Origin of the sequence: Achromobacter sp. SD115 (assembly GCF_017355315.1) — a bacterium.
In the GTDB taxonomy this organism is placed as follows: domain Bacteria; phylum Pseudomonadota; class Gammaproteobacteria; order Burkholderiales; family Burkholderiaceae_B; genus Achromobacter; species Achromobacter xylosoxidans_B.
This window is the reverse complement of record NZ_JADIJM010000015.1, coordinates 1-111,865: the sequence shown is the minus strand read 5'-3', so window position 1 is coordinate 111,865 and position 111,865 is coordinate 1. Positions and strand designations below refer to the sequence as shown.

Sequence of the window (111,865 nt, the reverse complement as noted above, 5' to 3'; positions counted from 1 at the left end):
AAGCGCTCGACAGGCTGCAGGAGCCGCTCTCGGATTCCGCGGCGCGCATACGATATCGCGTCGCCCGGATACTCGGCGCGCGGGGCGTACGCGACGCCATCCCGCTGCTGGTGGAACAGATCGTGGTCGGCGACCACGATGTCGAGGCGGCCGACGCTTTGGCCGCCCTTGCCGAGGATCCCGCAACTTCTGGGCAGATAGTCTCGCATCTCGAGGCCGCGGCAGCCGACGCTCAACACGATGTCCAGGCCCGTATCCGCATCTCCCAGGCCCTTGCCGAGATCCCTGGCGCGGCGGCGACCGAGCTGCTTGCCCAGCTCGCGGTGGATCCAGCGCCTGAGGTGGCGCGCAATGCCGTTTACGTCATCGGCATGCGCAGCGGCACGGCCCCGTAGCCTAAAAAGGACGCAATATCTCCCTAACGTCTGCCCCCAATCCGCTAAAACAACGGCCCCCTACGCCGCGCCAAGATTGCGCACGCGCTGGTAGAGATGTCGAGCCAGGTTGGGAAGTCGGGCCGGCTGGCGATTGGATGACAATTGACCTACGGCAATGCCGTATAATTATAAATTCGCCTTCGCCGCCATCACGGCACGACGGCATGACCCCCTGGGACGCCACGCTGGCGCCACCCGACTTTTGAAGAGCCATGAAGAATGCTGCCCCGACGGCGCGCAGCGCTGCGTGGCAGGCGTCGCATATCAGCGAAGCACGCAGCCGCGTGGGCCTGCCGCAAACGGATTTCGCTGAACTGCTGGGCGTGAGCGTTCGCACGCTGCAAGATTGGGAGCAAGGCCGGCGCACCCCTTCGGGCGCGGCGAAGACCCTGCTGCAGGTAGCAATGTTGCATCCCGAGACCCTGCGAGAGCTGCCCCCGTGGCGCGTCAACGAACACGCTGAATCTTGAGGCCCGCCGCCCCGGCCTCGCCCGACATGAACAACACATCCGCCGCGCGACACGCTCGCCGCGCGATTTTTTGGTGAACTAGATTGGAAATCCTCGAAACCTCCCGGCCTGGCAAGGGCCCCGGCAAGGCCGACAGCGCTGACGCGAACGCGTCGGCCGCCGCCACCCTGGCCAACAGCATCGCCGCCGTCCACGCCGAAGGCCGAACCCCGCGCGTGGGCTTCGTTTCCCTGGGCTGTCCCAAAGCCCTGGTCGACTCCGAACGCATCCTGACCCAACTGCGCACCGAAGGGTACGAAGTCACGCCCGAGTACAACGACGCGGACGTGGTCGTCGTCAACACCTGTGGCTTCATCGACAGCGCCAAGGCGGAATCGCTTGAGGCCATCGGCGAAGCCCTGGCCGAGAACGGCAAGGTCATCGTGACCGGCTGCATGGGCGTCGAGGAATCGGTGATCCGCGACGTGCACCCCAGCGTGCTGGCAGTGACCGGCCCGCAGCAGTATGAAGAGGTGGTGCGCGCGGTGCACCAGGCCGCCCCGCCCAAGAAAGATCACAACCCTTACCTGGACCTGGTGCCGCCGCAAGGCATCAAGCTCACGCCGCGCCACTACGCCTACCTGAAGATCTCGGAAGGCTGTAATCACCGCTGCAGCTTCTGCATCATCCCGTCGATGCGCGGCAATCTGGTCAGCCGGCCGGTGGGCGACGTGCTGAGCGAAGCCGAGCGCCTGGTCAAGGCCGGCGTGAAGGAACTGCTGGTGATTTCGCAGGACACCAGCGCCTATGGCGTGGACGTGAAGTACCGCAGCGGCTTCTGGAACGGCCGGCCGGTGAAGACCCGCATGACCGAGCTCTGTACGGCCTTGTCCGAAATGGGCGTGTGGACGCGCCTGCACTACGTGTATCCGTATCCGCACGTAGACGAGGTGATCCCGCTGATGGCCGAGGGCAAGATCCTGCCCTATCTGGACATTCCGTTCCAGCACGCCAGCCCGCGCATCCTGAAGGCCATGAAGCGCCCGGCCTTCGAGGACAAGACCCTGGCCCGCATCAAGCGCTGGCGCGAGATCTGCCCGGACCTGACGATACGCTCGACCTTCATCGTCGGCTTCCCCGGCGAAACCGAGGAAGACTTCCAGTACCTGCTGGACTGGATGCAGGAAGCGCAGCTGGACCGCGTCGGCTGTTTCCAGTATTCGCCGGTGGAAGGCGCGCCCGCGAACCTGCTGGACAATCCGGTGCCGGACGAGGTCAAGCAGGAACGCTGGGAACGCTTCATGGAGCTGCAGCAATCGATCTCGACCGCTCGCCTGGCGAAGAAGGTGGGCCGCGAGATCGACGTACTGATCGACGAAGTGGACGAAGACGGCGCCGTGGGCCGCAGCAGCGCCGATGCGCCCGAGATCGACGGCTGCGTCTACGTCAGTTCGGACAAGCCGCTGAAGGCCGGCGACATGGTGCGCGCCCGTGTCACCGATTCCGACGAATACGACCTCTGGGCCGACGCGATCTGAACCCGGTCCCGCGCGCGGCGCCCGCCGCGCGCGCGGCTCAGGCTTCGAGCAGCTTGAGCCCCGCCACCCCGCCCACGATCAGCGCGATGCACAGCAGGCGCGCGGCGGAAGGTGAATCCCCGAACAGCATGATGCCCAGCACGGTAATGCCCACCGACCCGATGCCGGTCCAGATGGCATAGGCCGTACCCGCAGGCAGCTGCTTCATGGCCAGCGTCAGCAGGAACACGCTGCCGAGCGCAGCGGCAATGCCGATCAGGCTGGGCCAGAAACGGGTCCAGCCGTCGGCGTACTTCAAAGCCAGCGCCATCACGATTTCGACCGCGCTCGCGGCGACCAGAATCAACCAGGCCATCTCGGCCTCCTGCCAGGACTAGGGAATCGCCAGCGTAAGGGCTATAGTTACCTAAGGACAAGTACGCACCTTTTGGTAACCATGAAAAAGCCTGCCGCACTCTCGCCTGCTGGCGACGTATTCGACGCCGCGTGTCCCTCGCGCCGCGCCCTGGAGCTGATTGCCGGCAAATGGGTGCCGCTGATCCTGCCGGCGCTCGAGCATGGCCCCTTGCGCAACAATGAGCTGCTGCGCAGGCTGGACGGGATTTCGCAGAAGGTCATGACGCAGACGCTCAGGGAACTGGAACGCCACGGCCTGGTGCTGCGCGAGGATCTGGGCACCGTGCCGCCGCATGTGAGCTACCGTCTGAGCGAACTGGGCCGGTCCTTGAATGTGGCGCTGGTCGCGCTGGACCGCTGGGCCGAGCAGCATCATGCGGCGCTGGACGCGGCGGCGCGCCAGCACGACGCGCGCGCCGCCTCCTCGCCGCAGGCGCGCTAGTTGCGCGCCAGGAAGTCCGACATGTCGTCGGCGTGCTCTTCTTCCACGGCCAATATCTCTTCCAGCATGCGGCGCGTGGTGGAGTCCTGCTCGCCGATGTAGTCGATCATCTGGCGATAGCTGTCGATGGCAATGCGTTCGGCGATCAGATTCTCCTTGATCATGTCCTCCAGCGAAGCGCCTTCGACGTACTCGGAATGGCTGCGCTCGAGCAGGCCCTTGGGCGACAGGTTGGGCTCGCCGCCCAATTGCACGATGCGTTCCGACAGCCGGTCCGCGTGCTCCTGTTCCTGCGTGGCGTGCTCGGCGAATTCCGCGGCCACGGGCTCGGCGTTCAGCCCGCGCGCCATGAAGTAATGGCGCTTGTAGCGCAGCACACAGACGATCTCGGTGGCCAGCGCTTCGTTCAGCAGCTTCAGCACGGTCTGCCGGTCGGCGCGATAGGTGTCGGTCACCGCGCCGGACTCGATGTCCTTGCGCGCCTTCGCGCGTATCGCCTTGACGTCCATCTCGAACGGGCGGCCGGCCTGTGTTTGGGTACGGGTTGCTTGTTCCATATCGTGGCTCCTCTTGGTTAAGTGAAAGCACTGCGACACTGGGCTTCCAGTCTCTCCGAACGACCCAGTCTACCGATCGTGGCGGAACATGCTGTGTCCAAACATTGCCCCTGCCCCCGAAATCGGGGCGTCCGAAATGGTTTTCGAACCTTGCGTAAACTATGGGCTTCCCGAAAACCCGTGACGCAATCTGTAACGGGATAGGCTTCACCCAAAGATCTATGACTCTGAAGAACATTTGCGTGTACTGCGGCTCGAACCCGGGCGCCCGGCCTGATTACATCGAACAGGCCCGCGTGTTGGCCCGTGAACTGGTGCAGCGCGATCTGGGACTGGTCTACGGCGGTTCAGTCGTGGGCATCATGGGCGTGGTGGCCAATGAGGTGCTGGCCGCCGGCGGCCGCGTGATCGGCGTGATTCCCGAACTGCTGATGAAGAAAGAGCAGGCGCACCGCGGCCTGACCGAGCTTCACATGGTGCAGACCATGCACGAGCGCAAGGCCATGATGATGGAAAAGGCCGACGGCTTTATCGCGCTGCCGGGCGGCGCCGGCACGCTGGAAGAGTTCTTCGAGGTCTGGACCTGGGCGCAACTGAACATGCACAACAAGCCCTGCGGCCTGCTGAACATCGCCGGCTACTACGACGCGCTGGTCCAGTTCGTGAACCATGCGGTCGAGGAAGAATTCATCCGCCCCCAGCATCGCGACATGCTGGTGGTGGAAGAGGACCCTGCCCTGCTGCTGGACCGCTACGCCATGTACGAACCGCCCAATGTCTCGAAGTGGTTCGAACAGATCAAGGCCTGACGCCATCCATCAACCCGACCACCACGGAAGGCCCGCAATGCCCACCCATGCGTTGACTCCCGCCAGCACCGAGTCCGTACTGCGCGACTACTTTCACGCCAAGGACGAGAACCGCCCGCACTACATGGCGCGCGCGTTCGCCCCGGACGCGGTGCTGAAGATGGCATTGCGCACGCAAGCCATCGCCTTTCCGCCCGAGTCGCATGGGCTGGCCGCGATCACCGACACCCTGGTGCGCAAGTTCGGCCAGACCTACGACAACGTCTACACGTACTACCTGGCGCGGCCCGAGGCCGGCGCGCGCCTGCCCGCTTACCAATGCGACTGGATCGTGGGCATGACGGAAAAGGCCAGCGGCAACGTCCGCGTGGGCTGTGGCCGGTATGAGTGGGAGTTCCAGCCCGAGCCGTATCGCGCGACCGGCCTGGTCATCACCATCGAAACCATGGTGACCTTGCCCGCGCATGACACCGAAGCGGTTTTCGGCTGGCTGCTGGGGCTGGACTATCCCTGGACCAGCGCCGCCCGCGTGGTGGCCGCCGCGCCGCCGCTCGAAGGCCTGGCTCCCGTCGTGCACTATCTGCTGCATCCGAACGGCAGCTAGGGCCGGCGCAAGACTGCTTCCCGTATCAACAGGCTCTAGAGATTCACGCTTTGAAATACGACATTGCCGCTTTTGATTTCGATGGAACCCTGGCGGACACCATGCCCTGGTTCAATTCCATCCTGAACACGGTGGCCGACAAGTACGGCTTCCGCAAGATCGACGCGTCCGAACGCGAACAGCTGCGGCACCGCGATGCCGCCGACATCCTCAAGTTCCTCGGCATCCCGCTGTGGAAGCTGCCCGCCATCATGGCCCACGTGCGCACGCTGATGCAGGAGATCGATCCCAGCGTGCATCTGTTCGACGGCATCCCCGACGCGCTGGCGCGCCTGAAGGCGGGCGGGCTGCGCCTGGCGGTGGTCAGCTCGAACTCCATCGAGAACGTGCGGCGCGTGCTGGGCGCGGAAACCGCCGCGCTGTTCGACGACTACGAATGCGGCACCGACCTGTTCGGCAAGTCCGCCAAGATCGACCGCCTGCTCAAGCAGCACGGCACCGCCCCCGAGCGCTTCCTGCTGGTGGGCGACGAAATGCGCGACATCGACGCTGCCCGCAAGGCCGGCGTGCGCATCGGCTCCGTCGCCTGGGGCTATAACCATGTCGAGGCGTTGCGCGAGCGCGGCCCCGACGAGCTGTTCCTGACCGTTGCCGACCTGCCAGCCACGCTGGCCTGAACCTGGAATCCCCAGCCATGCACATCGATCCCGCCCATCTGGTCACCGACGCAGACGCCTTGCAGGCGTTGTATGGCGCGTCCGGCGAAGCCTCCCTCAAGAAGGAAGTGGATCACGTGCATCCGCACTACCGCGCCTTCATCGAGGCCGCGCCGTTCGCGGTGTTGGCGACCGCGGGCCCGGATGGGCTGGACGCCTCGCCGCGCGGCGATCCCGCCGGCTTCGTGGTGGTGGAGGACGACAAGACCCTGCTGCTGCCGGACCGCCGTGGCAACAACCGCATCGACAGCCTGCGCAACATCCTGGCCGATCCGCGGGTCGCGCTGCTGTTCCTGGTGCCGGGCGTGGGCGAGACCCTGCGAGTCAATGGTGCTGCGCGCATCAGCGTGGATCCTGCGCTGTTGGCGCGCTTTGAGATGGATGGCAAGCTGCCGCGCTCGGTGCTGATCGTGGACGTGCACACCGTGTACTTTCAGTGCTCGCGGGCCTTGCTGCGCTCCAAGCTGTGGGATCCGGCGACGCAAGTGCCGCGCAGCGCGCTGCCCAGCGTGGGCTGCATCCTGTCTGATCTGACGGCAGGCACCTTCGACGGCGTCACCTACGACCGCGAACTGCCGGCCCGCGTAGCCAGCACCTTGTATTGAAGGGCAATCCCGGGGCCGCCTGGCCCCGGCAGGTTCAGGCCGGCTGCCAGCCGCGCGCGAACACATCCACGGGCTGGCGCTTGCCGCCCGCCTTCTGCAATTCCAGCAAGCGCAGCACGCCGCTGCCAGTGGCGATGTCGATACCTGTGGTGTCGACCCGCAGCACGCTGCCGGGCGCGGCCGTGGTGGCCTCATCCAGCGCCTGCGCGCGCCAGACCTTCACCGGATCGGCCAGGCCGGGCAGGCGGATGCTGGCGCCCGGCACGGGGTTGAAGGCGCGCACGCGGCGCGCCAGCAGTCCGGCGGGCTGGGTGCAGTCGAGGGCGCCTTCGGCCTTGTCGAGCTTGGCGGCATAGGTCACGCCGGCCTCGGGCTGCTTGCGCGGCGTCAGGCCGCCCTGGGCCAGGGCGGCCAACGCTTCAACGATGGCCTCGCCGCCCGCCAGCGCCAGCGCATCGTGCAGCTCGGCCGCGGTGGTATCGCCGCCGATCGGCACCACGCGTTCCAGCAGCATGTCGCCGGTATCCAGGCCCTGGTCCATCTGCATGATGGTCACGCCGGTCTGGGCGTCGCCGGCTTCGATGGCGCGCTGGATGGGCGCGGCGCCGCGCCAGCGCGGCAACAGGCTGGCATGAATGTTCAGGCAACCCAGGCGCGGCAGATCCAGCACCCACTGCGGCAGGATCAGGCCATAGGCCGCCACCACCATCACGTCAGGCGCCACGCGCTGCAGCAGGGCCTGCGCCTCGCTGGCCTCTTCGGGATAACGGCCGTCCAGGCGCAGGCTGCGCGGCTGGGCGACTTCGATGCCGGCTTCCAGCGCCGCCTGCTTGACGGGGCTGGGCGTCAGCTTCAGCCCGCGCCCGGCCGGACGGTCGGGCTGGGTCATGACCAGCGGGATCTCGTGGCCGGCGGCGCGCAAGGCGTCAAAGGCGATACGGGCGAATTCCGGCGTGCCGGCAAAGACTAGGCGCATGGAAAGAAGACCGGGAAATGAAAAAAATCAAGCACGCAGCGCTTCGCGCTCGGCCTTCTTCAGCCTGGTCTTGATGCGGTTCTGCTTCAGGCTGGACAGGTATTCCACGAACACCTTGCCCTCCAGATGGTCCAGTTCGTGCTGTACGCACACGGCCAGCAGGCCGTCGGCCTCGAACTCGAAGGGCTTGCCGTCCACGTCCAGCGCCTTGCAGCGGATGCGGGACGCGCGCTCGACGTCGTCATAGACGCCGGGCACCGACAGGCAACCTTCTTCGTAGATCTTGTAGTCGTCGCTGTGCCACGTGATCTCGGGATTGATCAGGACCAGCAACTGGTTGCTGTCCTCGGACACGTCGATCACGACGACGCGCTCATGCACGTCGACCTGAGTCGCGGCCAAGCCCACGCCCGGCGCGTCGTACATGGTTTCAGCCATGTCGCGCACCAGTTGGCGGATGCGGTCGTCGACCTCGGCGACCGGCTTGGCCTTTTTGTGCAGGCGCGGGTCGGGGTAACGAAGAATAGGAAGTAAAGCCATTGCGGGGGAATTGCCAGTAGTCAGGTTTACATAAGAGTTTAATTCATTAGACTCTTGATTTCTAATAGTTTTCGGCTAATTCCAGGATTGGCCGGATTGCCATATACCCTGGGGTTCCCGCCCGCGCCGCGCCGCAAATCGGTCCCCCCGGGTCCCGCGCCCGCGCGCGCCGCATGCGACACTCTCGCCCCATCGACGCCCTTACGCGCCTGCCCCATGCCGCTCACGCAATCCCCTTCCGAACTGGCCGCCTGGCTGCGCCTGTCCCTGGAGCCGAACATCGGCTCCGCCACCGCCTGCACGCTGCTGGGCGCGCTCGGCCTGCCGGAACAGATCTACGCCCAACGCGCCACAGCCTTGTCGCGCCATCTGCCCGAGGCGCTGGCCCGGCAACTGGCCGCCCCCATGCCGCAAGAAATGGCGGCGCAGGTTGAAAGCGCGCTGGAATGGGTCGCCGCACCCGGGCGGCACATCCTGACGCTAGCCGATCCCACTTATCCGCAAAGCCTGCTCACCATCGCCGATCCGCCCATCCTGCTCTATGTGGCAGGCGATCCGGCATTCCTGCAGGGGCCGTCGCTGGCCGTGGTGGGCGCACGCAACGCCACGCCCGGCGGCCAGGAGAACGCCCGCGCCTTTGCGCGCCATCTGGCCGGGCATGGCTGGCGCGTGGTCAGCGGGCTGGCTCTGGGCATCGACGGCGCGGCGCATGAAGGCGCGCTGGACGCCGGTCCCACGGGTGCCGGCACGGTGGCGGTCATGGGCACCGGTATCGACCGCATCTACCCTGCCAAGCATCGCGACCTGGCGCACCGCATCGCGGCGCACGGCGCGCTGGTGTCGGAACTGCCTCTGGGTACCGGCGCGCTGCCGCAGCACTTCCCCAAGCGCAACCGCATCGTGGCGGGCCTGGCCCGGGGCGTGCTGGTGGTGGAAGCCGCCCGCCAGAGCGGATCGCTGATCACGGCCCGGCTGGCCGCCGAGGGCGGACGCGAGGTCTTCGCCATTCCCGGATCCATCCATTCGCCGCTTTCGCGCGGCTGCCATGCGCTGATCCGCCAGGGCGCCAAGCTGGTGGAAACCGCCAGGGACATCACCGATGAACTGGGCGGCGATCCCGTGCCTGCCGCGCGCGCCCAGCCCGCCACGGAGGAAACCTTGCCTGACCACCCCGTGCTCGACGCGCTGGGCTACGATCCGCTGCATCTGGACGCGATCCTGGCCCGCAGCGGCATGGACACCGCCGAACTGCAGGCGCAGCTGCTCGAACTGGAGCTGCAAGGCCGCGTCGTCCGACTGGACGACGGCCGTTATCAACGGCTGAAATAGGGCCGTTCCCCCAACGCAGTTGTCCTTCGCCTTGCCCGCAAAACGGCGTCTGTCCTATGGCGCTAATATTGTGCAGATAGCGACGCCGCCCGGCCGCGCCGCTCACCCCCTCTCGATACAGGAAGAGACATGGCTTTGCCCTCCCGCGTAAAGATCGTCGAGGTGTCGCCCCGCGATGGCCTGCAGAACGAAAAGGAATTCGTGCCCACCGACATCAAGGTGGAGCTGGTCAACCGCCTGGCCGCCGCAGGCTTCCCCAATGTGGAAGCCGCCTCGTTCGTATCGCCCAAGTGGGTGCCGCAAATGGCCGATGGCGCCGAAGTCATGGCCCGCATCGAGCGCCGCCCCGGCACCATCTATTCGGTGCTGACGCCCAACATGAAGGGCTTCGAGGGCGCGCTGGCCGCCGGCGCCGACGAGATCGTGATCTTCGGCGCCGCCAGCGAGGCTTTCTCGCAAAAGAACATCAACTGTTCCATCGCCGAATCGATCACGCGCTTCGAGCCGGTGGTAGAAGCCGCGCGCGCCGCCGGCATCCGCGTGCGCGGCAGCATCAGCTGCGCGCTGGGCTGTCCCTACCAGGGCGAAGTGCCGGTGGAATCGGTGGTGGACGTGGCGCAGCGCTACCTGGCGATGCAGGTCGACGAGATCGACGTGGCCGACACCATCGGCGTGGGCACGCCCAAGCGCGTGCGCGAAGTGATGACAGCGGTGACGCGCGTGGCCGATCCCGCGCGCATTTCCGGCCACTTCCATGACACCTACGGGCAGGCGCTGGCCAATATCCTGGCAGCGCTGGAAACCGGTATCTCGATTTTCCACACCTCAGTAGCCGGCCTGGGCGGCTGCCCCTACGCCAAGGGCGCCACCGGCAACGTCGCCACCGAAGACGTGCTGTACATGCTGCGCGGCCTAGACATCGACACCGGCGTGGACTTCGACGCCGTGGTCGATATCGGCCAGTGGATGTCGGGCCACCTGAACCGCAAGGGTTCCAGCCGCGCCGGCAACGCCATCGCAGCCAAACGGGCGGCATGACGGACCGCATGAACGCTTCCGCCGGCACGCCCTCCGCCGAGGACCACGCGGCGCTGCTGCGCGCCATCGGCCCGCTGCCCTTGTCGGGCCAGGCTTGGCCCGACTGGGTCCGCATCCTGACCTGGGTCATCCTGGCGGTACTGGGCGTGCAGGTGGTCACCACCGCCATCCGCGCGCCTTCGCAACCCTTCGACACCTTGCTGGCCGCCGTGGTGGCGCTGTGCTTCCTGGGATTGCTGTTCGTGTCCTGGCACATGCAGACGTCGATCACCACCATCGACGAACGCGGCCTGCGCCAGACCTGGTTCACGCGCCGCGAAGTCGCCTGGGAAGACGTGCGCTACGCGCGCTTCGTGCCGATGCTGTTCTCCAAGCGCCTGGTGGTGTTCACGCACCGCGGCCGGCCGATGATCTTTCAAGGCGGCACGCGGGAATTGCGCACCGCGTTCGTAAAGATCGCCGAACTGTACCGGCGCGGCTAGCGCCCTGGGGTTCCGCGCGCTGGCAATCGATGGCCGGGTGCGCGCAATCCATTCTCGTCAGCGGATCGGCAACGCGTACATCAGCCCGCCCTGCGTCCATTGCGCATTCAGGCCGCGCTTGATCTTCAAGGGGCTGCCCTGGCCCACGTTGCGCTCAAAGCTCTCGCCGTAGTTGCCCACCTGCTTGACGATGTTGTAGGCCCATTTCTCGTCCAACCCCAGATTGGCGCCGCCGCCGGGCGTGACGCCCAGGATGCGCTTGATGTTGGGATTGGCGCTCTTGGCCTGTTCGTCCACGTTGGCGGACGACACGCCGTACTCCTCGGCCTCGATCATGGCCGACAGCGACCAGCGCACGATGTTCAGCCAGGCATCATCGCCCTGGCGCACGAACGGACCCAGCGGTTCCTTGGAGATGATCTCGGGCAGCACCACGTAGTCGTCGGGGTTCTGCAGCTTGGAAATTCGGATCGAGGCCAGGCCCGAGGCGTCGGTGCTGAAGACGTCGCAACGGCCCGCGGCAAAGGCGTTGACCACCTCGTTGAAGGTCTCGATCACGACCGGCTTGTAGCTCACGTTGTTGGCGCGCGCCCAATCGGCCAGCGTGTTTTCGTTGGACGTGCCGGTCTGCAGGCAAATGGTGGCGCCGTTGATTTCCTTGGCGCTCTTCACGCCCAGGGACTTGGGCACCAGGAAGCCCTGGCCGTCGTAGAAGTTGATGCCGGCGTGGATGATGCCCAGCGCGGTGTCGCGCTGCTGCGTGACGGTGGTGTTGCGCGTCAGCACGTCCACCTCGCCGGATTGCAGGGCAGTGAAACGCTGCTGCGAATTCAGCGGCACCACCTTGATCTTGTTGGCGTCGCCGAAGACCGCGGCGGCGATGGCGCGGCACAGGTCCACGTCCAGCCCCTGCCACTTGCCTTGCGCGTCGGGCGCGGAAAAGCCCGCGAAGCCCGTGGTCGTGCCGCAAGCCACGGCGCCGCGCTGGCGCACCACGTCCAATGTGGCCGCTTGCGCGCCCTGCGCCGCTGCCGCCAGCAACGCCGCGCCGATCAACCCTTTTGCAATGTTCATGACCTCGTTTCCTGTTCTGCTTTGCGGGCGCGGGGACGCGCCGAGGCAAGAAGCTTATAGACATGAAGCGCTCGAACCAAATAACAAGCGCTTATTTAGGTATGCGCGTCCCGGCGCGCAAGCGCCAGGGCGGACAGGCAAAAAGCATAGCAACAGGCAAGGCGGCGGCGGATGCGCGCCGTCAAGCCGGCATCAGGCGGCCAGCGAGATCGACACCGGCTCGTTGGCTTCGCATGCGTCCAGCGCGCGGCCCAGCCGCACCATGCCCTGGGCGATCTGGCTTTCGTTCATGGTGGCGAACGACATGCGCATGGCGTGCAGGTCGGCCTGCGCCGCGTCGGCATAGAAGGCCTTGCCCGGCACGTAGACGACCTCGTGCTCGATGGCGTAGGGCAAGAGGCGGGTGGCGTCGATGTCGCCCGTCAGGCGGGCCCAGAAGAACATGCCGCCTTCGGGCTTGCTGAAAGTGACGCGGCCGTTGAGTTCGCGGGCCAGTGATTCGGCCATGGCGTCGCAGCGCAGGCCGTAGGCCGCGCGGATGCGCGGCACATGTTCGCCGTAGCGGCCGTTGGCCAGGTACTGGGCCACGACTTCCTGGATCCAGGCGGACGAGGCCATGTCGTCGGCGGCCTTGGCGCTGACGCAGCGGCGGCGGACTTCGGGCGGCGCCACCAGCCAGCCGATGCGCAGCGCGGGCGCCATGGTCTTGGACATGCTTGCCAGGTACACGGCCCAGTGGCGGGCTTCGCCTTCGGCCAGCGCGGCGATGGGCGGTACTGCCTCGCCGGCAAAGCGCAGCTCGCTGTAGGGGTCGTCCTCGACGATCAGGAAGCGATGCTTGACCGCCAGTTCCAGCAGCCGCAAGCGGCGCTCGCGCGTCAGGGTCGCGCCGCAGGGATTGGAGAACGATGCCACCACGCAGACCATCTTGGGCTTGATGCGGCCGGCCAGTTCGTCCAGCGCGTCTACGTCGATGCCCTCGGGGCCCGACTGCACCGTATGCACCGTTGCGCCGGTGTAACGCAGCGCCTGCACGGAATTCGGAAACGCGGGCGACTCGATGATGGCGTGGTCGCCGGGCTGCAACATGACGCGGGTCAGCAGCGCCAGGGCCTGCTGCGAACCGCCGGTCACGACCAGCTCGGTATCGGCGTTGCAAATCAGGCCGCGTTCCGCGGACAGGCGCGCCAATTCGTGGCGCAGGCTGGCCTGGCCGTCGATGTTGGAATACTGCAGGCAGGCGCCCAGGCGGGCCAGCACCTGGGTCGATGCGATCGACAGGCCGTCCACGTCGAACAGTTCCTGCGCCGGGTAGCCGCCCGCCAGCGAAATGGTGCCGGGACGCATGGCGTACGGCATGAGCGATCGGATGGGGGAAGCGGGAGGATTCAGGAAAGGCGTGGCGAAAGCGTATTCAGGCGCTGCGGTGGACATGGCGGGAGACTGTGTAGGTGGGAAACCGTGACGCCCGCTGGGGCGGCGCCGGGATGGCATAGAACATTGAAATATAAACAAATATCTTCAAATTCTAAGCCTGCCGATTACACAGGGTCAACGACGCGCGCAGGCACTGTGGCGAAACGATCCTGCGCAGTCCTACACTATGGGACATCCCGTTCCTACCAGAGAGCTGAATGACCGCCGTAGACACCATGGCCGGGCGCCTTGCCCAGATCCAGCAACGCATCGCCGCCGCCTGCGCGCGCGCCGGCCGCAGCCCGGACAGCGTGACGCTGCTGCCCGTCAGCAAGACCTTCGGCGTGGATGCCATCCGCGAGGCCATGGCGCTGGGGCTGACCCGCTACGGCGAAAACAAGACGCAGGAAATCCGCCAGAAGGCCGCGGCGCTGGACGGCCTGGGCCTGCAATGGGTGCTGATCGGCCATCTGCAAACCAACAAGGCCCGCGACGCCGCGCGCGACGCGGCCGAGGTCCAGTCGCTCGACCGGGTGGAGCTGGCCGAAGCCCTGCATCGCCGCCTGGCCAACGAAGGCCGGACCCTGGACGTGCTGGTGCAGGTCAAGACCTCGTCCGAGCCGAGCAAGTACGGCATGGATCCCGCGGACGTGGCCGCTTTCCTGCACCGCATCGCCACCGACTTCCCGACGCTGCGCATGCAGGGCCTGATGACGCTGGCCGTGAATTCGCCGGATGCCGCCGAAGTGCGCGCCTGCTTCCGCGCCCTGCGCGAGCTGCGCGACCGGCTGCGCCAGGAAAACCTGCCCGGCGTGTCGCTGGACCGGCTGTCCATGGGCATGAGCGGAGACTTCGAGCTGGCGATCGAGGAAGGCTCCACCGAAGTGCGCATCGGCTCGGCGATCTTCGGCGCCCGCAGCTACCCGGACCCGCAATAAGCCGCTGAAAACAAGGCGCAAAACATCCGCCTATTGCCGGGGACGCAAGGCATAATAACGGCGCATAACAGGCCCCCGCGCACCCGCGGCGCCGGCCCATACTCAATTCCGCACTTGGAGACACCCCATGCATAAGCACGCGAAGCGCCTGTTGGCGCTAGCCGCCCTGTCCCTGGCCGCAGGCGCGGCCTCCGCCCAATCCTGGCCCGCCCAGCCGATCCGCTGGATCGTGCCCTACCCGGCCGGCGGCGGCGCCGACGTGGTGGCGCGCACCGTCGCAGGCGGCATGGAAAAGCCGCTGGGCCAGACCATCGTGGTCGAGAACCGTCCCGGCGCCGCCACCATCATCGGCGCCACCGCCGTGGCCCAAGCCGAACCCACTGGCTACATGGTGGGCACCGCGGACTCGGGCACGCTGGCCTTCAATCCGTCGCTGTACGCCAAGCTGTCCTACGATCCGTCCAAGTTCACCTATATCGGCGGCATTGCCAAGTTCCCGCTGCTGCTGGCCGTCAACGTCAACTCGCCGTTCAAGACGGTGGACGACGTGATCCAGGCCGCCAAGAAAGAGCCGGGCAAGCTGTCGGCGGCCTCCGCCGGCGCGGGCTCGCCGCACCACCTGGCGCTGGAACTGTTCAAGCAGCGCACCGGTGCCAACCTGCTGCACGTGCCCTACAAGGGCGCGGCCCCCGCCATCCAGGACCTGCTGGGCGGACAGGTGGACGTGATGTTCATCGACTTGGCCGCGGGCCTGCCCAACGTCAAGGCCGGCAAGCTGCGCGTCCTGGCCGCGGCTACCCCGGAACGCGTCGCCGCGCTGCCGGACGCGCCCACCATGGCCGAGCAAGGCGTGCCCAACTTCACCGCCTATGCCTGGCAGGGCCTGATCGGCCCGGGCGGCCTGCCGGAGCCGGTCGTCAAGAAGCTGGCGGCCGAACTGGACGCCACGCTGAAGTCGCCCGCCGTGTCGCAGAAGATGCTGGACATGGGCGTGATCCCGATGCCGCTGTCGGCGCAGGAGTTCAAGGCCTACGCCGAGCAAGAACGCACCGCCTGGGCGGACGTGATCAAGAAGGCCGGCATCAAGCTGGAGTAATCCCTCCGGCGCATTGCCACAAGTAAAAAAACCGCGGCCATTGCTGGCCGCGGTTTTTTTTGGCTGCGCGTACCGGCTTAGACCAGCACCCGCTCGATGCCGCCCGCGTTGGCGCGGCGCACGTACTCTTCCATCCAGCCTTCGCCCAGGATGTGGCGCGCCATCTCGACCACGATGTAGTCGGCGTCCATGCCGGTGTCGCCCTCATAGCGCGACAGGCCTTGCAGGCACGACGGGCACGAGGTCAGCACCTTCACATCGCCGGTGAAGCCGTCGCTGCGCAGCTCGGCATCGCCCTTGAGCAGTTCTTCCTGCTTGCGGAAGCGCACCTGCGTGGAGATGTCGGGGCGGCTGACGGCCAGGGTGCCCGATTCGCCGCAGCAGCGGTCGCTCTTGATGGCGTCGTCGCCGACCAGGGCGCGCACCGTCTTCATGGGCTCCTGCAGCTTCATGGGCGTGTGGCAGGGGTCGTGGTACATGTAGCGCACGCCCTTGGCCCCTTCTAGCTTGATGCCCTTTTCCAGCAGGTATTCGTGGATGTCGATCAGGCGGCAGCCCGGGAAGATCTTGTCGAACTCGTAGCCGGCCAGCTGGTCGTAGCAGGTGCCGCAGCTGACCACCACCGTCTTGATGTCCAGGTAGTTCAGCGTGTTGGCGACGCGGTGGAACAGCACCCGGTTGTCGGTGATGATCTGCTCGGCCTTGTCCGTCATGCCGTTGCCACGCTGGGGATAGCCGCAGCACAGGTACCCCGGCGGCAGCACGGTCTGCACGCCCGCATGCCACAGCATGGCTTGCGTAGCCAGGCCCACCTGCGAGAACAGGCGTTCCGAACCGCAGCCCGGGAAGTAGAACACCGCTTCCGTGTCGGCCGTGGTGGCCTTGGGATCGCGGATGATGGGCACGTAGTTCGCGTCCTCGATGTCCAGCAACTTGCGCGCCGCCTGCTTGGGCAGCCCGCCGGGCATCTTCTTGTTCACGAAGTGCACCACCTGCTCGCGCAGCGGCGGCTTGCCCACCGTCGCCGGCGGCGCGGCGGTCTGCTTCTTCACCAGGCCCGACAGCAGGTCGTGCGCGGCGCGCTGGACCTTGTAGCCCACGCCCACCATCGCCTTGCGAGTGGCGTTGATGGTGGCCGGATCCTTGGCGTTCAGGAAGAACATGGCGCTGGCCGTGCCCGGATTGAACGACTTGCGGCCCATGCGGCGCAGCACGGCGCGCATGTTCATGGACACGTCGCCGAAGTCGATGTCGACCGGACAGGGGTTGTAGCACTTGTGGCAGACGGTGCAATGGTCGGCCACGTCCTCGAACTCTTCCCAGTGCTTGAGGCTGACGCCACGGCGGGTCTGCTCTTCGTAGAGGAAGGCTTCCACCAACAGCGAAGTGGCCAGGATCTTGTTGCGCGGCGAGTACAGCAGGTTGGCGCGCGGCACGTGGGTGGCGCACACCGGCTTGCATTTGCCGCAGCGCAAACAGTCCTTGATGGATTCCGAAATCGCGCCGATGTCGCTTTGCTGCATGATCAGCGACTCGTGGCCCATCAGGTTGAAGCTGGGCGTCCAGGCGTGGCGCAGGTCCGCGCCGGGCATCAGTTTGCCGGCGTTGAAGTGGCCGTTGGGATCAACGCGGCGCTTGTAGTCCTGGAACGGCGCCAGCTCGGCTTCGGTCAGGAATTCGTACTTGGTCAGGCCGATGCCGTGCTCGCCCGAGATCACGCCGTCCAGGTCGCGGGCGATCTGCATGATGCGCTCGACGGCCTGGTGGGCCTCCTGCAGCATCTCGTAGTCGTCCGAGTTGACCGGGATGTTGGTGTGCACGTTGCCGTCGCCGGCGTGCATGTGCAGCGCCACGAAGACGCGGCTCTTGAGCACGCGGCCGTGGATGGCGACCAGTTCGTCGACGATCTTCTTGTAGGCCGCGCCCGAGAAGGTGCGCTGCAGGCCAGCCAGCACTTCGGTCTTCCAGGACAGGCGGATGGTGCGATCCTGCACCACGTCGAAGACGCACGCGCCCGGCTGCGCCGCAAGGCGGTCCGACAGCGCCGGCTGCAATTCGCCCAGGCCCAGGCCATGCAGCTCGGGCAGCGCCTGCATCAGCGGCAGGTCCAGGTTGTCCAGCAGCCACTGCCAGCGCTGCCTGACGGCGGCCAGCAGCTCGAGCGCCTGGCGCGTACGCTCGACCAGCATTTCGGCGCGGGTGGTCTCGACGTCCGTGTCGTCGATCTTGCCGACGGGCAACGGCGTGCACAGATAGGCGTCCAGCTCGCCCAGCAGCTTGAGCTTGTTGCGGGTCGAGAGCTCGATGTTGATGCGTTCGATGTGATCCGTGTATTCGCCCATGCGGGGCAGCGGGATCACCACGTCTTCGTTGATCTTGAAGGCGTTGGTGTGGCGCGCGATGGCGGCGGTGCGCGAGCGGTCCAGCCAGAACTTCTTGCGCGCCTCGGGGCTGACGGCCACGAAGCCTTCGCCATGGCGCGTGTTGGCCAGGCGCACCACTTCACTCGACGCCGCGGCCACGGCGTCTTCGTCGTCGCCGACGATGTCGCCGATCAGGACCATCTTGGGCAGCACGCCGCGCTTGCTCTTGGTGGCGTAGCCCACCGCGCGCAGATAGCGTTCATCCAGGTGCTCAAGCCCCGCCAGGATGGCGCCGCGGGCGCGGCCTTCGCCGTCCAGGTAGCCCTTGACCTCGACGATCGACGGAATCGCGTCGCGCGCCTGGCCGAAGAACTCCATACAGACCGTCCGCGTGTAGCGCGGCATGCGGTGCAGCACCCAGCGCGCCGACGTGATCAGGCCGTCGCAGCCTTCCTTCTGGATGCCGGGCAGGCCGGCCAGGAACTTGTCCGTGACGTCCTTGCCCAGGCCTTCCTTGCGGAATACGCGGCCCTGGATTTCCAGGGTTTCGGTCTTCAGCAGGCGCTCGCCCGGCTTGCCGCGGCCGTCGAACCACTTGAGCTCGAAGCGCGCCACGTCCACGTCATGGATCTTGCCCATATTGTGGTCCAGGCGGCTGACTTCCAGCCAGTTGCCGTTCGGGTCGACCATGCGCCACCAGGCCAGGTTGTCCAGCGCGGTGCCCCACAGCACGGCCTTCTTGCCGCCCGCGTTCATGGCGATGTTGCCGCCCACGCAGGAAGCTTCAGCCGAGGTCGGATCGACGGCGAACACGAAGCCGGCCGCCTCGGCGGCCTCGGAGACGCGCTTAGTCACCACGCCGGCGCCGGCATGGATGACCGCCACGGGCTCGGTCAGCCCGGGCAGCAAACAGGACTCGACCTTGCCGAGCTTGTCGAATTTCTCGGTGTTGATCACCGCCGACTTCCAGGTCAGCGGAATGGCGCCGCCGGTATAGCCGGTGCCGCCGCCTCGCGGAATGATGGTCAGCCCCAGCTCGATACAGGCGGTGACCAGCGCCGCGATCTCGTCTTCCGTGTCCGGCGTCAGCACCACGAAGGGGTATTCCACGCGCCAGTCGGTGGCATCGGTCACGTGCGAGACGCGCGACAGGCCGTCGAACTTGATGTTGTCGCGCGCGGTGATGCGGCCCAGCACCTTCTGCGCCTGCTTGCGCATCATGGCGGTCTGGTCGAACTCGCCCTCGAACGCGGCGATGGCGGAACGCGCCCGCGCCAGCAGGCCGACGACCTTCTCGTCGCGATGCGGATCATGGCCGGCCTCGGCGGGCACATCCGGTTCGCGACGGCGGTCGATTTCGCCCAGGCGGTGATGCAGGGCTTCGATGAGCTGCTTGCGGCGCTTGGGGTTGTCGAGCAGGTCGTCCTGCAGATAGGGATTGCGGCGCACCACCCAGATGTCGCCCAGCACTTCGTACAGCATCCGGGCGGAACGGCCGGTGCGGCGCTCGCCGCGCAGGTCGCTCAGCAGGCTCCAGGCGTCGTCGCCCAACAACCGGCCGACAATCTCGCGGTCGGAAAACGACGTGTAGTTGTACGGGATTTCGCGCAAGCGCGCGGGTACTGCGGGCGGCATCGCCCCGTTCAAGATGTGGCTGGCGAGTGGGGCGTTCATGGCTGCGAGAGGGGGCCCTTAAAAAACTATTTTATGCCATTGGCCGAGTCTGACCCCTAATACCCCTAGGGACGCGCTCGAAACCCGGAAATGGCGGGGATGGTGCGTCCCCGATTAATTGCAATATCGGCGCTAGACCTGGCCGGGAAAGAACCACAGCAGGCTGGCGGTCATGACCAGATAGCGCAGGAATTTGCCGATGGCCATGTAGAACACGCAGGGCCAGAACGACAGCCGCAGCCACCCCGCCACCGCGCACAGCGGATCGCCCACGGCAGGCAGCCAGGACAGCAACAGGGCGGGCGGCCCCATGCGGTGGATCCAGTCATGAGCCCGCTCGTTCCAGCGTCCGCGCATGCGTCCGCCTTCGGTCGCGTCGGGATGCGGATGGGGGTGGTGTTCCTTCCAGCGCTGCACGGCGCGTTCAGCGCCCAGGCCCATGGCGTAGCTGATGGCGCCGCCCACGGTATTGCCCAGGGTCGCCACCAGGATGGCCGGCCAGAACATATCTGGCGCCAGCTTGATGTAGCCGAATACGGCCGGTTCCGAACCCAGGGGCAGCAGGGTCGCGGACACCAGCGAAACCGTGAAGATCGCGGACAGGCCCACCGAAGGCAGCGCCAGCAACCCCAGCATCCAATGCACTGCGGATAACAGACTTTCTTCCATAGTGGGGCGAGTGTAGCCGCGCGCGGGTGCATAATCTGCCCCACCTCCCTACTTCTTGCCGCCAGCCGCAGGCCATGTCCACTGATTATCTGAAACGCATCCTGACTTCCAAGGTTTACGACGTCGCGGTCGAATCTCCGCTGGAGACGGCGCCGCTGCTGTCGCAGCGGATTTCGAACACGGTGCTGCTCAAGCGCGAGGATACCCAGGCGGTGTTCAGCTTCAAGCTGCGCGGGGCATACAACAAGATGGCCAACCTGCCCCCGGCCGCTCTCAACCGCGGCGTCATCGCGGCCTCGGCGGGCAATCACGCCCAGGGCGTTGCGCTGGCGGCCAGCCGGCTAGGGTGCCGCGCCGTCATTGTCATGCCTACCACCAGCCCGCAGGTCAAGATCGACGCGGTGCGCCGCCTGGGCGGCGAAGTCGTGCTGGCGGGCGAGAGCTTTTCCGACGCCTATGCGCATGCGCAGATCCTGGAAAAGAAAGAGAAGCTGACCTTCGTCCACCCCTTCGACGATCCCGACGTGATCGCCGGCCAGGGTACCGTGGGCATGGAGATCCTGCGCCAGCATCCCGGCCCGATCGACGCCATCTTCGTCGCCATCGGCGGCGGCGGGCTGATCGCCGGCGTGGCTACCTACATCAAGCAGCTGCGCCCGGAAATCAAGATCATCGGCGTGCAGACGGAGGACTCGGACGCCATGCTGCGCAGCGTGCGCGCAGGCCGCCGCGTGCAGTTGAACGACGTGGGCCTGTTCTCGGACGGCACGGCGGTCAAGATGGTGGGCGCCGAAACCTTCAAGCTCACGCGCCAGTATGTAGACGACTTCGTGGTGGTCAACACCGACGCGATTTGCGCGGCCATCAAGGACGTGTTCCAGGACACGCGCAGCGTGCTGGAGCCGGCCGGCGCGATGGCGGTCGCCGGCGCCAAGCAGTATGCGGCCGAACACCATCTGAAGGGCAAGACGCTGGTGGCGATCGCCTGCGGCGCCAACATGAACTTCGACCGCCTGCGCTTCGTGTCCGAACGCGCCGAAGTCGGCGAAATGCGCGAAGCCGTGTTCGCCGTCACCATGCCGGAGCAGCGCGGCAGCTTCCGCCGTTTCTGTGAACTGGTGGGCGAGCGCAGCGTCACCGAGTTCAACTACCGCATCTCCGACGCGGACCGCGCGCACGTCTTCGTCGGCATCCAGGTATCGTCGGCGTCCGAGCCCGACAAGATCGCGGCCAACTTCCGCCGCCATGGCTTTGACACGCTGGACCTGACCCACGACGAAATGGCCAAGACCCACCTGCGCCACATGGTGGGCGGACGTTCGGCGCTGGCGCGCAACGAACTGTTGTACCGCTTCGAATTTCCGGAACGCCCGGGCGCGCTGATGCGCTTTCTCAACGCCATGAATCCGGACTGGAACATCAGCCTGTTCCATTACCGCAACCAGGGTGCGGATTACGGCCGCATCCTGATCGGCATCCAGGTGCCGCCTGCCGATAAGAAGCAGTTCCGCAGCTTCGTGGCGGAACTGGGCTATCCCCACTGGAACGAGACCGACAACCCGGCCTACAAGCTGTTCCTCTAAATCCACGCCCTTCACACGGGCGCCTAAAAAAACGAGAGGGCCTCCTTGCGGAGGCCCTTCCCTTCCCTGCTCAAGAAACGTCCGGCGACAACCAGTCGCGGGGGTTCGCTGTCACTCGGCGGCCCACGGAGATGAGCCGCGCATTCAGCAAGGTCTTGCCGGGCGTCCTATCGCTTAGAAACGGTGACGCACACCGACGGCGACTGCCGTGTCGGTCGCATCGCGCTGGAACGCGTAGTTGTCGCCGTAGGAGGCGTACGCGTACAGGTTGGTGCGCTTGGTGAAGTCGTAGGTGTAGCCCAGGCTGTAGACGTTGAACGTCGCGTCGTCGCCCGTCAGCTTGTCGTTGCTGGCGGTGGCGCGCTGCCACGAACCGAAGACCGAGTGGCGGCCCAGCGGCACGGTGGCGCCGATCATGTACGAATTGGCGCGGAAGCCGTCAGCCAGCTTGAACGTACCCAGGTTCTGCATGCCAGCGGGCGTGGTGCCCATGTTCTGGCCGACGAACCAGCCGTCGCGGGTCTGGCCGAATGCCGCCGCAACCTTCACGACCTCGAAGTCATACGAACCGCCCAGGATGTATTCCTGGATGCGGGCTTCGGACTTGCCGCCGGTCTGGCCATTGGATGGGTTGAAGCGGTCATACGCCGCGGCCAGGTTCAACGGGCCGTTGACGTACTGCACACCCGCGGTCAGCACGCGGTTGTTGTTGCCGGTCTGGAAGCCGGTCTGCGAGGTGTCGCTGACCGCGTCATCGGCGCTGAACGAGTAGCCGATGCCCGCCTTGAAGCCACCCATGCTGGGGGTCTGGTACAGGACCATATTGTCCAGGCGCATGGTGTTGGCGCTGCCGAACGTGGTACCCATGTTGGCGGTGTTGTAGCTGATCGAGAACGGGTCGATCGAGCCGAAGTACTTCGAAGCCAGGTTGGTCTGGCGGCCGAATTCCAGACGGCCCCAGGTATCGCTGTCCAGGCCCACGGTGGCCTGGCGGCCCCACAGGCGGCCGTTTTGCAGCGACTTGCCATTCATGGGGCCGAAACCGCCTTCCAGGGTGAACACGGCGCGCAGGCCGTCGCCCAGATCTTCAGTGCCGCGCAGGCCGAAACGCGAGCCGCTGCTCACGCCTTGCACGCCGCCGAAGCGGCTTTGCGAATTGCCGTCGAACTTGACCTTCTCGTAGCCTATACCGGCGTCGATCAAGCCGTACAGCGTCACGGAATCTGCGGCTTGCGCAGCGCCGGCAAAACCAGCCAGCAGCGCGACAGCCAATAGCGTCTTCTTCATATAAGTCCCCAAAATGGCGAGATGAAAGGCAAACCGCAAACCCACCGCGCACAGGGCCGGGAATCTGCGTGCCGCTGCGTACAAGTTAGCGGCGCATGCACTGGAGTCAGTGTCCAGCCTGCGCCAATTCGAAGTAACCCGGATTTCGAAGAACTACTTTCCATGGTTGGGATAATGACGGCCTACTTACCAGCTGCTCTCTTTGGAAACCTGCGTTAACACGTTGATATCAAATGCGAATCACAGCTCGCAAAATATCGGACGCGCCAGGGATATTCTGCTGCCGGGCCCAGAAGACCAACAAGAGTTGTTGATTGGCCCGCACAATTCTGATGCGGAAACGCGACACTATCGGCAGTGGGCGCGCGCACGCATCCGCCCTGCGTAGAAAAAAAGCCCCTCGGCATTGAACCGATCCCCGGAAGTTGGAAGAAATCCAACCTCCAGCGGTCAGTCCAGATCGAGGGGCTTTTTATCCTTTGCCAGCAGGACGGCTTAGCGGCCTTGGGGCGGGTAGTCCAATTCGCCAAAGGTGTACTCGCCGCGGGCCTTGGCCTCGGCCAGTTCCTGGCGGACTTGTTCGCGGGTCTTGCCGGCGGTTTGCGACACGGCGGCCTTGGGCGGATAGTCCAGTTCGGCCGAGGTCACCTGGCCGGCGGCCTTGGCGCTTTGCAGCTCTTGCTGGACTTGCTCACGCGTCAGGCTGGTGCGCTCGACGGCGGCAGGCGGGTAGTCCAGTTCACCAAACGTGACCTGGCCGGCGGCCTTGGCGGCTTGCAGTTCCTGTTGGACCTGTTCACGCGTCTTGCCATCTGCGTGAGCGGCGGACATACCCACCAGCGTTGCGGTAACCATGAGTGCGGTAGCTAGGGCTTTCATTGCGATGACTCCATCCTAAACCTTGCACATCGTCTTCTGCCAGGCTGGCAGGTGCGATATGACAATTTGATTGCTGGGACGAAGTATCTGGCGATTGGGACTTAGTAAAAACCCTTATTTTGGGGAACATATTTGCATGAATGGGACAATTACTGCTCGCCACCCTCAGAATCTGCGCATTTTCTGCACACCATGGAACGCGATCATGCAACGGCAAGTCATGCCTCCATTCAGCCGCAAGCAAGCTGGGTAACGGAAGATGTGCGATTGATCTGGTAGATGCACCGTTCAGCGCAGGGAAATAGACATTTCTACTGGCGGGACAATGATTCCATTTATCATACAAATCTGCCAGAAATGGAATTTTGAACTTCGAGGGCCTCATGGATATCCAGCTTAACGACATCGCTCTGTTTGTCGAAGTCGCCAAGCGCAAGAACTTCAGCCATGCGGCCGAAGCCTTGAATATTCCGACGTCCACGCTCTCGCGCCGCGTCAGTGAACTGGAACGCAGCATCGGCATGCGGCTGCTCAACCGCAGCACGCGCAAGATCGACCTGACCGAGGCCGGCGCCATCTATTTCGAGCGCTGCCGGCATATCGTGGAAGAAGCGCGCATCGCGCACGATCAGCTGCTGGACATGGCGGTGCAGCCCAAGGGACGCCTGCGCATCTCGCTGCCCACCAGCCTGGCGCAGTTGTTCCTGCCGGCCGTCATCAGCGAATTCCGCGAGCAGCACCCGGACATCGAATGCGACTTCGATCTGAGCATGCGGCCGATCGACCCCATCAGCAATCCGTTCGACCTGATCCTGCGCTTCGGCCAGCAGCCGGACTCCAGCCTGATCTCGCGCAAGATCGTGCTGATGGCCCACCAGCTATATGCCTCGCCCGAGTACCTGGCGCGCCACGGCGAGCCTCGCGTGCCGGCGGATCTCAGCCATCACGAATGCCTGCGCCCCACCATGCGTGAGGAGTCATCCTTCTGGATGCTGCATTCGGGCGACAAGGTGGAACGGGTGCAAGTGTCGGGGCGACTTTCGGCCAACAACGTCGGCATGCTCGGACGGCTGGCCGGTCAAGGCCTGGGCATCACGCCGCTGCTGGTCTTCGACGCGATGGAACGCGCCATCAAGCAGGCAGGCCTGGTGCGGGTGCTGCCGGAGTGGAGCCTGACGCCCCTGCCGCTCTTCGCGCTGCTGCCTTCGCGCATGCTGCCGGCCAAGACCAAGGCGTTCCTGGACTTTATCCAGCCGCGCCTGTCGGACGCTTAGTTACTACGCGGTGGTGTCGGCGCTGTATTGACAGACGGTGTAGAGCGGCGTGCCGGTCGCGGCGACCTTCGCGGAGCCGCCCAGGTCGGGCAGGTCGATGATGGCGGCCGCCTCAACCACGTTGGCGCCCAGGCGCTGCAGCAGCTTGATGGCGGCCAACATGGTGCCGCCAGTGGCGATCAGATCGTCCACCAGCAGGACGCGCTGGCCGGTGCGCACGGAATCCGTGTGCATTTCGACCGACGCGTTGCCGTACTCCAGCGAATATTCCTCGGCCACGGTGCGGAACGGCAGCTTGCCCTTCTTGCGCACGGGTACGAAACCCAAATTGAGTTCATAAGCCAGCACGCTGCCCACGATGAAGCCGCGCGCGTCCACGCCGGCCACCAGGTCCAGGCGTTGGCGCATGTAGCGGTAGACGAAAAGATCGATCAGCACCCGGAACGCGCGCGGATCCTGCAGCACGGGCGTGATGTCGCGAAATATGACACCGGGTTGGGGCCAGTCTGGAACGCTGCGGATGGTGCGCCGGATGTACTCGGCGTTGTCGGTCTGCATGGAAGACGGCCCTGAAGAATTGAAGCAAGGCGAACTATAACCTCGCAACCGCGCTTAAGCCAGGATTGCCGTCCCCGATGACCATTCACATTCCTGTAGCCGGCCGCCTTGCAGGACATAGCGGCGATCGACCGCCCCGGGGGGCAAGGCCGCGTGGCTGGCAAGCACCACGGCGCGCCCGCCCACGGCGCCTGCCAGGTCGGTGAAGAATGCCGTTTCGGCCTCGCCATCCAGGCCTGCGGTCGGCTCGTCCAGCACGATCACTGCCGCGGGTGACAGCAGCGCGCGCGCCAGGCACAGGCGGCGCGCCTGCCCGGCCGACAACTGCGAACCCGTCTCGCCCGCCCAGGTATCCAGGCCATCGGGCAGGCCGCGCACAAAATCGCCCAGCCTCGCGGCATCCAGCGCGCGCCACAAGGCGGCATCATCCGCGCCGGGATCCCCGATGAGCAGGTTGGTGCGCAAGGTCCCCAGGAATACCGGCGCGTCTTGCGACAACAGCGCGATGCGCCGGTGCCAATCGGCCTGCGCACAGGCGCGCGCGTCGCAGCCGCCGAAACGCACCTGTCCCGCCTGTGGATCCTCCAGGCGCAGGAGCAGGTGCAACAAGGTCGACTTGCCCGCGCCGCTCGGCCCCACGATGGCGATCCGCTCACCGGGCGCCACGCGCAAGGTGACGCCGTCCAGCACCAGCGGGCTGGGAGCAGCCCCTCGGGCGGGATAGGCAAAGCGCACGCCATCCAGCTCCAGCGCGCCACCGTCGGGCAAGGCGCGAGGCGCGGACGGATCCTGCATGTCAGGCTCGCATTGCGTGACTTCGCGGATGCGCGCCGCCGCCGATATGGCCGAACCCATGCGCGATGCCCCGCGCATGATCGGGCCGGCCACTTCGAAGATTCCGATGACCGCCAGCAACAGCCCGGCGAGCACCGGGCCTTCTATCCGCCCCGCTTCCAGCGTGTCCAGGCCGAACCAGAGCAAGGCCAGCACCGAGGCGCTGGCGGCGGCCTGCAGGAAGAACTGCCCGCGTACCGCCACCCGCGCCTGACTGCGGCGGGCCAGCGCGCTGGCCTGGCACAGGCGCTCGAAATGCGCAGCCGTCTGCGCCTGCGCATGCAGGGCCACCATGTCCGCGTGTCCATCCACCGCGTCCAGCGTCGCGGCGCGCAACCCCGCCGCGCTCTCCTGGGCCGCCGCGCCCGGCTTGCGCGCGGCGCGCAGCAGCCATAAAGGCACCAGCACGCAGGCCACCAGCAAGGCCAGCGCCAGCGCCAGCGCAGCAGCGGGCACCCACAGCCCCAGCACCACCGTCAGCACCGTGCCCGCCAGCACGGCGGTAATCAAGGGCGCCAGCACGAACAGGAAAACCGTATCCAGCGCGTCCACGTCGCCGGTCATGCGCGCCACCAGATCGCCGTCGCGATAGCGCGCCAGTTGCCGCGGCGTGAGCCGGATCAGCGCCGAAAACACCTTCGCGCGCAGGTCCGCCAACAGGCGCAGCGTGGCGGAATGGCCGACCACCCGGTCAGCGTAGCGCGCCGCGATGCGCAGGAACGACAAGCCTCGCACCAGCGCCGACGGCGCAAACAGATTGAACGCGCCGCCCGCCCCCGCCAGCGCCGCGCCGGTCAGGAACCAGCCCGACACGCCCAGCAGGCCCACGCCTGCGGCCACGGTAGCCAGCGCACAGAACAATGCGAGCAAAAGCCCGCTTTTACGGCGTGCATACAGCGGCAGGAGCAACAACAGATTCTTCATGCGTCTTCCACTTTTCCGCCGGCCACGCGCAGGGTCCGGCCCAGTCGCGCCGCCACTGCCGGCGCATGCGTTACCAACAGCAAGCTGCGGCCGGCGGCGAATTCCAGGATCTCGTCCAGCACGCGCGCCTGCGTAGCCTCGTCCAGATGCGCCGTGGGTTCATCCAGCAGGATCAACCCCGGATCGCGCAGGAACAGACGCGCCAGCGCGACGCGCTGCGCCTGGCCGCCGGACAGGCCGTGCCCGCGGCCGCCCAAGGGTGTTGCCAGCCCTTGCGGCAAGGCCTCACTGAACTCCAGCACACAGGCGCGGCGCGCGGCGGCCTGCACTTCGGCATCGGTAGCGTCGGGGCGACCCAGACGGATGTTGTCGGCGATGGAGCCGGTCAGCAGCTGCGGCTTCTGACCGATCAGCGCCACGCGCTGGCGCAACGCCGCCTCGTCCCATTCAGGCAGAGGCAGGCCGTCGATGCGGATGTCCCCCTGGAACGGACGCAGGCGTGCGATCGCCTCGATCAGCGAGGATTTGCCAATGCCGCTGGGTCCCATCAGCGCGGCGTGCTCGCCCGGCGCCAGCGTCAGACAGGCGTCCGAAAGCACCGCCAGGCTGCGGCCCGGCGCGTCCAGATTCAAGCCTGCGATGGCAAGGGCGGCGCCTGAGCCAGGGCGCCCGGGAACGCGTCCTGGGCCTGCGGCGGCCTCAGCAAGATTGCGCGGGCCAGATCCGCCGCCAGCCTGGCCATCGGCTTCTTGCGGCAGGCCATCGAACAGCAGCGCTATTTGCGACACCGCCGCCAACGCGGCCGCGCGGTCGTGATAATGCGCTGCGAACTGGCGCAGCGGCGCATAGACCTCCGGCGCCATCAACAGACAGAACAACCCGGCCTGCAAGGTCAACGGCGACCAGCGCAGGTCCAGGAATCCCAGATAGGTCAATCCGATGTAGACCGCCACCCCGGCCACGCCCAGCGCCGCAAAAAACTCCAGTACCGCCGATGAAAGAAAGGCAATGCGCAGCACCGACATCGTGCGCTGGCGTAGCGCGTCGCTGGCCGCCACGACCGACGCTGCCTCAGCTTCGGCGCGGCCGTATAGCTTCAGGGTGGACAGGCCGCGCAGCCGGTCGGCGAAAAATCCCGACAAGCGGGCGAAGGCGCGCAGGTGCCTGCGGCTGGCGCCCTGGGCGCCCCAGCCGACCAAGGCCATGAACAGGGGTATCAGCGGCGCGGTGATCAGCAGGACCAGTCCGGCGATCACGTCCATGGGCAACAACACCACGGAAAACGCGACCGGCAGCATGGCGGCCGCGGCCATGGCGGGTAGGTACTTGGCAAAGAACCCGTCCAGCGCTTCGACCTGATCCACCACTGCGCTGGCCAGCTCCCCGGACGCCTGCCCCCGGCTCCAATAGGGACCTTTTTGCACCAGGCGCCTGAAGAGCGATAGCCGCACATGGCGCTTGATGCGCTCGGCCGCGTCCGCGCCGGCGCGCTCGCCCGCCCAGGTGATGCAGGCGCGCAGCAGCATCAGCCCGGCTATGACCAGGATGTCGCCGAGCAGTTCTTGCCGCGGTACTTGCCTGACGATGGCCGCATCGAGCACGCTGGCCAGCAGCCAGGCTTGGACGACCAGCAAGACGCCGCTCAACAGGGGCGCGGCGCCCGCCAGCATCAGCGGTAGCCTGGCCGCCTTGGCGAGCGCCATCAACCACCGCGACTGTGCGCGCGGCGGTTTGTCCAGGGTTGCCGAGGGATCGTGCTCGAGGCTGCTAGTGCCGCCGCTCACTCGTCGTTGCGGCTGGCGCGCGGGTCATGCGTATGCCCCTCGCGCAGCTCGAACCACATTGCATTGAGAATGGCGAAGGCGCACGCCAGGCCCAGACCGAGTATCCACGAGAAATACCACATGGTGGAGGCTCCTTTTTCAGTATGAGTTGGGCGTGTCGCCCACCGATTCGTGGGTGACCTTGCCGCGCATGACGCGGTACACCCAGGAGGTGTAGACCGTGATGAGCGGCAGGAAGATGGCGACCGCGATCACCATGATCCACAACGTCAAGTGGCTGGAAGAACCGTCCCAGATAGTCAGGCCCGCTTTCGGATTGGACGACGAAGGCATGATGAACGGGAACAGCGAAAAGCCCACCGTCAGAATCACGCCGGCGATCGAGATCGCGGATGCCAGGAACGAGAGCACGTTGGCGCGCACGGTCAGCAGCAATGCCACCAACAAGGCGCCGCCCACGCCCAGCGCGGGCGCGATCCACATCAGCGGCCACTTGGCGTAGTTGGCCATCCAGGCGCCGTTCTGCACCGTCACCGCCTTGAGCATCGGGTCGGACGGGCCGGCCACGTCCACCGCGCTGGTGATGACATGGCCGCCAACACCGCCCGCCACCCAGAAGCCGCCCGCCGCGAACAGCGCCGCAGTCAGCAAGGCACACAGCCGGCCCCAGTTGCGGGCACGCGACGAGATCGGGTCTTCCGTGCGCCAGGCCAGCAACACGGCGCCGTGCATGGCCAGCATCACCACGCTGAGCACGCCGGCCAAGAGCGCGAACGGCATGAACAGCTGGTAGAAATGCCCTTCATAGATCGGACGCAGGGTCACCGGATCGAAGGTGAACGGCACGCCCAGGATGATGTTGCCCATGGCCACGCCGAACACCAGCGAAGCCACCACGCCCGAGAAACAGAGCACGCCGTCCCAGCGGTTGCGCCAGCTGGTACCTTCCATCTTGCTGCGGTACTTGAAACCCACCGGCCGCAGAATCAGCGCGATCAGCACCAGCATCATCGCCAGGTAGAACCCGGAGAACGAAGCCGCATACAGCAGTGGCCAGGCGGCGAAAATGGCGCCCCCCGCCGTGATGAGCCAGACCTGGTTGCCTTCCCAGACCGGCCCCACCACGTTGATCACCACGCGGCGTTCGATGTCGGTCTTGGCGACCACGGGCAGCAGCGCGGCCACGCCCAGGTCGAAGCCGTCCATGACGGCGAAGCCGATGAGCAAGGCGCCCAAGAGCACCCACCAGACCACGCGCAGCGTGCCGTAGTCGAAAGGAATAAGAGTATCCATCGCTGTCTCTCCCTCAGGCTCGCACGGCGGCGCGCACAGGATCGGCCGCGGCGGCGCCTGGCGCCGGTCCGTCGGATTTCGGTCCCGCCTTCACGGCGTGCAGCATCACCTTCACGCCGATGATCAGCAGCACCGTGTACAGCACCAGGAATATCGTCAGGCTGATGGCCAGGTCGACGATGGTCAGGCCGGAAGCCGCGTAGTAGGTCGGCAGCACGCCTTCGATCACCCAAGGTTGGCGGCCGTATTCGGCCACGAACCAGCCGCTTTCGATTGCGACCCAAGGCAGCGGCAGGCTCCACAGCGCCACCTTGAGCAGGCCGCGCCGGCTGTCCAGCCGCCCGCGCGAGGCCAGCCAGAAAGCCACGCCGAAGAACAGGATCAGGTACATGCCCACCGCCACCATGATGCGGAACGCCCAGAACAGCGGCGCCACGTTGGGCACGGTATCGACGGCGGCCTTCTTGATGTCGTCTTCGGTGACCTTGCTCATGTCGGGCTGATAGCGCTTGACCAGCAGCGCGTAGCCCAGGTCGGGCCAGGTCTTGTCGAAGACCATGCGCGCATCCACATCCTTGGGATTGGCGCGGATCTTCTGCAGCGCTTCATAGGCCACCATGCCATCGCGGATGCGGTTTTCGGCGCGCCGGATCAGGTCGTCGATGCCCAGCAGCGGCGTGGTGAGCGAACGCGTGCCGATGATGCCCATGACGTAGGGAATCTCGATCGCGAAATCGTTCTTGCGCTCGGCCTGGTTGGGAATGGCGATCAGGTTGAAGGACGCGGGGGCCGGCTCGGTATGCCACATGGACTCGATGGCCGCGATCTTCATCTTCTGGTGTTCAGTGGTGAGGTAGCCGCTTTCGTCTCCCAGCACCACGACCGACAGCGCCGAGGCCAGGCCGAAGCTGGCGGCAACCGCCATCGAGCGCTTGGCCAGGTCGATATGGCGGCCCTTTAGCAGATACCAGGCGCTGATCGACATGACGAACATGGCGCCCGCGACGTAGCCCGCGCTGACCGTATGCACGAACTTGGCCTGGGCCACGGGGTTGAAGACCACCGCGGCGAAATCGGTCATCTCCATGCGCATGGTGTCGGGATTGAAGATCGAGCCCACCGGATTCTGCATCCAGCCATTGGCGATCAGGATCCACAGCGCCGAGAAGTTGGTGCCGAATGCCACCAGCCAGGTCACCACCAGGTGGCTGACCTTGGACATGCGGTTCCAGCCGAAGAAGAACAGGCCGACGAAGGTGGCTTCCAGGAAGAAGGCCATCAGCCCTTCGAGCGCCAGCGGCGCGCCGAAGATATCGCCCACGTAATGGCTGTAGTAAGACCAGTTCATGCCGAACTGGAACTCCATCACGACGCCGGTGGCGACGCCCAAGGCGAAGTTGATGCCGAAGAGCGTGCCCCAGAACATGGTCATCCGCTTCCAGATGGGGCGGCCGGTCATGACGTACACGCTTTCCATGATGGCCAGGATGAACGACAGGCCGAGCGTGAGGGGGACGAAAAGGAAGTGGTAGAGCGCGGTCGCGGCAAACTGGAATCGCGACAGATTTACGACGTCGAGATCAATCATTGGGTCGCTCCCAAGCAGTTGAGGTGCCGCGGCAACCGGCATGGTTCCCAGGCCGTCTCTCGCGCCATGTTACGAGCGTTGCATACAACTTCATAGAGGTTTCCTGAAAAATCGGGGCGGATCAAGGTCAGCCCTTGCCCCGCAATTTGCCGGCGAAACCCAGCACCTTCTGTACTTTCGAACCGAGCTTCATCAGGTTCTGCAGGGTTTCTGGCGGCAGACGTTGAACCTCATCGAACCATCCCGTGGACAGTTCGATGAGCTCCAGCATTTCGTTCATGCGTTGTTGCGCGTAGGCCTCATCGGGACCCGCGGGAGGTTCCAGCAGGGTGTCCCGCAGCAGGGTCAGCGTGGGATCGATTTCGCGCTTGCGCTTTTCTTCCATCAGGATGCGGAAGATCTCCCAGACGTCCTTGGGAGTTTCGAAGTAGTCGCGGCGGTCGCCGACTTGATGGATGAGCTTGACCAGGCGCCAGGATTGCAGCTCCTTCAGCCCGAGGCTGACGTTGGAGCGCGAAAAGCCCAGGGTCTCGGCGATGTCGTCGGCATTCAGCGGCTTGGGCGCCAGGAACAGCAGGGCGTAGATCTGGCCGACGGTGCGGTTCACGCCCCACCGGCTGCCCATTTCGCCGAAATGCAGGACGAAGCGTTCGTTTTGAGGGGACAGGGCCATGGATCGGGCTACACCGGCAAAGTCAGGGCCGCGGCCCCGGGAAACAAAAACTGTTACACCGCTTTCAGAAATTTCTGAAATTATCGAACAAACTATGCGAAAGCGCAAACCACACTGGCCGCAGGGGCATGGGCGCAAGACATCGCATCGCAGCGGCGACGGCCTGTCTTCCGGATTGCCGCGCCCAAACGAAAGCGGCCACCAGCCCGAGGGCTGGTGGCCGCCTGAACAGGGGAAAAAGAGGGGGGTCAGCCGGCCTTGACGGACACCGCCGCCGACACCCGCTTGGCCTTGGCCCGGGCCGCCGCCACGTCTGCGGCCACGGCCAGGCCCACGCCCATGCGGCGCTTGACGAAGGATTCGGGCTTGCCGAAGAGGCGGATATCGGTGCCGGGTTCAGCCAGCGCTTCGGCCACGTTGTGGAACGAGACCGCAGCGGCCTCGACGCCGCCATAGATGACGCTGCTGGCGCCGGGCTGGCGCAGGCTGGTGTCCACCGGCAGCCCCAGAAGCGCCCGGGCGTGCAGCTCGAATTCGTTCTGGACCTGCGTGATCATGGTGACCATGCCGGTGTCGTGCGGACGCGGGCTGACTTCCGAGAACCAGACCTGGTCGCCGGCCACGAACAATTCCACGCCGAAAATGCCCAGGCCGCCCAGATTGGAGGTGACCGCCAGCGCGATGTCCCGGGAGCGCTGCAGCGCGGCGGGAGACATCGGGTGCGGCTGCCAGCTTTCCACGTAGTCGCCGTCGACCTGCTTGTGGCCGATGGGTTCGCAATAGCGGGTTTCGACCTGGCCGTCGGCGCCGCGGGCGCGCACGGTCAACAGGGTGATTTCGTAGTCGAAGCGGATGAAGCCTTCGACGATGGCGCGCCCGCCGCCCACCCGGCCGCCCTCCTGGGCGTAGCGCCACGCGGATTCGACGTCGTCGGCGCTCTTGATCACGGACTGGCCCTTGCCGGAGGAAGACATGACCGGCTTGATGACGCAGGGATAGCCGATGCCGCCGTCGATGGCGTCGCGCAGTTCTTCCTCGGTGTCGACGAAGCGGTAGGGCGAGGTCGGCAGCCCCAGGGTCTCGGCCGCCAGGCGGCGGATGCCCTCGCGGTTCATGGTCAACTGGGCCGCGCGCGCGGTCGGGGTCACCCGGGCCACGCCCGCCTCTTCCAGTTCCACCAGCAAATTGGTGGCAATGGCTTCGATTTCGGGGACAATAACGTGGGGCCGTTCCTGTTCGATGACCTTGCGCAGGGCCTGCGGGTCCGTCATCGAGACCACATGCGCCCGGTGCGCCACCTGGTGGCCCGGGGCGTCGGCATACCGATCCACGGCAATAACTTCCACGCCCAGCCGCTGCAGGGCAATGATGACCTCTTTGCCCAATTCGCCGGACCCGAGCAGCATGACGCGGGTGGCCAAGGGGGGACAGGGGCGTGCCAAGAACGGGGCTGGAAATGCTGGACATGGAGCGAGCCTGGAAAAAAGTTGGAAAGCCGTTGAAATGACCCGCCAGCATGCCATACGCCCTTTCCGGGGGCAAACCCGCATACTGATATTAAAATCCATGTATGACTGACCATCCCACAACATCGTCCGAGACCGCGCTGGCATCTGCGCGCAGAACGCTGCAGATTGAATGCCAGGGCCTGATGGACCTGTCGGCCCGGCTGGACGACAGCTTCACGCAGACCGTCGCGATGCTGCTGGCCTGCCGCGGCCGGGTGGTCGTCAGCGGCATCGGCAAGACCGGCCACGTCGCCCGCAAGATCGCGGCGACCCTGGCCTCGACCGGCACGCCGGCCTTTTTCGTGCACGCCGCCGAGGCTGTCCATGGCGATCTGGGCATGATTACCCAGGATGACGTCCTCATCGCGATTTCCTATTCCGGCTCCGGCCAGGAACTGCTGACGATTCTGCCCGTCGCCCGCCGCATGGGCGCCAAGCTGATCGCCATTACCGGCAACCCGCAGTCCGAACTGGCCCAGCTGGCCGACGTCCACCTGGATGCCAGCGTGGCCCAGGAAGCCTGCCCCCTGAATCTGGCCCCCACGGCCAGCACCACCGCGGCGCTGGCCCTGGGCGACGCCCTGGCCGTCGCCTGCCTGGAAGCCCGCGGCTTCGGCCCGCAGGATTTTGCCCGCTCGCACCCGGGCGGCGCCCTCGGCCGCCGCCTGCTGACCCACGTGCGCGACGTCATGCGCCAAGGCGACGCGCTGCCCATCGTACAGGCCGGCACCCCGGTCTCGCAGGCGCTCGAGGTGATGTCCGCCAAAGGCATGGGCATGACCGTCGTGACCGACGCGCAGCGCCGCCCCGTGGGCATCTTCACCGACGGCGACCTGCGCCGCCTGATCGCCCGGCACGGCGACATCCGTAGCCTGACCGTGGACGCCGGCATGACGCGCTCGCCGCGCAGCATCACCCCCGACGCGCTGGCCGTCGAAGCCGCCCAGCACATGGACAAACAACGGCTGAACCAGATGCTGGTGCTGGACCGCGACGGCGTTCTGCTCGGCGCCCTGCACATGCACGATCTGATGGCCGCCAAAGTGGTATGACTATGACTCTTTCTGCTCCCATGACTCATCCGGCCGAAGCGCTGGTCCTGGCCCGCATCCCCGCTAGCGTGCGCGAACGCGCCGCAGCCGTGCGTCTGATGGTGTTCGACGTGGACGGCGTGCTGACCGACGGCAGCCTCTATTACGGCGAAAACGGCGAGTTGCAAAAGCGCTTCAACGCGCTGGACGGCCACGGGCTGCGCCTGCTGATGGAAGGCGGCCTGAAGGTCGCCCTGATGACCGGGCGCTCCGGCCCCATCGTGGCGCGCCGCGCCGCCGAACTGGGCATCGCCGAGGTGATCCAGGGCGTCCGCGACAAGGGTGGCGCCCTGGCCGAACTTGCGCAGCGCTCCGGTGTCCAACTGAACCAGGCCGGTTACATGGGCGATGACGTCATCGACCTGCCGGCCCTGCAGCGCGCCGGCTTCGCCGCCAGCGTGCCGAACGCGCCGGGCTATGTCAGCCAGGCCGCCCACTGGGTGTCCACGCACACCGGCGGCAACGGCGCCGTGCGCGAATGCTGCGACCTGCTGCTGGCGGCCCAGGGCCGCCTCGGCGCATTCCTGGCGGCGCCTGGCCTGCTCGGCCCTGGCGCCATCCAATGATTGCCAGGACAACCCATACGCCCTTGCGGCAGACCCGATGAAAGAACGTTTTCCCTCCCTGATCGCGCTGTTCCTGCTGCTGGTGCTGGTCGCCAGCTCGTGGTGGGCGGCGGATTACGCGCAGCGGGCCATCCAGACGGATCCGCCGCGCCGCATTACCCACGAAATGGACGCCTGGTCGCGCGACTTCGTCATGCTGCGCACCGACCCCAACGGCAAGCCCATCAACCGGCTCGAAGGCGTATACGCGGAACATTTCCCGGATGACGACTCCTATCATGTGACCTCGCCGCGCGCCGTGGGCCAGCGCGAGGACAACCCCATCACCGTGGCTATTTCGAAGACCGCCGTGATGGAGCAAGGCGGCAAGCGCATCGTCATGAACGGTGACGCTCACGTGCGCCGCCAGCCGGACGCCAATAACGACCTGCTGGACGTGCGCAGCCAGCAGCTGATCATTCTGCCCGACGACGACGTGGTCTACACCGACCTGCCGGCGGAAGTCATCAAGGGCCGTTCGCGCATGAACGGCACGGGCATGCACTACAACAACAAGACGCGCCAACTGCAGGTTTCGGCATCGACCGATGTGGAAATTGCCGGTTCCGAAGGCAAGCAGCAACGCCGGACCGAAATTCCCGCCAACAACACTGACCAGAAAAAACCATGACCGACCTCCGGATTCTCCTTGCCCCGACGACCCGCTTGCTCGGTGCCATCCTGCTGACGGCTTCAGCGCTGGCCCCGGCCCATGCCGCGGATCCGGCGCCCAAGGCAGCGACGCCGGCCGAAGAGCCCAGCACGCTGATCCTGTCGGACACCCTGCACTACGACGACGTGAAGAAAAAGAGCGTCTTCACGGGCAACGTCAACATGACGCGCGGCCTCATGACCCTGACCTCCGATGTGCTGGAGATGAACGAAGACGCGCAGGGCAACCAGTACGGCACGGCCACCGCCAACAAGGGCAAGATCGTCACCATCCGCCAGGAACGTCCGGAAACCTTCGAACTCATCGAAGGCACCGGCTTGCGCGCCGAATACGACGGCACCAAGAGCACCTTCGACCTGATCGGCCAGGCGGTCGTGACCCGCTTTGTCTGTGGAAAACCGTTCGACACCATTCGCGGCGAACGGGTACGCTACAACGAGAAGACCGGCACCTACGAAGCCCATGGCGGACCCAACTCCGCCGCGGCCGGCGGCCGGGTCCGCTCGGTGGCGGAGCCGCGCGCCAAGTCGGATGCCGCCATCGCCGAATGCCGCAAGCAGCAGGCAGCCAAGAAGGGGCGTTGAACGCCTCCCATGCAACACCACTCGCAGCCACGATGAACCAACCTTCAGTGCCGACTCCGGTAACCTCCGCGCCCTCGGGCGTCAAGCAGGGCAGCCTGCGCGCAACCGGCTTGCGCAAAACCTATAACGGCCGGACCGTGGTGCAGGACGTGTCCCTGTCCGTGGTCAGCGGCGAAGTGGTCGGCCTGCTCGGCCCCAACGGCGCGGGCAAGACCACCAGCTTCTACATGATCGTGGGCCTGGTGCCCGCGGACGCGGGCCGCATCGAGATCGATGGATCCGTCATCACCTCGATGCCGATCCACAAGCGCGCGCACATGGGCCTGTCGTACCTGCCCCAGGATGCTTCCGTGTTCCGCCGCCTGACGGTGGAACAGAACATCCGCGCCGTGCTGGAACTGCAAACAGGGCCGGATGGACGCCCGTTGTCCACGCCCAAGATCAACGAGCAGATGGAATCGCTGCTGGAAGAGCTGCAGATCGGCCACATCCGCAGCAACGCCGCCATCTCCCTGTCGGGCGGCGAACGCCGCCGCGTGGAAATCGCGCGCGCGCTGGCCACCAGCCCGCGCTTCATCCTGCTGGACGAGCCCTTCGCCGGCGTGGACCCCATCGCCGTCATCGAGATCCAGCGCATCGTGCGGTTCCTGAAGGGGCGCGGCATCGGCGTGCTGATCACCGACCACAACGTGCGCGAAACCCTGGGCATCTGCGACCGCGCCTACATCATCAGCGAAGGCAAGGTTCTGACCGACGGCCACCCCGATGAAATCGTGGGCGACCCGGCCGTGCGCCGGGTCTATCTGGGAGAGCATTTCCGCATGTGATGCGGCCCTGGGGAAGACCCCTAGGCGGCGCCCGCGCCCGGGCGCATGCACCCTGGGGGCTCAGCCATAAAAATGCCATGAACTTGCGCTAGGTCAGCTTGTTTTATCGGCCCGAGTCTATACACTAGTACTAAACGAACCCTCTCAATCAAGGAGAACGCCTAACGAATCAGCCGCGCTTTTCGCGCACCTTTTTTTCCTCTTTTAGAAGGAGAGCACACTATGAACCTGAGCATCTGCGGTCGTCACCTCGACGTCACCCCGGCCATCCGGGAATATGTCATGAACAAACTGGCGCGAGTGCTGCGGCATTTCGATCACGTCATCGATACCCAGGTCATGCTCTCGGTAGAGCCCCTGCGGCATAGAGCCGAAATCACCATGCGTCTAAGCGGTAAAGACATTCATTGTGAAGCAACCGATGAAAACCTCTATGCAGCCATAGACCTTCTTGCTGACAAAGTCGACCGTCAGGTCATCAAGCACAAGGACAAGGTACGAAGTCACACGGCGGAGTCCGTGAAGCGGCAAGCGGCGAATCTAACGCCACCCCAGCAGTAACGCGCTTCATGAGCACTCGCACCGCGAGATTAGCGAAACAGCGATTCTAGAAATCCTGCCCGAGTCCCGGTGTCCCGCTAGACGCAACGTCCAGTTGGGGCATCGGCAAACTTCCCTCCCGTAGTCTCCCCCCGTCTTTGTCCCCCATTCCCGGTTCCGCCGGCGATTCCGTTTTCCCCGATTTCCGACGTTTCCCATGGCGCAGCCCCGCCGCCTGGCGCAAGAATGCCCACAATCCGCCGCTATCGGTCTATGCTGTCGCTCTTGCCGCCCCATGATGCGAGCGTGCCGAGCACGCGTCCCTGGGGCCGATTATTGCAGTGCATCATATAACCATATAATGATCCGATGAATCATTTGTCGCGCATCCTACCCGCCGGCAACGTCGTGCTCGATATGCTCGCAACGAGCAAGAAACGTGCGTTCGAACAGGCCGGCCTACTCTTTGAAAACAACCATGGCTTGGCGCGCGCGCTCGTGTTCGACAGCCTGTTCGCCCGGGAACGCCTGGGTTCCACCGCGCTCGGACAGGGCGTGGCGGTGCCGCATGGCCGGGTCAAGGGCCTGGAACAAGCCCTGGCGGCCTTCATCCGCCTGGCCCAACCCATCACCTTCGATGCGCCTGACGGGCAGCCCGTGTCGATGCTGCTCTGTTTGCTGGTGCCGGAAACGGCCACGCAGCAGCACCTGGACATCCTGGCCGAACTGGCGCAGCTCATGTCGAACAAGGCTTTGCGCGAAGCGCTGGCCACAGAGCCCGATCCGGCCGTCGTCCACAAGATGCTGACGACCGGCCAACTCTGAACCCCACGCGGAAACGCTGCCATGCTCACGGTGCAGGAACTCGTCGACGACAACGCCGACAAAATCCCCTTTAACTGGATTTCCGGCCAAGGCGCCGCCGACCGCGCGATTCCCGACGACGGCATGTCAGCCGCGGATCTCGTCGGCCACTTGAACCTGATCCACCCGTCGCGCATCCAGGTGTTCGGGCAGGAAGAGCTGGCGTACTACACCCGTTTCGATCTGCGCCGCCGCATGCACCACATGGACGAGCTGCTGATCGGCGGCGTGCCCGCGATCCTGCTGGCCGACGGCCTGACGCCGCCGCAAGACCTCATGGACCAGTGCGACCAGCATCAGGTGCCACTGCTCTCCACGCCGGTGGCGGCCGCGCAATTGATCGACCTGTTGCGCATCTACCTGGGCAAGAAGCTGGCGCCCACCACCACCGTGCATGGCGTATTTCTGGACGTGCTGGGCCTGGGCGTGCTGATCACCGGCGAATCGGGCCTGGGCAAGAGCGAACTGGCGCTGGAACTGATCTCGCGCGGACACGGCCTGGTGGCCGACGATGCGGTGGAGTTCTCGCGCACCGCCCCCAACATGATCGAAGGCCACTGTCCGCAGTTGCTGCAGAACCTGCTGGAAGTGCGCGGCTTGGGCCTGCTCGATATCCGCACCATCTTTGGCGAGACCTCCGTGCGGCGCAAGATGCGCCTCAAGCTCATCGTCCATCTGGTGCGTGCCACCGCGCAGGACAAGTTCGAGCGCCTGCCGTTGCAGGACATCACACAGGACATGCTGGGTCTGCCTGTGCGCAAGGTCATGCTGCAAGTGGCAGCCGGCCGCAATCTGGCGGTGCTGGTGGAGGCCGCCGTGCGCAACACGATACTGAAGCTGCGCGGCATCGACACGCTGGGCGAATTCATGGAACGCCAGGCCATGGCGATCCTGCAAAGCAGCAAGTAGGCACGCGTCGGCCGGCGGCACCTTGAGCCTGTATGAAAACCTGGCCGCCGAGATCGCCCAGTCGATCCGCGACGGCGTGCTGCGCGCGGGCGACAAACTGCCCTCCGTGCGGGACGCATGCGCGGCGCGCGGGCTCAGCCCGTCGACGGTGTTCCAGGCGTACTACCTCCTGGAAGCGCGCGGCCTGATCCGGGCTCAGCCGCGTTCCGGTTATTACGTCAACGCGCCCGCCGCCTCCCTGCCCCCGGAGCCCGGCGCCTCCAACCCCGACGGCGAATCAACGGAACTCGCGATCAGCGAGCGCATCTTCGACATCCTGGGGTCCGTGCGCAACCGCGACGTGACCCCATTGGGCTCCGCCTTCCCTTCCCCGCTGCTGTTTCCGCTGCCGCGCCTGGCCCAGGCAATGGCCGCACACCTCAAGCGCCAGGACCCGCTGGACACGGTGGAAGATCTGGCCCCCGGCAATCCCAGCCTGCGCCGCCAGATCGCGTTGCGCTACCTGATCGGCGGCATCAACGTGCCGGCCAGCGACATCGTCGTCACCAACGGCGCGCTGGAAGCGCTGAACCTGTGCCTGCAGGCGGTCACGCAGCCCGGCGACACGGTCATGGTCGAAGCGCCGACGTTCTATGGCGCCCTGCAGGCGCTCGAACGCCAGGGGCTGAAGGCGCTGGAAATACCGACCCATCCGCGCACCGGCATCGACCTGGACGCGATGGAGACCGCCATCGGGCGCCACGCGCCCAAGGCCTGCTGGCTGATGACGCAGTTCCAGAACCCTCTCGGCAGCCTGATGCCGGATGAAAAAAAGCGGCAACTGGTCCAACTGCTCGCGCGCCACGGCATTCCGTTGATCGAGGACGATGTGTACGGCGAGCTGTATTTTGGTCCCGCGCGGCCCGTACCCGCCAAGGCCTATGACACCCAGGGGCTGGTGCTGCATTGCTCGTCGTTTTCGAAGTGCCTGGCGCCGGGCTACCGCATCGGCTGGGCCAGCGCCGGCCGCTACGCCCAGCGCGTGCAGCGCCTGAAGCTGTCGTCGACGCTGTCGGCGTCCGGCCCCGCCCAGGGCGCGGTCGCCGAGTACCTGGAACAGGGCGGCTATGACCGCCACCTGCGCCGCCTGCGCGAAACGCTGCAGACGCAGCAACAGCGCATGGCCGAGGCGATCGCCCAGGAATTTCCCGCCGGCACGCGCGTGACACGGCCGCAAGGCGGATTCTTCCTGTGGCTGGAGCTGCCAGCCGCCGTCGATGCGCTGGCGCTGCACCGGCAGGCGCTGGCGCGCGGCATCAGCGTGGCACCGGGTCCCATATTTTCGGCCAGCGGGCAGTTCGGCAGCGCGCTGCGCCTGAACTATGGGCATCCCTGGGACGCGGCCGCTCAGGCCGCCATCCGAGTGCTGGGCGAATTGGCGCGCGAGGCCTGCTCGCTGGCCTTGAAGGCGCGCTAGGGCCTGTGCAAGGCGCCTGTTGACTTGAACAGGCTTAGTTCAGCGTCGACGCGGCGCGCGCCCGCTTGACCTCCAGCGGCGTCACGCCGCCTGCCTCGTTGCCCCAACTATTGCGGATGTACGTCACCAGCATGGCGATATCGCTATCGTTGAGCAGTTGCCCGAAGGGCGGCATGCCGTGAGGGCGCGGGTTCGCCGCCGTGGCCGGCGCGTAGCCGCCGTCCAGCACCATGCGGATGGCGTTGACGGGCGAAGGCGCCGTCACGGTCGGGTTGCCGGCCAGCGCAGGCCAGGCCGTGCCACTGCCCTCGCCCCCCGGCTGATGGCATTGCGCGCATTGCTGGCGGTAGATCTTGCCGCCCAGCTCCATGGCCGCCGGCGCGACGGCTGGACGCGCGCGCTCCGTCGAAGCCGGCGTGGCCGGCAGGGACTTGATGTAGACGCCGATGGCCAGCGCGTCCGCGTCGGTCAGGTGCTGGGTGCTGCCCAGCACCACTTCGGCCATGGGTCCGCTGGCGCTGGAGTGCTTTGAAACGCCGGTCTTCAGCAAGGCGGCGATGTCCTCGGCCGACCAGCGGCCCATGCCCGTCTCCATGTCGTTGGTCAACGGCGGCGCGTACCAGTCCAGTACCGGGATCACGCCACCGGCCAATGGGTCGGCCGAACGCAACCCGCCCAGGCTGTTGCGCGGCGTATGGCAGGCGGCGCAATGCCCCAGTCCTTCAACCAGGTAACGGCCACGGTTCCACTGCACCGACTGGCCCGCATCGGCTTCCTGCACGCCCGGCTTGAAGTACAGCGCGCGCCAGCCGGCCAGCAGCGCCCGCTGGTCGTAGGGGAATTCCATCTCGGCCGGCCGGCTGGGCTGGTTCACGGGCGCCACGGTGCGCAGATAGGCGTACAGCGCGTCGGAATCGGCGCGCGTCACGCGCGTGTATTCCGTGTAGGGAAAGGCGGGATACAGCAGCGTGCCGTCGCGCGACTTGCCGTTGTGCAACGCCTGCCAGAAATCGTCGGCGCTCCACGCGCCTATGCCGGTCTTCTCGTCGGGCGTGATATTCGGGCCGTACACCGTACCGAACGGCGTGGGGATGGGCGTGCCGCCCGCCAGCGCCTTGCCGCCCCGGCTGGTGTGGCAGGCCATGCAATTGCCCGCCAAGGCCAGATAGCGGCCACGTTCGACCAGCGTCGCGGCGTCGTCGGCAGCCGCGGCGGGGCCGGTGCTGGCGTCGTCGCGCGTGCCCAACCAATAGAGACCGCCCATCGCGACAACCACGAGCAGCACCAGGACCGACAGGACTTTCTTCATGAGCGACATCCTGCCTCTCCCTTACCGTTGCGCCTGGCTGCCGCATTCCGCGGGCAGGCGTATCGAACCCGCGGCTTCAGGCGCATAGGGTTCCACCACGGGCTGCGAGGACAGCCACGCAGCCAGCGCGCCTATGTCCTCGGGAGTGAGTTTGTTGGAGATGTCGGCCATGCAGTCCGGCTCGGCCGCGCGGCGCAGGCCGTTCTTCCAGCTGCCGATCTGCGAGCCGATGTAGTCGCGCGGCAAGCCCAGCAGCCCAGGAATGGCAGGCAGCACGCCGCCCAAGGCGGCGCCATGACAGGCGGCACAGGCGGGCAGGCCGCGCGCGGCATCGCCGCTCAAGGCGAGCTTGCGCCCGGCTTCCAGCGTGGCCGCGGAGACCTCGGCGCGCGTTGGCGCCGGATACGGCACATGCTGCGTGGAGAAATACGCAGCCATTTCGCGCAGATAATCGTCAGGCAGTCCGGTCAGCAGGTGCGTCATGGGCCGGTACTGGCGCCGGTCGTCGCGAAAATTGAGCAATTGGTGGTACAGGTACTCCTGGGGCTTGCCGGCCAGGCGCGGATAGTAGCCGTCGGTGCCGGCCCGGCCCTGCGCGCCATGGCAGGCCGTACAGGCTGCGACGCGGGCGTCCATGGTGTCCGGGCGCAGGCTTTCCTGGGGTGCAGGCTGGGCCGGCGCGGGCGCTGCCAGAAAGGCGGCAGCGGCCCCTAACAGGGAAATTGCCCAAAAACGCGGCAGTGAAATACTACGAAAGGAAATGAAGGCTAACATCTAGGTCGAATTCCATTCCCCCGAAACGCATGACGGCGGGGCGCGTATGTGAATCTGTCAAGTATCCGGCCCCAAGCTTACGCCAGGGGATCCGAGCTGGTACAGGCGCAGATTGGCAGTTTACGGCCATATCAGATGTCATCCCGCCGGCATCGTCCTCGAAAAGCGTGCCACAATCATGTCCATGTTGAAAGTCGTCCTCGTCACCGGCATCTCAGGCTCAGGCAAGTCCGTCGCCCTGCGCATGCTCGAGGACGCCAGCTATACCTGCGTCGACAACCTGCCCGTGCGGTTCCTGACCGAGTTCATCGCCAACGCCCGGGACGACGGCATGGAGCGCGTCGCCGTCGCCATCGACGTCCGCTCGCCGGGCGAACTGGCCGAACTGCCCGATGTGGTGACCGCGCTGCGCGCCATGGGCACCAGCCTGCGCGTGGTCTTCCTGGACGCCAGCACCGCGACGCTGGTGCAGCGCTACTCCGAATCCCGCCGCCGCCATCCGCTGACCGACCGTCTGCAGCGCGGCGGCACGACCCCGTCGCTGACCGAGTGCATCGCGCTGGAACGCGAACTGCTCGCGCCGCTGCGCGAGCAGGAACACGTCATCGACACCTCGGACCTGACGCCGGGCCAGCTGCGCGTGTGGATCCGCGACCTGATCAAGGCCGACCGCGCGCCGCTGGTGCTGACCTTCGAGTCCTTCGCCTACAAGCGCGGCGTGCCGCGAGACGCGGATCTGGTGTTCGACGTGCGCTGCCTGCCCAATCCCTACTACGATCGCGACTTGCGGCCACTGACCGGCCGCGACGAGCCCGTCGCCGCGTGGCTGGCCGGCTTCGACCTGGTGGGGCAGATGATCGACGACATCGCCGGCTTCCTGAACCGCTGGTTGCCGCAATACACGCAAGACACCCGCAACTACCTCACGGTCGCCATCGGCTGCACCGGCGGCCAGCACCGTTCGGTGTATGTGGTCGAACAACTGGCGCTGCGCTTTGCCGACCACGATCCGCTGCTGGTGCGCCATCGCACCCAACTGCCTGACGAATCCGCATGACCCTGTCCCGCCCGACCCGCCTGTTCATGATGCTGCTGCTGGCCATTGCCGTGGCGGGCTGCTCCTCCACCGGCGGACGCAAGAAGGGCGGCGGATACTACAAGGACGACGGGCCGGACGCGAATCCGCCCTCGAACCTGGACCAGGTGCCCGACGCGGTGCCCAGGATCGAACCCTACGCCAGCGGCGCGAACCGGCCGTATGTGGTGTTCGGCCAGCGCTATGTGCCGGACACCAGCGGGCAGCCGTACAAGAAGCGCGGCACCGCCTCGTGGTACGGCAAGAAGTTCCACGGCAATTCCACGTCCATCGGCGAGTCCTACGACATGTACGCCATGACGGCCGCCCACACCACGCTGCCGCTGCCCAGCTACGCCCGCGTCACCAGCCTGGTCAACGGCAAGACGATCGTGGTGCGGGTGAATGACCGCGGACCGTTCCACAGCGACCGCATCATGGATCTGTCCTATGTCGCTGCGCACAAGCTCGGCATCATCGGCCCCGGCAGCGGCCAGGTGATCGTGGAAGCCATACCGCAGGATGAAATCCGGCGGCTGGCCTCGCAGGGCGCGCCCGCCGCGGTCGCGCCTGAACCTTCGTCGGCAACGGGCTCCTCGCCCGTGGTGGCGCCAGTCGCCGCCGTGCCGGTAGCGCTGGCGGCCGAACCCCTGCCTGGGCCCGCGCCCGGCTCGGCGCAGGTGCGCCAGCCGGCGGCGGGCGGCATCGGCAGCGTCTATCTGCAGGTGGGCGCGTTCAGCCAATCGGCCAACGCGCAGTCGCTGGTCAGCCGCATCAACACGCAGCTGGGCGCCGAAGGCGCGCCGCCCGCGTCGGTCGAACAGTCGAATAACCTCTACCGGGTCAAGATCGGCCCCTACCCCGACCGCCAGAGCGCCTTGAACGCCGTGCCGCTGGTGTCGGACCGCATCGGCATCCTGCCCAGCATCGCCTCGCAGTAAGCCCGGTCCTGAAGCAATAAGCCCGGCTCTCAGGCCGGGCCGGCCTGCCTACCAGGGCAGTTCGGCCTGCCCGTCGCAAACCCGGCGCGCGCTTGCGCTGCGGCTGCGGTAGAAATTGCCTTCGTGCGCCAGCAAGGCCTGCTTGCGCGGCAACCCGCCACCGAAGCCGGTCAGCGAGGTGTCCGCGCCGATGATCCGATGACACGGAATGATGATGCTGATCGGATTGCGTCCGACCGCCCCGCCGACCGCCTGGGCGCCCTTGGGCCGTCCCACGGTGCGCGCCAGGTCGCCGTAGCTCGTCAGCACGCCGAACTCCAGGTCGCACAAGGCATGCCAGACCTGATGCTGGAAAGTCGTACCCACGGGATCCAGCGCCACGTCGAAGACACGGCGCCGGCCGGCGAACCATTCGTCCAGTTCGCGGCGCGCCTGCTCCAGGATGGGATCGGAGTCCGTAAGGATCCAGCCATCCGCCGCAGGCAGCAGTTCCTGGTCGGTGAACCAGGCGCCGCGCAGGCCCTTGGGGCTGGCGACCAGGCGCATGTCGCCCAGCGGCGTGGGGATATCGCGGTAGACCAGGCGTTCGTCGGGATCCGCGGGCTTGTTGGACACGATTGTGGAATACACCATGCCTTACTCCGCCGATTTCTTGCGGGCCAGGGCCCGGTTGTACAGCACGTCCCGCGGCAGTCCGGAAACCTTGGCCGCCACGCGCGCCGCGTCGCGCAGCGACAACGACTCCAGCAGAGCGTCCAGCAGCGCATCGGCGCGCGGGTCAGCGTCTTCATCCACCTCCTGCTCGGCGGGCGCGTGCGCGATCAGCACGAATTCACCTTGCTCGCGGTGTGCGTCCGCGGCCAACCAGGCCGCGCCCTCGCCCATCGGAAAAGTAGCGATCTCTTCGAAGCGCTTGGTCAGTTCGCGCGCCACGGTCAGCAGGCGGTCCGGACCGCACACTTCCAGCAGGTCGGCCAGCGTGGCCGCAAGCCGGTGTGGCGATTCAAACATGACGACGGGCGCGGGCAAGGCGCACCAGGTGCGCAGCCAGCGCTGGCGCGCCACCGCCTTGGGCGGCGGAAAGCCCGCGAAGGCATAGCCAGGATTTTCGTCGGTGGTGACGCCGCTGCCCATCAGCGCGGCGATGACCGCGCTGGGCCCCGGCACCGGCACCACGCCGAAGCCGGCCTCGCGCACGGCACGCACAATGCGCGCGCCGGGATCGCTGACGGCGGGCGCGCCCGCATCGGACACCAGCGCCACGCGCTGGCCCTGCGCCAGACGCTCGCAGATGGCCTGCGCCGCGGCGGCTTCATTGTGCCGATGGGCAGCCATGAGCGGCGTACCCACGCCCCAGGCATCCAGCAGGGCGCGGCTGGCGCGCGTGTCTTCCGCCGCGATCACGTCGGCCCGCTGCAAGGCGTGCCAGGCGCGCAGCCCCAGGTCGCCCAGGTTGCCGATCGGCGTGGCCACGACATACAGCGTCGCAGCGGGCCAATGCTGCCCCGCCACGCGTTCGGCAACGCGGGACCAGGCATCTCCGGCAGGGGGAGGTGAGACATTTTGATTCATTGCAACCTACTGACACGGGAAACCATGTCAGTGTAGCCGCCTATGCCCCGCCACCTCTGGAGCGTTCATGACGGATGACACCTTGCGACTGGCCTGCGAACTGGCCCTGGCGGCCCGCCACCGCGCCGCCAGGCGCCGGCGCCGATCCGCACGCGCAGCGCCCGCCGATCGTCCGCCCCCGCGCCGCTCGCCCGCCCAGCGCAAAGGCGACCACCACGAGGACGCGGCCCTGCGCCTGTTGCAGTCGCGCGGCCTGGTCCTGCTGGCGCGCAATCTGCAGACCCGCGCGGGCGAAATCGACCTGGCCATGCGCGACGGCGACATCCTGGTGTTCGTCGAGGTCCGCTCCCGCGGCGCGAGCCGCTTTGGCGGCGCCGCGGCCAGCATCGGCCCGGACAAGCAGGCCCGGCTGGCCCGCGCCGCGGCCTTCTGGCTGCCCGAGCTGGCCCGGCGCCACTGGCGCGGCAGGCTGCCCGCGGCGCGCTTCGACGCTGTCGTGTTCGAAGCCGGCGACCCCCAATGGCTGCGCGGTGCGTTCTGGCAAACCTGAGGCCCGCCGCCCCGGTAACGACCTGCCTGATAGTCGTTACGCCTGGACAGAACCGGGCCACGGCCCCGTGAGATAATCGCGCCCATGGATATGACCTCTCGTATGACGTCGCACTTTCGCGACGCCATGGCTGCGTGCGAACAAAGTATGAACGTCCTGGCCGAGCCGCTGGCAGTGGCGGTGGACGTGCTGTTCGGCGCCCTGGCAAACAACGGCAAGATTCTGGCTTGCGGCAATGGCGGCTCGGCCGCTGACGCGCAGCATTTCATCGCCGAACTGGTGGGCCGCTTCGAACGCGAACGCCTGCCCCTGGCCGGCATCGCGCTCAATACCGACACCTCGATCCTCACCGCCGTCGGCAACGACTACGGTTTCGACGAGATCTACGAACGCCAGGTCAACGCCTTCGGCCAGGCCGGCGACGTGCTGGTGGCCATATCCACCAGCGGCAATTCCCCCAACGTGGTGCGCGCCATGGAAGCCGCCAGCGCCCGCGAAATGCACGTGCTTGCCCTGACCGGCAAGGGCGGCGGCGTCATGGGGGAACTCATTACGCCGATGGACGTCCATCTATGTGTTCCCAGCGATCGCACGATGCGCATCCAGGAAGTCCATATTCTGCTGCTGCACGCGCTGTGCGACGGCATTGACGCTCTTCTGCTTGGAGACACCGAATGATTTCTGACGTCCGTACCGCAGCCCGCCCCTTGATGCTCGCCGCGGCGCTATCCACCGCCGCCCTCTCGTTGACGGCCTGCGCGCCCCTGATCGTGGGCGGCGCGGCCGCCACCACCGCGGTCGTCGTGACGGACCGCCGCACCTCCGGCATCCAGCTCGAAGACCAAAACATGGCGTTCAAGGCGCAGAGCCAGATCTCGCAGAAGCTGGGCGACACCGCGCGCGTCAATGCCATGGCCTACGGCGGCCACCTGCTGCTGACCGGCGACGTGCCCACCGAGGAAGCCAAGAACCAGGCCACCGCCATCGCCCAGGGCGTGGAAAACGTCAAGCAGGTCATCAACCAGCTGAACGTGGGTCCCATCGCCTCGTTCGGCACGCGCTCCAACGACACCTGGCTGACTTCCAAGGTCAAGACCGCCCTGCTCAACACCAAGTACGTGCCCTCGGGCACCATCGCGGTCACGACCGACCACAGCGTCGTCTACCTGATGGGCAAGCTGACACAGGCCGAAGGCGAATATGCCGCCAACGCCACCGCCGACGTCGGCGGCGTGGCCAAGGTGGTTAAACTGTTCGAGACGATCAGCCGCGACGAAGCCATCCGGCTGTCGAACACCGGTTCCAAGTCCAACACTTCCACGGAAACCAAAGCGCCGATCGAAAGCGGCGCCGGCGCACCCAGCGACAACGCGGCCGGCACCAGCAGCGGCGTAGAGGCCATGCCCATCAAATGAAGAAAGCCATCATCGCACTGGCCGTCCTGGTGGCGGTCGGCATCGGCGCCTGGTTCGTCATGCGCCCCGCCCAGACCGCGCCCGACGTCACCTTCACCACGCTGGAAGGCAAGACCTTCTCGATGCAGGACCTGCGCGGCAAGGTCGTGCTGGTCAAGTTCTGGGCCACCAGCTGCGTCACCTGTGTGAAGCAGATGCCGGAAACCATCTCGGCCTACAACGAGTACGCGTCCAAGGGCTACGAGGCGATCGCGGTCGCCATGAACTACGACCCGCCCAACTTCGTGCTGAACTTCGCCGACACGCGCAAGCTGCCGTTCCCGGTGGCCCTGGACACCAAGGGCGACATCGCCCGCGCCTTCGGCGACATCCGCCTGACGCCCACGGCCTTCCTGATCGACAAGCAGGGCCGCATCATCAAGCGCTACCTGGGCGAATACGACGTGGCGGAATTCCACGCCACCGTGGAAAAAGCCCTGGCGGCAGGCTGAGCCCCGCCACGCGGCATCCGCGCCAGACCGCCCCTGACCGGGCGGTTTTTTTTCGCCTTGAGGGCCGGGCAGGCAGTCCCGCGCGCCCCAAAAGAAAAGCCGCCCGGGCTACGGGCGGCTTCCAGATCAGGCCAGGCGGATCGGGCTCAGAATGCCGGCACCACGGCGCCCTTGTACTTGTCCTGGATGAACTTCTTCACCTCGGGCGTGTGCAGGGCCTGGACCAGCTTCTTGATGCCCGGCGCGTCCTTGTTGTCCGAACGGGTCACCAGGATGTTGGCGTAGGGCGAATCCGAGCCTTCGATGAAGAGGGCGTCCTTGGTCGGGACCAGGCCCGCTTCCAGCGCGTAGTTGGTGTTGATCAGCGCCAGGTCCACGTCATCGAGCGAGCGCGGCAGCATGGCGGCTTCCAGTTCGCGGAACTTCAGCTTCTTGGGATTTTCGACCACGTCGGCGGCCGTCGCCAGGATGTTGGACGGATCCTTCAGCTTGATCACGCCCTGCTTCTGCAGCAGCACCAGGGCGCGGCCGCCGTTGGAGGGATCGTTCGGGATCGCGACCGTGGCGCCGTCCTTGAGCTCGGACAGGCTCTTGATCTTCTTGGAATAGCCGCCGAACGGCTCGACGTGCACCAGGGCCACCGGCACCAGCGTGGCCTTGCGGTCCTTGTTGAAGGAATCCAGGTAGGGCTTGTGCTGGAAGAAGTTGGCGTCCAACTGCTTGTCCGCCAGCTGCAGGTTGGGCTGCACGTAGTCGCTGAACACCTTGATGTCGAGCTCCACGCCTTCCTTGGCCAGTTGCGGCTTCACCACCTCCAGGATTTCGGCATGGGGGACCTGGGTCGCGCCCACCACGATTTTTTCGGCATGGGCGGCGTTCGCCGCCACCAGGAAGACCGACGCCGCCAGGGCGGACCGGACAAAGTTCAAACGCATGTGTTGCCTCTTTTGTGGGTAAAAAATCGGGGGCCGATGCCCCTGCCGGTGTGGCCCCGCCCCCTTTTGCGGGGCGCGCCGTTGCGAAATCGCCCCCAATTTACCTGAATGCCGGTTATTTGTCGGGCATATGAACATGGGTTTAAAGCATAAGAAACCTGTGGGTACTACAATCCGTCGTATGCTTGCGCTACCGCGTCCCGAACGCGTTTTTGTGCAGGCATTTTTTCTAACCACTCATACGTATATTTGCCGACTTAGCTGCCATGACCGACACCCCCGACCCTGCTGCCGTTTCGTCTCCTGCTGTCAAAGCCGCTGTGCTGTCTGAAGCACTGCCGTATATCCGACGATTTCACGGCAAGACCATCGTGGTCAAGTACGGCGGCAACGCCATGACGGAAGAGCGTCTGCAGCGCAGCTTCGCGCACGATGTCGTGCTGCTGAAGCTGGTGGGTCTGAACCCGGTGGTGGTGCACGGCGGCGGTCCGCAGATCGACGACGCGCTGCGCCGCATCGGCAAGCAGGGCACCTTCATCCAGGGCATGCGCGTCACCGACGCCGAGACCATGGAAGTGGTCGAATGGGTGCTGGGCGGCCAGGTCCAGCAGGACATCGTCATGATGATCAACGAGGTCGGCGGCAAGGCCGTGGGCCTGACCGGCAAGGACGGCGGACTGATCCAGGCCCAGAAGAAACTGATGGCCAACAAGGACAACCCCTCCGAACCCATCGACATCGGCTTCGTCGGCGACATCACCATGGTCGAGCCGGCCGTGGTCAAGGCGCTGCAGGACGACCAGTTCATCCCTGTCATCTCGCCCATCGGCTATGGCGAGGACGGCACGGCCTACAACATCAACGCCGACGTCGTCGCCGGCAAGATGGCGGAAGTGCTGGGCGCCGAAAAGCTGCTGATGCTGACCAACACCCCGGGCGTGCTGGACAAGGCCGGCAAGCTCTTGCGCAGCCTGTCGGCCCAGACCATCGACGAACTGTTCGCCGACGGCACGATCTCCGGCGGCATGCTGCCCAAGATCTCGTCCGCGCTGGACGCCGCCAAGAACGGCGTGAACTCGGTGCACATCGTCGACGGCCGCGTGCCGCACTGCCTGCTGCTGGAAATCCTGACCGACCAGGGCGTGGGCACGATGATCAGCTCGCACTGATGCGGGCACAGCGTTACCTGCTGCGGCCGGCGCTGCGCATGCGCCGCTCCCGCCGCACCGCCACGGGCGTTTCCGAACGCCTGTGGCTGTTCGACCTGGACAACACGCTCCACGACACCTCGCACGCCATCTTCCCCAGGATCGACCACGGCATGACCATGGCCGTGGCCGAGGCGCTGAATGTCGACATCGACACCGCCAACCGCTTGCGCTCGCAGTACTGGAAGCGCTACGGCGCCACGATGATAGGGATGGTCCGGCATCACGGCGTGGATCCCCATGAGTTCCTGCACCGCAGCCATGACTTCGATGTCGGCCCGCTGGTGCGTTCAGAAAAGGCGCTGGCCTACAAGCTGAGCCGGCTGCCGGGCCGCAAGGTGCTGCTGACCAACGCGCCGCTGCACTATGCCCGCGCCGTGCTCGCGCGCCTGGGCATCCTGCGGCAGTTCGACAGCCTCTGGGCCATCGAGCACATGCGGCTGCATGGCGAGTTCCGGCCCAAGCCTTCACCCACCCTGCTGCGCCACGTGCTGGCCCGCGAAGGCGTGCAGGCGCGCAACGCGGTCCTGGTGGAAGACACGCTGGCCAATCTGCGCGGCGCACGCCAGGCCGGCCTGCGTACCGTCCACGTGTATCACCCCGGCACGCCGTTCGCGCGCGGCCGCTCGCAGCGGCCGGCCTATGTCGACTTGCGGGTAAACTCCGTCAGTGATTTGCTGTTACGCCGACGCCCCCTGCGGGGATAGCGGCGCGCTCCTCCCTCCCCCTTCACCGTCAAGCCTGCGCGAGAGCAGACCCTTCCATGGCGAGCAAACCCGGCGAGCGCAAGACCCAGATTCTGCAAACCCTGGCCGAGATGCTGGAGCAGCCGCACGCCTCCCGCATCACCACGGCTGCGCTTGCCGCGCGCCTGGAAGTCTCCGAAGCCGCGCTGTACCGGCACTTCGCCAGCAAGGCGCAGATGTTCGAAGGGCTGATCGAGTTCATCGAAACCAGCATCTTCACGCTGGTGAACCAGATCGCCATCGCCGAACCCCATGGCCTGACCCAGGCGCACCAGACCGTCTCAATGCTGCTGACCTTCTCGGAACGCAACAAGGGCATGACGCGCGTGTTGACTGGCGACGCGCTGGTCACGGAAGACAACCGCCTGCAGGAACGCATCAACCACATCAACGACCGCATCGAGGCGTCGTTGAAGCAGTCGCTACGCATCGCCGTCACCGATGGCGGCCTGCCGCCGCAAGCCAATGTAGCGGCGCATGCCAGCCTGCTGACGCACCTGGTGCTGGGCCGCTGGCTGCGTTATGCGCAGAGCGGCTGGCGCGTCGCGCCCACCCTGCATCTGGATGAACAGCTGCGGCTGGCACTGGGTTGAGCGGCCGGTCGGGTCATCCGGCCGCAGTGCCGATTAGCATCGTGGCACGATCTAATTAATCCCCTGTTCGTCCGCTTCTTCGTCGATTAGCGTTGTTCTACGCAACAATCTTCGCTTGCCGACGGCGCGGGGCGACGAGCATAATGCCCGTCAGAGGTTTTCCACAAGCCCCAATCTCCACAGGCTTGATCTGTATCAATACGGGTTTTCCGCAATGCCGTCACGATCATGCTGTAGCGTCGACACACCGATTTGACCTATCCCGTTGCTCGCGGGGCGGTGTGTCGGCAGTTTGACCTCAACCGGAGATGGATATGACCGCGCAAGCCGCCGTCCCTGCCTCGCAAGCCCCAAAGAAAACCAAAATTCCAATCGGACTCATCGCCGGCGTCCTCGTGATGATCGGCGTGCTGATGATGCCGCTACCCGCCGACCTGCCCGTCGCGGGCCACCGGATGCTCGCCATCCTGGCATTCGCAGTGGTGGTCTGGATTACCGAAGCCGTGTCCTACGAAGCCAGCGCGATCATGATCACGACGCTGATGGCCTTCCTGCTGGGCACGGCTCCGACAATCAAAGACCCGCAAGTCATCTATGGCACCTCGGCCGCGATCAGCATGGCGCTGGCAGGCTTCTCGAACTCGGCGCTGGCGCTGGTCACCGGCGCCTTGTTCATTGCCGCGGCCATGACCTTCACCGGATTGGACCGGCGCATCGCGCTGGTGACCCTGGCCAGAGTGGGCACCAGCACGCGCCGCATCCTGATCGGATGTATCGCCGTGACCATCGTGCTGAGCCTGGTCGTGCCCAGCGCCACCGCGCGCAGCGCGGCCGTGGTGCCCATCATGATGGGCGTGATCGCTGCCTTCGGCGTGGACAAGCGCTCCAACATCGCCGCCGGCATCATGATCATCGTGGCCCAAGCCACCAGCATCTGGAACGTCGGCATCCAGACCGCCGCCGCGCAGAACCTGCTGACCGTCGGCTTCATGGAAAAGATGCTGGGCGAACGCGTGGCGTGGTCGGACTGGCTGATCGCCGGCGCCCCCTGGTCGCTGATCATGTCGGCCGTGCTGATCGCCGTCGTGCTCAAGCTGCTGCCGCCGGAAAGCGACAGCATCGCGGGAGGCAAGGAAGCCGTCGAGAAGTCGCTGCTTGAACTGGGTCCCATGACGGGCGCGCAGAAGCGCCTGATGGCCGTATCGCTCATGCTGCTGCTGTTCTGGTCGACCGAAGGCAAGCTGCACAAGTTCGATACCACCTCCACCACCTACTTCGGCCTGGTCCTGCTGCTGCTGCCGCGCTTTGGCGTGATGACCTGGAAAGACGTGCAATCGCGCATCCCATGGGGCACCGTGATCGTGTTCGGCGTCGGCATCAGCCTGGGCACCGCCCTGCTGACGACCCAGGCCGGCCAATGGCTGGGCAACCAGGTCGTAGCCCACACCGGCCTCGACCACCTCGGACCGCTGGCCATCTTCGCGATCCTGGCTGCCTTCCTCATCGTCATCCACCTGGGTTTCGCCAGCGCCACCGCGCTGACCTCGGCCATGCTGCCCATCCTGATCTCGGTGCTGGCCACGCTGCCGGGCGACTTCAGCCGACTGGGCATGACGATGCTGCTGGGCTTCGTGGTCAGCTACGGCTTCATCCTGCCCATCAACGCGCCGCAGAACATGGTGTGCCTGGGTACGGAAACCTTCAACGCCAAACAGTTCGCCAAGGTCGGCATCATCGTCACCATCGTCGGCTACCTGCTGATGCTGCTGATGGGCATGACCTACTGGCGCTGGCTGGGCTGGCTGTAAGGAGGCCGCATCATGAAGATTTCGATCGCCCAAGCCAATGAATACGGGCGCCGCGTGCTGATGGCCCAAGGCGTTCCCGAGGACATCGCGCGCGACGTGGCCGAGCACCTGGTCGAGTCCGACCGGGTCGGCTACACCAGCCACGGCCTGTCCATCCTGACCAACTACCGGCGCGTACTGTCCGAAGGCCTGGCCCAGGCCGACGGCCGGCCCGAACTGGTCAACGACCGCGGCGCGATGCTGGCCTACGATGGCCACCACGGGCTGGGCCAATATGTCGGCAAGGTCGTCATCGAGAAGGCCATCGAGCGCACGCAGGAACACGGCCAGTGCATCCTGACGCTGCGCCACAGCCACCACCTGGGTCGCATGGGCCACTACGGGGAAATGGTGGCGGCCAAGGGCCTGATCCTGCTGGCCTTCACCAACGTGATCAACCGCTCGCCGACCGTGGCGCCTTTCGGCGGCGCGCAGGCTTGCCTGACCACCAACCCGCTGTGCTTCGCCGGCCCGCTGCCGGGCGGCCGTCCGCCCTTCATCGTGGACATGGCCACCAGTTCCATCGCGGTCAACAAGGCGCGGGTGCTGGCGGCCAAGGGCGAGGAAGCGCCCGCGGGCTCGCTGATCGACGCCCAGGGCAACCCGACCACCGATCCCAATGCGCTGTTCACCGACCCGCCGGGCGCTCTGCTGCCATTCGGCGGCCACAAGGGCTACGCGCTGGGCCTGGTGGCCGAGCTGCTGGCCGGCGTGCTGTCGGGCGGCGGCACGATCCAGCCCGAGCATCCGCGCAACGGGGTGGCGACGAACAATATGTTCGCGCTGCTGTTGGACCCGCAGGTGGATTTCAATACGGACTGGCGGTCGATGGAGGTGGGCGCGTTCATCGACTACCTGCACGCCTGCAAGCCGCAACCGGGCGTCGAAGGCGTGCAGTATCCAGGCGAGTACGAAGCCCGCAACCGCGCGCTGAACGAGGATGCGCTGACATTCGACAGCCGGATCTGGGATGGTCTTACCAAGCTGGCCGTCGACCTTGGGGTGCCTGAGGCGTTGCCTGCTTGATGTCCTACGTGCTTGCGGGCGTCGGAGGTTCTTGAGACGCCCGTCACGTCGGTGCCTCGCCAGGCGCGGGGCAACGATTGCGGTCCGGAGCGTTCGCTCCGGACTTCCCCTTCGTCATCCTCGTTGCCGCCTGCGGCGGCTGCCTACGGATTCCCTCGGGCTTATCGACGCCCCGCGCCTGGCGAGGCACCGACGCGACGGGCTCATTCAGCTGCAATCTGGCGTCGGCTGGGACGAGCCGTGTGCTTGGCGTTCTGGCAACGAGTGGGGTATGGCGGATGATCTTGCGGGGCTCGCCTCGGGCCGGCCGCACGGGCGGCCTTCCGAGGCTTTCGCGGTGTCTTGCGGTTCAGGATGACGCTGCGCGCGCATGAAGCGCGGGTCAGCTTCAACGCTTCGAGGACGGCGGCTCATGACTGAACTTCACCAGGCCGTTGATCATTGACCGCCTCGGAAGACAGTGACCCATCACTGAACGTCGCCATGCCAAGCAATCATCACCGACGCTAAGGCACGGTGCTGGATGGGTGGCGCGCGCGAGAGAATCTTCAAGCGCAAACCGCTGCCTGCCGCGCGCCACCCATCACCGCCCCACCCCCAATGATGCGGGGCCACCAGAAAACCGCCCTCCGCCATCGCGCCAGCGACCATCACCACGACGCCCACAACCACGTATGTTGCCTACGGCCGCCCGCGCGGCCGTGGGCAACGGGCGACGCGAGACTCGCCACCGACCACGAATCTAGCAGCGCAGCAGGCCAAGACGTACGTAGCCCGTCGGCGCGGGCGCCATGGCGGCGAGCAACCTCGATGCGCCCGACGGAATCCGAAGGGAAGGCCGAAGGCCTGGACGAGGATGAGGATGGGGCAGTCCGGAGCGAAGGCTCCGGACCGCAATCGTGGGCGCTCGCCGCCATGGCGCCCGCGCCGACGGGCGACCTACGAAGTAGCCGCAGCCCACAGCAGGAACCAACCGTTCAAAAAAGCGACCAAGATCAAGTCTTAACCGACCGATGCCGACTAATACTCATCATGATCCCAAACGCAATCCCCATGGTGAACAAAGCCGTTCCCCCATAGCTCATGAACGGCAACGGCACCCCCACCACAGGCAGGATCCCCGTCACCATCCCCACGTTCACGAATACATAGATAAACAGCATCATCGTCAGCGCCCCCACCAGCAACCTGCCGAACTGCGACGATGCCCGTGATGCGATCGTCAGGCCGCGCGCCATCATCAGGCCGTACAGCACCAGGATGGCGATGCCGCCATACAGTCCGAACTCCTCGGCGTACACCGCGAAGATGAAGTCGGTGGTGCGCTCCGGGATGAAATCCAGGTGCGTCTGCGTGCCCTTCATGTAGCCCTTGCCGTAGACCCCGCCCGAGCCCACCGCGATCATCGACTGGATCGTGTGGAAGCCCTTGCCCAGCGGATCGGAGCTGGGATTGAGCAGCGTGCACACCCGGTGCTTCTGGTAGTCGTGCAGCACCACCCAGTCGACCTCGGGCTCGCAGAGCTGGTCCTCGTAGTAGACCAGTGTGCCGATGGCGATGATGCCGGCCAGCATCACCGGCACCAGCAGCTTGAACGACAGGCCCGCGAAGTAGATCACGAAGAAACCGGCGCCGAACACCAGCAGCGCCGTACCCAGGTCGGGCTGCAGCACGATCAGGCCGAAAGGCGCGGCCAGCATGGCGGCGGCGGCCAGGAAGTCGCGGATGCGGACCGCGCCCTCGTGGCGCTGGAAGTACCAGGCCAGCATCATGGGCACGCCGATCTTCATCATCTCGGAAGGCTGGATGCGGGTCACGCCCAGGTTCAGCCAGCGGGTCGCGCCCTTGCTGGTTTCGCCGAAAAACTCCACGCCCAGCAGCAGCACCACCCCCACCACATAGAAGGGCAAGGCCAGCTTCATCAGCCACTTGGGTGGAATCAACGCCATGACCCACATCGCGAAAAAGGCGATGATGAAATTGCGCGACTGTTCGGCGAAGCGCCAGTCGGTGCCGCCCACCGCCGAATGCATCACCGTCATGCCGAGCGCGGCGAACATCAGCAGGATCGCCAGCAGCGGCCAATCGAAGGCCGTGAACACGCGTAGCAGGATAAGGCCCAGGCGTTTCATTATCGGCGCACCACGTCGGAAGCGATTTCCTCGACCGAGGCCAAGGGGTCGGCGCGATCGGGCCGCACGATCTTGTCCTGGCGATCCTTGGCCAGCCAGTAGTCGAATACCTTGCGGGCGACCGGCGCGGCGACGCTGGCGCCCCAGCCGGCGTTCTCGACGATCAGCGCCACCGCGATGCGGGGGTGCTCAAGCGGCGCAAAACCCATGAACAGCGCGTGGTCACGCAGGCGTTCGTCGATGGCGCTGGCGCGGTAATGGCCGCCTCGCAAGCTGAACACTTGCGCGGTGCCGGTCTTGCCGGCCGCCTGGTAAGGCGTGTTGGCGAACGCGCGCCGCGCCGTGCCGGCCCGCACCACGTCCGCCATGGCGTTCTTGATCACGTCCACGTTGGCCTGCTTGAGAGGAATACGGTAATCGGGCGCGGACTCGGTGGGCTTGGCCACGCCGCTGCGCGGATCGCGCACCGCGTGCACCAGATGCGGGCGGCGGTACAGGCCGTTGTTGGCCAGCGTGGACGTGCCTTGCGCCAGCTGCAGCAGCGTGAAAGCGTTGTAGCCCTGCCCCACCGCCACGGAAATCGTCTCGCCCGCGTACCAGCGCTGGCGATCCTTGTCCTTGTAGGCCGAGCGCTTCCAGTCGGTCGAGGGCAGCACGCCGCGCTTTTCGCCTTCCAGGTCGATGCCTGTGATCTGGCCGAAGCCGAATTGCTTGGTGAAGTCATGCAGCGCGTTCACGCCGATCTCGGGGCCCAGCGAATAGAAGTAGGTGTCGGACGACACCACGATGGCCTTGTGCATGTCCGTCATGCCGTAGGCCGCGCCGCCGGCGTTGCGGAATTTCTGGCCGCCGAATTCGTAGTAGCCGGGATCGGAGATGCGGTCGGTGGCGCGGCGCTTGCCCAGTTCCAGCGCGGCCAGGGCCACGAAAGGCTTGTAGGTCGAACCGATGGGATAGGTGCCGTACAGCGGCCGGTTGATCAGCGGATGATCCGGCGATTCGTTCAGCATGCGCCAGTTGTCCACGTCGATGCCGTCCACGAACAGATTGGGATCGAACGAGGGCTGCGAGACGAAGGCCAGCACCTCGCCGGTATCGGGATCGATGGCGACCAGCGCCCCGCGCTGCCCCTCGAACGCCGCTTCGGCCACCTTCTGCAAGCCCAGGTCAATGGATAGCATGATGTCGGAGCCAGGCACGGGATCGATCCGGCGCAGCGTGCGCATGGGCCGACCGCCCGCGGTCACTTCGACCTCTTCCAGGCCGGTGCGGCCGTGCAGCTGCTCTTCCCAGGTCTTCTCGATGCCCTTCTTGCCGATGACATCGGTACCGCGGTAGTTGCCCAACTGGCCGGCGCGCTCCAGCTCTTCGTTGTCGCCCTCCGCGATGCGGCCGATATAGCCGACCACGTGGCCCGCCGAGGCGCCCTGCGGATACTCGCGCACCCAGCGCGCGCGCAGCTCCACGCCCGGAAACTGGAAGGAATGCGCGGCGAACCAGGCAGCCTCGGTTTCGTTGAGATTGTTGCGCAGCTGCAGGCTGGCGTAGCGGCTCGACTCGGCGGCGCGGCGCTTGAAACGGCGCTGATCGGCCGGGCTGATGTACACGACCTCGGTCAGGCGTTCGAACAGCTCGCTCAGATTGCCGGCGTGGGCCGGCACGACTTCGAGCGTGTAAGTGCGGTAGTTGCGCGCCAGCACCTCGCCATTGCGGTCCAGGATCTCGCCGCGCCGCGGCGGGATCGGCACGACCGCGATGCGGTTGCGGTCGGCGCGCTCGGACAGGCCCTCGTAGCGGTCGACCTGCAGGTACCAGAACCGGCCGATCAGCACGCCGAAGCAGGCCAGCGCGAACAGGCCGCCCACCCAGGCGCGCAGGCGGAAACGCTGCTTCTGCTGCTGGCCGGTTTTCTTGAACTCGAACATGACGCGGCGCCGCCGTCAGGCGGAGGAAGATTCGGCGTCGTCGACACCGCGCTGCGGCAAGTGCAGAACCCAGCCCGCCAGCGGCCACAAGGCGGCGGTCAGGAGCACGCTGATGCCCCAGTCCCAGCCCGGCCATTTACCCGCCAGCCATGCATGGATGATCTGGGTCACGAAGCGGGCAATGAAGAACACAGGCAGCATGTGCATGGCCTGGCTCCAGAGGTCGAACCGCTGCAGGCGGCGATGCAACACCACGGCGCCGTAGGCGACCAGCGTGTACGACAGCGCGTGTTCGCCCAGCAGGCCGGCGTCGTGCACGTCCATCAGCAGGCCGAAGAAGAAGGCGGTGAACAGGCCGATGCGGCGCGGCTCGTGCACGCACCAGAAGGCGATGATCAGCAGCAGGATGTCGGGCGCGCCCTGCCACAGGCGCCACGGCAGCAGCGACACCAGCCACGCCACCAGCACCGTGGCCCAGACGAACACGCCGTGCGCAGGACCGGAGAGCCGGTCGGGCTGCACATTGCTGGGGGTGCCGAGGCGGCGCGTGGCCTGCCCCGAGGATTGCTTAGTCCGATCCACCGGAATCGACCTCCTGACGGTTGGACTCGGCGCGTTCCACATCGACCTGCAGAACCAGGAAGTGACGGTAGCGTTCGGGATGGGCCAGCGGCTCGCACACGGCACGCGCAAAGCCGGAGGCGGTATCGCGTTCGACCGAGGTCACCTTGGCCACCGGCAGGCCGGCGGGGAACAGTCCGCCGACGCCGCTGGTAACGATAGTATCGCCTTCCTTGATGTCGGCATTGGCGGCAAGGTAACGGACTTCCATCTTGCCGGGCGAGTTGCCGCCGAACGCGATCAGGCGCAGGCCATTGCGCAGCAGCTGCACGGGGATGGAGACCTGCTCGTCGGTGACCAGCGCCGCCTCGGCGGTCATCGGCGTAACGCGCACGATCTGTCCGACCACGCCGCCTTCGTCGATCACCGGCATGCCCGGGGCCAGGCCGGCCTTGCTGCCCTTGTTGAACACCAGGCGCTGCGTGAACGCGTTGGTGGGTTCGTACATGACCTCGACCACCACCGCGGATTGCGCCACGGTGTCGGTCACGCCCAGCAGCCGGCGCAACTGCGAATTTTCCGCGGCCAGTTGGGCGCCATGCGTGGTCACCTGGGCCAGCTCGATGCGCTGGCGTTGCAGGGCTTCGTTTTCGCTACGGATGAGGTTGGCCGCGTTGACCCATTCGTTCACTTGCTGGACGAGGTCGCGCGGCGCCATGACGGCGCGCTGGAAGGGGTACAGCGCCACGGATATCGTCCGGCGCGCCGGTTCCAGCATGCGCCATTGCGAATCCATGACGATCAGGGCCAAAGCAAGGACGACCAGAACGACCAGCCGCACCTCCGCGGGTGGGCCGCGCCTGAATAGGGGAGGAGTCCCTTGTCGTTGCATGAATCTCAGCCCGGACGCCCGCGCCCGTCGCTCCGGCAGCGGCCGGAGCCGTGAAAAAGCGGGGCTCCGGGCTGGCGGGCAAAATTAGTCGTTGATGAAGATGGCGCCCAGTTTCTCAAGGTGTTCCAGCGCCTCGCCGCAACCGCGCACGACGCAGGTCAGCGGATCGTCCGCCACCACGACGGGCAGGCCGGTCTCTTCCTGCAGCAGGCGGTCCAGATCGCGCAGCAGCGCGCCGCCGCCGGTCAGGGCAATGCCCTTGTCGGTGATGTCGGCGCCCAGTTCGGGCGGGGTCTGTTCCAGCGCGATCTTCACGGCGGACACGATCTGGTTCAGCGGGTCCGTCAGCGATTCCAGGATCTCGTTGGACGAGACCGTGAAACTGCGCGGCACGCCTTCAGCCAGATTGCGGCCCTTGACCTCGATCTCGCGGACTTCGGAGCCGGGGAAGGCCGAGCCGATTTCCTTCTTGATCAGTTCGGCGGTGGGTTCGCCGATCAGCATGCCGTAGTTGCGGCGGATATAGTTGACGATAGCTTCGTCGAACTTGTCGCCGCCGACGCGTACCGAGCCCTTGTAGACCATGCCGCCCAGCGAGATGACCGCCACTTCGGTGGTGCCGCCGCCGATGTCGACGACCATGGAGCCGCTGGCGTCGGACACGGCCAGGCCGGCGCCGATGGCGGCGGCCATGGGTTCTTCGATCAGGAAGACGTGGGACGCGCCCGCGCCCAGGGCCGATTCACGGATGGCGCGGCGTTCAACCTGGGTGGAGCCGCAGGGCACGCAGACGATAATGCGCGGGCTGGGCGCCAGCATGTTGCGCGGGTGCACCATGCGGATGAACTGCTTGAGCATCTGCTCGGTGACCGTGAAGTCGGCGATGACGCCGTCCTTCATGGGCCGGATGGCCTCTATATTGCCGGGAACGCGGCCAAGCATCTGCTTGGCTTCGTGCCCGACGGCCTGGATGATCTTCTTGCCGTGAGGCCCGCCTTCATGACGGATTGCGACCACGGACGGTTCATCGAGCACGATGCCCTTGCCGCGGACGTAGATCAGCGTATTGGCGGTACCGAGGTCAATCGCCATATCGCTGGAAAAATAACTGCGCAGGAATCCGAACATGGGAGCTCAGCTAAATTCTGGGGGGAATGAGGTACATGCCGCGGGGCGTAGGGCCCGTAAAACAACGGGTCCGCCTGTCATCACGGCGATTAAACCGTGAATCATAACTTATAATTTCCCCGGAAATAGCGCATAAATGCAGGCTATTCAAGCTTTGTAACGGGTTCGGCGTATGCATACTGCCCTCTCCCGCCCCTCGGCCTTCGCTTATCGATTTGCAATCCCCCATGGCGCTCAATGACACAGATGTGGCCCGCATTGCCCGGCTGGCCAGAATCGAACTGACCCCCGACCAGCGCACCCTCGCGCAGGCCGAACTCAACGGCATCCTCCACCTGATCGAACGGCTCCAGTCCGTCGACACCCAGGGGGTCGAACCCCTGGCCCACCCGCTGTCCGCCCACGAAGACATCGTGCTGCGCCTGCGTGAAGATGCCGTGACCGAACCCAGCTCGGAGGCCCGCCGCGAAGAGCTGCTGGCCAACGCCCCCGACGCCCAGGAAGGCCTGTTCCTGGTTCCCAAGGTCCTGGATTAAGTCATGACGAAACCCGCTCTGCACACCCAATTCAAGGGGATCGCCGCCCTGCGCGCGGCCCTTGCGCAACGCCAGGTCAGCGCCGTCGAGCTCGCCCAAAGCGCCTTGGCGGCCGCCGAAACGGCCAGCGGCCTGAATTGCTTTTTACATATTGACGCCGAATTGACGCTGGCCCAGGCCCGCGCCGCCGATGCCGCCCTGGCTGCCGGCTCGGCCGGCCCGCTGGCTGGCATCCCGATCGCCCACAAGGACGCCTTCGTCACCCGCGGCTGGCGCACCACCGCCGGCAGCAAGATGCTCGAGGGCTACGTCAGCCCGTTCGACGCCACCGTCGTCGAGCGCCTGGGCGAGGCCGGCGCCGTGTCGCTCGGCAAGCTGAACTGCGACGAATTCGCCATGGGTTCCGGCAACGAGAACTCCGCCTACGGCGCCGTGAAGAACCCCTGGGACCACGCCGCCGTGCCCGGCGGCTCCTCGGGCGGTTCGGCCGCCGCCGTGGCCGCCCGCCTGGTGGCCGCCGCCACCGGCACCGACACCGGCGGCTCGGTGCGCCAGCCCGCTGCCCTGTGCGGCGTCAGCGGCATCAAGCCCACCTACGGCACCGTGTCCCGTTACGGCATGGTGGCCTTCGGCTCCAGCCTGGACCAGGCCGGCCCGCTGGCTGAAAGCGCCCGCGACCTGCTCGAACTGCTGGACGTCATCAGCGGCTTCGACCCGCGCGACGCCACCAGCCTGGAAAAATGCGATGCCGCCGTCAACGAGCCCGGCCGCGTCCGGCGCGACTTCGAGGCGGCCCAGGGCCGTTTCGACGCCGCCGGCAGCCAGCCGTTGAAGGGCTTGCGCATCGGCGTGCCCGCCGAATACTTCGGCGCCGGCCTGGCGCCTGACGTGGCCGCCGCGGTCGAGGCCGCGCTGACCCAATTCGAGGCGCTGGGCGCCGTGCGCGTGCCGGTGTCGCTGCCGCGCACCGAGCTGGCCATTCCCGCCTATTACGTCATCGCCCCCGCAGAAGCGTCCAGCAACCTGGCGCGCTACGACGGCGTGCGCTACGGCCATCGCGCCGCCCAGTACGGCGACCTGAACGAAATGATCAGCCGCTCGCGCGCCGAAGGCTTCGGCGACGAGGTCAAGCGCCGCATCCTGATCGGCACCTACGTGCTGTCCCACGGCTACTACGACGCCTACTACCTGCAGGCGCAGCGCCTGCGCCGCCTGATCGCGCAGGACTTCCAGCGCGCCTATGCGGACCAGTGCGACGTGATCATGGGTCCGGTGACGCCCACCGTGGCCAAGAACATCGGCGACAACCGCGACGATCCCACCGCCGACTGGCTGGCGGACGTCTACACGCTGGGCGTGAGCCTGGCCGGGCTGCCTGCGATGTCGATTCCCTGCGGCTTTGGAGGCGCGGGCGGAACTCGCCCGGTGGGTCTCCAGATCATCGGCAACTACTTCGACGAAGGCCGCCTGCTGGCCATCGCCGACCGCTACCAACAAGTGACGGACTGGCACACGCGTGCCCCGGTCCAGCAAGGCTGACAACATGAACTGGGAAATCGTCATCGGCCTGGAAACGCACACCCAGCTTTCCACCGACTCCAAGATTTTTTCGGGTAGCAGCACCCAATTCGGCGCCGCGCCCAATACCCACGCCAACGTGGTCGATCTGGCCCTGCCGGGCAGCCTGCCGGTCATGAACCGCGGCGCCGCCGAACGCGCCATCCGCTTCGGCCTGGCCGTGGGCGCCACCATCGCGCCGCGCTCGGTGTTCGCGCGCAAGAACTACTTCTACCCCGACCTGCCCAAGGGCTACCAGATCAGCCAGTACGAACTGCCGGTGGTGGTGGGCGGTTCGCTGTCGTTCTTCGTGGGCGAGGAAGAGAAAACCGTCAACCTGACGCGCGCCCACCTGGAAGAAGACGCCGGCAAGTCGCTGCACGACGACTTCAACCTGGCCAACGGCGCGCCCGCCAGCGGCATCGACCTGAACCGCGCCGGCACGCCGCTGCTGGAAATTGTGACAGAGCCGGAAATGCGCTCGGCCGCCGAGGCAGTGTCCTATGCCCGCGCCTTGCACAGCCTGGTGGTGTGGCTGGGCATCTGCGACGGCAACATGCAGGAAGGCTCGTTCCGCTGCGACGCCAACGTGTCCGTCCGCCCCGTGGGCCAGAAGGAATTCGGCACCCGCACCGAGATCAAGAACGTCAACTCGTTCCGCTTCCTGGAGCGCGCCATCGTCTATGAAGCGCGGCGCCAGATCGAGCTGATCGAAGACGGCGGCACGGTGGTCCAGGAAACCCGCCTGTACGACGCCGACCGCGACGAGACGCGCAGCATGCGCAGCAAGGAAGACGCGCACGACTACCGCTACTTCCCCGACCCCGACCTGCCCACGCTGGTGATTTCCAGCGCCTGGGTCGACGAAGTCCGCGCCGCCATGCCCGAACTGCCGGCCGCCCAGCGCGCGCGCTTCGAATCCGAGTACGGCCTGCCCGCCTACGACGCCGCCCAGCTGACCGTCAGCCGCGACCTCGCCGCCTACTTCGAGGCCGTGGCGCACGCGCTGCCGGCCGGCCAGGCCAAGCTGGCCGCCAACTGGGTCATGGGTGAAGTCTCCGCCGCCCTGAACAAGGACGAAAAGAGCATCGCCGACTCCCCGGTGCAGGCGCCGGCGCTGGCCGCCCTGATCGGCCGCATCATCGACGGCACCATCTCCAACAAGATCGCCCGCGAAGTCTTCGGTGCCATGTGGGCCGGCGAAAACGGCGGCCAGGCCGATGCCATCATCGACGCCCGCGGCCTCAAGCAGATCAGCGACACCGGCGCCATCGGCGCCATGATCGACGAGGTGCTGGCCGCCAACCCGGCCATCGTGGAAGAGTACCGGGCCGGCAAGCAGAAGGCGTTCAACTCGCTGGTGGGCCAGATCATGAAGGCCGCCCGCGGCAAGGCCAACCCGCAGCAGGTGAACGATCTGTTGAAGCAGAAGCTGGATAGCTGATCCTGTGCCGGGCGCGGCTCGCAACGGCCCCGCTCAGGAAGTATCAGACGAAACGAAGGGCCGCGGCATCTTGCCGCGGCCCTTCGTTTATCCAAGAATGATCTGGTCGATTTTTGACCGGAGACTTGGACATGAATTACCTGGAAATCAGCAGCAGCGACCTGCTGCATCGGTTTGCCGACCACCTGCAAGCGGTGCGCCAAGGACAGCATTTCATCATTTCACTGGATGGCGTGTTGTGCGCCAGGCTGACCCCAGCCCTGCCCACAACTTCGCTGGACGCACATGATGCGCTTGAGGCAATGAAATGCTTCACGCCAGCGCCGGCCGTCCCGCACGAAGTCATCCGTTCCTGGATCGAAGAGGGCCGGGCATGAATCCGATCCGCTTGATACCGGACGCCTCGCTTGCCCTGGCGTGGCTGATCGACCGCGCGGACGCCCACGAAGCACGGATGGCCCGGCATCTGCTGGAAACTGCTCACGAGTCTGAAAACACGGTGCCCCCCATCTGGCACACGGAAGTCGCGAACGGCATGTTGCGCGCCGAGCGCGGCCAACGAGCATCGGCGGGTCAGCTGTTCTCGTTCAGACAGCTTCTCGAACGCCTGCCCATACTTCCAGATCCGGCCGCCCCATCTTCCGGCGTAACCCGCAGCTATCTGCTGGCTCGAACGCACGGCTTGACCGTCTACGACGCCAGTTATCTCGAACTGGCCCAAAGAACCAACGGCTGTCTGGCCACCTTTGACCGCAAGCTGGCGGATGCCGCCCGAGCGAGCGGCGTCGCCGTCTTCGGCCAGCCCCATGGGGTCGCTGAGCCAGCGGCAAGCTATGGATAAAAGGGCGGCACCTGGCCGCCCCACTACCTGCACTCGCTGAGGACAGGGTTTACTTCACCCCGTACTTCGTCCGATACGCCAACACCGCCTCTCGGTGCTCAGCGAACGACGCGTCATCCTGCAGCAAGGCCAGGATGTCCGACAGCGAGGCAATCGCCACCACCGGAATGCCGTAGGTCTTGGCCACGTCCTGCACGGCGGAATGCGCCGACAGGGCGTCGTCCGGACCCGCGCGCTCCATGCGGTCCATGGCGATGAGCACGGCGGCCGGCTCGGCGCCGGCGGCGCGGATGATCTCCACCGATTCGCGCACCGAGGTGCCCGCGGTGATCACGTCGTCAATGATGACGACCTTGCCCTTGAGCGGCGCGCCCACCAGGGTGCCGCCCTCGCCGTGATCCTTGGCTTCCTTGCGGTTGTACGCGAAAGGCACGTCGCCACCCTTCATGCCGGAGTGGCCCGCCAGCGCGATGGCAGTCGCCGTGCCCAGCGGGATGCCCTTGTAGGCCGGACCGAACAGCATGTCGAATTCCACGCCCGAATCCAGCAGCGCCTGGGCGTAGAACTGCGCCAGCTTGCCGACCGAGCGCCCGCTATTGAACAGTCCGGCATTGAAGAAATAGGGACTGATACGGCCCGATTTGACCTTGAAGCTGCCGAAGCGCAGCACGCCCTCGTTCAAGGCGAAGCGGACGAAATCCAGGGCGGTGGCGGAAGAATGGGCGGCGGGCATGCGTAAAGGTCCGGTAGATGGCAAACGCTGGCATTTTATCCGCTGTCGGGGCTATTCCCGGGTGGCCGCGCCGAGTCGGTTAAATTGCTGGCATTGTCCCGGCCCTCGCGGCCGCCCAACAGGAGTTTCGCTTTGCTGCGCATTACGTCGATCAATCTCAATGGCATCCGGTCCGCCTTCCGCAAGGGCCTGCAACCCTGGATGGAAAAACACGCCGCCGACGTGCTCTGCCTGCAGGAGATCAAGGTATCCCACGAGGACCTGACCGACGACCTGCGCCACCCGCCTGGTTATACCGGCCACTTCCACCATGCAGTGAAGAAGGGCTATAGCGGCGTGGGCATCTACCTGCGCGACGCGGCCGAACGCGTCAACACCGGCCTGGACTGCGAAGAATTCGACCCCGAAGGCCGCATCATCCGCGCCGACTGGAAAAACCTGTCGGTCATCAGCGCCTACCTGCCCTCTGGCTCCAGCGGCGACGAGCGCCAGCAGGCCAAGTACCGCTTCCTGGACCGCTTCGGCCCCTGGATCGACGCCCTGATGCACGAGCACAAGACCACCGGCCGCGAGTTCATCATCTGCGGCGACTGGAACATCGCCCACAAGGAAATCGACCTGAAGAACTGGAAGGGCAACCTGAAGAATTCGGGCTTCCTGCCCGAAGAGCGCGCCTGGCTGACCGACGTGTTCGACAAGCGCGGCTTCGTCGACGTGTTCCGCACCATCGACGACCGCCCGGACCAGTACACCTGGTGGAGCAACCGCGGCCAGGCCTGGGCTAAGAACGTGGGGTGGCGCATCGACTACCAGATCGCAACGCCGGGCATCGCCGCCCGCGCCCGCAACGTGGCCATCTACAAGGACGAGCGCTTCTCGGACCACGCCCCCCTGACGATCGACTACGACGCCACGCTCTGAGCGGCATCCGTCGCCTCGCCCGCCGCGTCCCGTAGCGACGCGGCGGCCTCGCGGCGCAACCATTCCAGAAAGGCTTGCGCGCGCGGATCTTCCGCGCAAGGCCGCAGCGACAGCAGCACATAAGCCGAGCCATCCCGGGTAAAGCCGCAAGGCGCCTCAAGCCGGCGGTCCCGCAAAGCGTCGCACACCATCAGCGCGGAACCTATCGCCACCCCCAGGCCGGCGGCAGCCGCCTGCAGACTCAGATAGAAATGCTCGTAGGCCGGCCCGGCCCGGCGCGGGGGCTTCACACCCGCCGCACGCGACCAGTGCCGCCAGGCCAGCGGGCGCGTCGCGCTGCCGAGCGCCGGCGCGCCGCCCCAGCCATCCGCGGCCGGGTCTGCTGCGGCAGCGCCCGCCAGTGCCGGGCGGCACACCGGCCCCGTCCATTCCTCGCACACCTGCTCGGCATGCAAGGCGGTATCCCAATCAAAGTCATTGCGGCGCAACGCCACGTCCACGCCCTGGGCGACGAAATCCACGGGACCGCCTGCCGCATACAGGTGCACCTGCACGCCGGGATGGGCGCGCTGGAAGTCCGGCAGCCGCGGGATGAGCCACATCATGGCGATGGTGGGCTCGCAGGACAGCACCAGCGGCGCATCCGCCGCCGGCTGGCGCAGCTTGGCCAGGCCCGCCGCCAACTGCTCGAACAGGGCGCGCGTCACCTCGAACAGCTGCCTGCCCGCATCGGTCAAAAAAACAGCCCGATTGCGGCGTTCGAACAGCGCCAGGCCCAGCGCGTCCTCGAGCAGCCGGATCTGCCGGCTGACGGCGCCATGGGTCACGTGCAGCTCTTCGGCCGCCTTGCCAAACGCCAGGTGGCGGGCAGCGGCATCGAACACGCGCAAAGTATTGAGCGGCGGCAGCTTCATGGCAAAAGGTGATTTTTTCTCACAGATATCCGACATTAGAAATCGTTTTTCCGGCGCGCGCCAGCGTCCCACAATGCCGGCTCCGTTTAGCAACCTGCTGCCGCCATGACCGAACTGATCGCCGTCGCTCTCATCACCCTGCTTGCCGTCATCAGCCCCGGCCCAGACTTCGCCATGGTCACGCGCAACAGCTATCTGTTCGGCCGGCGCACCGGCCTGATCTGCGCGCTGGGCATCGCGCTGGGTGTGCAGGTGCACGTGTTCTACACAATGTTCGGGGTCAGCCTGCTGGCGCACTACGCGCAGCCCGTGCTGCAGGGCATCAAACTGGCGGGCGCCTGCTATCTGGTCTACATGGGCTGGAAGACCTTCTTCAACCGCACCCAGGTCAGCCGCGATCTTTCGGAGCGCCCCCCTATCTCGGGCTGGCAGGCGCTATACAGCGGCTTTCTGACCAATGCGCTGAATCCCAAGACGACGTTGTTCGTGGTCAGCACCTATACCCAGGTGGTGTCGCCCGGCACGCCGCTGGCCTGGCAGTTCGGCTATGGCCTGTTCATGTCGTTGGCGCACTGGATCTGGTTCGGCGCGGTGGCGTGGTCGGTGTCCTCGCCCTTCCTGCGGCGGATGCTGCTGGATCATCAACTTGCGGCCGACCGCGTGGTGGGAGCCGTCTTGATGGCGCTGGGCGCGGCGCTGGCCGTCGTACAACTGTAATCCCGTAGAGGGGACGTGATTTTGCTCAAACAATTAATGGGGACATATTAAACTGGTATCGTTCCTTCAGCCCGCCCAAAGCTGCCCGAACGTGTCTTCCTTTCCTCCCCAACAATTCGGGAGGCCCTATGATCTCTCTATGAAAATAAATGGGGACATATTAAATTCTCTAGGAAATTCAATATTCTTCGTTGAGAACCTACGATTTAAGGCGACTCTACCCTGATTTCCCACTTTAATACGTCCCCAATAAATTAAAAGAAAAAGTGCTTTGATATCAAGGTGATGGCACCATTTTTGGGCTTTGCGCAGGGCAGCAATTTACCCCTACAATTCCGCACCATACAGGTGCGCCCATGCACCAAAAAAGAATTTTCGCGCCCCAATCCGGCGCAGTCCGCACCTATTCGAAGCACCCCCAAGGAGATCATGTTGAAAGTGCAGAGTCTGGACGACTTCCTGCGTGGCGTCGCCGCGCGCGACCCGCAGCAGCCTGAGTTCATGCAAGCCGTCCAGGAGGTGATGCTGAGCCTGTGGCCTTTCATCGAAAAGCACCCCCACTACGCCGAGCACGCCGTGCTCGAGCGCCTGGTGGAGCCGGAACGCGTGATCCAGTTCCGCGTGTGCTGGACCGATGACCGCGGCCAGGCCCAGGTCAACCGCGCTTTCCGCATCCAGCACAGCTCGGCCATCGGCCCCTTCAAGGGCGGCATGCGTTTCCACCCCTCGGTGAACCTGTCCATCCTGAAGTTCCTGGCTTTCGAGCAGACCCTCAAGAACTCGCTCACCACGCTGCCCATGGGCGGCGGCAAGGGCGGCTCCGACTTCGATCCCAAGGGCAAGTCCGACGCTGAAGTCATGCGCTTCTGCCAAGCCCTGATGATCGAGCTGTACCGCCACCTGGGTCCGGACACCGACGTGCCGGCTGGCGACATCGGCGTGGGCGCGCGCGAAGTCGGCTTCATGGCCGGCATGATGAAAAAGCTGTCCAACTCGACCGCCAGCGTGTTCACCGGCAAGGGCCTGACCTTCGGCGGCAGCCTGATCCGCCCCGAAGCCACCGGCTACGGCACCGTGTACTTCGCTGAAGAAATGCTCAAGCGCGTGGGCAAGTCCTTCGACGGCCTGCGCGTGTCCGTATCGGGCTCGGGCAACGTCGCCCAGTACGCGATCGAAAAGGCCATGGCGCTGGGCGCCAAGGTCGTGACGATTTCGGATTCGAACGGCACGGTGGTCGACGAAGCCGGCTTCACGCACGAGAAGCTGGTCGCGCTGATGCACATCAAAAACGACTTGCGCGGCCGCCTGGACACGTATGCCCGCCAGTTCGGCCTGGTCTATGAAGCCGGCAAGCGCCCGTGGCACGTGCCGGTGGACGTGGCCCTGCCCTGCGCCACGCAGAACGAACTGGAACTGGCCGATGCGCAAACGCTGATCAAGAACGGCGTGCTGTGCGTCGCCGAAGGCGCCAACATGCCGGCCACGCTGGAAGCCGCCAAGGCCTTCATCGCCGCCCGCGTGCTGTACGCGCCCGGCAAGGCCAGCAACGCCGGCGGCGTGGCCGTATCCGGCCTGGAAATGGCCCAGAACTCGGCCCGCCTGGCCTGGACGCGCGAGGAAGTCGACGCGCGCCTGCACGCCATCATGCGCGACATCCATGAGAACTGCGTGCGCCACGGCCACAGCGAGCGCGAGTACGTGAATTACCTGGACGGCGCCAACATTGCTGGCTTCGTGAAGGTGGCTGACGCGATGCGTCAGCAAGGGCTGTATTAAGCCCCCCCCCGAAGCGCTGCGCGCTTCCCCCCAGGGGGCGCCGCAGCGGACCGGCAGAGCCCGGCTCCGCGCGGCCCCGATTGGGGGAGACCTGTTGTGTCGGGGCGGACCTGCCTCGTTGACAGGAATCCACCTGAGCCGGCCCATGGGCCGGCTTAGTTTTTCAGGTGCGGGCAGCGCCTGGCGCTTAGTGCTTCATCGTGCCGTGGTTCATGCTGCCGTGGTCCATGCCGGGATTGTGCGAGGCCGGCTTGACCTTGAAGTGCACGGCGACTTCGCCGGCTTTTTCGAACTTCAGCGTGGCCGGGACCGTGCCGCCTTCGGCGAACGGGGCCTTCAGCTTGATGAACATGACGTGGTAGCCGCCCGGGCTGAGCTTGACCTCGGTATCGGCCGGCAGCGCGATGCCGCCTTCCACCTGACGCATCTTCGAGACGCCGTTCTCGGTCTGCACCGTGTGCAGTTCGACGCGCTCCGCCGCGTCCGACGACACCGACAGCAGGCGGTCAGCAGCCTTGGCGTCGTTGTCGATGTCCATATACCCCGCGCCATTGGACTGGCCGGGCGCGGACGCGCGCACCCAGAGGTCGTCGACCTCGATCTGGCCAACCTTGTAGTCCTTAGCCCAAGCCGAGCCGGCCGTGCACAGGCCCAGGGCGGCGATGACAGCGAACTTGCGGATGTTCATGGGTTGTTCTCCTAGGGGGTTAACGCCGCCTGACCAGGCTGCGGGCAGCTGACAGGACCGAATCCGTCAGGGCTTCCATCGCTTCGGAGTTTACCCGCCAATGCTGCCAATACAGCGGCACGTCCTCCCAGGCGCGGCCCCGAAGCAGCATCAGCTGACCTGCATCAAGGTGTTCCTGCACCAGCGGCAGCGGATTCATGGTCCAGCCCAGGCCGCCCAGCGTGGCCTGCACGAACGCGCGGGTGGAAGGCACCCACCAGACCGGCGGTTGCCAGGGCGCGGGATCCGCGATCTTGTGCGCGAAGCGGGCCTGCAGCGCGTCCTTGCGGTTGAACACCAGCACCGGCGCCTGCGCCAGCGTCTGGGCGTTGACGCCCTGCGAGAAGTAGCGCTTGTGAAATTCGGGCGTGCAGGTCGCGACATAACGCATGCTGCCCAGCGCATGGATGCGGCAGCCCTGGACCGGCTCGGCCAGGGCGGTCACGGCGCCCAGCACCGAGCCATTGCGCAGCAGCGTCGCCGTGTGGTCCTGGTCTTCGGACTGCATGTCCAGCGTAGCCCGGGTGCGCGCCGCGAACTGCACGGCCGCGTCGACGAACCAGGTCTCCAGGCTGTCGTGATTGACCGCGACCGGAATGCTGGCATAGGGCACATCGTCGTCCGCCACGCCCAGGCGGTCGAGCGCGTCGTGCTCCAGCAGCGCCGTCTGCTCGGCCAGCCGCACCAGCACCTGGCCGTCCGCCGTGGCCACCGCCGGCACGGTGCGCTGGACCAACAGCCGGCCCATGCGGTCCTCCAGGGCCTTGATCCGTTGCGACACTGCCGACGGGGTGACGCTCAACGACAGCGCCGCCCGCTCGAAGCTGCCTTCCCGCACTACCGCTGCCAGGGCGCGCAGGTTGCCGTGATCGATTTTCATAAGATTAGTTTTGCTTAAGATAGTGAAGGAAAATTAGCTTTATTTCATATCCGCCGCAAGCGAAAATGGCCTTGTTACCGGAGCGCCACGCGCGTCCGGCGTTGTCATCCAAACGCCGCCACAGGCGTAGCAGCACAGGTGCAGGTCATGTTCGCCACGTTGTCATCCCCCCTTTTCTTCACTGCCTGGGCCAGCGGCACGGCCACCGGGCTGGGCCTGTTCGCGGTCGTGGGCGCGCAAAGCGCGTTCATCCTGCGCCAGGGCCTGATGCGCGCGCACCTCGTGAGCGTGGTCGCCATTTGCGCGCTGATCGATGCTATCTTCATCTTCGCCAGCGTCTCCGGCCTGCAGGCCCTGACCTCCTGGTTCCCTTGGCTGACGACCGCCGTGCTGTGGTTCGGCGTGGCCTTCCTGTCGTGGTACGCGCTGCAGTCGGCGCGCCGCGCCTGGACCGCCACGGGCGGACTGGCCGCCGCCCGCGACGTGGTGCCGTCGCGCCGCGCCGCCATCCTGGGCGCGCTGGGCTTTTCGCTGCTGAATCCGCACTTCTGGCTGGACATGGTGGTGGTCGGCTCGCTGGCGCACGGCTTCGAGGACGCGCGCATGGCCTTCGCCGCCGGCGCCTTCACCGCCAGCCTGCTGTGGCTCGCCGTGCTCGGCATCGGCTCGCGCCTGTTCGCCCCGTTCTTCGCCAGCGCCTCGGCTTGGCGCGTGCTGGACGGACTTATCGCGGTGGTCATGGCCGCGCTGGCGGTCAGCCTGGCGCTCAAGGGCGTGTAAGGGCCTCCCAAGGCGTTTAAGCTACGCCTCCCGCAGTTCGCCCGAACGGCCGCCCGGACCTCCCGGCGGCCGATTTGCTTGCGCCCCCAGCCACGCCCGGAGTCCCACCATGTACAGCTCCACCTTCATCTTCGCCACGAAGCAATTCGACGATGATTTCCATCGCCTGGACCAGGCCATCGCCGCCGCCGCCCGAGCCATTCCGGGCTACCTGGGCGAAGAGAGCTGGGAAGATGCCGCGCGCGGCCTGATCTCCAACGTCTACTACTGGGAATCGCTGGAGGCGCTGGAGCAATTGATCCGGCACCCGGCGCACCAGCAGGCCAAGGCCGCGCAATCGCGTTGGCTCGACGGCTACCGCGTGGAAATCTCCCAGGTGCTCAGGCGCTACGGCGAGGGACTGACGCCGCCGTCCTTATAATCTGCCGGTTGCCATTCTTTCGTCGGGCGCAACACCGGCCCGCCAGACGATCATGCGCGGTCCCTCCCCCTCCAAAGATGTGCGCCTGCCGCCCCTGGCAGCCATTCAGGCCTTCGAAGCGGCCGCCCGCCTGGGCTCCTTCGAGCGCGCCAGCGAGGAACTCTTCGTCACCGCCAGCGCCATCGGCAAGCGCATTGCCGCGCTCGAGGCCATGCTGGACGTCACCCTTTTCATCCGCAGCAGCCGCGGCGCGACGCTGAGCTCTGCCGGGCGCGAGTACCTGGACCAGGTGCGCACCGCGCTGGATCTACTGTCGGACGCGTCGCTGCATAAGCGCGGCGAACCGAAGCTCGAACCCCTGCGGGTCGTCTCCACTCCCACCTTCGCCCGCCAGGTGCTGATCCCCGCCCTGCCCGGCTTCACCGCGGCCCATCCCGAGGTGGAACTGGAAATCATGCTGTCCATCCCCTACCTGGACATCATGCCGCCCAATGCCGACGTCTGGGTGCGCTTCGGCAGCGGCAAGTACCCCGGCCTGAACGCGCGCCAGCTGACGGCGGATCCGGTATTCGCGGTCTGCGCGCCAGGCTACCGCGACCAGCATGGCCCCTTCGAGCGGCCCGCGGACCTGGCGCGGGCGCAACTGCTGCGCTGTCCGATGGAGCCTTGGCGGCCGTGGCTGGCCGCCGCCGGACTGGACTGGCCCGAACCCGCGCGCGGCGTGTGGCTGGTGGACCTGGGCATCATGCTGGCGGCGGCGCGCGCCGGCCAAGGCCTTGCGCTCACGCGGCGCGCGCTGGCCGCGGAATGGCTGGACGAAGGCAAGCTGGTGCGCGTCCTGGACATCGAAATCCCCGGCGAAGCCCAGTATTACCTGTGCACCGAAACCGCGCGGCCGCCGGGCAAGGCGGTCCAAGCGTTTTCCCTATGGCTGGAAGGCGTGTGCAAACAGGTCTCCCAATGGCCACGCGGCCTGCCAGCCCGTCAGGAATAAATTTCCAGGCAGGGGCGGAACGAAATTCCGCGCAGCCCGTCGCCGCGCTGGCTAGGATGCGGCCAATGCAATGTCCCGTCCATGCCCGCCACGGCACGCAGCCTACTTCCCCCTTCCACACCCCAGGCAGCGCCGCAGCGCATGACAGGAACCCTCGTGCGTCCGTACTAGGTATTTACGCGGAAAAACCCCGTCGGGTCAGTTTCGCGTAAGTGATTAGGCAGACAGTCACGACACGCCACACAGGAGAGCGCCGCAGCAACTGATTTCCGCCGCCTGGCGCCGGCACACGGTTTTCCACGCAGTTCTACCAATTACAACGGAGACATCAATGGATTTTCGTTTGAAGCTGCTCGCAGGAACCCTTGCATTTGCCGCAACGGCCGCGGCCCACGCCGCCGACCCCATCAAGATCGGCGTGGCCGGCCCCTACACCGGTGGTTCGTCGTCCATGGGCGTCAGCATGCGCGACGGCGTGCGCCTGGCGATTGAAGAAATCAACAAGAACGGCGGCGTCATGGGACGCCAGCTGATCGCCGTCGAACGCGACGACGAGGCCAAGAACGAGCGCGGCGTGCAGATCGCGCAAGAACTGATCAATAAAGAGCAAGTGGCAGCCACCGTCGGCTACATCAATACCGGCGTGGCGCTGGCCTCCCAGCGCTTCTACCAGGACGCCAAGATCCCGGTGTTCAACAACGTGGCCACGGGCAGCGTCATCACGCACCAGTTCAAGGCGCCGGAATACCCGAACAATTACGTGTTCCGCAACGCGGCGCACGACAGCATCCAGGCCCCGATGATCGTGGAAGAAGCGGTGACCCGCCGCGGCTTCAAGAAGGTGGCGATCCTGGCCGACTCCACCAACTACGGCCAGCTCGGCCGCGAGGACCTGGAAAAGGCCCTGGACGCCAAGGGCATCAAGCCCGTGGCCGTCGAGAAGTTCAACATCAAGGACGTCGACATGACGGCCCAGCTGCTGAAGGCCAAGGCCGCCGGCGCCGAAGCCGTGCTGACCTACGGCATCGGCCCCGAACTGGCGCAGGTCGCCAACGGCATGACCAAGCTGGGCTGGAAGGTGCCGATCATCGGCAGCTGGACCCTGTCCATGGCCAACTACATCGACAACTCCGGTACCAACGGCGAAGGCGCGCGCATGCCGCAGACCTTCATCCAGGACCCGGACACGCCCAAGCGCAAGGCCTTCATCGACGCCTACCTGACCAAGTTCAAGCCCAAGAACAACCGCATCGACTCGCCGGTGTCGGCCGCCCAGGGCTATGACTCCATCTATCTGCTGGCCGCGGCCTTCAAGCAGGCCAACTCCACCGAAGGCCCGAAGGTCCGCGAGGCCCTCGAAAACCTGCAGACGCCTGTCGAGGGCGTGGTGATGACCTACAACAAGCCCTTCAGCGCAGACAACCACGACGCGATCACCGTCAAGGAAGTGGTCATCGGCGAGGTCAAGGGCGGCCGCGTGATCAAGGCCAACTAAGGTCCCGCAGCACATCCGGCGGCGGCTGCCCGGCCGCCGCCATCCGCGCCCTGCCTGCCAGGGCGCGGGTCTGCCGCCGCCTGAAAACCGCGTTCTGCCCAAGGGGGTTGGGACGGAACCACAGCGCTACACGACACACACCATGATTCTTCTACAGCTCATCTATAGCGGTATCGCGCTGGGCATGATCTATGCCGTCATCGCGTTCGGATACCAGCTCACGTTCGCCACGTCGGGCACCCTGAACTTCGGCCAGGGCGAAGCCCTGATGCTGGGCGCACTGGTCGGCCTGACGCTGGTCGGCCTGGGCGTGAACTACTGGGTGATGATACCCATCGTCTGCATCTTCGGATTCGCGCAAGGCGCGCTGGTCGAGCGCGTGGGCGTCAGGCCCGCCATCAAGACCCGCTCGGAGTTCGGCTGGATCATGGCCACCATCGCGCTGGGCATCATCTTCAAGAACGTGGCCGAGAACATCTGGGGCCGCGACGACCTGCGCTTCCCCTCGCCGCTGCCGGAAGCGCCGATCCAGGTACTGGGCGCCAATGTGCTGCCCATGGAATTGCTGGTGGTGTTCGGCGCACTGGCGATGATGCTGCTGGTGGAAGTCTTCAACCGCAAGTCCATCTACGGCAAGGCCTTCGTCGCCACCTCCAACGACCGCGACGCCGCCGGCCTGATGGGCATCAACACGGGCATGGTGATCACGTTTTCCTACGCGCTGTCTTCGCTGACGGCGGCGTTCGCCGGCGTGCTGGTCGCACCGCTGACCCTGACCGGCGCCACCATGGGCGCAGTGCTGGGCCTGAAGGCCTTCGCCGTCGCCATCATCGGCGGCCTGTCCAGCGGAATGGGCGTGGTGGTGGGCGGGCTGATCCTGGGGATCGCCGAAACGACCACCGGTTTCTATCTTTCGACGGGGTACAAAGACGTGCCGGGATTGGTGTTGCTGCTGCTCGTACTGACCTTCAAGCCCGCCGGCCTGTTCGGCAAGACCGCGATCAAGAAGGTGTAAGCGATGAAACCCTTGCACCTCCTGCTATCCATCGTGGCGGTGGCCTGCCTGGCCGCCGTGCCGCTGGGCGTGACCAACACGTACTATCTGCACCTGATCGAAACCATCATGATCTATTCGATCCTGCTGTTCGGGCTCGATATCGTGGTGGGCTATACCGGCCAGGTCTCGCTGGGCCACGCCGGCTTGTTCGGCATCGGCTCGTATGTCGCCGGCGTGCTGTTCTTCCACCTGCAGATGCCGATCTGGGTCATCCTGCCCGCCGCCATCCTGATCGCGGCGGCCTTCGGCGCGGTGCTGGCGCTGCCGGCGCTGCGGGTCACGGGGCCATACCTGGCCATGGTGACGCTGGCCTTCGGCACCATCATCCAGATCCTGATCAACGAGATGACCTTCATGACCGAAGGGCCCTTGGGCATCAAGATCCCCAAGCCGTCCATCGCCGGGCACGTGCTGAACAAGAGCGAGTACTTCTGGCTGGTCGCCGCATTGCTGGTGCTGTCGCTGATCGTGGTGCACCGTATCCTCAAATCGCACCTCGGCCGCTCGTTCGAGGCCCTGCGCGACAGCCCGATCGCGTCCGACTGCATGGGCGTGTCGGTCTACCGGCACAAGGTGTTCGCCTTCGTCATCAGCGCCGGCTTCGCCGGCCTGGCCGGCGCGCTGTACTCGTATTCGGAACAGTACATCTCGCCCAATACCTATAACTTCGAACTGACCATCCTGTTCCTGCTGGCCATCATCATGGGCGGCCGCAAGAGCCGCACGGGCGCGCTGCTGGGCGCTTCCATCATCGTGCTGCTGCCCAAGATGCTGGACGACATCTCGACCTTCCGCCTGATCGCGCTGGGCGTGGCGGTCCTGGTCACTGTCGGCAGCGTGATCGCTATCTCCAAGGGCCGCACCGAACCACGCCGCGTCGTCGTGCCGGTTGCCGGCACCATCCTGCTGGCGGTCTTCTCGTTCTGGCTGGAGGTGGTGACCGACTGGCGCCTGACGATCTTCGGCGCCATGATCCTGTTCGTCGTCTACTACCTGCCCGACGGCATCGTGGGCTTCGTGCGCAACCTGTTCTTCTCCAACCGCCGCGCCGCGCTCTCGGTCAAATCGGACCTGGTGAAAGAGCAGGAAGCCGTGCCCGATGCGGCCAAGGGCAAGGGCGACACGCTACTGGCGGCCAAGGGCGTGCTGATGCAGTTCGGCGGCCTGAAGGCGCTGAATCAGGTCGACCTGACCGTCAAGCGCGGCACCATCCATGGCCTGATCGGACCCAACGGCTCCGGCAAGAGCACCATGATGAACGTGCTGACGGGCATCTACGTGCCGACCGCCGGCGCGGTGGAATTCTCGGGCAAGTCACTGGTCGGCATGACCCCGGCCGACATCGCCGAGACCGGCATCGCGCGCACCTTCCAGAACGTGCAGCTGTTCGGCGAAATGACGGCGCTGGAGAACGTGCTGGTCGGCCTGCATCACACCTTCACCACGGGCCTGGCCGGCATCGCGCTGCGCACGTCCAAATGGAAGGGAGAGGAACAGGGCGCCCGCGCCCGCGCCATGGCGCTGCTGGAATTCGTGGGCCTGGAATCGCTGGCCAGCGAGGAAGCGCGCAACCTGCCCTACGGCAAGCAGCGCCTGCTGGAAATCGCCCGCGCCCTGGCGCTGGACCCGCAACTGCTGCTGCTGGATGAACCCGCGGCCGGCCTGACCGCGCCCGACATCGTCGAACTGCTGGCCATCATCCGCAAGGTGCGCGACCACGGCATCACGCTGATCCTCATCGAACACCACATGGACGTGGTGATGGGAGTCTGCGACACCGTGTCGGTGCTGGACTTCGGCCAGAAGATCGCCGAGGGCCTGCCCAACGAAGTGCAAAGCAACGCCAAGGTCATCGAGGCGTATCTGGGCGGCGCGCCCGCCTGACGCCAAGGGGACAACAAGATGCTATCGATCAAGAATCTGGAAGCGGGCTACGGCAAGGTGAAGGTGCTGCATGGCATCAGCATGGAAGTGCCGAAGGCCAAGGTGGTGACGCTGATCGGCTCGAACGGCGCCGGCAAGACCACCACGATGCGGGCGCTGTCCGGCATGATCCGCCCCACCGCGGGCGAGGTCACGCTGAGCGGCAAGCGCATCGACGGCCTGGAGTCCCACCGCATCGCGCGGCTGGGCCTGGCGCACTCGCCCGAAGGGCGGCGGGTGTTCCCGACGCTGTCGGTCACCGACAACCTGCTGTTGGGCGCTTTTCCGCGCCTGACGGGCAGCCGTCCGAAGGGCGACGTGCAGTCCGACCTGGGCCGCGCCATGGACCTGTTTCCGCGCTTGAAGGAGCGGCGCGATCAGCTGGCGGGCACGCTGTCTGGCGGCGAGCAGCAGATGCTGGCCATGGCGCGCGCGGTGATGCTGAATCCGGAACTGGTGCTGCTGGACGAGCCTTCAATGGGGCTGGCGCCGATCCTGGTGGAAGAGGTGTTCCGGATCATCGCGCGGCTCAAGGATGAAGGCGTGACGATGCTGTTGGTGGAGCAGTTTGCTGCTGCTGCATTGAATGTGGCGGATTATGGGTATGTGTTGGAGAACGGGCGGATTTCTGTGCATGGGAGCGCGGATAAGTTGAAGCATGATCCGGCTGTTGTTGCGGCTTATTTGGGTGGATCGCATTGAGGGCTTCAGTGTTGAGTTCTTGAGACGCCTGCCACGTCGGGGACTCGCGTAGGGCGGGGCAACGATTGCGGTCCGGAGCGTTCGCTCCGGACTTCCCCTTCGTCATCCTCGTTGTCGCCTCCGGCGACTGCCTTCGGATTCCCTCGGGCTTATCGACGCCCCGCCCTACGCGAGTCCCCGACGCGGCAGGCTGTGCTGCTTGAATCTTTACGGACGCTGGGGCGGTCTGTGTGCTTGGCGTTTTTTTCCGCATTGGGGTGTGGTGGCGTGTCTTGCGGGGCCCGCCCCAGGCCGGCCGCGCAGGCGGCCTTTTGGGGCTTACGCGGTGTCTTGCGTCGGCTGATGGCGCTGCGCGCAGTGGCTGCGGTATCACGTTTGCTCAGCCCAGCATCTGCAATTCAACTCCGATGCCGGATGGGCAGCGCGCGCGAGACACTCTGCATGCGCAAGCCACTGCCCATCGCGCGCCGCCCATCACCGCCCCACCCCCAGGACGGCGATGCCATCAGAAAGCAGCTGCCTGCATTCGCGCCAGCGACTACCATCGAAATCTAAAAAATTGCGTATGTCCTTTACGGCCGCCCGCGCGGCCGTAAAGGACCGGCAGATCAAGACTCGGCACTGACCGCAGCTCTAGCAGCGCGGCGACCCAAGACGTACGTAGCCCGTCGTTGCGTGCGGCGTGGCGGCTCGCAACCTCGATGCGCCCGAGGGAATCCGAAGGGAAGGCCGAAGGCCTGGACGAGGATGACAACGGGGAAGTCCGGAGCGAACGCTCCGGACCGCGATCGTGGGCGCGAGCCGCCACGCCGCACGCGACGACGGGCGGCCTACAAACAAGGCCGCCCGCCACTAGAACATCAAGCAACGGTCAGATAATCGTCAACGTCACGTCAATATTCCCACGCGTAGCATTCGAATAAGGGCAAACGATATGCGCCGCAGCCACCAGCTTCTCAGCCTCGGCCCGCTCCATCCCCGGCAACGAAATCTTCAATTCGACTTCGATCCCGAACCCCGTAGGAATAGGACCGATGCCAACAGCGCCGTCGATCGTCGCATTCGACGGCATGGCGATCTTGTCGCGGCCGGCGACGAATTTCATGGCGCCCATGAAGCATGCCGAGTAGCCCACTGCAAACAGCTGTTCCGGATTGGTGCCGGCCGCGCCCGCGCCGCCCAGTTCCTTCGGGGTCGTCAGTTTGACGTTCAGGTTGCCGTCGTCCGTGGCTCCCGTGCCTTCACGGCCGCCGGTAACGTGCGCATGAGCGCGATAGAGCACTTTTTCGATAGACATGATGCGTTTCCTTTTATGGAAATGGAGGTTGGACTGCCAGGCCCGGCGGGAACATCCCGTCATCGCCCTTACTAATTAAATAGTGCACTATTAAATAGCGCACTATTTATTAAATTTGACGATGGCGGGCATTGCCCGCCACTTCAAAGACTTGCGGTCAGCTTCTGCCGCAGCGCATGCAGCGTTTTCATCATACCTTGCGCCTCTTCCAACGAACACTGCGCGGCGTCCGCGATGGAATGCGGCACCGCCTCGGCCTGAGCGCGCAACTCGCGGCCCTGGCGCGTCAGGCCGACGATCACCTGGCGCTCGTCTTCGACCGCGCGCTGGCGCGTCACCAGGCCCGCCGCTTCCAGCCGCTTGAGCAGCGGCGTCAAGGTCGCGGAATCCAGGAACAGGCGCTCGCCGATATCCGTCACCGTGATCTCGTCGCCCTCCCACAGCACCAGCATCACCAGGTACTGCGGATAAGTCAGGTCCAGCCCGCGCAACAGCTTGCGGTACACCTTGTTCATCGCCAGCGAGGTCGAATACAGGGCGAAACACAACTGGCTGTCCAGCAGCAGCGGATTGAATGCCGCCTTGGGTTTGGATCGTGATTTCATTGCGCAATATTAAATAGCGCGCTATTTATCGTCAAGCTTTTTTTTCGTACGGCCTGTGCACTAGGCCGGTTCTCCTTCGACCGCCGCACGATCCGACCCGTATTGCTTCAGGCCGTCCAGGTCCAGCACCCGGACCGCGCCGTACTCCACATTCAACAGGCCGGCCTCTTCCAGCTTGCGCAGCGCCTGGTTGGCGCGCTGGCGCGACACCCGGGCCAGATAGCCTACCTCTTCCTGCGTAATCGCCAGGCGCATCCCCATGCCGGGGTACAGCAAAGGGTTGAAGAGCTCGGCCAGGCAGCGGGCCACGCGCGCGTCCGGATCCAGCAGGCGGTCGTACTCCGCCTTGCCGATGAACTGCGCCACGCGTTCGTTCAATTGGTGGAGCAGATAGCGGTTGAACGGAATGCTGCTGTCCAGCAGCCAGTCGAAGGTGGCGGCCGGCAGGCGCGCCACCACCGAATCCCGCAGCGCAACGATGTCGTACTTGCGGATCTCGCGCTTGAGCAGCGAGCCTTCGCCTATCCAGCCGCCGGCCGGCACGCCGGTCAGCGAAGCCACCTTGCCTTCGGCGTTGCCCACCGAAACCTTGACCAGTCCCGCCAGCACGCCTATCCAAGCCTGTGCGAGTTCACCTTTGCGCTCTATGATCGACCCGGCAACCACCTGCTGCACGGTCAGGTCCCGCTCGACGCGTTCTTGCTGATCGCGGCTGAGCACGCGAAACCAGGCGGCGGCGAGTTGCAGGGAGTCGGCTAGCTGCATCGGGAATACCCTAAAAGTTCCTTGAATGTCGCGATGGTGACAGTTGGTAGCAACCCAACCTTATACCTTAACTCCTGCCGTAAATCTAAAACCAACTGGTCAAGCGCTTCATCGCCACCGCCGCTCTCGCGGACTCCTGGCCCGATGCGCCCAAACCGGAGGAGACATCGTGGCACATACACCGCCCGCATCTGCACGGATGCCGGCTGCGCTGGATACCTTTCCGGCGCTGCTGTTCACGCATGCCAGCGTTCGCGGGTCGCGGCCCGCCATACGCGAAAAAGATCTGGGGATCTGGCAAACCCTTACGTGGTCCGAAGTGGCGGAGCATGTCCGGCACGTCGCGCATGGCTTGGCCGCACTGGGCATCAAGCCCGGCATGCATGTGGCGGTCATCGGCGAGAACCGCCCGCGCCTGTACATGGCCATGATGGCCGCGCAGTCGCTGGGCGCGATCCCCGTGCCGCTCTACCAGGACGCCGTCGCCCAGGAAATGGTCTACGTGCTGCAGGACGCCGAGATCAGCGTCGCCATCGTCGAAGACCAGGAACAGGTCGACAAGATGCTGGAGGTCCTCGAGCAATGCCCCGCGCTCAAGCACGTGGTGTACGACGATCCGCGCGGCCTGCGCCACTACTCCGACCCCATGCTGCGCTCGTATGAACAGCTGGAAGAACTGGGCCGCGAATACGCCACGCAGCATCCTGATTTCTTCGAGCAGGCGGTAGCCACCGTGCAGCCGCAAGATCCGGCCGCCATGTTCTATACCTCTGGCACCACCGGCAAGCCCAAAGGCGTGGTGCTCACGCACCATGCGCTGATCGACCGCGCGCGCGCCGTGTCCGAGATGGAAAAGCTGACCGACCAGGAAGACGTGCTGGCCTACCTGCCGCCCGCCTGGATCGGCCAGAACATGTTCTCGTACACGCAGTTGCTGGTCACGGGCTTTACGGTGAACCATCCCGAATCGCCCGATACTGTATCGATCGACATGCGCGACATCGGGCCGACCTACTACTTCGCGCCGCCGCGCGTGCTGGAAGGCCTGTTGACGCATGTGATGATCCGCATGGAAGACGCGGGGCTGATCAAGCGCAAGCTGTTCGCGGCCTGCATGAAGCTTGCGCGCCGCGTGGGTACCCGGATCCTGGATGGCGAACAGGTCAGCGCCTGGGACCGCCTGCGCTACGCGCTGGGCAACGTGATGATCTATGGCCCGCTGCGCAACGCGCTGGGCATGAGCCGGGTGCGCGTGGCCTACACCGCGGGCGAGGCCATCGGCCCCGACCTGTTCGTGTTCTACCGCTCCATCGGCATCAACCTCAAGCAGCTCTACGGCTCCACCGAAACCTCGGTCTTCGTCTGCGTGCAGCCCGATGGCCAGGTACGTGACGACACCGTCGGCCCGCCCGTCGACGGCGTGGAAATCCGCGTGGCCGACAACGGCGAGATCCTGGTCAAGAGCCCGGGCCTGTTCAAGGAGTACTACCGGAACCCCGAAGCGACCGCCGAAGCGCGCAGCGCCGACGGCTGGTTTCACACGGGCGACGCAGGCTATCTGGACACCGACGGCCAACTGAAGATCATCGACCGCGCCAAGGACGTGGGCAAACTCGCCAACGGCAGCCTGTTCGCGCCCAAGTACATCGAGAACAAGCTCAAGTTCTTCCAGCACATCAAGGAAGCGGTGGCCTTCGGCGCCAACCGCGAAGACGTGTGCGCCTTCATCAACATCGACCTGGAAGCCGTGGGCAACTGGGCCGAACGCCGCGGCATGCCCTATGCCGGCTACACCGACCTGGCGTCCAAGGACGAGGTCTACCAGCTGATCGCGGAATGCGTGGAGCAGGTGAACGCCGACCTGGCCACCGACCCCAAGCTGTCGGCCTCGCAGATCAGCCGCTTCCTCATCCTGCACAAGGAACTGGATCCGGACGACGACGAGCTGACCCGCACGCGCAAGGTGCGCCGCGCCTTCATCGCGCAGAAGTACGGCGTGCTGATCGACGCGCTGTTCGGCGGCAAGCAGTCGCAGTTCATCGAGACCGAAGTGAAATTCGAAGACGGACGCACCGGCAAGATTTCGGCGGACTTGAAGATCCGCCCGGTCAAGACCTTCCCCGCCATCACCGCCAAGGCCGCGTAGAGATCATGAGCAACAACGACCGCGACCAGCGCATCGGCGACGTCATGCTGGACATGCAGAATATCTCGCTGTCCTTCGGCGGCGTGAAGGCGCTGACGGACATTTCCTTCAATGTGCGCGAACACGAGATCCGCGCCATCATCGGCCCCAACGGCGCCGGCAAGAGCTCGATGCTCAACGTCATCAACGGCGTCTACACGCCGCAGCAGGGCGGCATCGAGTTCCGCGGAGAGCGCTTCTCGCGCATGAATCCGCGCCGCGCCGCCGAAATGGGCATCGCCCGCACCTTCCAGAACCTGGCGCTGTTCAAGGGCATGAGCGTGTTGGACAACATCATGACCGGCCGCAATCTGCGCATGAAGTGCGGGCTGCTGGCGCAGGCCTTCCGCCTGGGCCCGGCCGAGCGCGAAGAGATCAAGCACCGCGAGTTCGTCGAGAACATCGTCGACTTCCTGGAAATCCAGGCCTACCGCAAGACGCCCGTCGGCCGCCTGCCCTATGGCCTGCAAAAGCGCGTGGACCTGGGCCGCGCGCTGGCGATGGAACCGCGCCTGCTGTTGCTGGACGAGCCGATGGCCGGCATGAACATCGAAGAGAAGCAGGACATGAGCCGCTTCATCCTGGACGTAAACGACGAGTTCGGCACCACCATCGTGCTGATCGAGCACGACATGGGCGTGGTGATGGACATCTCGGATCGCGTCGTGGTGCTGGACTACGGCAAGAAGATCGGCGACGGCAAGCCGGACGAGGTCCGCGCAAACGAAGACGTGATCCGCGCCTACCTCGGCGTGTCGCACTAAGGCGGACAGACATGGGATTTTTTCTAGAGACCTTATTCGGCGGCCTGATGAGCGGCATGCTGTATGCGCTGATCGGCCTGGGCTTCGTGCTGATCTTCAAGGCATCCGGCGTCTTCAACTTTGCGCAGGGCGCGATGGTGCTGGTCGCCGCGCTGTCCATGGCGCGCTTCTCGGAGTGGCTGCCGCGCTGGTTCGGCTTTGACAACATGATCCTGGCCAACGTGCTGGCCTTCATCGTCAGCGCCATCGTGATGTTCCTGCTGGCGGTCGCCATCGAACGCTTCGTGCTGCGCCACCTGGTCAACCAGGAAGCCACCACCCTGCTGATGGCGACGCTGGGCATCAGCTACTTCCTGGATGGCCTGGGCCAGATCACCTTCGGCAGTTCGGTGTATTCCATCAACGTGGGCATGCCCAAGGATCCGCTGATGATCCTGGATTCGGTCTTCGAGGGCGGCTTGTTGATCAACCTGGAAGACCTGACGGCGGCGGTGATCGCTGCCCTGCTGGTGGCCGCGCTGGCGCTGTTCTTCCAGTACACCTCGACCGGCCGCGCCCTGCGCGCGGTGGCCGACGACCACCAGGCCGCGCAGTCCATCGGCATTCCGCTGAACCGCATCTGGGTGATCGTCTGGAGCGTGGCGGGGCTGGTGGCACTGGTGGCCGGGATCATCTGGGGCTCGAAGTTCGGCGTGCAGTTCACGCTGTCCACCGCGGCGCTGCGGGCGCTGCCGGTGGTGATTCTGGGCGGGCTGACCTCGGTGCCGGGCGCCATCCTGGGCGGCCTGATCATCGGCGTGGGCGAAAAGCTGTCCGAGGTCTATCTGGGGTCGCTGGTAGGCGGCGGTATCGAAATCTGGTTCGCCTATGTGCTGGCGCTGGTGTTCCTGCTGTTCCGTCCGCAAGGGCTGTTCGGCGAGAAGATCATCGACCGTGTCTGAGCCCACAGGCCCTCTAGGATAAAAACATGTTCTATCGCGAAAACGGCCAATTCAAGACCAGCTATCGCGCTGACCAGCAGATCTTCCCGATCCGCCAGGACCGCATCTTCATCTGGCTGCTGCTGGCGGTGGCGTTCGTCGCCATCCCGGCGATGGCCAGCGACTACCTGCTGCGCGCCATCCTGATTCCGTTCCTGATCCTGGCGCTGGCCGCCGTGGGCCTGAACATCCTGGTGGGCTATTGCGGCCAGATCTCGCTGGGCACCGGCGCCTTCATGGCGGTGGGCGCCTACGCGGCCTGGAACTTCGGCGTGCGCTTTCCCGGCATGCCGCTGGTCATCCAGATCCTGCTGGGCGGCTTCTTCGCCACCATTGTGGGCGTGATCTTCGGCATACCCAGCCTGCGCATCCGCGGCCTGTACCTGGCGGTGGCGACGCTGGCCGCGCAGTTCTTCGTGGATTGGGCGTTCCTGCGCATCCCCTTCTTCACCAACTACTCGTCGTCCGGCAACGTCTCGGTGCCGCCGCTGACCGCCTTCGGCCTGCCGGTGCAGAGCGCGCTGGAGAAGTACCTGTTCGTGTTGATCCTGGTGGTGGTGTTCAGCCTGCTGGCCAAGAACCTGGTGCGCGGCGCCATCGGCCGGCAGTGGATGGCGATCCGCGACATGGACGTGGCGGCCTCCGTCATCGGCATCCGCCCCATGTACGCCAAGCTCACGGCCTTCGCGGTCAGCTCGTTCATCGTCGGCGTGGCCGGGGCCTTGTGGGGCTACATCCACCTGGGTTCCTGGGAGCCGCTGGCGTTCGACCTGACGCGTTCGTTCCAACTTCTGTTCATGGTCATCATCGGCGGACTGGGTTCGATCATCGGCAGCTTCTTCGGCGCGGCTTTCATCGTGCTGGTGCCGGTGGCGCTGTCCAATATTCCGCACATGCTGGGCATTCCGCTGTCGGTGGACACGGCGGCGCACATCGAACACATGGTGTTCGGTGCGCTGATCGTGTTCTTCCTGATCGCCGAGCCGCACGGGCTGGCAAGGCTGTGGAGCATCGGCAAAGAGAAGCTGCGCATTTGGCCCTTCCCTCACTGATTTCGCATTGATTTCCGCGGTCCGGAGCGGCACAAGCGCCCCGGACCCGCCCTGAATACCCGGCTCAAGACCGGGCCAATCCCGGTGTCCCAGGGTTTACTGACCCAAGCACCACGCAGGAGGTAAATGGAGATGAAGCGTCTTAACCTGAAGTTGGCGGCAGCTTTGATGGCCGCAGCCGGCGCCGCAGGCGCCGTGGCCACGCCGGCAATGGCGGCGGAAGAGCAGTTCGTTCCGTTGCTGGTGTATCGCACCGGGTCCTTCGCACCCCTGGGCATTCCCTGGGCCGACGGCAAGCTGGACTATCTGAAGCTGGTCAACGAACGCGATGGCGGCGTCAACGGCGTCAAGATCACGTACGAAGAGTGCGAAACCGCCTACGCCACCGACCGCGGCGTGGAATGCTACGAACGCCTGAAGGGCAAGGGCACCGGCGCATCGGGCTTCGACACGCAGTCCACCGGCATCACCTTCGCCGTCAGCGACAAGGCCATGGTCGACAAGGTGCCGGTCGAAACGATGGGCTACGGCCTGTCGCAGTCGGTCGACGGCAGCGTGTTCGAGTGGAACTTCCCGCTGCTCGGCACCTACTGGACCGCGGCCGACGTGATGATCCAGGACATCGCCAAGAAAGAAGGCGGCATGGACAAGCTCAAGGGCAAGAAGATCGCCCTGGTCTACCACGACTCGCCGTATGGCAAGGAGCCAATCCCCCTGCTGCAGAAACGCGCGGCCAAGGAAGGCTTCGAACTGGTGCTCTATCCCGTGACCGCCCCCGGCGTGGAACAGAAGTCCACCTGGCTGCAGATCCGCCAGGCGCGTCCCAACTACGTGCTGCTGTGGAGCGCCGGCATCATGACGCCGACCGCCATCCGCGAAGCCCAGGCCAGCGGCTATCCGCGGGACAAGATGTACGCGATCTGGTGGGCCGGCTCTGAAGGCGACGTGAAGGACCTGGGCGATGTCGCCAAGGGCTACAACGCCATCACCATCCACAACAGCGGCGCCGAGCACGACAAGGTCTACGACGATCTGAAGAAGTTCGTCTACGACAAGGGCCAGGGCTCGGACAAGACCGGCAAGACCACGCTGGGCACCATCGCCCATACCCGCGGCATGATGATCTCGATGCTGCAGGTGGAAGCGATCCGCACCGCGCAGGAGAAGTACGGCAAGGGCAAGGCGCTGACGCCCGAGCAGGTGCGCTGGGGCTTCGAGAACCTGAACCTGACGCAGGAAAAGCTGGACAAGCTGGGCTTCGGCCAGATCATGCGTCCGGTCAAGACCTCGTGCAGCAACCACAAGGGCGACGACTGGGCTCGCATCGTGCAGTGGGACGGCGCGAAGTTCAAGGTGGTCTCCGATTGGTATCAGTCGGACAAGACCATCCTGGATCCCATGGTGAAGGAAGGCGCCGCCAAGTACGCGAAGGAAAAGAACATCACGCCCCGCACTTGCGAGAACTGATGTGAACCGGCCGCGGGCCCTGGATGACAGGGCCGGCGGCCACCAAGCCGCAGGAACAGCCATGACCGCTGCAACGACTTCCGCAGTACCCGCAGACACCCCCAAGGTGCTGCTCGACGTGAACGGCATCGAGGTGATCTACAACCACGTGATCCTGGTGCTCAAGGGTGTTTCCCTGCAAGTGCCGGAAGGCAAGATCGTGGCCTTGCTCGGCGCCAACGGCGCGGGCAAGACCACCACCTTGCGCGCCATCTCGAACCTGCTCAAGGGCGAGCGCGGCGACGTCACCAAGGGCCATATCCAGTACCGCGACCAGCGTATCGAAAAGCTGTCGCCGGCGGAGCTGGTCAAGCGCGGCGTGGTGCAGGTGATGGAAGGCCGGCACTGCTTTGCCCACCTGACCATCGAGGAAAACCTGCTGACAGGCGCCTATACGCGCAGCATGAGCCGCGGCGACACCGCGGCGGCGCTGGAGCGCGTCTACCAGTACTTCCCGCGCCTGAAGCAGCGCCGCACCAGCCAGTCCGGCTACACCTCGGGCGGCGAGCAGCAGATGACCGCCATCGGCCGCGCGCTGATGGCCAACCCCAACATGATTTTGCTGGACGAGCCCTCCATGGGCCTGGCGCCGCAGATCGTCGAAGAGATCTTCGAGATCGTGCGCGACCTGAACCAGCGCGAGCGCGTCAGCTTCCTGCTGGCCGAGCAGAACACCAATATCGCGCTGCGCTATGCCGACTACGGCTACATCCTTGAAAACGGCCGCGTGATGATGGACGGCGCCGCCGCCGACCTGGCCCAGAACGAGGACGTGAAGGAGTTCTACCTGGGCATATCCAGCGGCGAACGCAAGAGTTTCCGCGACAACAAGTTCTACCGCCGGCGCAAGCGCTGGCTGGCGTGATTCCTGGCATACGAGAGGGTGCGATCCCATGTCCGAGTTTTTCGATGTTCTGGAAACCAGAGCGCCCGAGCAACGCGAGCGCGAGCTGATGGCCGCCCTGCCCGCTGCGATCGCCCGGGCCATTGCGCGTGCGCCTGCCATCGCCGAGCAGTTGCGCGGCATCGACCCCGCCACGATCACGTCGCGCGCGGCCCTGGCCAGCCTGCCGGTGCTGCGCAAGCACGAACTGCTGGAGCGCCAGCAGCACAGCCGCGATGACGCGGCGGCGCCTGCCGGGCCGCAGAAAGCCTTCGGCGGCTTTTCCGCCATCGGCTGGGGCGAGGCAATGCGCGTGTTCGCGTCGCCCGGCCCCATCTATGAACCGGAGAGCGCGCGCGGCGACTACTGGCGCTTTGCCCGCGCCCTGCACGCGGCGGGATTCCGCGCGGGCGAACTGGCCTACAACTGCTTTTCCTACCATTTCACACCCGCCGGTTCCATGATGGAAACCGCGGCGCACGCCGTGGGCTGCACCGTATTTCCGGGCGGCACCGGACAGACCGAACAGCAGGTGCGCGCAATTCAGGACCTGGCGCCCACCGGCTACACCGGCACGCCCAGCTTCCTCAAGATCATCCTGGAGAAGGCCGACGAACTGGGCGTGAAGCTGGACTCGCTGCGCCGCGCTCTGGTGTCCGGCGAAGCCTTTCCGCCATCCCTGCGCGACTGGCTGGCCGCGCGCGGCATCGACGGCTACCAGGCCTACGGCAGCGCCGACCTGGGCATGGTCGCCTTTGAAACGCCGGCGCGCGAAGGCCTGGTGCTGGGCGAGGACATCATCGTCGAAATCGTGCGCCCCGGCACCGGCGAACCTGTGCCTGATGGCGAAGTCGGCGAGGTCGTGGTCACGACCTTGAACCCGGACTATCCGCTGGTGCGCTTCGGCACCGGCGACCTGTCCGCCGTCATGCCCGGCATCTCGCCTTGCGGCCGCACCAATACCCGCATCAAGGGCTGGATGGGACGCGCGGACCAGACCACCAAGGTGCGCGGCATGTTCGTGCATCCGTCGCAGGTCGCCGACGTGGCGCGCCGCCACCCCGAAATCCTGCGCGCGCGGCTGGTGATCAGCGGCAGCACGGGGTCCGACCGCATGGTGCTCAAAGTGGAGTCCCGGGTGCGCAGCGAAGAGCTGGGCAAACGCATCGCGGAGTCGGTGCGCGATGTGACCAAGCTGCGCAGCGACGTGGAATGGGTGGACGCGGACGGCCTGCCGAACGACGGCAAGGTCATCGACGACATCCGGACCTACGAGTAAACGGCGCTGCTGGCGACCTCACGCGGCCGCCAGCAGCGCCAGCATGCCCTTGACCAGCATCGCCACGGCCACCGCGCCCGCGAACAGCGCAAAGCTTTGCTGCAGGCGCCGCGGCGGAAAGCGGTCGGCCACCTTGCGGCCGGCCAACATGCCCAGCACCGCAGCCGCCGTGAACGGCGCCGCGATGCGCCAATCCAGATGCCCGCCCGCTGCCGCGGCCACGACGCCGCTGGCGGACACCAGCGCGATCACCGCCAGCGAGGTGCCGACGATGGCCTGCATGGTCAGGTCCGTGGCGCGCCGCAGCGCGGGCACGATGACGAAGCCGCCGCCCACGCCCAGCAATCCGGACAGAAAGCCCGCGACCAGGCCCGCGCCCGTCAAGGCGCGCGCGCAGGGCGCGGTCCAGCGCAACCGGCCGGTGCTGGCGTTGAGTTGGCAGGGCGGGGTGCGCGGCGCGGCCTGGACCGCTGCCGCGGGCCTGACGCCCTGGTTCCACATGCGCCACGCCACCATGCCCAGCACGCCGGCGAAGATGATGGCCAACGGCGCGTTGGGCAGGCGCCGCGCCGCCCACAAACCCAGCGGCGAAACCAGTATGCCGGTGACGGCCATGAAGCCCGCCGCGCGATAGCGGACCTGCCCCTTGCGCAGGCCCAGCACCGCGCCCAGCGCGGCGGACAGGCCCACTGCCAGCAAGGCGATGGGCGCGGCCTGCGACACCTGCAAGTGCAGGCCGAAGACCAGCAGCGGCACCGCCATGATGGCGCCGCCGGCGCCGGTCAGCCCGAGTATCAGGCCCACGCACGCCCCCAGCGCCGCGCTGACGGCCAACACCGTATCGATCATGGCGGCGCTCAGTTGCCCAGCGGGCGGGCCAGCCATTCACGGCCCTTGAGCATGCCATTCCAGTAGATCCAGGGCAGCAAGGTCGCCTTGAGGAACCAGGCGCTCTTGCGCGGCACCGTCGGATCCAGCGGGAAGGTGGGCAACAGCTTGCCGCCATAGCCGAACTCGGCCAGCACGATGCGGCCGCGCTCCACTGTCAGCGGGCAGGAGCCGTAGCCGTCGTACTTGACCGGCATGGCGTGGCCTTCGCGCAGCGCCAGCAGGTTCTCGGCCACCGTCACGATCTGCTTGCGCGCGGCCGCGGCGGTCTTGGCATTGCTGGTGCAAATGCCGTCGCCCAGCCCGAACACGTTGCCATGGCGCACGTGCAGCAGCGTGGACGGATCCACTTCGCACCAGCCGGCGGCGTCCGCCAGCGGGCTGTTCTTCAGGAAGTCATGCGGAACCTGCGGCGGCACCGCATGCAGCATGTCGAAAGACTTCTCGACCCGCGTCACCGCGCCGTCGGCGTTCTTGAGGTCGAACCAGGCCTTGCGCGCCGCGCCGTCCACCGCCACCAGCGCCGAATTGAAGGCCAGCGCAATGCCGTAGCTTTCCACATAGCGCATCAGCGGCGGCACGAAAGTCGGTACGCCGAACAGCGCCGCGCCCGCCAGGTCGAACTCCACGTCGATGCGGTCCAGCACGCCGGTGCGCTTCCAGTGGTCGCAAGCCAGGTACATGGCTTTCTGCGGCGCGCCGGCGCATTTGATGGGCATGGCCGGCTGCGTGAACAGCGCCTGCCCGCCCTTCAGCCCGCGCACCAGTTCCCAGGTATAGGGCGCCAGGTCGTAGCGGTAGTTGGAGCTGACGCCGTTCTTGCCCAGCGTATCGGCCAGGCCCTCGACCTTGTCCCACGCCAGGCGCAGGCCGGGGCAGACGATCAATTGCTGGTAGCTCACGGTGCTGCCGTCCGCCAGCCGCACGCGGTTGGCTTCGGGCTCGAAGCCTGCGGCGGCGGCCTGCAGCCAGGTGGCGCGTTTGGGCATGACGGCGCCGGTTGGGCGCACGGTCTTGGCGACGTCGAAGGCGCCGCCGCCCACCAGCGTCCAGGCCGGCTGGTAGTAGTGCTTGTCGCTAGGCTCGATGACGCCGATGCGCAAGTCCGGACGGCGGCGCAGCAGGCTGGCCGTGACGCCTATGCCCGCCGATCCGCCGCCCACCACCACCACATCGAAATCGCGCTGCGCCTCTGCTGTCGGCATGCTTGTCTCCTCGCCGGTCTACCGGCTTTTGAATTTTTCCAGGACTGAAAATATCGCCATGCCTGCCACCATGGCGGCCACGAAAATCAACGCCTCGGTTACGCCGGCCACCGCGGCCACCAGCGCCGGTCCCGGGCAGAAACCGGCCAGCCCCCAGCCCGCACCAAACGCCATGCTGCCGACGGCCAGGCGCAAGTCCACGCGGGTGGCCGTCGGCCAACGCATGGGTTCGCCCGACAGGCTGACGCGGCGGCGGCGCAAGAGCGCGAAGCCCGCGGCGGTCACCAGCACGGCGCCGCCCATCACGAAAGCCAGCGACGGATCCCAGGCGCCGGCAAGGTCCAGGAAGCCCAGCACCTTGGCCGGATTGGCCATGCCGGAGATGATGAGGCCCAGGCCGAACACCAGGCCTGATGTGAACGCGATCAGCGCAACCATGTCAGAGCACTCCCAGATGACGGGTGGCGTAGACCACGGCAAAGCCGGCGGCCATGAACAAAGCCGTGGCGGTGAGCGAGCGGCGCGATGCGCGCGACACGCCGCAGACGCCATGGCCGCTGGTGCAGCCCGAGGCGTAGCGCGTGCCGATGCCGACCAGCAAGCCCGCCACGATCAGGCGCGTGGTGCTGGCCTCCACCACCACGGGCGGCAAGGCGCTGCCCAGGCGGTACAGCCAGGGCGAAGCGAACAGGCCCAGCAGAAAAGCCAGCCGCCACATGCCGCCGCGCCCGTCCTGCAACAGACCGCCCAGAATGCCGCTGATGCCCGCAATGCGTCCCGCGCCGGCCATCAGCAGCACGGCGGCGGCGCCGATGAGCAGACCGCCCGCGCCCGCGGACCAGGGAGTGAAGGCGGACCAGTCCAGGCTCACTTGAGTGACTCCATGGCGCGGCCGCAGTACAAACTCGATAGTGTCTTCATGACCTGGCTGACTTCGAAACTGGCCATCTGGTAGTAGACGTACTTGCCCTCGCGCCGCGTGGCGACCAGTCCTTCATCGCGCAGCACGCCCAGTTGCTGGGACAGCGTGGGCTGATGAATGCCGGTCAGCGATTCGAGTTCGCTCACGTTGCGTTCGTTCTGGACCAGCTGGCACAGCAGCAGCAAGCGGTCTTCGTTGGCCAGCGCCTTGAGCAGCGCGCAGGCCTGGGAGGCGGATTCGCGCAAGACGGCGACTTCGCACTCGGTCAGGGCTTCATTCATTTGATGCGTATCAATTGGCGTGAGGGAGTTTGATCATTATATTTACCAATATAATATTCAACAATATTATTGAAATACATATAGTGTTTCATCGTGCAGCGACTCGCTGCGATGCGAGCGTCCATGTCTCCCCAGATCCAGGCCTTTTTCGATCCCGTCACCGCCACCGTCACCTACGTCGTGCATGAACCCGCGCCGGGCGACGCCTGCGCCATCATCGACTCGGTGCTGGACTACGACCCCAAGTCCGGACGCTGCAGCACCGCCAGCGCCGACCGGGTGGCGGACTACGTGCGCCAGCACGGCCTGAAGACCGAATGGCTGCTGGAAACCCACGCCCATGCCGATCACCTGTCGGCGGCGCCCTATCTGCAGCGGCAGCTCGGCGGCGTCATCGCCATCGGCCAGAGCATCCAGACCGTGCAGGGCGTGTTCAAGAAAATCTTCAACCTGGAACCCGAATTCCAGTTGGACGGCTCGCAGTTCGGCCATCTGTTCGCCGACGGCGAAACCTTCCGCATCGGCGCGCTGACGGCGCAAGCCATCCACGTGCCCGGCCACACCCCGGCCGACATGGCCTACCTGATCGGCGACGCCGCTTTCGTCGGCGACACGCTGTTCATGCCGGACGTGGGCACGGCGCGCTGCGACTTCCCCGGCGGCGACGCCCATCAGCTCTACCGTTCCATCCAGCGGCTGCTGAGCCTGCCCGCCGGGACGCGGCTGCACATGTGCCACGACTACCCGCCCTCCGGACGCGACGTCTCCTGGCAGACCACGGTGGCCGAACAGCGCCGCGCCAACATCCACGTGCGCGATGGCGTCAGCGAAGATGAATTCGTGACCATGCGCACGCGGCGTGATGCCACGCTTTCCATGCCCACCCTCATCCTGCCCGCCATCCAGGTGAACATCCGCGCCGGCCACTTCCCGCCGCCCGAGGACAACGGCGTGCGCTATCTGAAAATACCCGTCGACGCGCTCTGACGGCGGCGGCAGGCGCCGCCATCCGGGCTTGCGCGCTCCGGGCTTATCCCGCAAGATCGTCCGATCGCAGAATTGCCGATCAGACGGATCCCCCATGTTTGCAGAAGCCGAAGCCGACCCCAGCCTGTCCAAGGAAGAGTTCAAGCCGCTGGAGGCGAAGCTGCGCGTCGCCTTGCTGAACGCGCAGTACCAACGCCTGCAGAAGGCCGACAAGACGCTGCTGATCGTGATCGCGGGCATAGACGGCGCCGGCAAGGGCGCCACGGTCAACCTGCTGAACGAGTGGATGGATCCGCGCCACATCAAGACGCTGGCCTACGGGCCGCGTGAAGGCGCCGCGCTGCAGCGTCCGCCGTTCTGGCGCTACTGGAACGACCTGCCGCCCAAAGGCAGCACCGGCATCGTGTTCGGATCCTGGTACGCCCCGCTGCTGCTCGAGGCCACGCGCAAGAAGCCTGACCAGAACAGCATCGAGGCGCAGGCCGCGGCCATCCGCCACTTCGAGGCCATGCTTGCCGCCGAAGGCGTGCAGATCGTCAAGCTCTGGTTCCATTTGTCGGCCAAGGCACAGAAGGCCCGCGCCGAACGCCTGCTGGCCAGCCCCGAGACCTCCTGGCAGGTCAGCCCGATCGACCTTAAGGTCTACAAGAAATATGACCGCATCCGCAACGCCGGCCAGGTGGTGCTGAACCGCACGGACAGCGGCCACGCGCCCTGGGTCGTGATCCCTAGCGCGGACGAGGACATCCGCGCCGCGCGCACCGCCGAAGCGGTGCTGGCCGCCATGCGCCAGCGCGGCGTGCCGCGCATCCCGCCCGCTTTCGTGGCGCACGCCCGGACCACCCGCGTCGTCGACCGCCTGGGCGAACTGGACTACGAGGCCAAGACCGACAAGGACGATTACGAATCCGAACTGGGCCTGCTGCAAGGCCGGCTGGCGCGGGCGGCGCGCTCAAAGAAATTCCAGGAACGCTCGCTGGTGCTGGTATTCGAAGGCCAGGACGCGGCTGGCAAGGGCGGCGCGATCCGCCGTGTGACGCATGCGCTGGACGCGCGGCAGTTCGATATCACGCCCGTATCCGCGCCCAACAGCGAGGAACAGGCCAGGCCCTATCTGTGGCGCTTCTGGCGTCACGTGCCGCGCCATGGGCGCATCGCCATCTTCGACCGGTCCTGGTATGGCCGCGTGCTGGTCGAGCGCGTCGAAAAACTGACCGCGCCCGCCAACTGGCGCCGCGCCTACGCCGAGATCAACGACTTCGAGGGGCAACTGGCTGCCAGCGGCGCGCTGGTGCTGAAGTTCTGGCTGGCCGTGACGCCGGACGTGCAGCTGGAGCGCTTCAAGGAGCGCGAGAATTCCCCCTTCAAGAATTTCAAAATCACGGCCGACGACTGGCGCAACCGCGACAAATGGAAGGACTACGCGGCCGCGGCCAACGAGATGCTGGCGCGCACCGACCTCGCGCACGCGCCGTGGCATCTGGTGTCGGCCAACGACAAGCGCTACGCTCGATTGCAAGTGCTGCGACACATCGTCGAAGCCATGGAAGACCAACTCTGAATCCCGCCTGGAGGCCGCAAGCCATGAGTACCGCAGAAATCCGTCCCGTCGTCGCCGCCGACTTCGAAGCCTGGCTGCCGCTATGGAAGGGCTACCAGGACTTCTATCGCGTCAACATCGACGACGCGGTCACGCGCAACACCTGGGCGCGCTTCCTGGACCCTGCCGAACCCATGCACGCGGCGCTGGCCTATGAAAGCGGCCGGGCCGTCGGCATGGTGCACTGGATCTTCCACCGTTCCACCTGGACTTCGGGCGACTACTGCTATCTGCAAGACCTGTACGTGGACCCGGACGTGCGCGGCACCGGCGCCGGCCGCAAGCTGATCGAGCACGTGTACGCGCAGGCCGCCGCCGCCAACTGCTCGCGCGTGTACTGGCTGACGCACGAGACCAACGCCACCGCCATCCAGCTCTACGACCGCATCGCCGACCGCTCCGGCTTCATCCAGTATCGCAAGGTGATGCCGTGAGCGCACGCGATCCCAACTGTCCGCTGTGCCAGGAAGACGGCGGCACGCTGCTGTGGCGCGGGCCGCACCTGCGCATCATCGAGGTGGACGACCCCGACTATCCGGGTTTCACGCGGGTGGTCTGGAACGGCCACCTGGCCGAGATGACCAGCCTGTCCACCCACGGCCGCGACCTGTTGATGCGGGCCGTGTACGTGGTGGAAGAAGCGCAGCAATCGGTCCTGGCGCCCGACAAGATCAACCTGGCCTCGCTGGGCAACATGGTGCCGCATCTGCATTGGCACGTGATCCCGCGCTGGCGCGGCGACCGCCATTTCCCCGATCCGATCTGGGCGGCGCCGCGCGTCGCCGCCGGCGCGGAATCCGTGGAATGGCAGGAGCGCCAGGCGCGCGTGCAGGCGCTGCTGCCACGCTACCGCGACCGGCTGGTAGAAGCCATGAACGCCCTGCTCTGGCACTGAGCCGCCGCCCGCCTCAGGCGGCGCGCGCCGCCCCCCGCAATTCCGCCAGCCAACCGGCGTAGGCCTGTTCCACCAGGGCCGCCGTGCGTTCGGCGGAGAACTGGCCCTGGCCCCGGATCAGCTCCCGGCCCGCATCGCCCATGCGGCGGCGCAGCGCGGGATCGGCCAACAGGCTTGCCAGCGCGCCCGCCAATGCCGCCGGATCGCCAGGCGGCACCAGCAGACCGGTCACGCCGGCCTGCATGGTTTCCGGCACGCCGCCCACATTGGTGCCCACCACCGGCAGCCCCATGGCCGCCGCCTCAATGAAGACGGTACCCAGGGCCTCGCGCAACGTCGGCAGGGCGAACACGTCGAAGGCAGTCAGGACATTGCCGATGTCGTCGCGCCGGCCAGTGAAATGCACGCGTTGGGCCAGGCCTAACGCCTCCGCCTGCGCCCGCAGCTGCCCGCCCATGGGCTGGCCTTCGCCCACCAGCACCAGATGGGCATTCGGGAACGTGGCGGAAATGCGATGGAAAGCGTCGATCAGATCGCAATGGCCCTTGTCCGCCCGCATCACGGCCACGCAACCGATCACCAGCGTGTCCTCCGGCAGGCCCAGTTCGCGCCTGACGCAGACGCCGCTTTGCACCTGGGGCAGCACCACTGGCGAATGGATGGTGGCGATGGCCTCCGGCCGCGCTCCCCCGTCCAGCAACTGCCCGCGCACGTAGCGGCTGACGGCGATGACGCGATGCGCCAGCCAGGTATAGGCGTAAAGGGAATTGATGGGCTTGGCCAGATGGCGCGTGCGCACGATGAGCCTCGTGCCGGCCAGGCGGCCTGCGATGGCGCCCAGCACGGTATCGCGGCGGCTGTGCGTATTGATCACGTCAAAACGCCCGCAACGCAACAGGCGGCGCACGAGAGCGACGCAGCGCACGAAATTGAGCGGGCCGTCCATGGGAACGAGATGCACCGTGAAGCCGGCCTCGCGCAAGCGCCTGCCCAGTTCCGCATCGGGTTGGCAGACCGCTTCCAGATGATGGCCGCGCTCGCGCATGGCGATCATCTCCTTGTAGATGCAGAATTCCTGCCCGCCGAACGAGGTGGCGGCTTCCGTATGCAAGATGCGCAGACGCGCGTCGGGGCCGGGGCGGGACTGGAACGATTCGTTGGGATCCGGCATGATCAGGAATGGCCGCCTTGAGAGGTGTCCGCGTCGCTCCAGCGGCGGCCTTGCGACAGCAGGTAGGCCTCCAGGTAAGAGATGTCTTCCTGGTCCAGCGCCGCCGCACCCGCGCTGGCGCAATCGCGCGGGCACTCGGAAGCCTGCAGCCGGTTTTCGGACCAGACGCGGGCCGCGCCAGTGCGGGACAGTTCGAAGCGCGCACCCGCGCGCGCCCAGCCCAGCAGGCGTGCGCTGGGGACCAGTTGCCGGGTCTGGTAGATGCCGTGCGAACTCGGAGCCGCGGGCGCTGTCAGTGTGTCACCGACATCCACCAGACGGCTCGCGGCGCCGGGCTTGCCGGGCGTATAGGTCAATACCGTAAGAGGGCGTAGTGGCATTTAGCTAGCAAGAGTCGCCAGGCGGCCTTGCAAGCCACATACTGGTCGGGATTCAACGAAAGGGTTCGGTCGCCGAGCAAGCAACGCCAAGAATTCGACGCTGATTGGCTGTTTTTTCAAATAAATGAAAGACGTTCGACGAAATAGAAGAGTCCCGAAATACCAATTCAGGTAAAATTCAGGAATGAAACGCGCATCTTATCAAAACGTAAGCAAAGCCGGTACTGCATGAATTCACAGCCCGTGCCTCCCCACAAACCGGTCTCGTTCCTGCAAGCGTTCCTCCGTTCCGAAGCGCTGGGCGGTTATGTCCTGATGCTGGCCGCGCTGGTCGCGCTGGTGGTCGCCAACAGCCCGGCCGCGCCCGCCTATTTCAGCGTGCTGGAAACCAAGCTGGGCTTCCACATCGGTCCGGTCCTGCTCAAGGAAACCGTGCTGCACTGGATCAACGACGGCCTGATGGCCGTGTTCTTCCTGCTGGTCGGCCTGGAGATCAAGCGCGAGGTCCTGGACGGCCAGCTGCGCGGCGCCGCCCGCATCGTGCTGCCAGGCATCGCCGCCCTGGGCGGCATGGCGGTGCCGGCGCTGATCTATGTGCTGATCAACTTCGGCAGTCCCGACACCTTGCGCGGCTGGGCCATCCCCGCCGCGACCGACATCGCCTTCGCGCTCGGCATCCTGGCGCTGCTGGGCAGCCGCGTGCCGACTTCGCTGAAAATTTTCCTGACGGCGCTGGCCATCCTGGACGACCTGGGCGCCATCGTCATCATCGCCCTGTTCTATACCGCCGAACTGAATGTATTCGCGCTGAGCATGGCGGGCGCCCTGCTGGCCTGCCTGTTCTGCCTGAACCGAGCCGGCGTGCTGCGGCTGACGCCCTACCTGCTGATCGGCGCGGTGCTGTGGTACTTCGTCCTGAAGTCCGGCGTGCATGCCACGCTGGCCGGCGTGGCGCTGGCGCTGACCATTCCGCTGCGCCCGCAAAACCAGGGCCATCCCGGCGCGCATTCGCCCCTGCATGTACTGGAGCACGCGCTGCACAAGCCGGTGGCGCTGCTGATCGTGCCGATTTTCGGTTTCGCCAACGCCGGCGTGTCGTTCGCCGGCATGGGCCTGGGCAGCCTGGCGCAGCCCGTGCCCCTGGGCGTGGCGCTGGGCCTGTTCCTGGGCAAGCAGCTGGGCGTGTTCGGCTTTGCCTGGCTGGCCATCAAGAGCGGCATTGCCACCCTGCCGCGCCACGCCAGCTTCACGCAGCTATATGGTGTGTCGCTGCTGTGCGGCATCGGCTTCACCATGAGCCTGTTCATCGGCGCCCTGGCGTTCACCGATCCGGCCGCCATCGACGCCACCAAGATCGGCGTGCTGACGGGCTCGCTGGCGTCCGCCGTGGTGGGCTTCCTGCTGCTGCGCGCCTGCGGGCCGCGCGCCGGCACCGCCGAAAATCGTTGAGCAGGGTTTGAGTACGGACGGCGGGCGCTAAAGTAGCGGGATCCGAAACCATTCCAGGAGCCGCCATGAAGCCGTCCGCCATCACCGTGCAACGCGTCTACGAGGGTTTGGGTCCGGAAGGCAGCTACCGGGCGCTGGTGGACCGCATGTGGCCGCGCGGGCTGCGCAAGGCGGACCTGCACCTGGACGAATGGGCCCGCGACATCGCGCCCACCCTAGAACTGTGCAAATGGTTCAGCCACATCGAGGAACGCTGGGAAGAATTCCGCCAGCGTTACCAGGCCGAACTGGCGGAACCCGAGCAGCAGACCCGCATGGCCGCCTTGCTGGACGCGGCCGGCGACCGTCCGCTGACCCTGCTGTACGGCGCCCGCAACACCGAACACAACCAGGCCGTCGTGCTGCACGACGTCCTGCAGGACTATGTCCGCCATCACGGCAAGCGCAAGAAGGCCTGAACCAGCACCCGCTTGCGCGTTCAGCCTGCTCTAATCCTGGCGCGCTACCATCAAGCCATGCTCCCCGCATCCGTGGGCGACAGGGCGTGGCCCGGCCCACCGGCAATCCCAACCCGGAGGTTCCAGCATGCATAACCTGAATGGAAAAGTCGCCGTCGTCACCGGCGCAGCCAGCGGCATCGGCAAGGAAATCGCCCTCACGCTCGCGCGCGCCGGCGCGGCAGTCGCCATCGCGGACCTGAACCAGGCAGGCGCCGACGCCGTCGCCCGCGAAATCGAACAGGCGGGCGGCAAGGCCATGGGCGTCGCCATGGACGTCACCAGCGAAGACGCCGTGAACCAGGGAATCGACCGCGTCGCCGCCGCCTACGGCAGCATCGACATCCTGATCTCGAACGCGGGCATCCAGATCGTCAATCCCATCGAGAACTTCGCATTCTCGGACTGGAAGAAGATGCAGGCCATCCACGTGGACGGCGCATTCCTCACAACCAAGGCCGCGCTCAAGCACATGTACAAGGGCGACCGCGGCGGCGTGGTCATCTACATGGGCTCGGTCCATTCGCACGAAGCCTCGCCGCTGAAGTCCGCCTACGTGGCCGCCAAGCACGCCTTGCTGGGCCTGGCGCGCGTGCTGGCCAAGGAAGGCGCGGCGCACAATGTGCGCTCGCACGTCATCTGCCCGGGTTTCGTGCGCACGCCGCTGGTGGAAAAGCAGATCCCCGAACAGGCCAAAGAATTGGGCATCAGCGAAGAGGACGTGGTCAAGAAGGTCATGCTGGGCGACACGGTCGATGGCGTGTTCACGACGGTCGAGGACGTGGCGCAGACCGCCCTGTTCCTGGCCGCCTTCCCCAGCGCCGCCTTCACGGGCCAATCCTTCGTGGTCAGCCACGGCTGGTACATGCAGTGATTCGGCCCGCGCCGCCTTTTACCGCGCGGTCTTTGATACCCTAGCCCTCTTTGTGGACCGGCGCGCAATCGCGCGCCGGCAGCCTGTCTTGAGGAACCCCATGTCTTTCAGCTCCGATGCCTGGGCGCGCAACGCCGCGCTGTACGAAACCACGCGCGACATGCCGTTCAACCAGGAGCTGGCCAGCGGCCAGCTCGACGAGAACGCATTCAAGCACTACATGATCCAGGACGCGCACTACCTGGTGGCGTTCGGACGCGCACTGGCCATCGCTTCGGCCAAGGCGGACGATGCCGACGGCGTGGTGCAATTCGCGGATGCGGCCAAGGGCGCGGTCGTCGCCGAACGCACGCTGCACGCGGGCTTTCTGAAGCAGTTCGGCATCGACGACGCCACCTTCGAAGCCACGCCGCTCACCCCGGCCTGCCACCACTACACCAGCTACCTGATCGCCACTGCCTGGAGCGCGCCGTACCCGGTGGCGCTGGCGGCCCTGCTGCCGTGCTTCTGGATCTACGCCGAAATCGGCCGCGAGATCCACGCGCGGGCGGCCCAGCCCAATCCCTATGCGGCCTGGATCGAGGCCTATGCCTGCGAGGACTTCCACGCTCTGGTGCGCCGGGTCATCGCCACGGTCGACCGCGTTGCCGAGAAAGCGTCCGCCGAAACGCTGGCGCAGATGCACGCGGCGTACACGCGCGCCGCGCAGCTGGAATGGATGTTCTGGGACTCCGCGTATCGGCAAGACGGCTGGCCGGTCTGAACGCCGGCGCAGCCGCCGGGCGCGCGTGTTCGTACGCGCACCCGGCCGCCGTTAGAACTGATAGCGCGTGCTCAGCAGGAAACTGCGAGGCGTGCCGTAATAGTTGCCGCCGTTGTTGCCTGCCAGCGTATCGAAATAGCGCTTGTCGAAGAGGTTGTTCACGTTCAACTGGAAGTCCAGTTGGCGATTCACCCGATAGCCCGCCACCAGATCGACCACCGCGTAGGGCGATTGCTTGATCACATACCCGGCGCTGCTGGTCAGAGACTGCGTCGTGATCTTGCTTTGCGCGCGTACCGCTCCGCCCACCCGCCACTGCTCCAACTTTCCTGGCAAGTGATACATCGCCGACACCTTGAACTGGTGCTGCGGAACATAGCTGGCATAAGGTTGACCGGATGCGCCATCCACGCCCCCGCTTGAGACCTTGGCCCGGGTGTAGGAATAGCCAATGCCCACATTCAGGCGCGGCAGCAATTCGCCATTGATGTCGATCTCCACGCCCTCGCTCTTCACCTCGCCGACGGCGCGGTAGCAATTGGTGGCCACGAAGCACGATGGGATGTCCGTGACGGCTTGCGGCAGGTTGGTCTGCGTGGTCGAGAACAGCGCAATGGCGGCGTTGACGCGTTCGTCCAGGTAGCTGCCCTTCAAGCCGATTTCGTAATTGGTGCCTTCCACCGGCTTGAGCACGGTGCCGGACGTGTCCAGGTAGTACTGCGGCTTGAAGATGCTGGAATAGCTGGCGTAGACCGAATGGTTGTCGTTCAGGTCATAGATCAGCGCGGCGTAAGGCGTGAAGTGGGCATCTTCGCCGAACTTGCGGTGGCTGCTCCAGCTGCCTTGGGTCTGCTTGTTATCGAAGTCGTACCAATCCATCCGGGCGCCTAGAATCATGCTCAACGGATCGGCCAGGCGGAAGCGGCCCGTGGCATAGAACGACGTCAACTCGGAGCGTTGGTCGCGCCGCCACATCGTGTCTTTGGCGAAGTCCTGGCGGCGCATGGAATCCGGGTCCCAGGTGGAGGGGTCGACGCCGGACACCATCAGGTAGCCACCGGGCTCATCCAGGTAGCTATAGCCGTTGTCCAGCCAATGGTCATTGCGGTAGCTCGCGCCCACCGCAATATCGTGCTCGCGACCGAACAGCGAGATCGGGCCTTGTGCGGACAAGTCGAAGCTGCGCTGCTTCTTGTCGTAGTCATAGCGACCTCCCATCACGTCATATACGGTGCTGCTCTGGCCGCCGTCGCTGGCGACGAAGTACGCGCCGTCGAGTGACGATTTGCCATTGACGCCCCGGGCCGCCGCGCGCGCGATCCAACCGTTGTCGAAGGTGTGCTGCAGCTCGGCGAACAGACTGTATTCGCTCTTGTCCCAATAACTCCATGACGGCGAAAAGCGGCGCGACCGCCTGATATCCAGCGGAGTACCATTCACCGCGGTGGGCACGCCCATCCATTCGGAGCCGGGGTTGTCTTCGCGGTTGGAATGCCCGCCCAGCGTCAGGACGGTGTTAGCCGTCAGATCGATGTCCACCACGCCGTAGTACAGCTGCCTGCGGCTGCTATAGCCGTCGGTGAAATAGTCCCGCGACTGCTGCGAGGTGACGAAGCGCCCGCGCACCGAGCCGCTGTCGTTCAGCGGCCCGCTGGCGTCGAATTCGCCCGAGAAGTTGTTCCATGAGCCCGCGCGCGCCGTAGCAATGAATTGCGCGGCGTCGGTCGGCTGCTTGCGCACGAAGTTGATGGTGCCGGAAGGGTCGCCCATGCCGGTCATCAGGCCAGTGGGGCCGCGCACGACTTCCACGTGGTCGTACATGGCCGTGGTGCTGTAGGTGGAGGTGTCCGTCTCGTACGACACGGGCAGGCCATCCATCAGGAAAGTGTTGATGGTGAAGCCGCGTGAGAAATAGCGCGACCGGTCATTGCTCCAATGGTTGACCGTGACGCCGGTGGTGCTGTTGGCCACGTCGTCGATGGTCTGCATGGCGAAGTCGTCCAGCTTCTGCCGGGTCACCACGCTGACGGATTGCGGCGTTTCCTGGATGGTCAGCGGCAGCTTGGTCGCCGTGCTCATGGCGCCGGTGGTGTAGGAACCGGTGTCCTCGGTGATCGAGTTGCCCTTGCCCACGACGGTGATGGTGTTCATCACCACGCTGTTGGCGTCCTCTACGCGCGACACCGACACATTGCTGCCCGACCGTTCAAACGCCAGCCCGGACCCTGCCAGCAGCGCCCGCAGGGCCTGGTCCGGCGTCAGATTGCCCGCCACGGCGGGCGCCTGCAGCCCCCGCACCGTATCGGGCGCATACGCCAATTCCAGCGACGCCTGCGTCGCCAATTGCGTCAAGGCGCCTTCCAGCGATTGCGCGGGGATATTCACGGCCAGCGGCGCTTCTTGCGCGTGGACCTCACGCTGCGGCATGGCCAGCGCCAGCATCAAGGACAGGGCCAGCACGGTCAGCCCGCGCGTCGGCTCGGCAAGGCGCGATGTGGGTCCAGAGGGTTTACGGTTCACGAGACTAGCGTTCCTGGAAGGGTCTTGAGACAAGGCGCGCCAGTCAGCCCATGACGGAGGATGCTGGCGCAGCCGCGGCATCGGATCGATGCCCTTGGGAGACAAGACGCCTGTCGCGGACAAATCCCTGATGGAGAAACGCGATTGAATAGTAACCATTCGTAATTAGGCGGACCGGCGGGATGGCCGCGAGAAGCTAGCGGCGCACGATCAGCGCCGAGCCATCCGCGCCGCTTTGCACGCGCACCGGCGCGATCGCGGGCAGCAAATCCAGGAAGGCCTTGGGATTGTCGACGCTGAACACGCCCGAAATCCGCATCGCCGCCACATCATCACCCGACACGCGGATCGGCGCGTGACCGTAGCGGTTCATTTCGGAAACGGCTTCAGACAGCGGCACGTCGCGGAATACCGCGCGGCCGCGCTGCCAGGCCAGCAGAGTCGCCACGTCCAGTTTTTCGGACGGCGACAAGCGTCCATCCTGCGCCGTGCGCGTGCCCTGGCCCGCCGTCAGCAGCACCTGGCTGCGGTTCCACCAATGGCCAGACTGGACCGCCACCGTGCCCGATTCCACGGCCACGCGCACAACATCGGCGTCGCGCCGGACATTGAAGCGCGTGCCCGTCACGCGGATGGTCACGCCGCCGGCCTCAACATAGAACGGCCGGCTGGCGTCCGGCGTCACCGAAAACGTCGCCTCGCCCGTTTTCAACTCCGCCACCCGGCGATCCGCATGCAGCGCTACCGACAATTGCGTGGCGGTGTTCAGGTCGACGATGGACGCATCGGGCAGCGACACTTGCTGGCGTTGCCCCAACTGCGTTGCGTATTGCGCGGCGTAGCCGGGATCGCCCTCGCCCCATCGCGGCAACGCCACGGCCGCAATCACGGCGGCGACGCCTGCAAGGACCAGCCCCGCCACCAGGCGACGACGCGGCGGCGCGCGGCGGCTGGATGCGGCTAGCGGCTCCTGCGTCAGCGCGCGCAACCGCTCTTCCCCCAACTGCGCGCTGGCATTCCAGATGCCGCGCGCGCGGCGGAACTCCAGGTCGTGCGAGGGATGCGCCCGCCGCCACGTTTCGAACTGCAGACGCTCGGCCTGGCTCATCTGTTCCGAATGCGCACGGGCGAACCAATAGGCGGCCGCATCGCGGGGATCGGTCAGGGTGTCGGGGTCGATGGGGTCGGTCATTGCGCGGCGGATCAATCCGGGCAGAAGTGTTTCAGCTGTTCGCGGACTTCTCGCGTGGCGTCCATGATATAGCGCTCGACGGTATTGAGCGCCAGGCCCATCCGCGCCGCGACTTCGGGCTGCGAATAGCCTTCGAGCCGGCACCACACATAGGCTTGCCGCTTCTTTAGCGGCAAGCTGGCCAGGGCGCATTCCAGAGCGTCAGCCAACTGGCGAGCGCGGGCGCTGGACTCCGGGTCATGCCACTGGGCAGGGTCATCGGCGGCCCAGGCTTCCAGCGATACCTCATCGTGCCGCGCCTGCCGCCGCATCTCGCTGATCAGCCGATTCTGCGCCGCCCGGCGCAAATAAGATTTGCCATTGGATGCGCTGCGGCTGCCGCCGCTCAGCAGGCCGGCCATCACATCCTGCGCCGCATCCTCCGCGTCGCAGGGCCTTGAATTGCGCTTGGCCCACGCGCCCACCAACTCGCCGTAGTGGGCGAGCCAACCTTTCAGGCTGCTGGGAGGACTGGACATGGCGGCAATCGCGGCGAATGCAGGAAGGCCGCAATATTAACAATGATTCTCAATTCGAATACAACAGCATGTCCACGCTACGGGGCCACCTCACCCGCTATGCCAAAATCGCGCCCATGCCTACCGATAATCGCCTCGTCCCCAACGCCCTGGGCACCCAGACCGCGCAACTCCCCGGCGCCTGGGCCGCCGCCTTTACACCTGGCGCCGTCGCCGACGCGCTGGCCGCCGTGACCGCTCACGTGGAAAAGCGTCTGGGCGAAGGCGCGACCGTCTATCCCGCGACGCCCTTCCGGGCCTTGCACGGCCTGGAGCCGTCGGACGTGCGCGTGGTGATCCTGGGACAGGATCCGTACCATGGCCCCGGCCAGGCCCAGGGCCTGGCCTTCTCGGTGCCGGACGACTGCAAGCGGCCGCCCAGCCTGCGCAACATCTTCAATGAGATCGCCCAGGAGTATCCAGGCAGCGGCGTTCCTGCCGGCAACGACCTGAGCGACTGGGCCGATCAGGGCGTACTGCTGCTTAATACCGCGCTGACCGTGGAAGACGGACAGCCTGCGTCCCATGCCAAGCGCGGCTGGGAAACGGTGACGGATGCATTGATCGCCCTGGTCGCCAGAGATCCCTCCCCGAAGGTTTTCATGCTCTGGGGCGCTCATGCCCAAGCCAAGCGGGCGTTGCTCCCGGACAACAGCGGCCACCTGGTCTTGATGTCCAACCATCCTTCGCCGCTTTCCGCCAGAAGGCCCCCCGTGCCCTTCCTGGGCTGTGGCCATTTCTTGGCGACCAATCAGTGGCTGACCAACCAAGGGAAAAACCCTATTGATTGGGGGCTGGACAAAAAAATAATTCCCATGCAGGGCGAATTCGGGTTATGATCGCCGCACTGCACAAAACGAGTTCGGCATTTACCGCCTTGATTTAGCGGAAGTTTTCGCAGTTCGCCGGGTAACAGCCCCGGCCCCATGCCGAACTATCATCGATTCCTGACCCCTTTCCTTTCGCCCTGCGTTCCACTCAGTACACGAGAACGCGCCACGCGCATGGTTGATCCGGTCGGCACGATGCTCCATCAACCGTCGCCTGGATCCGGCCGCCTAATCCCCTGGCCCGACCAAGCACTGCGTCGCATTGATTGCGGCAAGGGAAAGTAATGTCTTTCGAAACCCTGGGTCTTGCGCCCGCTCTGTTGTCGGCCGTCCAAGAAGCTGGCTTCTCCACCCCCACCCCCGTCCAAGCCTCCGCCATTCCCCAAGCGCTGGCCGGCCACGACCTGATGGTGTCCTCGCAAACGGGTAGCGGCAAGACCGCGGCCTTCATGCTGCCGGCCCTGCACCGTATTGCCCAGATGCCCGCCAACAAGGGCGTCGGCGTGCAAGTGCTGGTGCTGACCCCGACCCGCGAACTGGCCCTGCAAGTCACCGACGCCACCGCCACCTACGGCCGCAAGCTGGCCGACCTGCGCACTGCCACCGTCGTGGGCGGCATGCCCTATGGCGCGCAGCTGAAGGCGCTGTCGCGCCGCGTGGACGTGCTGGTCGCCACCCCCGGCCGCCTGATCGATCACCTGAACTCGGGCCGCGTCAAGCTGAACACCGTGCACACGCTGGTGCTGGACGAAGCCGACCGCATGCTGGACATGGGCTTCATCGAAGATATCGAGACCATCGTCGGCCGCCTGCCGGAAGACCGTCAGACGCTGCTGTTCTCGGCCACGCTGGACGGCACCATCGCCAAGCTGGCGGCGCGCATGATGCGCGATCCGCAGCGCATCGAAATGGCCGGCGCCAAGGAAAAGCACACCAACATCACGCAAAGCCTGCTGTACGCGGACGATGCCAGCCACAAGATGCAACTGCTGGACCACGTGCTGCGCGACGCCGCTCTGGACCAGGCCATCGTCTTCACGTCGACCAAGCGCGGCGCTGACGACCTGGCCGACCGCCTGGCCGACCAAGGCTTTGCCGCCGCCGCCCTGCACGGCGACATGAACCAGCGCCAGCGCACCCGTACGCTGTCGCAACTGCAACGCGGCCAACTGCGCATCCTGGTTGCCACCGACGTGGCCGCCCGCGGCATCGACGTGCAAGGCATCAGCCACGCCGTCAACTTCGACCTGCCGATGCAGGCCGAAGACTACGTGCACCGTATCGGCCGTACTGGCCGCGCCGGCCGCAGCGGCCTGGCCTTCACGCTGGCCACGCACTCCGAGCGCCACAAGGTCCGCCGCATCGAGCACTACATTGGCCAATCGATCACGCCTGAAGTGATCGCCGGCCTGGAACCCAAGCGCACCCCGCGTCCCTCGACTGGCGGCGGCGGTGGCGGCAAGCCGTACGGCAAGCGTCCCGGCGGCGGCTACCAGGGCAACCGCGAAGGCCGTTCCTTCGGCGGCCCGCGTGGCGAATTCAAGCCGCGTGAAGGCGGTTACCAGGGCAATCGCGACAGCGCCCCGCGTGAAGGCGGCTACCAAGGCAATCGTCCGTTCGGCGACCGCCCGGCCCGTTCCTTCAGCGATCGCCCCAGCTTCGGCGACCGTCCGCAGCGCGAAGGCGGCTACCAGGGCAACCGTCCCTTCGGTGACCGTCCCCAGCGCGAAGGCGGCTTCCGCGGCGGCGACCGCGATTCGCGCCCCAGCTTCGGCGATCGTCCCAGCTATGGCGACCGCCCCCAGCGCGATGCCCGCCCGTTCAGCGAGCGCGGCCCGCGTGAAGGCGGTTTCCGCGGCGGCGACCGTGACTCGCGCCCCAGCTTCAGCGATCGTCCGAGCTTCGGCGACCGCCCCAGCTTCGGCGACCGTCCGCAGCGTGAAGGCGGCTTCCGCGGCGGCGACCGCCCGGAAGGCGGTTTCCGTGGCAAGCCCACGTTCGACAAGCGCCCCGGCGGCCCCGCCAAGCGCTTCGCCAAGCCGGCTGATCGCCGCGGCTGATCGCCCCGCTTGAGCCCATAACAAACCCCGCGCCTGTCGCGGGGTTTGTTTTTTGGGA

General features: G+C 65.9%; 112 protein-coding genes (1 of these 112 cut by a window edge). 67 read left to right on the top strand and 45 right to left on the bottom strand.

Going from position 1 to position 111,865, the window contains the following annotated elements; translation table 11 throughout:
• From IPU70_RS20805 to rimO, 3 genes are all read left to right on the top strand, one after another.
• Positions 1–395, top strand: partial view of a HEAT repeat domain-containing protein gene (locus tag IPU70_RS20805; protein WP_207469901.1) — the 3' end only. 616 nt of this gene lie to the left of the window's left edge; 395 of the gene's 1,011 nt are visible here — the last part of the coding sequence; the start codon falls outside the window, past its left edge; its stop codon occupies positions 393–395.
• Positions 396–649: 254 nt separating this feature from the next.
• A complete protein-coding gene (locus IPU70_RS20800) occupies positions 650–907 on the top strand; it encodes a DNA-binding transcriptional regulator (protein WP_207469899.1) in 258 nt (85 codons plus the stop codon).
• A 179-nt stretch (positions 908–1,086) separates the two neighbouring features.
• Positions 1,087–2,424, top strand: coding sequence for a 30S ribosomal protein S12 methylthiotransferase RimO (rimO, locus tag IPU70_RS20795; RefSeq protein ID WP_207469999.1), 1,338 nt, complete (start codon positions 1,087–1,089; stop codon positions 2,422–2,424).
• A gap of 37 nt (positions 2,425–2,461) precedes the next feature.
• Here the strand turns inward: rimO and IPU70_RS20790 are convergent, their stop codons facing one another.
• On the bottom strand, positions 2,462–2,779 hold the full coding sequence (locus tag IPU70_RS20790) for a multidrug efflux SMR transporter (protein WP_207469897.1): 318 nt from the start codon (positions 2,777–2,779) through the stop codon (positions 2,462–2,464).
• An 81-nt stretch (positions 2,780–2,860) separates the two neighbouring features.
• Here IPU70_RS20790 and IPU70_RS20785 point away from each other — a divergent pair, with 81 nt between their 5' ends.
• Complete coding sequence (locus IPU70_RS20785) at positions 2,861–3,262, top strand: helix-turn-helix domain-containing protein (protein ID WP_207469895.1); 402 nt, start codon at positions 2,861–2,863, stop codon at positions 3,260–3,262.
• Here IPU70_RS20785 and IPU70_RS20780 read toward each other — a convergent pair.
• Positions 3,259–3,819: a bacterioferritin gene (locus IPU70_RS20780; RefSeq protein WP_013396693.1), complete on the bottom strand. Its 561-nt coding sequence runs from the start codon at positions 3,817–3,819 to the stop codon at positions 3,259–3,261. The two genes, IPU70_RS20785 and IPU70_RS20780, sit on opposite strands and share 4 nt — an antisense overlap.
• A 221-nt stretch (positions 3,820–4,040) precedes the next feature.
• On the opposite strand from IPU70_RS20780, the gene IPU70_RS20775 reads away from it, so the two are divergent.
• Genes IPU70_RS20775 through IPU70_RS20760 form a run of 4 tightly spaced genes read left to right on the top strand, consistent with a single transcriptional unit; the run spans position 4,041 to position 6,553 of the window.
• The gene (locus IPU70_RS20775) at positions 4,041–4,628 is read left to right on the top strand and encodes a TIGR00730 family Rossman fold protein (RefSeq protein WP_013396694.1); all 588 of its coding nucleotides are present in this window, start codon (positions 4,041–4,043) and stop codon (positions 4,626–4,628) included.
• Positions 4,629–4,665: 37 nt separating this feature from the next.
• Entirely contained in the window at positions 4,666–5,232 is a 567-nt protein-coding gene (locus tag IPU70_RS20770; RefSeq protein ID WP_013396695.1) for a hypothetical protein, read from the top strand.
• A 50-nt stretch (positions 5,233–5,282) separates the two neighbouring features.
• On the top strand, positions 5,283–5,909 hold the full coding sequence (locus tag IPU70_RS20765; RefSeq protein WP_207469893.1) for an HAD hydrolase-like protein: 627 nt from the start codon (positions 5,283–5,285) through the stop codon (positions 5,907–5,909).
• 17 nt (positions 5,910–5,926) lie between these two features.
• On the top strand, positions 5,927–6,553 hold the full coding sequence (locus IPU70_RS20760) for a pyridoxamine 5'-phosphate oxidase family protein (RefSeq protein WP_013396697.1): 627 nt from the start codon (positions 5,927–5,929) through the stop codon (positions 6,551–6,553).
• 34 nt (positions 6,554–6,587) lie between these two features.
• Here IPU70_RS20760 and fmt read toward each other — a convergent pair whose 3' ends face one another.
• Together fmt and def are read right to left on the bottom strand one after the other, a co-directional pair.
• Positions 6,588–7,529, bottom strand: coding sequence for a methionyl-tRNA formyltransferase (gene fmt, locus IPU70_RS20755; protein ID WP_013396698.1), 942 nt, complete (start codon positions 7,527–7,529; stop codon positions 6,588–6,590).
• Positions 7,530–7,556: 27 nt separating this feature from the next.
• Positions 7,557–8,069, bottom strand: a complete 513-nt coding sequence (gene def / locus IPU70_RS20750) for a peptide deformylase (RefSeq protein WP_013396699.1) — start codon at positions 8,067–8,069, stop codon at positions 7,557–7,559.
• Between the two features lie 216 nt (positions 8,070–8,285).
• Here def and dprA point away from each other — a divergent pair, with 216 nt between their 5' ends.
• The 3 genes from dprA (at position 8,286) to IPU70_RS20735 (ending at position 10,918) form a co-directional block, all read left to right on the top strand.
• A complete protein-coding gene (gene dprA / locus IPU70_RS20745) occupies positions 8,286–9,398 on the top strand; it encodes a DNA-processing protein DprA (RefSeq protein ID WP_207469891.1) in 1,113 nt (370 codons plus the stop codon).
• 129 nt (positions 9,399–9,527) lie between these two features.
• A complete protein-coding gene (locus tag IPU70_RS20740) occupies positions 9,528–10,436 on the top strand; it encodes a hydroxymethylglutaryl-CoA lyase (RefSeq protein WP_207469882.1) in 909 nt (302 codons plus the stop codon).
• A gap of 8 nt (positions 10,437–10,444) precedes the next feature.
• Positions 10,445–10,918, top strand: a complete 474-nt coding sequence (locus tag IPU70_RS20735; protein WP_207469880.1) for a hypothetical protein — start codon at positions 10,445–10,447, stop codon at positions 10,916–10,918.
• 57 nt (positions 10,919–10,975) lie between these two features.
• Here the strand turns inward: IPU70_RS20735 and IPU70_RS20730 are convergent, their stop codons facing one another.
• A complete protein-coding gene (locus IPU70_RS20730) occupies positions 10,976–11,992 on the bottom strand; it encodes an amino acid ABC transporter substrate-binding protein (protein WP_013396703.1) in 1,017 nt (338 codons plus the stop codon).
• A gap of 192 nt (positions 11,993–12,184) precedes the next feature.
• Positions 12,185–13,426 (bottom strand): PLP-dependent aminotransferase family protein, encoded by a 1,242-nt coding sequence (locus IPU70_RS20725; RefSeq protein ID WP_207469878.1) that lies wholly within the window; start codon positions 13,424–13,426, stop codon positions 12,185–12,187.
• A gap of 200 nt (positions 13,427–13,626) precedes the next feature.
• Between IPU70_RS20725 and IPU70_RS20720 the strand changes: the two genes are divergently transcribed.
• Entirely contained in the window at positions 13,627–14,346 is a 720-nt protein-coding gene (locus IPU70_RS20720; protein ID WP_207469876.1) for a YggS family pyridoxal phosphate-dependent enzyme, read from the top strand.
• 127 nt (positions 14,347–14,473) lie between these two features.
• Entirely contained in the window at positions 14,474–15,442 is a 969-nt protein-coding gene (locus IPU70_RS20715; protein ID WP_207469873.1) for a tripartite tricarboxylate transporter substrate binding protein, read from the top strand.
• A 77-nt stretch (positions 15,443–15,519) separates the two neighbouring features.
• Here IPU70_RS20715 and IPU70_RS20710 read toward each other — a convergent pair whose 3' ends face one another.
• Both IPU70_RS20710 and IPU70_RS20705 read right to left on the bottom strand, forming a co-directional pair.
• Positions 15,520–19,479 carry an FAD/FMN-binding oxidoreductase gene (locus tag IPU70_RS20710; RefSeq protein ID WP_207469872.1) on the bottom strand — a complete coding sequence of 1,320 codons (3,960 nt, stop codon included), beginning with the start codon at positions 19,477–19,479 and terminating at the stop codon, positions 15,520–15,522.
• Positions 19,480–19,611: 132 nt separating this feature from the next.
• Complete coding sequence (locus IPU70_RS20705) at positions 19,612–20,148, bottom strand: YqaA family protein (protein ID WP_207469871.1); 537 nt, start codon at positions 20,146–20,148, stop codon at positions 19,612–19,614.
• Between the two features lie 35 nt (positions 20,149–20,183).
• Here IPU70_RS20705 and ilvA point away from each other — a divergent pair, with 35 nt between their 5' ends.
• On the top strand, positions 20,184–21,731 hold the full coding sequence (gene ilvA, locus IPU70_RS20700) for a threonine ammonia-lyase, biosynthetic (RefSeq protein WP_256439246.1): 1,548 nt from the start codon (positions 20,184–20,186) through the stop codon (positions 21,729–21,731).
• A gap of 174 nt (positions 21,732–21,905) precedes the next feature.
• On the opposite strand, the gene IPU70_RS20695 is transcribed toward ilvA, so the two are convergent.
• On the bottom strand, positions 21,906–23,018 hold the full coding sequence (locus IPU70_RS20695) for a porin (protein ID WP_207469869.1): 1,113 nt from the start codon (positions 23,016–23,018) through the stop codon (positions 21,906–21,908).
• 495 nt (positions 23,019–23,513) lie between these two features.
• Positions 23,514–23,897, bottom strand: coding sequence for a DUF4148 domain-containing protein (locus tag IPU70_RS20690; RefSeq protein WP_013396711.1), 384 nt, complete (start codon positions 23,895–23,897; stop codon positions 23,514–23,516).
• A 383-nt stretch (positions 23,898–24,280) separates the two neighbouring features.
• Here IPU70_RS20690 and IPU70_RS20685 point away from each other — a divergent pair, with 383 nt between their 5' ends.
• Positions 24,281–25,171 carry a LysR family transcriptional regulator gene (locus tag IPU70_RS20685; RefSeq protein ID WP_013396712.1) on the top strand — a complete coding sequence of 297 codons (891 nt, stop codon included), beginning with the start codon at positions 24,281–24,283 and terminating at the stop codon, positions 25,169–25,171.
• Positions 25,172–25,174: 3 nt separating this feature from the next.
• Here the strand turns inward: IPU70_RS20685 and IPU70_RS20680 are convergent, their stop codons facing one another.
• The 8 genes from IPU70_RS20680 to purT form a co-directional block, all read right to left on the bottom strand.
• A complete protein-coding gene (locus IPU70_RS20680) occupies positions 25,175–25,729 on the bottom strand; it encodes an adenine phosphoribosyltransferase (RefSeq protein WP_207469868.1) in 555 nt (184 codons plus the stop codon).
• Positions 25,730–25,783: 54 nt separating this feature from the next.
• Positions 25,784–27,487, bottom strand: coding sequence for a thiol reductant ABC exporter subunit CydC (gene cydC, locus IPU70_RS20675; RefSeq protein WP_207469867.1), 1,704 nt, complete (start codon positions 27,485–27,487; stop codon positions 25,784–25,786).
• On the bottom strand, positions 27,484–29,271 hold the full coding sequence (cydD, locus tag IPU70_RS20670; protein ID WP_207469863.1) for a thiol reductant ABC exporter subunit CydD: 1,788 nt from the start codon (positions 29,269–29,271) through the stop codon (positions 27,484–27,486). Before cydD ends, cydC begins: the two co-directional genes overlap by 4 nt.
• A complete protein-coding gene (gene cydX / locus IPU70_RS20665; protein ID WP_042796116.1) occupies positions 29,268–29,393 on the bottom strand; it encodes a cytochrome bd-I oxidase subunit CydX in 126 nt (41 codons plus the stop codon). Before cydX ends, cydD begins: the two co-directional genes overlap by 4 nt.
• Before the next feature lie 16 nt (positions 29,394–29,409).
• The gene (gene cydB / locus IPU70_RS20660) at positions 29,410–30,564 is read right to left on the bottom strand and encodes a cytochrome d ubiquinol oxidase subunit II (RefSeq protein WP_207469854.1); all 1,155 of its coding nucleotides are present in this window, start codon (positions 30,562–30,564) and stop codon (positions 29,410–29,412) included.
• A 13-nt stretch (positions 30,565–30,577) separates the two neighbouring features.
• Complete coding sequence (locus IPU70_RS20655) at positions 30,578–32,152, bottom strand: cytochrome ubiquinol oxidase subunit I (protein WP_207469852.1); 1,575 nt, start codon at positions 32,150–32,152, stop codon at positions 30,578–30,580.
• Between the two features lie 127 nt (positions 32,153–32,279).
• Positions 32,280–32,825 (bottom strand): GbsR/MarR family transcriptional regulator, encoded by a 546-nt coding sequence (locus tag IPU70_RS20650; RefSeq protein WP_207469850.1) that lies wholly within the window; start codon positions 32,823–32,825, stop codon positions 32,280–32,282.
• Between the two features lie 248 nt (positions 32,826–33,073).
• Positions 33,074–34,231, bottom strand: coding sequence for a formate-dependent phosphoribosylglycinamide formyltransferase (gene purT / locus IPU70_RS20645; RefSeq protein WP_207469847.1), 1,158 nt, complete (start codon positions 34,229–34,231; stop codon positions 33,074–33,076).
• 164 nt (positions 34,232–34,395) lie between these two features.
• On the opposite strand from purT, the gene IPU70_RS20640 reads away from it, so the two are divergent.
• From IPU70_RS20640 to IPU70_RS20600, 9 genes are all read left to right on the top strand, one after another.
• Positions 34,396–35,385, top strand: coding sequence for an SIS domain-containing protein (locus IPU70_RS20640; protein ID WP_207469844.1), 990 nt, complete (start codon positions 34,396–34,398; stop codon positions 35,383–35,385).
• Positions 35,382–35,990 (top strand): KdsC family phosphatase, encoded by a 609-nt coding sequence (locus IPU70_RS20635; protein ID WP_371819026.1) that lies wholly within the window; start codon positions 35,382–35,384, stop codon positions 35,988–35,990. Before IPU70_RS20640 ends, IPU70_RS20635 begins: the two co-directional genes overlap by 4 nt.
• Positions 35,991–36,027: 37 nt before the next feature.
• Positions 36,028–36,660, top strand: coding sequence for an LPS export ABC transporter periplasmic protein LptC (gene lptC, locus IPU70_RS20630; protein WP_088143233.1), 633 nt, complete (start codon positions 36,028–36,030; stop codon positions 36,658–36,660).
• A complete protein-coding gene (gene lptA / locus IPU70_RS20625; RefSeq protein ID WP_173145013.1) occupies positions 36,657–37,286 on the top strand; it encodes a lipopolysaccharide transport periplasmic protein LptA in 630 nt (209 codons plus the stop codon). Before lptC ends, lptA begins: the two co-directional genes overlap by 4 nt.
• Before the next feature lie 32 nt (positions 37,287–37,318).
• Positions 37,319–38,113, top strand: coding sequence for an LPS export ABC transporter ATP-binding protein (gene lptB, locus IPU70_RS20620; protein ID WP_207469842.1), 795 nt, complete (start codon positions 37,319–37,321; stop codon positions 38,111–38,113).
• 222 nt (positions 38,114–38,335) lie between these two features.
• The gene (gene hpf / locus IPU70_RS20615) at positions 38,336–38,674 is read left to right on the top strand and encodes a ribosome hibernation-promoting factor, HPF/YfiA family (RefSeq protein ID WP_013396726.1); all 339 of its coding nucleotides are present in this window, start codon (positions 38,336–38,338) and stop codon (positions 38,672–38,674) included.
• Between the two features lie 348 nt (positions 38,675–39,022).
• Positions 39,023–39,478, top strand: coding sequence for a PTS sugar transporter subunit IIA (locus IPU70_RS20610; RefSeq protein ID WP_006389881.1), 456 nt, complete (start codon positions 39,023–39,025; stop codon positions 39,476–39,478).
• A 21-nt stretch (positions 39,479–39,499) separates the two neighbouring features.
• Positions 39,500–40,426 (top strand): HPr(Ser) kinase/phosphatase, encoded by a 927-nt coding sequence (gene hprK, locus IPU70_RS20605; RefSeq protein ID WP_207469840.1) that lies wholly within the window; start codon positions 39,500–39,502, stop codon positions 40,424–40,426.
• Between the two features lie 22 nt (positions 40,427–40,448).
• On the top strand, positions 40,449–41,882 hold the full coding sequence (locus IPU70_RS20600) for a PLP-dependent aminotransferase family protein (protein WP_207469839.1): 1,434 nt from the start codon (positions 40,449–40,451) through the stop codon (positions 41,880–41,882).
• Between the two features lie 34 nt (positions 41,883–41,916).
• Here IPU70_RS20600 and IPU70_RS20595 read toward each other — a convergent pair whose 3' ends face one another.
• Positions 41,917–43,200, bottom strand: a complete 1,284-nt coding sequence (locus tag IPU70_RS20595) for a cytochrome c (protein ID WP_207469838.1) — start codon at positions 43,198–43,200, stop codon at positions 41,917–41,919.
• Between the two features lie 12 nt (positions 43,201–43,212).
• Positions 43,213–43,965: a c-type cytochrome gene (locus tag IPU70_RS20590; protein WP_207469837.1), complete on the bottom strand. Its 753-nt coding sequence runs from the start codon at positions 43,963–43,965 to the stop codon at positions 43,213–43,215.
• A gap of 184 nt (positions 43,966–44,149) precedes the next feature.
• Between IPU70_RS20590 and rapZ the strand changes: the two genes are divergently transcribed.
• Together rapZ and IPU70_RS20580 are read left to right on the top strand one after the other, a co-directional pair.
• Entirely contained in the window at positions 44,150–45,022 is an 873-nt protein-coding gene (rapZ, locus tag IPU70_RS20585; RefSeq protein WP_041656741.1) for an RNase adapter RapZ, read from the top strand.
• The gene (locus IPU70_RS20580) at positions 45,019–45,981 is read left to right on the top strand and encodes a septal ring lytic transglycosylase RlpA family protein (protein ID WP_207469836.1); all 963 of its coding nucleotides are present in this window, start codon (positions 45,019–45,021) and stop codon (positions 45,979–45,981) included. The genes rapZ and IPU70_RS20580 overlap by 4 nt, the downstream gene beginning before the upstream one ends.
• A 48-nt stretch (positions 45,982–46,029) precedes the next feature.
• On the opposite strand, the gene IPU70_RS20575 is transcribed toward IPU70_RS20580, so the two are convergent.
• Together IPU70_RS20575 and rsmI are read right to left on the bottom strand one after the other, a co-directional pair.
• The gene (locus IPU70_RS20575; protein WP_207469835.1) at positions 46,030–46,614 is read right to left on the bottom strand and encodes a methylated-DNA--[protein]-cysteine S-methyltransferase; all 585 of its coding nucleotides are present in this window, start codon (positions 46,612–46,614) and stop codon (positions 46,030–46,032) included.
• 3 nt (positions 46,615–46,617) lie between these two features.
• The gene (gene rsmI / locus IPU70_RS20570) at positions 46,618–47,553 is read right to left on the bottom strand and encodes a 16S rRNA (cytidine(1402)-2'-O)-methyltransferase (protein ID WP_207469834.1); all 936 of its coding nucleotides are present in this window, start codon (positions 47,551–47,553) and stop codon (positions 46,618–46,620) included.
• Positions 47,554–47,620: 67 nt separating this feature from the next.
• On the opposite strand from rsmI, the gene IPU70_RS20565 reads away from it, so the two are divergent.
• From IPU70_RS20565 to IPU70_RS20550, 4 genes are all read left to right on the top strand, one after another.
• Positions 47,621–48,103 (top strand): YraN family protein, encoded by a 483-nt coding sequence (locus tag IPU70_RS20565; RefSeq protein WP_207469832.1) that lies wholly within the window; start codon positions 47,621–47,623, stop codon positions 48,101–48,103.
• Between the two features lie 84 nt (positions 48,104–48,187).
• The gene (locus IPU70_RS20560; RefSeq protein WP_013396736.1) at positions 48,188–48,781 is read left to right on the top strand and encodes a phosphoheptose isomerase; all 594 of its coding nucleotides are present in this window, start codon (positions 48,188–48,190) and stop codon (positions 48,779–48,781) included.
• Entirely contained in the window at positions 48,778–49,518 is a 741-nt protein-coding gene (locus IPU70_RS20555) for a BON domain-containing protein (RefSeq protein WP_207469830.1), read from the top strand. Before IPU70_RS20560 ends, IPU70_RS20555 begins: the two co-directional genes overlap by 4 nt.
• Complete coding sequence (locus IPU70_RS20550; RefSeq protein ID WP_013396738.1) at positions 49,515–50,009, top strand: peroxiredoxin; 495 nt, start codon at positions 49,515–49,517, stop codon at positions 50,007–50,009. Before IPU70_RS20555 ends, IPU70_RS20550 begins: the two co-directional genes overlap by 4 nt.
• 146 nt (positions 50,010–50,155) lie before the next feature.
• Here IPU70_RS20550 and IPU70_RS20545 read toward each other — a convergent pair whose 3' ends face one another.
• Entirely contained in the window at positions 50,156–50,944 is a 789-nt protein-coding gene (locus IPU70_RS20545) for a MetQ/NlpA family ABC transporter substrate-binding protein (RefSeq protein ID WP_013396739.1), read from the bottom strand.
• Positions 50,945–51,210: 266 nt separating this feature from the next.
• Here IPU70_RS20545 and argB point away from each other — a divergent pair, with 266 nt between their 5' ends.
• From argB to IPU70_RS20520, 5 genes are all read left to right on the top strand, one after another.
• Entirely contained in the window at positions 51,211–52,113 is a 903-nt protein-coding gene (gene argB / locus IPU70_RS20540; protein WP_175210386.1) for an acetylglutamate kinase, read from the top strand.
• Entirely contained in the window at positions 52,113–52,859 is a 747-nt protein-coding gene (locus tag IPU70_RS20535; protein WP_207469828.1) for a pyrimidine 5'-nucleotidase, read from the top strand. Before argB ends, IPU70_RS20535 begins: the two co-directional genes overlap by 1 nt.
• A gap of 56 nt (positions 52,860–52,915) precedes the next feature.
• Positions 52,916–53,491, top strand: a complete 576-nt coding sequence (gene slmA, locus IPU70_RS20530; protein WP_013396742.1) for a nucleoid occlusion factor SlmA — start codon at positions 52,916–52,918, stop codon at positions 53,489–53,491.
• A 314-nt stretch (positions 53,492–53,805) separates the two neighbouring features.
• Positions 53,806–55,299, top strand: a complete 1,494-nt coding sequence (locus IPU70_RS20525) for a DASS family sodium-coupled anion symporter (RefSeq protein ID WP_207469826.1) — start codon at positions 53,806–53,808, stop codon at positions 55,297–55,299.
• Positions 55,300–55,311: 12 nt separating this feature from the next.
• Positions 55,312–56,364, top strand: a complete 1,053-nt coding sequence (locus tag IPU70_RS20520; protein ID WP_207469823.1) for an Ldh family oxidoreductase — start codon at positions 55,312–55,314, stop codon at positions 56,362–56,364.
• Positions 56,365–57,359: 995 nt separating this feature from the next.
• Here the strand turns inward: IPU70_RS20520 and rodA are convergent.
• From rodA to IPU70_RS20495, 5 genes are all read right to left on the bottom strand, one after another.
• Positions 57,360–58,496, bottom strand: coding sequence for a rod shape-determining protein RodA (gene rodA, locus IPU70_RS20515; protein ID WP_013396745.1), 1,137 nt, complete (start codon positions 58,494–58,496; stop codon positions 57,360–57,362).
• Positions 58,496–60,421, bottom strand: a complete 1,926-nt coding sequence (gene mrdA / locus IPU70_RS20510) for a penicillin-binding protein 2 (protein WP_207469821.1) — start codon at positions 60,419–60,421, stop codon at positions 58,496–58,498. Before mrdA ends, rodA begins: the two co-directional genes overlap by 1 nt.
• Before the next feature lie 15 nt (positions 60,422–60,436).
• Positions 60,437–61,003, bottom strand: coding sequence for a rod shape-determining protein MreD (gene mreD, locus IPU70_RS20505; RefSeq protein ID WP_013396747.1), 567 nt, complete (start codon positions 61,001–61,003; stop codon positions 60,437–60,439).
• Complete coding sequence (gene mreC / locus IPU70_RS20500; RefSeq protein WP_013396748.1) at positions 60,990–61,874, bottom strand: rod shape-determining protein MreC; 885 nt, start codon at positions 61,872–61,874, stop codon at positions 60,990–60,992. Before mreC ends, mreD begins: the two co-directional genes overlap by 14 nt.
• An 84-nt stretch (positions 61,875–61,958) precedes the next feature.
• Complete coding sequence (locus IPU70_RS20495) at positions 61,959–63,002, bottom strand: rod shape-determining protein (RefSeq protein WP_006216320.1); 1,044 nt, start codon at positions 63,000–63,002, stop codon at positions 61,959–61,961.
• A 227-nt stretch (positions 63,003–63,229) separates the two neighbouring features.
• Here IPU70_RS20495 and gatC point away from each other — a divergent pair, with 227 nt between their 5' ends.
• The 5 genes from gatC (at position 63,230) to IPU70_RS20470 (ending at position 67,380) form a co-directional block, all read left to right on the top strand.
• A complete protein-coding gene (gatC, locus tag IPU70_RS20490; protein WP_013396749.1) occupies positions 63,230–63,538 on the top strand; it encodes an Asp-tRNA(Asn)/Glu-tRNA(Gln) amidotransferase subunit GatC in 309 nt (102 codons plus the stop codon).
• Between the two features lie 3 nt (positions 63,539–63,541).
• Complete coding sequence (gatA, locus tag IPU70_RS20485) at positions 63,542–65,077, top strand: Asp-tRNA(Asn)/Glu-tRNA(Gln) amidotransferase subunit GatA (RefSeq protein WP_207469819.1); 1,536 nt, start codon at positions 63,542–63,544, stop codon at positions 65,075–65,077.
• A 4-nt stretch (positions 65,078–65,081) separates the two neighbouring features.
• Complete coding sequence (gatB, locus tag IPU70_RS20480; RefSeq protein WP_207469817.1) at positions 65,082–66,539, top strand: Asp-tRNA(Asn)/Glu-tRNA(Gln) amidotransferase subunit GatB; 1,458 nt, start codon at positions 65,082–65,084, stop codon at positions 66,537–66,539.
• Between the two features lie 131 nt (positions 66,540–66,670).
• Positions 66,671–66,916 (top strand): type II toxin-antitoxin system Phd/YefM family antitoxin, encoded by a 246-nt coding sequence (locus IPU70_RS20475; RefSeq protein WP_207469815.1) that lies wholly within the window; start codon positions 66,671–66,673, stop codon positions 66,914–66,916.
• Positions 66,913–67,380 carry a type II toxin-antitoxin system VapC family toxin gene (locus IPU70_RS20470; protein WP_207469813.1) on the top strand — a complete coding sequence of 156 codons (468 nt, stop codon included), beginning with the start codon at positions 66,913–66,915 and terminating at the stop codon, positions 67,378–67,380. Before IPU70_RS20475 ends, IPU70_RS20470 begins: the two co-directional genes overlap by 4 nt.
• Before the next feature lie 49 nt (positions 67,381–67,429).
• On the opposite strand, the gene pyrE is transcribed toward IPU70_RS20470, so the two are convergent.
• Positions 67,430–68,113 (bottom strand): orotate phosphoribosyltransferase, encoded by a 684-nt coding sequence (gene pyrE, locus IPU70_RS20465; RefSeq protein ID WP_207469811.1) that lies wholly within the window; start codon positions 68,111–68,113, stop codon positions 67,430–67,432.
• Positions 68,114–68,245: 132 nt separating this feature from the next.
• On the opposite strand from pyrE, the gene IPU70_RS20460 reads away from it, so the two are divergent.
• On the top strand, positions 68,246–69,034 hold the full coding sequence (locus tag IPU70_RS20460) for an exodeoxyribonuclease III (protein WP_013396755.1): 789 nt from the start codon (positions 68,246–68,248) through the stop codon (positions 69,032–69,034).
• Here IPU70_RS20460 and IPU70_RS20455 read toward each other — a convergent pair.
• The gene (locus IPU70_RS20455) at positions 69,016–69,948 is read right to left on the bottom strand and encodes a LysR substrate-binding domain-containing protein (protein ID WP_207469809.1); all 933 of its coding nucleotides are present in this window, start codon (positions 69,946–69,948) and stop codon (positions 69,016–69,018) included. The two genes, IPU70_RS20460 and IPU70_RS20455, sit on opposite strands and share 19 nt — an antisense overlap.
• Positions 69,949–70,053: 105 nt before the next feature.
• Between IPU70_RS20455 and IPU70_RS20450 the strand changes: the two genes are divergently transcribed.
• Both IPU70_RS20450 and gdhA read left to right on the top strand, forming a co-directional pair.
• Positions 70,054–70,665: a LysE family translocator gene (locus tag IPU70_RS20450; RefSeq protein ID WP_207469808.1), complete on the top strand. Its 612-nt coding sequence runs from the start codon at positions 70,054–70,056 to the stop codon at positions 70,663–70,665.
• Between the two features lie 429 nt (positions 70,666–71,094).
• A complete protein-coding gene (gdhA, locus tag IPU70_RS20445) occupies positions 71,095–72,441 on the top strand; it encodes an NADP-specific glutamate dehydrogenase (protein WP_013396758.1) in 1,347 nt (448 codons plus the stop codon).
• A gap of 187 nt (positions 72,442–72,628) precedes the next feature.
• On the opposite strand, the gene IPU70_RS20440 is transcribed toward gdhA, so the two are convergent.
• Positions 72,629–73,129: a copper chaperone PCu(A)C gene (locus IPU70_RS20440; RefSeq protein ID WP_207469806.1), complete on the bottom strand. Its 501-nt coding sequence runs from the start codon at positions 73,127–73,129 to the stop codon at positions 72,629–72,631.
• 19 nt (positions 73,130–73,148) lie between these two features.
• Positions 73,149–74,048, bottom strand: coding sequence for a LysR family transcriptional regulator ArgP (locus IPU70_RS20435; RefSeq protein ID WP_013396760.1), 900 nt, complete (start codon positions 74,046–74,048; stop codon positions 73,149–73,151).
• A gap of 147 nt (positions 74,049–74,195) precedes the next feature.
• On the opposite strand from IPU70_RS20435, the gene IPU70_RS20430 reads away from it, so the two are divergent.
• The 7 genes from IPU70_RS20430 to IPU70_RS20400 all read left to right on the top strand — a co-directional run bounded on the left by IPU70_RS20430 (position 74,196) and on the right by IPU70_RS20400 (position 81,420).
• On the top strand, positions 74,196–74,828 hold the full coding sequence (locus tag IPU70_RS20430; protein ID WP_207469804.1) for a LysE/ArgO family amino acid transporter: 633 nt from the start codon (positions 74,196–74,198) through the stop codon (positions 74,826–74,828).
• A gap of 109 nt (positions 74,829–74,937) precedes the next feature.
• Entirely contained in the window at positions 74,938–75,249 is a 312-nt protein-coding gene (locus IPU70_RS20425) for an antibiotic biosynthesis monooxygenase (protein ID WP_207469794.1), read from the top strand.
• A gap of 52 nt (positions 75,250–75,301) precedes the next feature.
• Positions 75,302–76,243 (top strand): LysR substrate-binding domain-containing protein, encoded by a 942-nt coding sequence (locus tag IPU70_RS20420; RefSeq protein ID WP_013396763.1) that lies wholly within the window; start codon positions 75,302–75,304, stop codon positions 76,241–76,243.
• Positions 76,244–76,574: 331 nt separating this feature from the next.
• Complete coding sequence (locus IPU70_RS20415) at positions 76,575–77,738, top strand: ABC transporter substrate-binding protein (RefSeq protein WP_207469793.1); 1,164 nt, start codon at positions 76,575–76,577, stop codon at positions 77,736–77,738.
• A gap of 142 nt (positions 77,739–77,880) precedes the next feature.
• Positions 77,881–78,753 carry a branched-chain amino acid ABC transporter permease gene (locus tag IPU70_RS20410; protein WP_054456919.1) on the top strand — a complete coding sequence of 291 codons (873 nt, stop codon included), beginning with the start codon at positions 77,881–77,883 and terminating at the stop codon, positions 78,751–78,753.
• A gap of 3 nt (positions 78,754–78,756) precedes the next feature.
• The gene (locus tag IPU70_RS20405) at positions 78,757–80,679 is read left to right on the top strand and encodes an ATP-binding cassette domain-containing protein (protein WP_207469792.1); all 1,923 of its coding nucleotides are present in this window, start codon (positions 78,757–78,759) and stop codon (positions 80,677–80,679) included.
• A gap of 18 nt (positions 80,680–80,697) precedes the next feature.
• Complete coding sequence (locus IPU70_RS20400; protein WP_013396767.1) at positions 80,698–81,420, top strand: ABC transporter ATP-binding protein; 723 nt, start codon at positions 80,698–80,700, stop codon at positions 81,418–81,420.
• Between the two features lie 871 nt (positions 81,421–82,291).
• On the opposite strand, the gene IPU70_RS20395 is transcribed toward IPU70_RS20400, so the two are convergent.
• From IPU70_RS20395 to IPU70_RS20385, 3 genes are all read right to left on the bottom strand, one after another.
• The gene (locus IPU70_RS20395; RefSeq protein WP_207469790.1) at positions 82,292–82,717 is read right to left on the bottom strand and encodes an organic hydroperoxide resistance protein; all 426 of its coding nucleotides are present in this window, start codon (positions 82,715–82,717) and stop codon (positions 82,292–82,294) included.
• Between the two features lie 143 nt (positions 82,718–82,860).
• Entirely contained in the window at positions 82,861–83,322 is a 462-nt protein-coding gene (locus IPU70_RS20390; protein ID WP_013396769.1) for a MarR family winged helix-turn-helix transcriptional regulator, read from the bottom strand.
• A 60-nt stretch (positions 83,323–83,382) separates the two neighbouring features.
• Positions 83,383–84,087 (bottom strand): Crp/Fnr family transcriptional regulator, encoded by a 705-nt coding sequence (locus tag IPU70_RS20385; protein WP_013396770.1) that lies wholly within the window; start codon positions 84,085–84,087, stop codon positions 83,383–83,385.
• A gap of 169 nt (positions 84,088–84,256) precedes the next feature.
• Here IPU70_RS20385 and IPU70_RS20380 point away from each other — a divergent pair, with 169 nt between their 5' ends.
• The 7 genes from IPU70_RS20380 (at position 84,257) to IPU70_RS20350 (ending at position 92,736) form a co-directional block, all read left to right on the top strand.
• On the top strand, positions 84,257–86,233 hold the full coding sequence (locus IPU70_RS20380) for an AMP-binding protein (protein WP_207469789.1): 1,977 nt from the start codon (positions 84,257–84,259) through the stop codon (positions 86,231–86,233).
• Between the two features lie 5 nt (positions 86,234–86,238).
• Entirely contained in the window at positions 86,239–87,036 is a 798-nt protein-coding gene (locus IPU70_RS20375) for an ABC transporter ATP-binding protein (RefSeq protein ID WP_054456930.1), read from the top strand.
• 11 nt (positions 87,037–87,047) lie between these two features.
• A complete protein-coding gene (locus IPU70_RS20370) occupies positions 87,048–87,977 on the top strand; it encodes a branched-chain amino acid ABC transporter permease (RefSeq protein WP_013396773.1) in 930 nt (309 codons plus the stop codon).
• Between the two features lie 26 nt (positions 87,978–88,003).
• On the top strand, positions 88,004–89,068 hold the full coding sequence (locus tag IPU70_RS20365; RefSeq protein ID WP_207469788.1) for a branched-chain amino acid ABC transporter permease: 1,065 nt from the start codon (positions 88,004–88,006) through the stop codon (positions 89,066–89,068).
• Positions 89,069–89,194: 126 nt separating this feature from the next.
• Positions 89,195–90,535, top strand: a complete 1,341-nt coding sequence (locus IPU70_RS20360; protein ID WP_207469787.1) for an ABC transporter substrate-binding protein — start codon at positions 89,195–89,197, stop codon at positions 90,533–90,535.
• Between the two features lie 61 nt (positions 90,536–90,596).
• Positions 90,597–91,439, top strand: coding sequence for an ABC transporter ATP-binding protein (locus IPU70_RS20355; protein WP_207469786.1), 843 nt, complete (start codon positions 90,597–90,599; stop codon positions 91,437–91,439).
• Positions 91,440–91,467: 28 nt separating this feature from the next.
• Positions 91,468–92,736, top strand: coding sequence for a phenylacetate--CoA ligase family protein (locus IPU70_RS20350; protein WP_207469785.1), 1,269 nt, complete (start codon positions 91,468–91,470; stop codon positions 92,734–92,736).
• 18 nt (positions 92,737–92,754) lie between these two features.
• Here IPU70_RS20350 and IPU70_RS20345 read toward each other — a convergent pair whose 3' ends face one another.
• From IPU70_RS20345 to IPU70_RS20325, 5 genes are read right to left on the bottom strand one after another with little or no spacing between them, the layout of a single operon-like run.
• Complete coding sequence (locus tag IPU70_RS20345; protein WP_207469997.1) at positions 92,755–93,585, bottom strand: sulfite exporter TauE/SafE family protein; 831 nt, start codon at positions 93,583–93,585, stop codon at positions 92,755–92,757.
• A gap of 8 nt (positions 93,586–93,593) precedes the next feature.
• The gene (locus IPU70_RS20340; protein ID WP_207469783.1) at positions 93,594–94,829 is read right to left on the bottom strand and encodes an FAD/NAD(P)-binding oxidoreductase; all 1,236 of its coding nucleotides are present in this window, start codon (positions 94,827–94,829) and stop codon (positions 93,594–93,596) included.
• Positions 94,830–94,847: 18 nt separating this feature from the next.
• Positions 94,848–95,267: a YeeE/YedE family protein gene (locus tag IPU70_RS20335; RefSeq protein WP_207469781.1), complete on the bottom strand. Its 420-nt coding sequence runs from the start codon at positions 95,265–95,267 to the stop codon at positions 94,848–94,850.
• Position 95,268: 1 nt separating this feature from the next.
• Entirely contained in the window at positions 95,269–95,700 is a 432-nt protein-coding gene (locus IPU70_RS20330; RefSeq protein WP_207469779.1) for a YeeE/YedE family protein, read from the bottom strand.
• Positions 95,697–96,032: a helix-turn-helix transcriptional regulator gene (locus tag IPU70_RS20325; RefSeq protein ID WP_013396782.1), complete on the bottom strand. Its 336-nt coding sequence runs from the start codon at positions 96,030–96,032 to the stop codon at positions 95,697–95,699. The genes IPU70_RS20330 and IPU70_RS20325 overlap by 4 nt, the downstream gene beginning before the upstream one ends.
• A gap of 123 nt (positions 96,033–96,155) precedes the next feature.
• On the opposite strand from IPU70_RS20325, the gene IPU70_RS20320 reads away from it, so the two are divergent.
• The 4 genes from IPU70_RS20320 (at position 96,156) to IPU70_RS20305 (ending at position 99,514) form a co-directional block, all read left to right on the top strand.
• Positions 96,156–97,019 (top strand): MBL fold metallo-hydrolase, encoded by an 864-nt coding sequence (locus IPU70_RS20320; RefSeq protein ID WP_207469777.1) that lies wholly within the window; start codon positions 96,156–96,158, stop codon positions 97,017–97,019.
• A 94-nt stretch (positions 97,020–97,113) separates the two neighbouring features.
• The gene (gene pap, locus IPU70_RS20315) at positions 97,114–98,580 is read left to right on the top strand and encodes a polyphosphate:AMP phosphotransferase (protein WP_207469776.1); all 1,467 of its coding nucleotides are present in this window, start codon (positions 97,114–97,116) and stop codon (positions 98,578–98,580) included.
• Positions 98,581–98,603: 23 nt separating this feature from the next.
• A complete protein-coding gene (locus IPU70_RS20310; protein ID WP_207469774.1) occupies positions 98,604–99,053 on the top strand; it encodes a GNAT family N-acetyltransferase in 450 nt (149 codons plus the stop codon).
• Positions 99,050–99,514 carry an HIT family protein gene (locus IPU70_RS20305; RefSeq protein ID WP_207469772.1) on the top strand — a complete coding sequence of 155 codons (465 nt, stop codon included), beginning with the start codon at positions 99,050–99,052 and terminating at the stop codon, positions 99,512–99,514. Before IPU70_RS20310 ends, IPU70_RS20305 begins: the two co-directional genes overlap by 4 nt.
• Positions 99,515–99,527: 13 nt before the next feature.
• On the opposite strand, the gene IPU70_RS20300 is transcribed toward IPU70_RS20305, so the two are convergent.
• Together IPU70_RS20300 and IPU70_RS20295 are read right to left on the bottom strand one after the other, a co-directional pair.
• Positions 99,528–100,685 (bottom strand): glycosyltransferase, encoded by a 1,158-nt coding sequence (locus IPU70_RS20300; protein WP_207469770.1) that lies wholly within the window; start codon positions 100,683–100,685, stop codon positions 99,528–99,530.
• Positions 100,686–100,687: 2 nt separating this feature from the next.
• Complete coding sequence (locus tag IPU70_RS20295; protein WP_207469768.1) at positions 100,688–101,065, bottom strand: hydrogenase; 378 nt, start codon at positions 101,063–101,065, stop codon at positions 100,688–100,690.
• A 228-nt stretch (positions 101,066–101,293) separates the two neighbouring features.
• Here IPU70_RS20295 and nhaA point away from each other — a divergent pair, with 228 nt between their 5' ends.
• The 4 genes from nhaA (at position 101,294) to tenA (ending at position 104,648) form a co-directional block, all read left to right on the top strand.
• Positions 101,294–102,514, top strand: coding sequence for a Na+/H+ antiporter NhaA (gene nhaA, locus IPU70_RS20290; protein WP_207469760.1), 1,221 nt, complete (start codon positions 101,294–101,296; stop codon positions 102,512–102,514).
• 65 nt (positions 102,515–102,579) lie between these two features.
• Complete coding sequence (locus tag IPU70_RS20285; RefSeq protein ID WP_207469758.1) at positions 102,580–102,972, top strand: DUF488 domain-containing protein; 393 nt, start codon at positions 102,580–102,582, stop codon at positions 102,970–102,972.
• A 127-nt stretch (positions 102,973–103,099) separates the two neighbouring features.
• A complete protein-coding gene (locus tag IPU70_RS20280; protein ID WP_013396791.1) occupies positions 103,100–103,885 on the top strand; it encodes a 3-hydroxybutyrate dehydrogenase in 786 nt (261 codons plus the stop codon).
• A 100-nt stretch (positions 103,886–103,985) separates the two neighbouring features.
• Complete coding sequence (tenA, locus tag IPU70_RS20275) at positions 103,986–104,648, top strand: thiaminase II (RefSeq protein WP_207469756.1); 663 nt, start codon at positions 103,986–103,988, stop codon at positions 104,646–104,648.
• Positions 104,649–104,699: 51 nt separating this feature from the next.
• On the opposite strand, the gene IPU70_RS20270 is transcribed toward tenA, so the two are convergent.
• The 3 genes from IPU70_RS20270 to IPU70_RS20260 form a co-directional block, all read right to left on the bottom strand.
• Positions 104,700–107,168, bottom strand: a complete 2,469-nt coding sequence (locus tag IPU70_RS20270) for a TonB-dependent siderophore receptor (RefSeq protein WP_371819023.1) — start codon at positions 107,166–107,168, stop codon at positions 104,700–104,702.
• Positions 107,169–107,364: 196 nt separating this feature from the next.
• Positions 107,365–108,360, bottom strand: coding sequence for a FecR family protein (locus IPU70_RS20265; protein ID WP_207469749.1), 996 nt, complete (start codon positions 108,358–108,360; stop codon positions 107,365–107,367).
• Between the two features lie 11 nt (positions 108,361–108,371).
• A complete protein-coding gene (locus tag IPU70_RS20260; protein ID WP_207469747.1) occupies positions 108,372–108,878 on the bottom strand; it encodes an RNA polymerase sigma factor in 507 nt (168 codons plus the stop codon).
• 116 nt (positions 108,879–108,994) lie between these two features.
• On the opposite strand from IPU70_RS20260, the gene IPU70_RS20255 reads away from it, so the two are divergent.
• Together IPU70_RS20255 and IPU70_RS20250 are read left to right on the top strand one after the other, a co-directional pair.
• A complete protein-coding gene (locus IPU70_RS20255; protein WP_207469993.1) occupies positions 108,995–109,756 on the top strand; it encodes a uracil-DNA glycosylase in 762 nt (253 codons plus the stop codon).
• A 275-nt stretch (positions 109,757–110,031) separates the two neighbouring features.
• Positions 110,032–111,807, top strand: a complete 1,776-nt coding sequence (locus IPU70_RS20250; protein WP_207469745.1) for a DEAD/DEAH box helicase — start codon at positions 110,032–110,034, stop codon at positions 111,805–111,807.
• Positions 111,808–111,865 lie beyond the last annotated feature (58 nt).

Bases quoted from the DNA above. Each gene is read 5' to 3' on its own strand.
- IPU70_RS20325 (WP_013396782.1), bottom strand. From the start codon at position 96,032: ATGAATGAAGCCCTGACCGAGTGCGAAGTCGCCGTCTTGCGCGAATCC.
- IPU70_RS20720 (WP_207469876.1), top strand. From the start codon at position 13,627: ATGACCGCCGTAGACACCATGGCCGGGCGCCTTGCCCAGATCCAGCAA.
- IPU70_RS20550 (WP_013396738.1), top strand. From the start codon at position 49,515: ATGAAGAAAGCCATCATCGCACTGGCCGTCCTGGTGGCGGTCGGCATC.
- IPU70_RS20370 (WP_013396773.1), top strand. From the start codon at position 87,048: ATGGGATTTTTTCTAGAGACCTTATTCGGCGGCCTGATGAGCGGCATG.
- rapZ (WP_041656741.1), top strand. From the start codon at position 44,150: ATGTTGAAAGTCGTCCTCGTCACCGGCATCTCAGGCTCAGGCAAGTCC.
- rsmI (WP_207469834.1), bottom strand. From the start codon at position 47,553: ATGAATCAAAATGTCTCACCTCCCCCTGCCGGAGATGCCTGGTCCCGC.
- IPU70_RS20725 (WP_207469878.1), bottom strand. From the start codon at position 13,426: ATGTCCACCGCAGCGCCTGAATACGCTTTCGCCACGCCTTTCCTGAAT.
- IPU70_RS20775 (WP_013396694.1), top strand. From the start codon at position 4,041: ATGACTCTGAAGAACATTTGCGTGTACTGCGGCTCGAACCCGGGCGCC.
- slmA (WP_013396742.1), top strand. From the start codon at position 52,916: ATGGCGAGCAAACCCGGCGAGCGCAAGACCCAGATTCTGCAAACCCTG.
- gdhA (WP_013396758.1), top strand. From the start codon at position 71,095: ATGTTGAAAGTGCAGAGTCTGGACGACTTCCTGCGTGGCGTCGCCGCG.
- IPU70_RS20375 (WP_054456930.1), top strand. From the start codon at position 86,239: ATGAGCAACAACGACCGCGACCAGCGCATCGGCGACGTCATGCTGGAC.
- IPU70_RS20520 (WP_207469823.1), top strand. From the start codon at position 55,312: ATGAAGATTTCGATCGCCCAAGCCAATGAATACGGGCGCCGCGTGCTG.
- hprK (WP_207469840.1), top strand. From the start codon at position 39,500: ATGCTCACGGTGCAGGAACTCGTCGACGACAACGCCGACAAAATCCCC.
- tenA (WP_207469756.1), top strand. From the start codon at position 103,986: ATGTCTTTCAGCTCCGATGCCTGGGCGCGCAACGCCGCGCTGTACGAA.
- IPU70_RS20455 (WP_207469809.1), bottom strand. From the start codon at position 69,948: ATGAAGCTGCCGCCGCTCAATACTTTGCGCGTGTTCGATGCCGCTGCC.
- IPU70_RS20415 (WP_207469793.1), top strand. From the start codon at position 76,575: ATGGATTTTCGTTTGAAGCTGCTCGCAGGAACCCTTGCATTTGCCGCA.
- IPU70_RS20350 (WP_207469785.1), top strand. From the start codon at position 91,468: ATGTCCGAGTTTTTCGATGTTCTGGAAACCAGAGCGCCCGAGCAACGC.
- IPU70_RS20450 (WP_207469808.1), top strand. From the start codon at position 70,054: ATGACCGAACTGATCGCCGTCGCTCTCATCACCCTGCTTGCCGTCATC.
- cydC (WP_207469867.1), bottom strand. From the start codon at position 27,487: ATGAAGAATCTGTTGTTGCTCCTGCCGCTGTATGCACGCCGTAAAAGC.
- IPU70_RS20385 (WP_013396770.1), bottom strand. From the start codon at position 84,087: ATGCAGCTAGCCGACTCCCTGCAACTCGCCGCCGCCTGGTTTCGCGTG.
- IPU70_RS20655 (WP_207469852.1), bottom strand. From the start codon at position 32,152: ATGATTGATCTCGACGTCGTAAATCTGTCGCGATTCCAGTTTGCCGCG.
- IPU70_RS20780 (WP_013396693.1), bottom strand. From the start codon at position 3,819: ATGGAACAAGCAACCCGTACCCAAACACAGGCCGGCCGCCCGTTCGAG.
- lptA (WP_173145013.1), top strand. From the start codon at position 36,657: ATGACCGACCTCCGGATTCTCCTTGCCCCGACGACCCGCTTGCTCGGT.
- IPU70_RS20300 (WP_207469770.1), bottom strand. From the start codon at position 100,685: ATGCCGGATCCCAACGAATCGTTCCAGTCCCGCCCCGGCCCCGACGCG.
- IPU70_RS20310 (WP_207469774.1), top strand. From the start codon at position 98,604: ATGAGTACCGCAGAAATCCGTCCCGTCGTCGCCGCCGACTTCGAAGCC.
- IPU70_RS20730 (WP_013396703.1), bottom strand. From the start codon at position 11,992: ATGAACATTGCAAAAGGGTTGATCGGCGCGGCGTTGCTGGCGGCAGCG.
- IPU70_RS20640 (WP_207469844.1), top strand. From the start codon at position 34,396: ATGACTGACCATCCCACAACATCGTCCGAGACCGCGCTGGCATCTGCG.
- IPU70_RS20340 (WP_207469783.1), bottom strand. From the start codon at position 94,829: ATGCCGACAGCAGAGGCGCAGCGCGATTTCGATGTGGTGGTGGTGGGC.
- IPU70_RS20255 (WP_207469993.1), top strand. From the start codon at position 108,995: ATGCCTACCGATAATCGCCTCGTCCCCAACGCCCTGGGCACCCAGACC.
- IPU70_RS20280 (WP_013396791.1), top strand. From the start codon at position 103,100: ATGCATAACCTGAATGGAAAAGTCGCCGTCGTCACCGGCGCAGCCAGC.
- fmt (WP_013396698.1), bottom strand. From the start codon at position 7,529: ATGCGCCTAGTCTTTGCCGGCACGCCGGAATTCGCCCGTATCGCCTTT.
- nhaA (WP_207469760.1), top strand. From the start codon at position 101,294: ATGAATTCACAGCCCGTGCCTCCCCACAAACCGGTCTCGTTCCTGCAA.
- IPU70_RS20405 (WP_207469792.1), top strand. From the start codon at position 78,757: ATGAAACCCTTGCACCTCCTGCTATCCATCGTGGCGGTGGCCTGCCTG.
- IPU70_RS20715 (WP_207469873.1), top strand. From the start codon at position 14,474: ATGCATAAGCACGCGAAGCGCCTGTTGGCGCTAGCCGCCCTGTCCCTG.
- IPU70_RS20355 (WP_207469786.1), top strand. From the start codon at position 90,597: ATGACCGCTGCAACGACTTCCGCAGTACCCGCAGACACCCCCAAGGTG.
- cydX (WP_042796116.1), bottom strand. From the start codon at position 29,393: ATGTGGTATTTCTCGTGGATACTCGGTCTGGGCCTGGCGTGCGCCTTC.
- IPU70_RS20400 (WP_013396767.1), top strand. From the start codon at position 80,698: ATGCTATCGATCAAGAATCTGGAAGCGGGCTACGGCAAGGTGAAGGTG.
- IPU70_RS20360 (WP_207469787.1), top strand. From the start codon at position 89,195: ATGGAGATGAAGCGTCTTAACCTGAAGTTGGCGGCAGCTTTGATGGCC.
- IPU70_RS20545 (WP_013396739.1), bottom strand. From the start codon at position 50,944: ATGCGTTTGAACTTTGTCCGGTCCGCCCTGGCGGCGTCGGTCTTCCTG.
- IPU70_RS20250 (WP_207469745.1), top strand. From the start codon at position 110,032: ATGTCTTTCGAAACCCTGGGTCTTGCGCCCGCTCTGTTGTCGGCCGTC.
- IPU70_RS20425 (WP_207469794.1), top strand. From the start codon at position 74,938: ATGTACAGCTCCACCTTCATCTTCGCCACGAAGCAATTCGACGATGAT.
- IPU70_RS20535 (WP_207469828.1), top strand. From the start codon at position 52,113: ATGCGGGCACAGCGTTACCTGCTGCGGCCGGCGCTGCGCATGCGCCGC.
- argB (WP_175210386.1), top strand. From the start codon at position 51,211: ATGACCGACACCCCCGACCCTGCTGCCGTTTCGTCTCCTGCTGTCAAA.
- IPU70_RS20760 (WP_013396697.1), top strand. From the start codon at position 5,927: ATGCACATCGATCCCGCCCATCTGGTCACCGACGCAGACGCCTTGCAG.
- purT (WP_207469847.1), bottom strand. From the start codon at position 34,231: ATGCTGCTCGGGTCCGGCGAATTGGGCAAAGAGGTCATCATTGCCCTG.
- IPU70_RS20690 (WP_013396711.1), bottom strand. From the start codon at position 23,897: ATGAAAGCCCTAGCTACCGCACTCATGGTTACCGCAACGCTGGTGGGT.
- gatC (WP_013396749.1), top strand. From the start codon at position 63,230: ATGGCGCTCAATGACACAGATGTGGCCCGCATTGCCCGGCTGGCCAGA.
- mrdA (WP_207469821.1), bottom strand. From the start codon at position 60,421: ATGTTCGAGTTCAAGAAAACCGGCCAGCAGCAGAAGCAGCGTTTCCGC.
- IPU70_RS20410 (WP_054456919.1), top strand. From the start codon at position 77,881: ATGATTCTTCTACAGCTCATCTATAGCGGTATCGCGCTGGGCATGATC.
- IPU70_RS20560 (WP_013396736.1), top strand. From the start codon at position 48,188: ATGGATATGACCTCTCGTATGACGTCGCACTTTCGCGACGCCATGGCT.
- IPU70_RS20295 (WP_207469768.1), bottom strand. From the start codon at position 101,065: ATGCCACTACGCCCTCTTACGGTATTGACCTATACGCCCGGCAAGCCC.
- IPU70_RS20435 (WP_013396760.1), bottom strand. From the start codon at position 74,048: ATGAAAATCGATCACGGCAACCTGCGCGCCCTGGCAGCGGTAGTGCGG.
- IPU70_RS20650 (WP_207469850.1), bottom strand. From the start codon at position 32,825: ATGGCCCTGTCCCCTCAAAACGAACGCTTCGTCCTGCATTTCGGCGAA.
- lptB (WP_207469842.1), top strand. From the start codon at position 37,319: ATGAACCAACCTTCAGTGCCGACTCCGGTAACCTCCGCGCCCTCGGGC.
- IPU70_RS20680 (WP_207469868.1), bottom strand. From the start codon at position 25,729: ATGCAGACCGACAACGCCGAGTACATCCGGCGCACCATCCGCAGCGTT.
- dprA (WP_207469891.1), top strand. From the start codon at position 8,286: ATGCCGCTCACGCAATCCCCTTCCGAACTGGCCGCCTGGCTGCGCCTG.
- IPU70_RS20595 (WP_207469838.1), bottom strand. From the start codon at position 43,200: ATGTCGCTCATGAAGAAAGTCCTGTCGGTCCTGGTGCTGCTCGTGGTT.
- IPU70_RS20590 (WP_207469837.1), bottom strand. From the start codon at position 43,965: ATGTTAGCCTTCATTTCCTTTCGTAGTATTTCACTGCCGCGTTTTTGG.
- IPU70_RS20265 (WP_207469749.1), bottom strand. From the start codon at position 108,360: ATGACCGACCCCATCGACCCCGACACCCTGACCGATCCCCGCGATGCG.
- IPU70_RS20395 (WP_207469790.1), bottom strand. From the start codon at position 82,717: ATGTCTATCGAAAAAGTGCTCTATCGCGCTCATGCGCACGTTACCGGC.
- rodA (WP_013396745.1), bottom strand. From the start codon at position 58,496: ATGAAACGCCTGGGCCTTATCCTGCTACGCGTGTTCACGGCCTTCGAT.
- IPU70_RS20320 (WP_207469777.1), top strand. From the start codon at position 96,156: ATGTCTCCCCAGATCCAGGCCTTTTTCGATCCCGTCACCGCCACCGTC.
- IPU70_RS20705 (WP_207469871.1), bottom strand. From the start codon at position 20,148: ATGGAAGAAAGTCTGTTATCCGCAGTGCATTGGATGCTGGGGTTGCTG.
- IPU70_RS20785 (WP_207469895.1), top strand. From the start codon at position 2,861: ATGAAAAAGCCTGCCGCACTCTCGCCTGCTGGCGACGTATTCGACGCC.
- IPU70_RS20740 (WP_207469882.1), top strand. From the start codon at position 9,528: ATGGCTTTGCCCTCCCGCGTAAAGATCGTCGAGGTGTCGCCCCGCGAT.
- IPU70_RS20580 (WP_207469836.1), top strand. From the start codon at position 45,019: ATGACCCTGTCCCGCCCGACCCGCCTGTTCATGATGCTGCTGCTGGCC.
- IPU70_RS20710 (WP_207469872.1), bottom strand. From the start codon at position 19,479: ATGAACGCCCCACTCGCCAGCCACATCTTGAACGGGGCGATGCCGCCC.
- cydB (WP_207469854.1), bottom strand. From the start codon at position 30,564: ATGGATACTCTTATTCCTTTCGACTACGGCACGCTGCGCGTGGTCTGG.
- IPU70_RS20260 (WP_207469747.1), bottom strand. From the start codon at position 108,878: ATGTCCAGTCCTCCCAGCAGCCTGAAAGGTTGGCTCGCCCACTACGGC.
- IPU70_RS20770 (WP_013396695.1), top strand. From the start codon at position 4,666: ATGCCCACCCATGCGTTGACTCCCGCCAGCACCGAGTCCGTACTGCGC.
- IPU70_RS20575 (WP_207469835.1), bottom strand. From the start codon at position 46,614: ATGGTGTATTCCACAATCGTGTCCAACAAGCCCGCGGATCCCGACGAA.
- IPU70_RS20285 (WP_207469758.1), top strand. From the start codon at position 102,580: ATGAAGCCGTCCGCCATCACCGTGCAACGCGTCTACGAGGGTTTGGGT.
- def (WP_013396699.1), bottom strand. From the start codon at position 8,069: ATGGCTTTACTTCCTATTCTTCGTTACCCCGACCCGCGCCTGCACAAA.
- IPU70_RS20735 (WP_207469880.1), top strand. From the start codon at position 10,445: ATGAACGCTTCCGCCGGCACGCCCTCCGCCGAGGACCACGCGGCGCTG.
- IPU70_RS20440 (WP_207469806.1), bottom strand. From the start codon at position 73,129: ATGAACATCCGCAAGTTCGCTGTCATCGCCGCCCTGGGCCTGTGCACG.
- hpf (WP_013396726.1), top strand. From the start codon at position 38,336: ATGAACCTGAGCATCTGCGGTCGTCACCTCGACGTCACCCCGGCCATC.
- IPU70_RS20685 (WP_013396712.1), top strand. From the start codon at position 24,281: ATGGATATCCAGCTTAACGACATCGCTCTGTTTGTCGAAGTCGCCAAG.
- IPU70_RS20525 (WP_207469826.1), top strand. From the start codon at position 53,806: ATGACCGCGCAAGCCGCCGTCCCTGCCTCGCAAGCCCCAAAGAAAACC.
- IPU70_RS20345 (WP_207469997.1), bottom strand. From the start codon at position 93,585: ATGATCGATACGGTGTTGGCCGTCAGCGCGGCGCTGGGGGCGTGCGTG.
- IPU70_RS20695 (WP_207469869.1), bottom strand. From the start codon at position 23,018: ATGAAGAAGACGCTATTGGCTGTCGCGCTGCTGGCTGGTTTTGCCGGC.
- IPU70_RS20430 (WP_207469804.1), top strand. From the start codon at position 74,196: ATGTTCGCCACGTTGTCATCCCCCCTTTTCTTCACTGCCTGGGCCAGC.
- IPU70_RS20555 (WP_207469830.1), top strand. From the start codon at position 48,778: ATGATTTCTGACGTCCGTACCGCAGCCCGCCCCTTGATGCTCGCCGCG.
- IPU70_RS20495 (WP_006216320.1), bottom strand. From the start codon at position 63,002: ATGTTCGGATTCCTGCGCAGTTATTTTTCCAGCGATATGGCGATTGAC.
- gatA (WP_207469819.1), top strand. From the start codon at position 63,542: ATGACGAAACCCGCTCTGCACACCCAATTCAAGGGGATCGCCGCCCTG.
- IPU70_RS20565 (WP_207469832.1), top strand. From the start codon at position 47,621: ATGACGGATGACACCTTGCGACTGGCCTGCGAACTGGCCCTGGCGGCC.
- IPU70_RS20390 (WP_013396769.1), bottom strand. From the start codon at position 83,322: ATGAAATCACGATCCAAACCCAAGGCGGCATTCAATCCGCTGCTGCTG.
- lptC (WP_088143233.1), top strand. From the start codon at position 36,028: ATGAAAGAACGTTTTCCCTCCCTGATCGCGCTGTTCCTGCTGCTGGTG.
- pap (WP_207469776.1), top strand. From the start codon at position 97,114: ATGTTTGCAGAAGCCGAAGCCGACCCCAGCCTGTCCAAGGAAGAGTTC.
- IPU70_RS20635 (WP_371819026.1), top strand. From the start codon at position 35,382: ATGACTATGACTCTTTCTGCTCCCATGACTCATCCGGCCGAAGCGCTG.
- IPU70_RS20470 (WP_207469813.1), top strand. From the start codon at position 66,913: ATGAATCCGATCCGCTTGATACCGGACGCCTCGCTTGCCCTGGCGTGG.
- IPU70_RS20475 (WP_207469815.1), top strand. From the start codon at position 66,671: ATGAATTACCTGGAAATCAGCAGCAGCGACCTGCTGCATCGGTTTGCC.
- IPU70_RS20790 (WP_207469897.1), bottom strand. From the start codon at position 2,779: ATGGCCTGGTTGATTCTGGTCGCCGCGAGCGCGGTCGAAATCGTGATG.
- IPU70_RS20420 (WP_013396763.1), top strand. From the start codon at position 75,302: ATGCGCGGTCCCTCCCCCTCCAAAGATGTGCGCCTGCCGCCCCTGGCA.
- gatB (WP_207469817.1), top strand. From the start codon at position 65,082: ATGAACTGGGAAATCGTCATCGGCCTGGAAACGCACACCCAGCTTTCC.
- IPU70_RS20365 (WP_207469788.1), top strand. From the start codon at position 88,004: ATGTTCTATCGCGAAAACGGCCAATTCAAGACCAGCTATCGCGCTGAC.
- IPU70_RS20610 (WP_006389881.1), top strand. From the start codon at position 39,023: ATGAATCATTTGTCGCGCATCCTACCCGCCGGCAACGTCGTGCTCGAT.
- pyrE (WP_207469811.1), bottom strand. From the start codon at position 68,113: ATGCCCGCCGCCCATTCTTCCGCCACCGCCCTGGATTTCGTCCGCTTC.
- mreC (WP_013396748.1), bottom strand. From the start codon at position 61,874: ATGCAACGACAAGGGACTCCTCCCCTATTCAGGCGCGGCCCACCCGCG.
- IPU70_RS20335 (WP_207469781.1), bottom strand. From the start codon at position 95,267: ATGGTTGCGCTGATCGCGTTCACATCAGGCCTGGTGTTCGGCCTGGGC.
- IPU70_RS20800 (WP_207469899.1), top strand. From the start codon at position 650: ATGAAGAATGCTGCCCCGACGGCGCGCAGCGCTGCGTGGCAGGCGTCG.